The 87929-nt window shown below is 62.0% G+C and carries 75 protein-coding genes, 1 tRNA gene and 3 pseudogenes; 43 read left to right on the top strand and 36 right to left on the bottom strand.

Annotation, left to right across the window (positions count from 1 at the left end):
• Positions 1-411: 411 nt before the first annotated feature.
• On the bottom strand, positions 412-1812 hold the full coding sequence (locus tag FME68_RS11040) for a class II fumarate hydratase (protein ID WP_046648340.1): 1401 nt from the start codon (positions 1810-1812) through the stop codon (positions 412-414).
• Between the two features lie 98 nt (positions 1813-1910).
• A complete protein-coding gene (gene glpX / locus FME68_RS11045; RefSeq protein ID WP_070517591.1) occupies positions 1911-2930 on the bottom strand; it encodes a class II fructose-bisphosphatase in 1020 nt (339 codons plus the stop codon).
• A gap of 279 nt (positions 2931-3209) precedes the next feature.
• On the opposite strand from glpX, the pseudogene FME68_RS11050 reads away from it, so the two are divergent.
• Positions 3210-3721, top strand: a pseudogene (locus FME68_RS11050) (DUF4245 domain-containing protein).
• A gap of 4 nt (positions 3722-3725) precedes the next feature.
• Here the strand turns inward: FME68_RS11050 and FME68_RS11055 are convergent.
• From FME68_RS11055 to xseA, 3 genes are read right to left on the bottom strand one after another with little or no spacing between them, the layout of a single operon-like run.
• Positions 3726-4079 (bottom strand): hypothetical protein, encoded by a 354-nt coding sequence (locus FME68_RS11055; RefSeq protein ID WP_070510278.1) that lies wholly within the window; start codon positions 4077-4079, stop codon positions 3726-3728.
• Positions 4080-4367 (bottom strand): exodeoxyribonuclease VII small subunit, encoded by a 288-nt coding sequence (locus tag FME68_RS11060; protein WP_070546567.1) that lies wholly within the window; start codon positions 4365-4367, stop codon positions 4080-4082. It abuts the gene before it with no gap.
• A gap of 46 nt (positions 4368-4413) precedes the next feature.
• The gene (xseA, locus tag FME68_RS11065) at positions 4414-5655 is read right to left on the bottom strand and encodes an exodeoxyribonuclease VII large subunit (RefSeq protein ID WP_175972772.1); all 1242 of its coding nucleotides are present in this window, start codon (positions 5653-5655) and stop codon (positions 4414-4416) included.
• A 152-nt stretch (positions 5656-5807) separates the two neighbouring features.
• Here xseA and FME68_RS11070 point away from each other — a divergent pair, with 152 nt between their 5' ends.
• Positions 5808-6767, top strand: coding sequence for a 4-hydroxy-3-methylbut-2-enyl diphosphate reductase (locus tag FME68_RS11070; protein WP_070754977.1), 960 nt, complete (start codon positions 5808-5810; stop codon positions 6765-6767).
• On the opposite strand, the gene FME68_RS11075 is transcribed toward FME68_RS11070, so the two are convergent.
• From FME68_RS11075 to FME68_RS11085, 3 genes and pseudogenes are all read right to left on the bottom strand, one after another.
• Positions 6764-7495, bottom strand: a complete 732-nt coding sequence (locus FME68_RS11075) for a DUF6542 domain-containing protein (protein ID WP_246818591.1) — start codon at positions 7493-7495, stop codon at positions 6764-6766. The two genes, FME68_RS11070 and FME68_RS11075, sit on opposite strands and share 4 nt — an antisense overlap.
• Positions 7496-7530: 35 nt before the next feature.
• On the bottom strand, positions 7531-8601 hold the full coding sequence (locus FME68_RS11080; protein ID WP_070701687.1) for a DNA recombination protein RmuC: 1071 nt from the start codon (positions 8599-8601) through the stop codon (positions 7531-7533).
• 36 nt (positions 8602-8637) lie between these two features.
• A pseudogene (locus FME68_RS11085) lies at positions 8638-10118 on the bottom strand (AI-2E family transporter).
• Positions 10119-10165: 47 nt separating this feature from the next.
• On the opposite strand from FME68_RS11085, the gene ychF reads away from it, so the two are divergent.
• A complete protein-coding gene (ychF, locus tag FME68_RS11090) occupies positions 10166-11251 on the top strand; it encodes a redox-regulated ATPase YchF (protein ID WP_070546558.1) in 1086 nt (361 codons plus the stop codon).
• Positions 11252-11280: 29 nt separating this feature from the next.
• A complete protein-coding gene (locus FME68_RS11095; RefSeq protein ID WP_158397577.1) occupies positions 11281-12471 on the top strand; it encodes an amidohydrolase in 1191 nt (396 codons plus the stop codon).
• Here the strand turns inward: FME68_RS11095 and FME68_RS11100 are convergent.
• From FME68_RS11100 to FME68_RS11130, 7 genes are read right to left on the bottom strand one after another with little or no spacing between them, the layout of a single operon-like run.
• Positions 12468-12818 (bottom strand): SIS domain-containing protein, encoded by a 351-nt coding sequence (locus tag FME68_RS11100; RefSeq protein ID WP_328287838.1) that lies wholly within the window; start codon positions 12816-12818, stop codon positions 12468-12470. The genes FME68_RS11095 and FME68_RS11100 overlap by 4 nt on opposite strands.
• Positions 12819-12826: 8 nt before the next feature.
• Positions 12827-13309 carry a MurR/RpiR family transcriptional regulator gene (locus FME68_RS11105; protein ID WP_158397579.1) on the bottom strand — a complete coding sequence of 161 codons (483 nt, stop codon included), beginning with the start codon at positions 13307-13309 and terminating at the stop codon, positions 12827-12829.
• A 13-nt stretch (positions 13310-13322) separates the two neighbouring features.
• Positions 13323-14141 (bottom strand): phosphonate ABC transporter, permease protein PhnE, encoded by an 819-nt coding sequence (gene phnE / locus FME68_RS11110; RefSeq protein WP_158397580.1) that lies wholly within the window; start codon positions 14139-14141, stop codon positions 13323-13325.
• Positions 14138-14923, bottom strand: a complete 786-nt coding sequence (gene phnE, locus FME68_RS11115; RefSeq protein ID WP_328287827.1) for a phosphonate ABC transporter, permease protein PhnE — start codon at positions 14921-14923, stop codon at positions 14138-14140. Before phnE (FME68_RS11115) ends, phnE (FME68_RS11110) begins: the two co-directional genes overlap by 4 nt.
• Before the next feature lie 5 nt (positions 14924-14928).
• Positions 14929-15729 carry a phosphonate ABC transporter ATP-binding protein gene (gene phnC, locus FME68_RS11120; protein ID WP_158397582.1) on the bottom strand — a complete coding sequence of 267 codons (801 nt, stop codon included), beginning with the start codon at positions 15727-15729 and terminating at the stop codon, positions 14929-14931.
• A 46-nt stretch (positions 15730-15775) separates the two neighbouring features.
• The gene (locus FME68_RS11125; protein WP_158397583.1) at positions 15776-16768 is read right to left on the bottom strand and encodes a phosphate/phosphite/phosphonate ABC transporter substrate-binding protein; all 993 of its coding nucleotides are present in this window, start codon (positions 16766-16768) and stop codon (positions 15776-15778) included.
• Between the two features lie 26 nt (positions 16769-16794).
• On the bottom strand, positions 16795-17451 hold the full coding sequence (locus tag FME68_RS11130) for an HAD family hydrolase (protein ID WP_158397584.1): 657 nt from the start codon (positions 17449-17451) through the stop codon (positions 16795-16797).
• Positions 17452-17593: 142 nt separating this feature from the next.
• Here FME68_RS11130 and FME68_RS11135 point away from each other — a divergent pair.
• Positions 17594-18501 (top strand): annotated as a pseudogene (locus tag FME68_RS11135) (cation diffusion facilitator family transporter).
• Position 18502: 1 nt separating this feature from the next.
• On the opposite strand, the gene FME68_RS11140 reads toward FME68_RS11135, so the two are convergent.
• Together FME68_RS11140 and FME68_RS11145 are read right to left on the bottom strand one after the other, a co-directional pair.
• A complete protein-coding gene (locus tag FME68_RS11140) occupies positions 18503-19411 on the bottom strand; it encodes a winged helix DNA-binding domain-containing protein (RefSeq protein ID WP_230308988.1) in 909 nt (302 codons plus the stop codon).
• A 72-nt stretch (positions 19412-19483) separates the two neighbouring features.
• Entirely contained in the window at positions 19484-21031 is a 1548-nt protein-coding gene (locus FME68_RS11145) for a succinic semialdehyde dehydrogenase (protein ID WP_158397585.1), read from the bottom strand.
• A gap of 90 nt (positions 21032-21121) precedes the next feature.
• On the opposite strand from FME68_RS11145, the gene FME68_RS11150 reads away from it, so the two are divergent.
• From FME68_RS11150 to FME68_RS11165, 4 genes are all read left to right on the top strand, one after another.
• Positions 21122-22294, top strand: a complete 1173-nt coding sequence (locus tag FME68_RS11150) for an alanine racemase (RefSeq protein ID WP_158397586.1) — start codon at positions 21122-21124, stop codon at positions 22292-22294.
• On the top strand, positions 22291-23574 hold the full coding sequence (locus tag FME68_RS11155) for a D-arabinono-1,4-lactone oxidase (protein WP_158397587.1): 1284 nt from the start codon (positions 22291-22293) through the stop codon (positions 23572-23574). The genes FME68_RS11150 and FME68_RS11155 overlap by 4 nt, the downstream gene beginning before the upstream one ends.
• A 101-nt stretch (positions 23575-23675) precedes the next feature.
• Positions 23676-24866, top strand: coding sequence for an MFS transporter (locus FME68_RS11160; protein ID WP_328287828.1), 1191 nt, complete (start codon positions 23676-23678; stop codon positions 24864-24866).
• A gap of 186 nt (positions 24867-25052) precedes the next feature.
• Positions 25053-26024 carry an HNH endonuclease signature motif containing protein gene (locus FME68_RS11165; protein WP_230308989.1) on the top strand — a complete coding sequence of 324 codons (972 nt, stop codon included), beginning with the start codon at positions 25053-25055 and terminating at the stop codon, positions 26022-26024.
• Positions 26025-26306: 282 nt separating this feature from the next.
• Here the strand turns inward: FME68_RS11165 and FME68_RS11170 are convergent, their stop codons facing one another.
• Positions 26307-26696 carry a heavy metal-responsive transcriptional regulator gene (locus tag FME68_RS11170; protein WP_004601215.1) on the bottom strand — a complete coding sequence of 130 codons (390 nt, stop codon included), beginning with the start codon at positions 26694-26696 and terminating at the stop codon, positions 26307-26309.
• Between the two features lie 108 nt (positions 26697-26804).
• Here FME68_RS11170 and merA point away from each other — a divergent pair, with 108 nt between their 5' ends.
• The 3 genes from merA to FME68_RS11185 all read left to right on the top strand — a co-directional run bounded on the left by merA (position 26805) and on the right by FME68_RS11185 (position 29892).
• Positions 26805-28229 carry a mercury(II) reductase gene (merA, locus tag FME68_RS11175; RefSeq protein ID WP_158397588.1) on the top strand — a complete coding sequence of 475 codons (1425 nt, stop codon included), beginning with the start codon at positions 26805-26807 and terminating at the stop codon, positions 28227-28229.
• A 146-nt stretch (positions 28230-28375) separates the two neighbouring features.
• Positions 28376-28939 carry a TlpA family protein disulfide reductase gene (locus FME68_RS11180; RefSeq protein WP_070447002.1) on the top strand — a complete coding sequence of 188 codons (564 nt, stop codon included), beginning with the start codon at positions 28376-28378 and terminating at the stop codon, positions 28937-28939.
• On the top strand, positions 28936-29892 hold the full coding sequence (locus FME68_RS11185; protein ID WP_101736263.1) for a cytochrome c biogenesis CcdA family protein: 957 nt from the start codon (positions 28936-28938) through the stop codon (positions 29890-29892). The genes FME68_RS11180 and FME68_RS11185 overlap by 4 nt, the downstream gene beginning before the upstream one ends.
• Positions 29893-30138: 246 nt before the next feature.
• On the opposite strand, the gene FME68_RS11190 is transcribed toward FME68_RS11185, so the two are convergent.
• From FME68_RS11190 to FME68_RS11200, 3 genes are all read right to left on the bottom strand, one after another.
• Positions 30139-31425, bottom strand: coding sequence for an MFS transporter (locus FME68_RS11190; protein WP_144013761.1), 1287 nt, complete (start codon positions 31423-31425; stop codon positions 30139-30141).
• A 44-nt stretch (positions 31426-31469) separates the two neighbouring features.
• Entirely contained in the window at positions 31470-32822 is a 1353-nt protein-coding gene (locus tag FME68_RS11195) for a dicarboxylate/amino acid:cation symporter (RefSeq protein ID WP_328287829.1), read from the bottom strand.
• Between the two features lie 117 nt (positions 32823-32939).
• On the bottom strand, positions 32940-34010 hold the full coding sequence (locus FME68_RS11200) for a lipoate--protein ligase family protein (RefSeq protein ID WP_049156423.1): 1071 nt from the start codon (positions 34008-34010) through the stop codon (positions 32940-32942).
• Between the two features lie 471 nt (positions 34011-34481).
• On the opposite strand from FME68_RS11200, the gene FME68_RS11205 reads away from it, so the two are divergent.
• The 4 genes from FME68_RS11205 to nrfD all read left to right on the top strand — a co-directional run bounded on the left by FME68_RS11205 (position 34482) and on the right by nrfD (position 40894).
• Entirely contained in the window at positions 34482-35354 is an 873-nt protein-coding gene (locus FME68_RS11205) for a PRC and DUF2382 domain-containing protein (protein WP_158397589.1), read from the top strand.
• A 123-nt stretch (positions 35355-35477) separates the two neighbouring features.
• On the top strand, positions 35478-38750 hold the full coding sequence (gene fdnG, locus FME68_RS11215) for a formate dehydrogenase-N subunit alpha (protein ID WP_230308990.1): 3273 nt from the start codon (positions 35478-35480) through the stop codon (positions 38748-38750).
• Between the two features lie 9 nt (positions 38751-38759).
• Positions 38760-39803, top strand: coding sequence for a 4Fe-4S dicluster domain-containing protein (locus FME68_RS11220; RefSeq protein ID WP_158397591.1), 1044 nt, complete (start codon positions 38760-38762; stop codon positions 39801-39803).
• Entirely contained in the window at positions 39800-40894 is a 1095-nt protein-coding gene (nrfD, locus tag FME68_RS11225; protein ID WP_328287830.1) for an NrfD/PsrC family molybdoenzyme membrane anchor subunit, read from the top strand. The genes FME68_RS11220 and nrfD overlap by 4 nt, the downstream gene beginning before the upstream one ends.
• Here nrfD and selD read toward each other — a convergent pair.
• Complete coding sequence (gene selD, locus FME68_RS11230; RefSeq protein ID WP_158397592.1) at positions 40884-41861, bottom strand: selenide, water dikinase SelD; 978 nt, start codon at positions 41859-41861, stop codon at positions 40884-40886. The two genes, nrfD and selD, sit on opposite strands and share 11 nt — an antisense overlap.
• A gap of 35 nt (positions 41862-41896) precedes the next feature.
• Here selD and FME68_RS11235 point away from each other — a divergent pair.
• The 5 genes from FME68_RS11235 (at position 41897) to FME68_RS11255 (ending at position 45862) form a co-directional block, all read left to right on the top strand.
• Positions 41897-41991: transfer RNA gene (locus FME68_RS11235), tRNA-Sec, on the top strand.
• A gap of 21 nt (positions 41992-42012) precedes the next feature.
• The gene (gene selA, locus FME68_RS11240) at positions 42013-43299 is read left to right on the top strand and encodes an L-seryl-tRNA(Sec) selenium transferase (RefSeq protein WP_158397593.1); all 1287 of its coding nucleotides are present in this window, start codon (positions 42013-42015) and stop codon (positions 43297-43299) included.
• Positions 43300-45090, top strand: coding sequence for a selenocysteine-specific translation elongation factor (gene selB / locus FME68_RS11245; protein ID WP_328287831.1), 1791 nt, complete (start codon positions 43300-43302; stop codon positions 45088-45090).
• Between the two features lie 182 nt (positions 45091-45272).
• Positions 45273-45554, top strand: a complete 282-nt coding sequence (locus tag FME68_RS11250; RefSeq protein ID WP_049156403.1) for a type II toxin-antitoxin system RelE/ParE family toxin — start codon at positions 45273-45275, stop codon at positions 45552-45554.
• Between the two features lie 8 nt (positions 45555-45562).
• Positions 45563-45862 (top strand): HigA family addiction module antitoxin, encoded by a 300-nt coding sequence (locus tag FME68_RS11255; protein ID WP_049156400.1) that lies wholly within the window; start codon positions 45563-45565, stop codon positions 45860-45862.
• 446 nt (positions 45863-46308) lie between these two features.
• Here FME68_RS11255 and FME68_RS11260 read toward each other — a convergent pair whose 3' ends face one another.
• Entirely contained in the window at positions 46309-47166 is an 858-nt protein-coding gene (locus FME68_RS11260) for a hypothetical protein (protein ID WP_328287832.1), read from the bottom strand.
• A 79-nt stretch (positions 47167-47245) separates the two neighbouring features.
• On the opposite strand from FME68_RS11260, the gene zupT reads away from it, so the two are divergent.
• Positions 47246-48043 carry a zinc transporter ZupT gene (gene zupT, locus FME68_RS11265; RefSeq protein WP_049156397.1) on the top strand — a complete coding sequence of 266 codons (798 nt, stop codon included), beginning with the start codon at positions 47246-47248 and terminating at the stop codon, positions 48041-48043.
• 3 nt (positions 48044-48046) lie between these two features.
• Here zupT and FME68_RS11270 read toward each other — a convergent pair whose 3' ends face one another.
• The 3 genes from FME68_RS11270 to FME68_RS11280 are packed head-to-tail and all read right to left on the bottom strand — an operon-like array spanning position 48047 to position 50265.
• Positions 48047-48967: a DUF808 domain-containing protein gene (locus FME68_RS11270; protein ID WP_158397594.1), complete on the bottom strand. Its 921-nt coding sequence runs from the start codon at positions 48965-48967 to the stop codon at positions 48047-48049.
• Positions 48968-49009: 42 nt separating this feature from the next.
• On the bottom strand, positions 49010-49546 hold the full coding sequence (locus FME68_RS11275) for a ribonuclease FAU-1 family protein (protein WP_010187279.1): 537 nt from the start codon (positions 49544-49546) through the stop codon (positions 49010-49012).
• The gene (locus tag FME68_RS11280; protein WP_158397595.1) at positions 49546-50265 is read right to left on the bottom strand and encodes an Rv1157c family protein; all 720 of its coding nucleotides are present in this window, start codon (positions 50263-50265) and stop codon (positions 49546-49548) included. The genes FME68_RS11275 and FME68_RS11280 overlap by 1 nt, the downstream gene beginning before the upstream one ends.
• A 259-nt stretch (positions 50266-50524) precedes the next feature.
• On the opposite strand from FME68_RS11280, the gene typA reads away from it, so the two are divergent.
• The 8 genes from typA to FME68_RS11320 all read left to right on the top strand — a co-directional run bounded on the left by typA (position 50525) and on the right by FME68_RS11320 (position 58294).
• On the top strand, positions 50525-52435 hold the full coding sequence (gene typA, locus FME68_RS11285) for a translational GTPase TypA (protein ID WP_328287833.1): 1911 nt from the start codon (positions 50525-50527) through the stop codon (positions 52433-52435).
• A gap of 68 nt (positions 52436-52503) precedes the next feature.
• Positions 52504-54105, top strand: coding sequence for an ABC transporter family substrate-binding protein (locus tag FME68_RS11290; protein WP_328287834.1), 1602 nt, complete (start codon positions 52504-52506; stop codon positions 54103-54105).
• Positions 54095-54964: a PIG-L family deacetylase gene (locus FME68_RS11295; protein WP_158397597.1), complete on the top strand. Its 870-nt coding sequence runs from the start codon at positions 54095-54097 to the stop codon at positions 54962-54964. Before FME68_RS11290 ends, FME68_RS11295 begins: the two co-directional genes overlap by 11 nt.
• Positions 54961-55353 carry a hypothetical protein gene (locus FME68_RS11300; RefSeq protein WP_049154368.1) on the top strand — a complete coding sequence of 131 codons (393 nt, stop codon included), beginning with the start codon at positions 54961-54963 and terminating at the stop codon, positions 55351-55353. Before FME68_RS11295 ends, FME68_RS11300 begins: the two co-directional genes overlap by 4 nt.
• Positions 55354-55403: 50 nt before the next feature.
• Positions 55404-55727, top strand: a complete 324-nt coding sequence (gene fdxA / locus FME68_RS11305; protein ID WP_005327491.1) for a ferredoxin — start codon at positions 55404-55406, stop codon at positions 55725-55727.
• 3 nt (positions 55728-55730) lie between these two features.
• The gene (gene dapC / locus FME68_RS11310) at positions 55731-56816 is read left to right on the top strand and encodes a succinyldiaminopimelate transaminase (RefSeq protein ID WP_158397598.1); all 1086 of its coding nucleotides are present in this window, start codon (positions 55731-55733) and stop codon (positions 56814-56816) included.
• The gene (locus FME68_RS11315) at positions 56817-57623 is read left to right on the top strand and encodes a pseudouridine synthase (RefSeq protein WP_046648281.1); all 807 of its coding nucleotides are present in this window, start codon (positions 56817-56819) and stop codon (positions 57621-57623) included. It begins immediately after the preceding gene.
• Between the two features lie 107 nt (positions 57624-57730).
• On the top strand, positions 57731-58294 hold the full coding sequence (locus tag FME68_RS11320) for a GtrA family protein (RefSeq protein WP_049154373.1): 564 nt from the start codon (positions 57731-57733) through the stop codon (positions 58292-58294).
• A 463-nt stretch (positions 58295-58757) separates the two neighbouring features.
• On the opposite strand, the gene FME68_RS11325 is transcribed toward FME68_RS11320, so the two are convergent.
• The 6 genes from FME68_RS11325 to FME68_RS11345 all read right to left on the bottom strand — a co-directional run bounded on the left by FME68_RS11325 (position 58758) and on the right by FME68_RS11345 (position 64770).
• Positions 58758-59237, bottom strand: a complete 480-nt coding sequence (locus FME68_RS11325) for a SoxR reducing system RseC family protein (RefSeq protein ID WP_230308991.1) — start codon at positions 59235-59237, stop codon at positions 58758-58760.
• Complete coding sequence (locus FME68_RS13090; RefSeq protein ID WP_046648286.1) at positions 59221-59430, bottom strand: helix-turn-helix transcriptional regulator; 210 nt, start codon at positions 59428-59430, stop codon at positions 59221-59223. Before FME68_RS13090 ends, FME68_RS11325 begins: the two co-directional genes overlap by 17 nt.
• A gap of 57 nt (positions 59431-59487) precedes the next feature.
• Positions 59488-60345, bottom strand: a complete 858-nt coding sequence (locus tag FME68_RS11330; RefSeq protein ID WP_158397599.1) for a type IV toxin-antitoxin system AbiEi family antitoxin domain-containing protein — start codon at positions 60343-60345, stop codon at positions 59488-59490.
• 484 nt (positions 60346-60829) lie between these two features.
• Complete coding sequence (locus FME68_RS11335) at positions 60830-62260, bottom strand: amino acid permease (RefSeq protein WP_158397600.1); 1431 nt, start codon at positions 62258-62260, stop codon at positions 60830-60832.
• Positions 62261-62421: 161 nt separating this feature from the next.
• Entirely contained in the window at positions 62422-63393 is a 972-nt protein-coding gene (dapD, locus tag FME68_RS11340) for a 2,3,4,5-tetrahydropyridine-2,6-dicarboxylate N-succinyltransferase (RefSeq protein ID WP_158397601.1), read from the bottom strand.
• Positions 63394-63411: 18 nt separating this feature from the next.
• A complete protein-coding gene (locus FME68_RS11345; RefSeq protein ID WP_070509627.1) occupies positions 63412-64770 on the bottom strand; it encodes an amino acid permease in 1359 nt (452 codons plus the stop codon).
• 91 nt (positions 64771-64861) lie between these two features.
• Between FME68_RS11345 and dapE the strand changes: the two genes are divergently transcribed.
• The 7 genes from dapE to FME68_RS11380 are packed head-to-tail and all read left to right on the top strand — an operon-like array spanning position 64862 to position 69765.
• Positions 64862-65950, top strand: a complete 1089-nt coding sequence (dapE, locus tag FME68_RS11350) for a succinyl-diaminopimelate desuccinylase (protein ID WP_328287835.1) — start codon at positions 64862-64864, stop codon at positions 65948-65950.
• A gap of 7 nt (positions 65951-65957) precedes the next feature.
• On the top strand, positions 65958-66728 hold the full coding sequence (locus FME68_RS11355; RefSeq protein ID WP_046648293.1) for an LOG family protein: 771 nt from the start codon (positions 65958-65960) through the stop codon (positions 66726-66728).
• Between the two features lie 26 nt (positions 66729-66754).
• On the top strand, positions 66755-67567 hold the full coding sequence (gene folP / locus FME68_RS11360) for a dihydropteroate synthase (protein WP_158397613.1): 813 nt from the start codon (positions 66755-66757) through the stop codon (positions 67565-67567).
• Between the two features lie 3 nt (positions 67568-67570).
• Complete coding sequence (locus FME68_RS11365) at positions 67571-68308, top strand: glucosyl-3-phosphoglycerate synthase (protein WP_158397602.1); 738 nt, start codon at positions 67571-67573, stop codon at positions 68306-68308.
• 3 nt (positions 68309-68311) lie between these two features.
• A complete protein-coding gene (locus FME68_RS11370; RefSeq protein WP_158397603.1) occupies positions 68312-68665 on the top strand; it encodes a DivIVA domain-containing protein in 354 nt (117 codons plus the stop codon).
• 35 nt (positions 68666-68700) lie between these two features.
• The gene (locus FME68_RS11375; protein ID WP_010187237.1) at positions 68701-68868 is read left to right on the top strand and encodes a DUF3117 domain-containing protein; all 168 of its coding nucleotides are present in this window, start codon (positions 68701-68703) and stop codon (positions 68866-68868) included.
• Positions 68869-68877: 9 nt separating this feature from the next.
• Complete coding sequence (locus FME68_RS11380; RefSeq protein ID WP_070754998.1) at positions 68878-69765, top strand: methyltransferase domain-containing protein; 888 nt, start codon at positions 68878-68880, stop codon at positions 69763-69765.
• A 588-nt stretch (positions 69766-70353) separates the two neighbouring features.
• Here FME68_RS11380 and FME68_RS11385 read toward each other — a convergent pair.
• Positions 70354-71811 carry a GH32 C-terminal domain-containing protein gene (locus tag FME68_RS11385; RefSeq protein ID WP_328287836.1) on the bottom strand — a complete coding sequence of 486 codons (1458 nt, stop codon included), beginning with the start codon at positions 71809-71811 and terminating at the stop codon, positions 70354-70356.
• Between the two features lie 11 nt (positions 71812-71822).
• A complete protein-coding gene (glgA, locus tag FME68_RS11390; protein ID WP_070509638.1) occupies positions 71823-72977 on the bottom strand; it encodes a glycogen synthase in 1155 nt (384 codons plus the stop codon).
• Between the two features lie 188 nt (positions 72978-73165).
• Here glgA and glgC point away from each other — a divergent pair, with 188 nt between their 5' ends.
• Complete coding sequence (gene glgC, locus FME68_RS11395) at positions 73166-74383, top strand: glucose-1-phosphate adenylyltransferase (protein WP_046648300.1); 1218 nt, start codon at positions 73166-73168, stop codon at positions 74381-74383.
• A gap of 461 nt (positions 74384-74844) precedes the next feature.
• Here glgC and FME68_RS11400 read toward each other — a convergent pair whose 3' ends face one another.
• Positions 74845-75492, bottom strand: a complete 648-nt coding sequence (locus FME68_RS11400; protein ID WP_046648301.1) for an O-methyltransferase — start codon at positions 75490-75492, stop codon at positions 74845-74847.
• 163 nt (positions 75493-75655) lie between these two features.
• On the opposite strand from FME68_RS11400, the gene sigE reads away from it, so the two are divergent.
• The 3 genes from sigE to FME68_RS11415 all read left to right on the top strand — a co-directional run bounded on the left by sigE (position 75656) and on the right by FME68_RS11415 (position 77494).
• Complete coding sequence (gene sigE / locus FME68_RS11405; RefSeq protein ID WP_046648302.1) at positions 75656-76321, top strand: RNA polymerase sigma factor SigE; 666 nt, start codon at positions 75656-75658, stop codon at positions 76319-76321.
• Between the two features lie 83 nt (positions 76322-76404).
• The gene (locus tag FME68_RS11410; RefSeq protein ID WP_046648303.1) at positions 76405-76854 is read left to right on the top strand and encodes an anti-sigma factor family protein; all 450 of its coding nucleotides are present in this window, start codon (positions 76405-76407) and stop codon (positions 76852-76854) included.
• Between the two features lie 67 nt (positions 76855-76921).
• The gene (locus FME68_RS11415; protein WP_328287837.1) at positions 76922-77494 is read left to right on the top strand and encodes a twin-arginine translocase TatA/TatE family subunit; all 573 of its coding nucleotides are present in this window, start codon (positions 76922-76924) and stop codon (positions 77492-77494) included.
• A 7-nt stretch (positions 77495-77501) separates the two neighbouring features.
• On the opposite strand, the gene FME68_RS11420 is transcribed toward FME68_RS11415, so the two are convergent.
• Complete coding sequence (locus FME68_RS11420) at positions 77502-78641, bottom strand: Mrp/NBP35 family ATP-binding protein (RefSeq protein ID WP_195914113.1); 1140 nt, start codon at positions 78639-78641, stop codon at positions 77502-77504.
• A gap of 159 nt (positions 78642-78800) precedes the next feature.
• Here FME68_RS11420 and FME68_RS11425 point away from each other — a divergent pair, with 159 nt between their 5' ends.
• Together FME68_RS11425 and FME68_RS13365 are read left to right on the top strand one after the other, a co-directional pair.
• Positions 78801-79577: a hypothetical protein gene (locus FME68_RS11425; protein ID WP_144013737.1), complete on the top strand. Its 777-nt coding sequence runs from the start codon at positions 78801-78803 to the stop codon at positions 79575-79577.
• 387 nt (positions 79578-79964) lie between these two features.
• Positions 79965-87602, top strand: coding sequence for a G5 domain-containing protein (locus tag FME68_RS13365; RefSeq protein WP_195914114.1), 7638 nt, complete (start codon positions 79965-79967; stop codon positions 87600-87602).
• Positions 87603-87929: the final 327 nt, after the last annotated feature.

Consider the following 87929-nt stretch of genomic DNA (forward strand, 5'->3'; position numbering starts at 1 on the left):
GCAGCTTTCAACTCGTCGTTGGCGGCGAAACCATCCACGCCGCAGTACCACTACCCCCGGAAATCCAAACCCTCGTCAACACCATCACCACCCCAACCCTTCGGCACTAATTTGAGCCAAGTCAGGCATCCTTCGCGCCCACCGGCAGCGTGGGCAGTGGCTGGTTAAGGCTCGCCGTGAGCGCGAAGGGCGCGAAGTGATGGCTAGGAAAGAAACTCTCAAGCCTAAAACTGCCCTAGTTGACGAAGTTATTGCCAGATCTTGAGGAGGCTATAACTTTGGCAGGACGGGCAGTTTGGCTACCCCGACCCTGCTGTTGGCCCAGCGGGGTGGATGGGAAAACGGCGAAGCCGCCCTGCGCGCCACCTCAAGGAGGCGGTGCGAAGAGCGGCGGCGTGGGCGAAAGCGAGCTTAGAAGTTGTCGCGGTCGCGGTTGGTCATGGTGAGAACGTTGAGGCGCTCATCGAGCTCCTCCTCAGTAAGGTTCTCGCCGTCGACGAAGCCGAGGTCGATGACTGCCTCGCGGACGGTGATCTTCTCGTTCAGCGCGTGCTTAGCTGCCTTGGCGGCGTTCTCGTAGCCGATCTTGGAGTTCAGAGGAGTCACGATGGAGGTGGAGGACTCCGCAAACTTCTTCATGCGCTCCTCGTTGGCCTCGATGCCGTCGATGCACTTCTCGGCGAAGACGCGGGAGACATTTGCCAGCAGGCGGGAGGACTCGAGGACGTTGCGGGCCATCATCGGGATGTAGACGTTGAGCTCGAAGTGGCCGTTGGAGCCGCCGAAAGCAACAGCGGCGTCGTTACCGATGACCTGGCTGACCACCATGGTGGCGGCCTCGCTCAGAACCGGGTTGACCTTACCCGGCATGATGGAGGAGCCCGGCTGCAGATCCGGGAGGTGGATCTCCGCAAGTCCGGTCAGCGGGCCGGAGCCCATCATACGAATGTCGTTGGCAATCTTGTTGAGGGAGATAGCCACGGTGCGCATGGCGCCGGAGAACTCGACGAGGGCATCGCGGGCAGCCTGGGCCTCGAAGTGGTTCTTGGCCTCGGAGAGCTGGTCAATGCCGGTGAGCTTCTTGAGCTCCTCGGTGACCTTGCCGCCAAACTCAGCGTCGGTGTTCAGGCCGGTACCGGTAGCGGTGCCGCCGATAGCCAGTTCACCCAAGCGTGGCAGGGTGGCCTCAACGCGCTCGATGCCGAGCTCGATCTGGCGAGCGTAGCCGCCGAACTCCTGGCCCAGGGTGATCGGGGTGGCGTCCATCAGGTGGGTACGGCCGGACTTGACCACGTCAGCGAATTCCTTGGCCTTGGCCAGAAGAGAGTCGTGGAGCACCTTGAGGCCCGGGATGAGGTCATTGACGGCAGCCTCAGTTGCTGCAACGTGGGTTGCGGTGGGGAAGGTGTCGTTGGAGGACTGGCCCATGTTCACGTGGTCATTCGGGTGGATCTCCACGCCATTGTTGTGGGCGATGGAGGCGATGACCTCGTTGGTGTTCATGTTGGAAGAGGTACCAGAGCCGGTCTGGAAGACGTCAATCGGGAAAGCGTCATTGTGCTTACCCTCTGCGATCTCGGTGGCGGCGGCGATGATGGCGTCAGCCTTCTCCGCATCGAGCTTGCCGGAGTCCTTGTTTACCTGGGCGCAGGCAGCCTTGAGGAGGCCGAGTGCGCGGATCTGAGCATCTTCGAGGCCGCGGCCGGAGATCGGGAAGTTCTCCACGGCGCGCTGGGTCTGGGCACGCCACAGGGCGTCGACCGGAACCTTTACCTCGCCCATGGTGTCGTGTTCAATGCGGTATTCAGTCATGAATTCACCTTTTCTGTGAAATGAGTTTTGTTGGGTTCTTTATGTGTGCCGTGGCACGGCATTCATGGCCACCGTAGCACTCTTCCTGGGAAAGTGGACTAGCTTTCCTGATCGTGGGGGTTGGTGTAGTCCACCACGGAGTATTCCTGCAGCTTAGCCAGCTTATGGATGGAGTCGACGTAGCGGATGGTGCCGGACTTGGAGCGCATGACCAGCGAGCGGGTGGTGGCGCCGTTCGGGCGGTAGGAGACACCACGGAGCATATCGCCGTTGGTCACGCCGGTAGCGGCGAAGTAGCAGTTCTCGGAAGAAACCAGATCGTTGGTGGTGAGGACGCGGTCGAGGTCGTGGCCAGCCTTGCGGGCCTTCTCTGCTTCCTCCTCATCCTTGGGCCACAGCTTGCCCTGGATTTCACCGCCCATGCACTTCATGGCGCAGGCGGTAATGATGCCCTCCGGGGTGCCGCCAATGCCCATCATGAGGTCGATGGAGTTGCTGTCCTGGCAGGTGGCGATAGCGCCGGCAACGTCACCGTCCATGATGAGGCGAACCTTGGCGCCAGCTTCACGGATCTCGCGGATGAGGTCATCGTGGCGGGGGCGGTCGAGCACGACGACGGTCAGGTCAGCCGGCTTGATGCCCTTGGCCTTGGCCACGGACTTCACGTTCCATGCCACCGACTCATTGAGGTCGATGGCGCCGACCGCGTCGGGGCCAACAGCAATTTTCTTCATGTAGAAAACAGCGGACGGGTCATACATGGTGCCGCGCTCGGCAGCAGCAATGACGGAAATAGCGTTCGGGCGGCCCTCAGCCATGAGGCGGGTGCCGTCAACCGGGTCGACGGCGATGTCCATCTCGGCGCCCTGGCCGGTGCCGACCTTCTCGCCGTTGAAGAGCATCGGGGCCTCATCCTTCTCGCCTTCGCCGATGACGACGACGCCGTTCATCTCGACGGAGTTGATGAGCTTGCGCATAGCATCCACCGCGGCGCCGTCACCTTCATTCTTCTGTCCACGGCCAACCCAGCGACCCGAGGCGAGCGCTGCTGCCTCGGTGACGCGCACCAGCTCCATGGCTAGGTTGCGGTCGGGGATATAAGACGTGTTATCAGACATGTGTGATTAGTCCCTTTCTTTTCAGGTGGCTCGGCCCGGGGTGGGGGACAACCCGGAATACAAATTCTATTCTTCCACTTTTCCTGTCCGCTCAAGCCCGAATGCCTCCCCCAGAAGAGGGGCGGGGGTGCACCACCTGCCGAAAAGGCAGGTGAGAGGGCGCTGTCGCGTGTGTCGGAGGCGTCGTGCCATACTGGGCGGGTGGCATCTGAAGATAAACCAAAGATTTTCGAGGACGCGCGTGATATCACCCTGACGGTGGGCATCATCCTCATCATGATGTTCCTGGCCGTCGGAGCAACGGGACTGTGCTCGATAAACCCGGAAAAGTCCGGGCCTGTGCAGAATGTGGATGCCGCTACCTTCCTGGAGATGGAAGCGCGCGGTAGCGGGGCGGTCATTCGTGAGCCTGTCATGCCGGAGGGCTGGCAGCCGACGGCGCGCGGCGCAAGCAAGTGGGCAGCGAGTCCGGTGCCGTGGTGAGCTGGCTGACCGCGAATGAAGGATACGTTGAGTCGGCACAGACCCAGCTAGCGCTTGAGGATGTCCCCACCGCTTACGATTCCAACTATCGAGCCAACTCCGAGCGGCGTGAGGTAGCGGGTCAGGACGTGGAAATCCTGAGCAGCGACGACAAAGATGTTCGCCCCCTGTGGATCACGGACTTGGGCGATGCCCGCCTTATCCTTACCGGCTCTGCCTCCGACGCGGATTATGAGGCGGCTCTGACCGCATTCGTCGAGGCCGAGCCGCTCCAGATCGCTGAGGACGGCAGCGTCGTCAGCGAGTAACTAGTCAGCGAAACGTCACGCTCTGCAGCGCGCCGTCCCATTCCACCTCGACCGCGTCGCCAGCAGCGCTGCGCAGGGTCTCGGGGTCCAGGCCGCTCAGGCGGGTCTTGCCAAGGTAGATATCCACCTTTTCGTGCTTGGACTTGCCTGGGAATAAAGAGACCTCGCTGAGTTTCCCTTCGGTGAAGCGCAAGACAATGGAGCCGGAAAAGTAGCTGATTTCTTCGCCGTTGTCGGTGTGCGGGGTGCCGAAGAATTCCTCGGCGAGCTGGCGCGGATCACCAAAGACCATGGCCCCTGCTCCGCCGGACTTGGAGACGAAGTCGACGCGATCTCCCGGGTAGCCGTAAATCTTCATTTAAACCTCTCCTGATTCCGTTTGTGCTTCTGCGTTGTCCGGGCTGTCCGCATTCTTGCGGAGGGCTTCCTCTACGCGCTTGGAAGCGCCGTCGAGGTGTGCCTCGCAGGCCTTGGCTAATGCCTCGCCGCGCTCCCAATATTTCAGAGACTCGTCCAAGCCCATCTGCCCGAGCTCGAGGATCTTCACGGTTTCGATAAGTTCGTCGCGGGCCTGCTCATAGCTCAGCTCCTCGACGGGCGGGAAAGCGTCTTGGCCGGGCTGGCCGGCGCCAATCGTGTCAGTCATGAGGGATAATGCTTCTTTCTTACTGGTTCTGTATAAAGCGTTCTGTTTAATCCGCAGCCTGGGAGGCCATGGCGGCGGCGGTGATCGAGCCATCACCCACACGGATGCGCAGTTGCGAACCCGGGGGCGATTGCGTGTAGCTCGTAACGACCTCCGGCCCGCTGCCATCGCGCGGAAGGACCTGCACAATGGCATAACCGCGCTCGAGAGTGGCCGAGGGGCCTAGGGCGGAGACACGCGCACGCAACGAGGCTACCTGGTTACTTTCTCGGTCCAGCTGATGAGTAATGACTCGCCGGATCGACGCAACGTGGCGTTCGAGTTCCTCGCGGCGCGCGGTGATCGGCACCATAGGGTCCGCGAGGACTGGGCGGGAGCGAATGCTCTCGAGCCCGCGGCGCTCCCGTTCCACCCAGCCGCGCAGCGCAGCCGCCATGCGGGAACGCGCTTCGGAAATCACTGCGTATTCCTCAGCAGCAGAGGGCACAACGCGCTTGGCCGCGTCGGTGGGGGTGGCGGCGCGGAGATCGGCGACGTCGTCAAGCACCGGGTGGTCCGGCTCGTGGCCGATGGCGGAGACAACCGGGGTGCGGGCGGCGGCCACAGCGCGCTGGAGGGCCTCCTCGGAGAAGGGGAGCAGGTCTTCCACCGACCCGCCGCCGCGGGCGATGATGATGACATCGACCTCTGGGTTGGCATCGAGGGTCTGCAGCGCGTCAATGACCTGGGTAACTGCCGTGGCTCCCTGCACCGCTGTGTTGATGACCTCGAACTGGACTGCCGGCCAGCGGTCTTGTGCCACCGAGAGGACATCGCGCTCAGCGTGGGAGCCACGGCCGGTGATGAGTCCGATTTTCTTTGGCAGGTAGGGAAGCGGCAGTTTCCGAGATGGATCGCACAGGCCCTCCTGGCGTAGGTGCTGGCGCAGCATCTCTACTCGGGCGAGGAGATCGCCGATGCCAACGTGGCGAATCTCAGTAACCCAGAGGGAGAAGCTACCGCGCCCAGCGTAGAAGGCGGGCTTGCCGTAGACCACGACGCGGTCGCCGTCCTTGAGCGGCGAGGGAGCATTCCGGATGAGCGACGTGTTGCAGGTCAGCTGGACAGATTTCTCCTGTTCCACGTCACGCAGGGTGATGTAGGACAGTTTCCACGTCGGCTTCATGTTCAGCTGGGTGATCTGGCCCTCCACCCAGAGGAAGCCGAGGCGCTCGATCCAGCCTTTGACTTGGTCATTGACCTTGCCGACGGGCCACGGTGTCTCCGCGGAATTGGCCGGTTGGTTCACGCGCAGTCCTTTCTCTTGAGTGGTCTGTGCTTCGGGGCGTGCTCCGTCTAGTGTATGGGGCGCGCCGGACATCCGGGCTCACCGGTCACTTGCGGCGGGCGGGAATCGGCGGGAACTACAGTATGTGGGCAACTTTAGATACTCTGGTTGGCATGACTGAAACTGCAAAGAAGGTGCTCCTCGCGGCTCCCCGCGGCTACTGCGCCGGCGTGGACCGCGCTGTTGAGACAGTGGAAAAGGCGCTGGAAAAATACGGCGCTCCCATCTACGTGCGCAAGCAAATCGTGCACAACCGCTTCGTCGTTGAATCCCTGGCCAAGCGTGGCGTCATCTTTGTGGAGGAGGCCTCCGAGGCCCCCGAAGGTGCTCACCTGGTATTTTCTGCGCACGGCATCGCGCCGAGCGTGCGCAAAGAGGCCGAAGAGCGCAAGCAGCTAACGCTAGACGCCACGTGCCCGCTGGTGACCAAGGTGCACAAGGAGGCCCAGCGTTTTGAGCGCGACGGCTACCAGATTCTGCTGATCGGCCACGAAGGCCACGAAGAGGTCGAAGGTACTGCCGGCGAGGCCCCAGACGTCACCCACCTGGTGGATGGTTTGGAGGGCGTCGACAAGCTGCCGGACTTCCTACACGAGGAAAAGCTCATCTGGCTGTCCCAGACCACGTTGTCGGTGGATGAGACCATTCAGATCGTCAACAAGCTGCGCGAGCGCTTCCCGCACTTGGAAAACCCGCCGTCAGACGATATTTGCTACGCCACGCAGAACCGTCAGGAGTCGGTCAAGGCCATCGCCCCGAAGTGTGATCTCATGATCGTTGTCGGCTCCCAGAACTCCTCCAACTCCAAGCGCCTGGTCGAGGTTGCCCTGGAGGCAGGTTCGAAGACTTCTTATCTGGTGGATTTCGCCTCAGAGATCGATGAGGCCTGGCTTGAAGGCGTGAACACCGTTGGCGTCACGTGTGGTGCCTCCGTGCCTGAGCTGCTGGTGCGTGAAGTGCTCGAATACCTGGATGAGCGTGGCTACAGCGACGTTGAGCAGGTGACCACCTCCACGGAGACCATCACGTTCTCGCTGCCGCGCGATCTGCGCCCGGCACGTACTGCGCGCTAGTCCTCGTCGTAGAGGTTTTCCTCGAGCGGCTGGGGGGACCGCTGGGGGCGCCGCGCATTCTCCGCTGCTTCAGCGGCGGCGCGGCGGAAATCCTCCTGCACGTCGGTCTCGGGGGACGCTTGGCGGAGCTGGGCGCGCTCTTCGGCCTGCAGGCGGCGGCGTTCCTCACGGTTGCGCTCTCGGACCCGTCCAGAACTCGTGTTCTCCCGGGCAATGAGCTCTGCCACGGAGAGCCGCTCAGAGCGGTTGCGGCGGTCGGAGGCAGCGTCGGCGCGGCGCTTCTTTTGTGCTTCCGCTTCTCGGCTCTTCGCGTGGTTGTTGCTGCTCCATATACGCATGACCGCGAGCAGCGCACACGCCAAGACCGTGACGATGAGCACTGGGAAGTGCTGTATCAGTGGGAAGGCCGTGGTGAGAAGCGCGGTCTTGGAAAACGGAGAGGCGCCTTCCGGCAAGGCAGCCGTCGAGTTAATGAACCCGCCGCCTACGGTTCCTAGCGCGTAGAGCAGCGGCAGGGTGATCACCAACAAGTAGAGCCCGCGGATCTCCACCAACCAGGTGAGAGCGAGCGAGCCAAGTCCAAAGATCAGGGCGAACGGCAGGGCAACCTTGCCGAGCACACCTGAGACTGCCAAGGCCACAAGCGTCACGACGAGCGCGACGAGGAGCGCTCGGGTAAGCGGCATCCCACGGCGGGGAGGGCGGCGACGATTTTTGGCAACAGACACGACCAGAGAGCTTACCGGGATTGGTGACCAAAACGTTATTCATCGTGGGCGCGCCGCGGCCAAGAACCGACACTGCGCGGCTCCACCGGTAGGCGGTCAACGCGGGCGGGCACATCTAGTTCCTTGAGCCGCCGCGCGGTGACCCCGACGCGGGAGTCCAAGCTGGCCAAACTCGCGTTATAAGCCTCAACCGCGCGCTCGAGGCCGCGGCCGACCTTGTCATAGTGCTCGTTGAGGGTATTAAGGCGCGTGTAGAGCTCACGTCCCAAGCGCTGTACCTCGCGGGCTTTGTCGGAGATTTCTTCGTGCTGCCAGCTCACCGCCACGGTGCGCAGGAGGGCGAAGAGAGTGCTCGGCGTGGCGATGACGATGTTGCGCTCGAATGCGAACTCGAGCAGCTCGGCATCGATGGATAGCGCGGCGTCGACGAAGGTATCCGCGGGAACGAAGAGGATCACAAACTGCGGCGTGGGGGAGAAAGCCTCGATATAGTCCTTAGAAGCCAGTGCTTGGACATGTGAGCGCATCAGGTGCGCGTGGCGCCGGAGATACCCTGCCCTTTCTTCCGGATCCTCAGTCTCCATGGCGTCGAGGTAGGCGCTGAGTGGAACCTTGGCGTCGACCACAATGCTGCGCCCACCCGCCAAGTGGATGACGAGGTCAGGGCGGACCACCGAACCGTTGATGCGAGCGCTGACCTGGGAATCGAAGTCCACGTGTTTGCGCATGCCGCCGAGCTCGACCACGCGTTCCAGCTGTACTTCGCCCCAGCGCCCGCGGACGTTCGGCGAGCGCAGCGCGCCGACCAACTTGTCGGTGCGATCGGAAAGCCGCGTCGAGGTGCGCGTTACCGCTTGAACTTGGCTGCTGAGTGCGGCGAGCGATGTCGCGCGATCCTCCTCAATTTCCTGCAGTTGCAGGCCCAAGCGGTCCATGGCCTTTTCCAGCGGGGCAAGTTCTGCTTGGCGGCGTTGGGATTCTTGCAGCGCGCGGTGTTCTTCGGAGGGCTGGGAAGACTGCGCGGAATAGGCGCGGGCCAGCCAACCGAGGGCGGCGCCAATGATGAGGCCGAGGAAGAGGAGCAACACGGGAAGGGTAGACGTCATGTCTGTCATCATGACATGCGCCCCGGACACGCCCCGCTAGTTCTTGTCCTTCGACTGCAACATCTGTTCGAGAGCGCCGATGGCGCGCTTGATTCCCGCGCGGGCGCCGCTATCGCGCTCGCTGAGTTCCGCGTCAACATCGACCTTGCGGTCCAGCGGGCTCGTGCCATCGCTGGCGACGTCTTCCGCCGCGCCTTCCGGGGCAGCGTGGTCTGGGACGGACAGCCATTGCTCGCGTTTGTGGTCACCTTGCTGTTGGGTATAGCGCCCGATGAGGAAGCCTGCCACGGTAGAAAACTCCAACTCCTCGGCGGTTCTCTCGCCGGATTGGAGCATCACCATGTCTTGGAAGTAGCGGTAGACCACCGCGATGGTGGCGGCAACCGGCACGGCGAGGAAACCGCCAATGAGGCCAAAGAGCGCGGAGCCGACGGTCACGGAAATCAGCACGATAACCGGGTGCAGGTTCATCGCCTTCGACTGCAGCCACGGGGAGAGCACGTTGCCCTCGAGCTGCTGGACCAGCAGGACCAAGCCAAGCACCAGAAGCGCCTTGGTGAAGCCCAAAGACACCAGCGCGATGGTCACGGACAGTGCGCCGGCCACAATTGCGCCGACAAAGGGGATGAAGCCGGCGATGAACGTGATGATGGCCAGGGCCATGGCCAAAGGCACACCGATGAGGGCGAGGCCGAGGCCGATAAGACGGCGTCGACAAGCGAGACGACAGCCTGTGCCCGCACGAAACCACCCAGCGTGGTCCACACACGGGTTAGCAGCTCAGTCAAGTGCCAGCCGGTGCGGCGGCCCGTCGCTTGGCGCAGCCACGGCAGGAAGTTGTGTCCGTCCTTGAGGAAGAAGAAGGTCAGCACCACGATGATGAAGAGCGTGACCACGATGGAGGTGGCCGTGCCGATTCCGGTGAACACGGAGCCCGCAATGGAACCCGCCTGGCGCTGCAACCACAGGGCGATTTCATCGATGTAGCCGCCGATCTCATTCGCGTCGAGGTTGAGCGGCGGGCCCTGTGCCCATAGCTGCAAGCGTTGAATTCCCTCCACAGTCTGCAGATACAGTGTTTGGGACTGCCGTGCGAAGTCCGGCGCAATGAACATGAAGAGGGTGCCCACCGCAGTAAAAGACACCAGAATGGTCACTGCCGCAGCGAGGGCTGACGGCAATCCCTTTCGCCGCATGGCGCTCGCAATGGGGGCCAGCACGGTGCAAATAATCAGCGCGATGAGGACGGGCAGGATGCCGCGCCAGAAGTTGCCCAGCATGCGGAATGAGGCATAAAGAAAGACGCCAATGATGGTCAGTCGCAGTGCCCACAGTGATGCGGATTTGATGACCTCGCCGACCACCACGGAGCGATCCACTTGGTTGCCTGGCGGGTGTGCGGAGACAGCGTTCAGCGAGGCAGCATCGACGGAGTCATCGAAGCGCCCGCCAAGTGCTGCCTCTGCTGCGGCAAGCTCAGGCGAGGATGCATTGGGGGATGGCTGATCAGAACTCACCCCACCATCTTGCCTTAAAAGATCCGGGGTGCGTTAGGATTGGCCCCGTGAGTCTTACACTTGGAATCGTCGGCCTGCCCAACGTGGGCAAGTCCACTTTGTTTAATGCCCTGACCCGTTCCGACATCTTGGCGGCGAACTACCCGTTTGCCACCATTGAGCCGAATGTCGGCCTCGTTGAGCTCCCCGATTCCCGCCTGAACCGCCTAGCGGAAATCTTCAGCTCCGAGCGCATCCTCCCGGCCACCGTGTCCTTCGTGGACATCGCCGGCATTGTCGAAGGCGCTTCCAAGGGTGAAGGCATGGGCAACGCCTTCCTCGCCAACATCCGTGAAGCTGACGCCATCTGCCAGGTGGTGCGAGCCTTCGCCGATGAGAACGTGATCCACGTTGACGGTGAGGTCAACCCGGCGCACGACATCTCCGTTATTAATACCGAGCTCATCCTCGCGGACCTCCAAACCATTGAGAAGGCCCTGCCTCGTCTGGAAAAGGAAGCCCGCAAGAACAAGGACCTGGCAGAGACCGTGGAAGAGACCAAGAAGGCCCAGGCCATCTTGGAAGATGACCGCACCCTCTTCGCCGCTTCCAAGAGCAACGAGATCGACCTCTCCCTCCTGCGCGAGCTGCACCTCATGACCGCGAAGCCCTTCCTTTATGTCTTCAACTCGGACGAGGCCGTGCTTACCGATGACGCCAAGAAGGAGGAGCTGCGCCAGCTCGTCGCCCCCGCGGAATGCGTCTTCCTCGATGCCCAGACCGAAACCGACCTCCTTGAGCTCGATGAGGCGGAGGCACTGGAACTGCTCGAGTCGGTGGGCCAGGAGGAGCCTGGCTTGGCGACGTTGGCCAAGGCCGGCTTCGCCACCCTCGGCCTGCAGACCTACCTGACCGCAGGCCCGAAGGAAGCCCGTGCATGGACCATCAAGCAGGGTTCTGCAGCACCGCAGGCTGCGGGTGTTATCCACACCGACTTTGAGAAGAAGTTCATCAAGGCCGAAATCGTCTCCTTCGATGACCTGGACGCCGCTGGCTCCATGGCAGAGGCCCGCAACGCCGGCAAGGTGCGCCAAGAAGGCAAGGAATACATCATGCAGGATGGCGACGTCTGCGATTTCAAGATCGGCGGCTAGTTAGACACCACTCCGCGTAGGCTGTGGGCATGAGTATCGCCCACATCCTAGACCGCGCAGCAGAGGCCACGCAGTGGCAAGAGGCCCTGTACAAGGATCTCCACCAACATCCTGAGCTCAGTATGGAGGAGGAGCGCACCCGCGGTATTATCGCGGATAAGCTCCAGGAGTTTCCAGGAGTTGAGGTGATGGAATTCGGCGGGGGAGTAGTCGGCATCCTCCGCAACGGCGAAGGCTCGACCGTCCTAGAGCGCGCCGATTTCGACGGCTTGCCCATCACAGAGGACACCGGCCTGGACTACTCCGCTACAGGCGAGGCAATGCACGCCTGCGGCCACGATGCCCACGTGGCCGGGTTGCTCGGCGCCACCGAGGCGCTGGCCAAGGCGACCAATGCGTGGTCCGGTACATTCGTCGCTCTATTCCAGCCGGGCGAGGAGACCGCTGAGGGCGCGCAGTCCATGGTGGACGCGGGCCTTACCGATAAAGTCCCCACTCCTGATGTGGCCTTTGGTCAGCACATCTTCATTGATAAGAATGCCCCCGCTGGCAGCGTACTCATCGCGTCCGGCCCGGTCTTGTCTACAGCGACCTCACTCACCGTCACCGTTTATGGTCACGGTTCTCATGGCTCGATGCCGCACCTCAGCGTTGATCCGGTGGTGCTCGCCAGCTCCATCGTGTTGCGGCTGCAGACCATCGTGTCCCGCGAAGTCGACCCTCACCAGTTTGCCGTGTTGACCGTTGGTGCACTGCAGGCGGGGTCGAAGGCCAATATCATCCCGGATTCAGCGACCTTGCGGATTAATATCCGTGCCTATGACGAGGACGTCCGAGCACAAATCGTTGAGGCCGTCCACCGCATCGTCAACGCCGAGTGCCAGGCAGCGATATCCCCGCGCGAGCCGGAGATTGTCCAGAGCGATAACTTCCCGCTCACCGTCAATGATGAAGAGGTGACCGAAAAGGTGCGCGCGCAGCTTGTCGACGTCCTCGGTGGCGACAACGTCCTCGACATGGAGCCGTGGACCGCCTCGGAGGATTTCTCTCGCATCCCCGATGCCTTCGGCACTCCCTATTGTTTCTGGGGCTTTGGCGGGCGTACCGATGGCGCATCAATTCCCAACCACAACCCGCGCTTCGCTCCGGAGCTGCAGCCGACGCTCACCACGGCGACGCAGGCTCTGATAGCCGCTGCTTACGCCTACGTGGGTAATTAATCCTCCATCGCCGATTGCACCACGGAGAGTACCGTGCGCCGCGCCGCGGAATCATCGAGGTGGGAATCCACCAGCGTGACGAGCGCCTCCAAAACCAGCAGGAAGGCCACTCGGGAGGCATCCTGCAGCTCCGCGCGAAACGTCCCATCAGGGGAGGGGATGACTAGCGTGTAGGAGGCGAGCTCCGCCAGGGGCGAGGAGGTAAACGAGGTCAGCGCGATGAGCTGTGCACCCGCTTCGAAGGCTGCGGTGGCGGCGTTGAGCGTGAGCGTGGTTGACCCGGATCCGGAGACCACGAGGCACACACTGTCTTTATCTAATTGCGTCGCGGCGATGTGCTGGCCTATGGCCTCCGCTACGAACTCGGCGGGCGCCCGATGCTTGTCAGTCGCAGCGCCATGGTTTGCGCTAGGGGAGCGGAGAGGCCGTTGCCCACGACGAGGACACGCCTGGCCTGTGCCAAGACCTCCACCGTTGCGGTCAGCTCATCCTCGTTGAGCAGGGCAGTGAGCCCATGCAAGTAGTTGCTAAAGGAGGCAATCTCGGCGGACATGCGGCCGACGTGGGTGGAGTCGGCGTCGGGAAGCGGCTTCGGGCGCTGCGCGATTTCCTGCGTGAGCGCTACGCGCAGTTGCTGGTATCCGTCATAGCCCAGCGCCTTCGCGGTGCGGATGACGGAGGTACGCGACGTTCCCACCTTAGCCGCCAGCTGGTCCGCGGTGGCGTGTAGGACAAAGTCCATGTCCTCCAAAATGGCTTGGGCCACGCGCTGCTCGATGGGCTGCAAGCTAGGCATGCGCGTAGTGATGTGTGCGGACGGCGGGGCGAAATCAATCATGGGAGGACACGAATCAGGTGAACGTGGAGGCCACAATCCGGTGGCGGATGGCGCCGGAGATGGCGTCGATGGACATGGTGATGACGATGACGACTATAAGCAGCACACCCACGACGTCCCACTGTCGGTACTGCGTATAACCGGTGAGCATGTCGCCGATACCACCCACCCCAATGAGGCCGAGGACGGCGGAAGTACGCACGTTGATCTCAAAGCGATAGAGCGCGAGTGAAGCCAGCTCCGGCTGAACGATGGGCCAGGTACCCCAGCGCACCATTTCTGCGAGGGTGCCGCCAGAGGCTTTGACGGCCTCAGCCGGGCCGGTCGGCGCGGTTTCGATGGCCTCATAGGTCCACTTGGCATGTGTACCGATGCCGCCGATCGCCAAGGCAAGCGCACCTGTAAAAGGAGTGAGCCCAGTGACCGTCAGGATGATGATGGCGATGATGATCTCCGGGACCGCGCGGATGATGGCGAAGAGCGCGCGCAGCGGAAGGCATACCCAGCCCGGGGTGACAGTGTTCGCGGCGAGGACGCCGAGAATAGTAGAAAGCACTACGCCGAGAAGCGCGCCGATCCACGCCATGGCCACGGAGCGCCAGGTTTGCAGGAGGGCCTCGCCGAGTTTGGACCAGTCCGGGTTCGAAAACATGAGTACGAGGTAGTGCCAGATGTTGGCGGGGAGCTCTTTGAGCGCGGAAAAGTTGACATCGATGTAGCCGAAAGACAGCGCAAGGATGACCAAAATTCCGGCCCACGCAGCCCCGACAACCCAGCTGCGGGAACGTGAAGGCAGCGCGGATGGTGCAGTTGCTGGAAGTGTAATGCTCATCGCAACCTCTTTCGCAGGTTGACGGATACGACCTCGAGGGCGATGACGACGACGAGCAGCTCCAGCACGATGGCGGAAAGCGCGTCATAGCGGTAGAAGCCGCGGACCTCGTCGATGAGCAGGCCAATGCCACCGGCGCCCACGAGGCCTAGTACCGCGGAGATACGGACGTTGAGTTCGAGAGAGTAAATGACCTGGCTGGCAAAGGCGGGCCAGGTTTGTGGGAGAGCAGTCACGCGATTGATCTGATTCTGCGTGCCGCCGGCCGCGCGGCCAGCCTCCATGTAGGAATCATCGGCAGAGTCGATGGCCTCGGAGACGAGCTTGACCACGATGCCGACGTCGAAAAGCACCAGCGTGATGATGCCCGGGAGGGAACCCACACCGAGCATGGCGACGAGAATGGTGGCGTACACGAGATCGGGCACCGCGCGGATAACGTTGACGATACCGCGCACGAGTGTGCGCCACGGCGTCGACGGATTCGTCGGGCGCGCGGCCCACAACGACAGCGGAAGGGCAATCACCGCGGAGATGGCGGCACCCACCACGGCCATGGCTAGGGTCTCGAGTAGAGGCTCCCACGTGCGCGGAAGGATCGACCAATCCGGGGTGAACATCTGCGCGAGCCTGTCGGCGCCATTGCGCCAGTTGCGAGCGATCTGCCCAACGTTAATCTCAATGCCGCCCCAGGCGGGGATGCACGTGGCGATGGTCAGCGCGATGAACGCGGCGAGCCCGCCGAGAATGCCGGGCCAGTTGCGCTGACGAGGAGGAAGCACGGCTGTCATACTGCGCTCCCTTGGCTTCCCAGCTGGTCCTCCTCGCGGATCCGGCGGCCATAAATGGCCTCGAAATCCTCCACCGTGGATCCCTGGGCGGGGCCATCGAAGACGATCTTGCCGTGGCGAATGCCGATGATGCGTGTCGCGTAGTCCTGGGCCAAGTCCACAAGGTGCAGGTTCACCAACGTGGTGAGGTCACGCTCGGTATTGATGCGGCGTAGATCCTTCATCACGGAGTGCGCGGTAGGCGGGTCGAGGGACGCCACGGGTTCATCGGCCAACATAATGGCCGGCTTCTGGGAGAGGGCGCGAGCAATAGCCACGCGCTGCTTTTGTCCACCAGACAAGGCGCCGGCCTTGTTCCACGCTTTGTCGAGGATGCCCACGGATTCCAACGCCTCGGCGATAACCGCTTTGTCCTCCGACGTGGAGATGCCGAGCAATGTGCGCCATCCAGGGTTGTGGGAGAAACGGCCGACGAGAACATTAGAAAACACACTCGCGCGATCTGCCAGGTTGAACTCCTGGAAAATCATGCCGATGCGGCCACGGAGCTTACGCAGCTGGGAGCCTTTCGCGGCGGAGATCTCGTGAGGACCAACGAAGATCTTTCCCGACGTCGGCTTAACGAGCCCGTTAATGCTGCGGATGAACGTGGACTTACCGGAACCCGAGAGACCGACGATGGCGACGAATTCACCGGGGGCGATGTCCACGGAGACGTCGTCAAGCGCCAGCGTTCCGTTGGGGTAGCGCACCGAGACATTCTCGAACCGAATGCCCCACGCCTTCTCCTCCGTCATGGGGGAACCTTTCTGAGTGGGAAATGGGCAGTGGAGGAGCGCGAACCTACTGTGCGAAGCGCTCGTTGACCTTGCGCGCCATGTCAATGGATTCCTTCTTAGCCGGAACCCAGTCGGTGATATCGAAGATGGCGGACATCGTGTCTGGGTCGACCTCAGAGAAACCATCCATGAGTTCGGTGATTTCCTTGCGGCGCTCCTCTGGGACATCGTCAGAAATGACGACGCCGCCGTTGGGGTACATCTCGGTGTATCCGAAGACGACGAGCTTCTCAGCCAAGTCAGGAGCCTCGGACGCGTCGATGGTGGAGCGTGCGTCCCAGAAGCTAAAGCCCACCTCAGCGTCGCCGTTGTAGACAGCCATGATGGAAGCATCGTTGGAGGTTACCGGGACCTTCTTGAGGCTATCGACGTCGATACCCTGGGACTCCATCGCCATGACGGGCAGCTGGTAGCCGGCCGGGGAGGTGGCGCCGAGCATAGCGACGGTGGTCTCACCATCGATCTTCTTCAGCGCCTCGAGGCCCTTCGGCCCCTGGCCCTTGTTCTCGTCTGCGGTGGCGGTGCCGTTGCAGTAGAGGTACTCGGCGCCGCTGGCAGCATAGGTGGACTTGACTGGCTCATCCTCGCAGTACTTGTCCGGGTTGTTGGTGACGAACTGGCCGGCGTAGGAATCTGCACCGAAGCGCTCGTCCTGCAGAACAGCGTGGGCGTCGTACATGTCTTCAGCGGAGGCCAGCTGTGCCGCGGAGGCGATGGCGATGTCTGCCTGGCCGGAGCCGATGGCCTCGACGGCGGCCTGGTAATCCTTGGTCACGACACCCTCAACCTCCACGCCGAGTTCCTCAGAGAGGTAATCGGTCAGCGGCTTCGCGGTGGTCACCAGGTCATTGACCTTCTCGTTTGGGATGAGCGCGAGGGTGAGCTTCTCATCGGAGCCCTTGGCAGCATCGGAACCGTTATCGGAGTCGGAAGAGCAGGCGGTGAGGGAGAGGGACAAGGTAAGGGCGGTGGCGGCAAGAGCGGTGAAACGGCGCATAATGAATGTCTTTCTGTGCGTGTGGGTTAAAGAGCGGAGGTCAGTTCGGGAAAGATGTCGGTGACGCGGGTGACGCGCCACGTCGGGTCAGCCTCAGGGGAGGTTGCGAAGGGGGAGTCAACGAGCACGGTGCGTCCGCCTACGGCGGCCACGGGTGCGAGGTCGAACTCCCAAATATCGCCGAAGGAGATGAGGCGAGTCGGATCCGTGTCGGCGAGATCGGTGTCCAGGATGCGGGTAAGGCCTTCAGGTTTGCCCACCCTGGTGTAGACGGTGTCGAAGGACCTGTCGAGGCCCAGTGTGTGAAGGGCCGCGCTGAGACCAACCTCTGGAGAGTTAGTCGCCAGAATGGCGCGGCCGGGGTAGGAGGCAAGGAATTCGGCAAGCCCCTCAGGGGCGGTGATACCGGTGTCGGCGAGGTTCTTCCGGGAAGCCATATATGCCTCCTGGCAGGTCTCTTCCGGCACGTCGAGTTCGGCGGCGAGAGTGCGGACGAGGTGGTAACCGTCGCGTGCTGATCCGACGTTATCGGAGTTCAGCAGCGCTTCGGCGTCTTGAGCAATGGATGGGTGCCCAGCTTTCTCTGCAATGAGGTGCGCATAGGCCAGCACGGGGCCGTGGCCAAGGCTGACGGTCCCGTCAAAATCGAAGAGGAGAACCGGGGGAGATATGTCTTTGGACATGAAGTACAAACTAACGGTGGTTTATGTACTTTGCGACCGCACGCGGTAAACATTGCGTGAACAGTACGTGCACTCTCGTCTTTGGTAACCTACACGCGGTAACAATCCGTTTCCTTACCGCAGGATTCATAGAAGGACACGCATGTCTCATCCGAATGAGCAGCGGTTGCTCGAACGCTTCATGAAGCTCTCCATCGCCGCCGCCGTCGTCACCATTGTTCTCAAAGTGATTGCCGCCGCGGTGACGGGGTCGGTGGGCTTCCTTTCGGATGCCCTTGAGTCCGGTGTCAACCTAGTCGCCGCAGTGGTGGGATTCATCGCCATCAAGATTGCCGCTAAGCCCGCGGATGCGAACCACCAATTTGGTCATGGCAAGGCTGAATATGTTTCCGCGCTGGTGGAAGGCGCGATGATTTTCGTCGCGGCCGCATGATCATCTACACGGCCATTCGCCGCTTCTTACACCCGCTGCCGCTTGAACAGCCAAGCGTTGGTTTGCTGCTGTCGTTAGTAGCGGCTCTCATTAACTTGGTGGTCGGTCTGCTGCTTGTCCGCGCCGGAAAGCAGTACCGCTCGTCTGCCCTGCAGGCGGATGGTCAGCACCTGCTTACCGACGTCTGGACCTCCGTCGGCGTCATCGTCGGCATCGGGGCAGTGGCGTTGACAGGCTGGCTGTGGTTGGACCCCGTCATCGCGCTGGCAGTCGGTATCAACATCTTGTGGACCGGGTACAAGCTGCTCAAAGAATCCCTGAGCTCCCTTCTGTCGGAATCCTTGCCCAAGGAAGAGCATGCGCAGCTGGACGCGCTTCTCAATGAGCTGGAAGATCACCACCAAGTTTCCTTTACCTCGCGCCGCACAGTGGCAGCGGGTCGTCAGCGCCTTGTCTACCTCACCATGGACGTGCCCGGCGAGTGGACGGTGTTGCACTCGCACACCATCGCCGACCGCATCGAGGATGCCATCGACGAGCTTTTCCCCGGCGCCGAGGTGTTCATCCACGTCGAGCCGGCTGGAACGGTTCATCGCCGCATCCTGCGGATGCTGTAGTTTAGCCCGCGTACCGCAGGCTTGCGACCCCGCGTCCGCCCTCCATGACCCACGGCCAGCTGAGGCCGTTCTTGGTAAGGACATCATCGCGGATCTCATCGGGAACGATCCATTCCTTGTGTGCATACCCCAGAAGGTATTCATCAAAGGCGGGGAGCTCGAGGCGGATTTTGAGGGCCTCATCGATCTCGCTAGCCGTGACATCCTCCTGCCAAGTGGCCATCCAGAAGGCCTGACCATCGTGACACACAGGTTGAGCAACCGTCGATGTCAGGGCCTTGGTGGCCTGAGATTTACTGAGCTTGGACCATGCTTGGAGGTCGGCTGCGGACACTGGGCCATGTCCTTCGACATAGCGCTGGGCCAGCTCAGCAAGCGGCTCCTCCGGTTCGCGCTGGACGGTAGGCAGCGCGTCGACGTGGAGGAAAGTCTCTTGGCTGCCAGCTTTCGGGCCTTGCACGAGGTCGCCGGCACCGCCGAAAGCGCGGAGTAGGTGGGAGCCTCGGCCTTCAGTGGGATCAACGCCAGCTTCAGCGAAAATCTCGTAGACTTCCGTGCGGCTCAGGGGCTCGGTCGCTGCGCTGTGAAGCGCTTCCGAGGCCGCTGCCACCATGTCCTCGCTCAGCCCCAAGCTCGGTCGCCGCGATTTCTGGCTGGAGGCTACGCGTGGGTAGAGCAGGCGGGACATCCAACGGACGTCGGCAGCCGGCATGAAATGCAGCGTGCCGCGCTGTGGCCAACAGCGCACCACGCGAAAGTGAGAAATGTCTTCGAGTACCTTGTGCTCATCGCAGCCGGCGCGAAGAACAAGTGCTCTGATACCGGCATCGTAGGTCTGGCCTTGGAGAGCGAGGAGATGCTCGGCAACATCGAGTGCCGACGCCAGAGTCGCGCGCGGCCGATGGTGCAAGGCCTTGAGCGATGAGTCGACGCGCGAGAAGCTCGTCGCGGGTAAGTTCCTTCATAGTTTTTTAGATGGCGATTAGAGCCGGAAAGTCTTCATCAGCTGCATGCCGGTGGAGACCAGCTGGCGGAAGCGCTCCGGCGAGATGTACTCCGAGGGGGCAAGCGGGTGCAGGCGCTGCTCGGCCACGGTGCGCTCGTTGGCCCACAGGCGCATGCCGGTAATGCCGTGGCGGTGGTTTAGGCCAGAGTCCTTGACGCCGCCACCGGGCGCGGCGATCGAGCCATAGGCGGCGGCGAAGCCCTCGTTGATGTTGACCATGCCGGCCTCCAGCTGGGAGGCCACCTTCCATGCGCGGCGGGAGTTTCCAGACCACACCGATGCGGATAGGCCGTAGGTGGTGTCGTTGGCGAGCTGGATGGCTTCGGCGTCGGAGCTCACTGCATAGACTGCGAGGACCGGGCCGAAGGTTTCGGTGGCATAGAGATCCATCTCTGGGGTCACACCAGTCAGCACGGTGGGCTCATAAAAGTATGGACCAAGGTCCGGCCGAGCCTTTCCTCCGTAGACCACGGTGGCGCCCTTGGACACGGCATCCTCCACGTGGGCTTTAACGGCATCGAGCTGGCGTTGCGAGGTCAGCGAGCCGATGGTGGCGGCATCGGAGAAGGCCGCGCCGAGCACCTGCTGGTCCAGCGCGTTCTGAAGTTCCGCGAGGAACTCCTCAAAGACGCTCTCGTGGACATAGGCGCGCTCGGCGGACATGCACAGCTGCCCGGAGGAGGAGAATGCGGTGCGCACGGCACCTTGGGCGGTGGGCTTGAGGGGGGCGTCGTCAAGCACCAGCATCGGGTTCTTGCCACCCAGCTCCAGCATCGTGGGGATGAGGCGCCCCGCAGCCTGGGTGGCGATGGACTTGCCGGCCTTGGTGGAACCAGTAAAGGAGAGGCCATCCACCAGCGGAACGAGGGCATCGCCCACCTCCGCACCGTGGCCGGGAACCAACTGCCAGGCGGCCTCCGGAAGGCCCGCCTCAATGGCTAGGCGTCGCAGCAGAATCGCCGTCAGCGTGGTCTGAGAATCCGGCTTGTGCACCACGGCATTGCCGGCAGAGAGCGCTGCCAGAACATCGCCCACTCCGAGGGACAGGGGATAGTTCCACGGAGAGATAAGCCCCACCACGCCCAGCGGGTAGTGCTGCGTGCGCGTTTTAGTCAGTACGGGAAGCGCGCCGGGGTGGCGGTCAGCGCCAAAGGCCTTGCGGATATTGACCGCGTAGAAGCGCGCGCAGTTATATAGATCCATCAGCTCGTCATAGGCATGGGAGCGGGACTTGCCGTTCTCGGCCTGGATGAGGTCGAGGATGAGCTCCTCATTCTCGTGAACGAGGTCGTGTAGGCGCAGCAAGATGGCGGCGCGGTCACCTTGGCCAACGCCGGCGCGCGCATAGTTAACAGCCTTCTCGACGTCCCCGGCGGTGGCGACGGGGAAGCTAAAGAGCTCCTCACCGCTAAAAGGCGCGTGAGCCTGGTGCTGCTCACCCGTGCCGCAAACATCGCGGGCGGGATCCGTGTCTAAGAAATTGAGCACTCGCTGGGGCAGACGGGTCTGAGTGAAGGTCTTCATGCGGTCTATTGTCCCAAAAATATGCGATGGCGCTATAGATTTTTCGAGATTTGTCTCACAAACTAAATTAATCGTGGTTAGGATGACGCTATGCCAATCCTCGCGACCACTCCACAGGCCCAGGTACGCGCGGCCGTTGAGCCGCTCGTCAAATCTGGAGAAAGCCCAGCGCCCGTAGGCGTCATCGACCTCGCCGCATTCGACTACAACGCTGCACAAATGCCGACCCGCTCCGGGGGACTGCCCATCCGCGTGGCCTCGAAGTCAATACGCAGCGTGGCAGCACTTCGCCGTGCCCTCGAGCACGAGGGCTACCGTGGCATCCTCGCCTATTCCGTTCCGGAGGCGCTGCATCTGGTGGGAGAGGGTTTTCGTGACATCGTGGTGGCCTACCCGAGCGTCAACCGCAAGGCTCTGCGTGAGCTCGCAGCGGATGACACCGCGCGCGAGGCTATCACCATCATGGTGGATAGTGCTGAGCTCTTAGACCTGCTTGAGGGCTCCCTGCGTGTGGCCATCGACATTGATTGCACCCTCCACTTGCCGGGCGCGGTTATCGGCCCGCGGCGCTCACCCGTGCGTACGCCGGAACAGGTCTCGGTGCTTGCGCGCGAGATTCTTCGGCGCGGGCACCGGCTTGTCGGTCTCATGGCTTATGAGGGGCAAGTGGCATCCGTTGCGGATGGCCTGCCGGGTCCGGTGGGAGCGGTCAAGCGCTGGCTGCGCACCAAGTCCATGGCGGATTTGGCCCCGCGGCGCCGAGCCTGCGTGGAGGCAGCGCGGGAGGTGGCGGACATCGAATTCGTCAACGGCGGCGGCACGGGCAGCCTCCAGGAATCCGCGGCCGAGGGAACCTTGACCGAGCTGGCCGCTGGCTCCGGTTTCTACACGCCAGCGATCTTCGATGACTTCACCGGCATCAACCACAAGGCGGCCGCGTTCTTCGTCTGCCAGGTTTCCCGTGTGCCCGCGCCGGGCTGGGCCACGGTCAACTCCGGAGGCTGGATCGCCTCCGGGCCGCCCGCGAAGGACCGCGTTCCGGTTCCGGTGTGGCCGGCAGGGCTGAGCTACTCCAGCACGGAGGGGGCCGGTGAGGTGCAGACCCCGCTGCATGGGGCCGCTCTGAACGTCGAGGATCTGGTGTGGTTCCGCCACGCCAAGGCCGGCGAAATGACAGAAAACGTCGACCACCTCCTCGCCGTCGGACACGACGGTGTTGATGTATGGGACACCTATAGAGGACAAGGATGGACACTCCGATGACAACAACTTTTAGCAATTGGGCAGGATCGGTCACCACGAAACCGCAGGAGTTTGTACAGCCATCCCGAATCGATGAGATTCCTGGCATCATCAGTCGCTCCCGCAGCGTGCGTGCGGTGGGCGCCGGCCACTCCTTCACTCCCATCGCAGCGGGGGAGGAGACGATGCTCAATCTCGATCACGTGAGTGGACTGGTGAGCGTCGATAAGCAGCGCAAACGCGTCCGATTCCTGGCGGGCACTCGGTTACGTGATGTCCCAGCCCTTCTGCGCCCCTTTGGTCTTGCCCTGGCCAATCAGGGGGATGTGGACCCGCAATCGCTAGCGGGCGCGATTTCCACCTCGACCCACGGCACCGGCATCAATTACACGGGCTTTGCAGGCACGGTCACTGGGCTGACGCTTATCGACGCCGACGGCAACACCCGCTCCTATTCCATCGACGAAGACCCAGAACTCCTTCGCCTCGTGGTCGTCAGCGTGGGCGCGCTCGGCGTGGTTGTCGAAGTCGAAATGCAGTGCGTGGATGCCTTTGACCTGCTGGCTGAGGAGTCCGGCATTGCCTTCGATGAGCTGATGGATAACTGGGAGGAGCTCTCTAGGGGCGTCGACCACTTCGAGTCCTACTGGTTCCCGCACACCGACCGCGCGATGGTCAAGGCCAATACGCGCCTCGAACCGAACGGGGAGCGCCGCTCACGTCTCAAGGCGCTTATCGACGACGAGCTCATCGGCAACGGCGCCTTCGCCGCCGCCCTGGCGCTGGGACGTCTTATTCCGGGGACGATTCCGACGCTCAACAAGTTCGCCACATCGGTCATCTCCAATAACCGCTATCGTTCCGCCGCCCACGACGTTTTCGTTAGTCCGCGCCGGGTTCGCTTTCATGAGATGGAGTACGCAGTGCCGCTTGCCGACGGCCCCGCCACCGTCCGCGAAATCCGCCGCTTCATCGACGAGCAGGATTGGCGCATCGGATTTCCGATGGAGCTGCGCACGACGGCAGCGGATGACGTTGCACTCTCGACGGCATCGGGCCGCGAGTCGATGTACATTGCCTTCCACATTCCACGTGCGCTCAACCCGCAGGATTACATGCCGAAGCTCGAGCCCATCTTGCGCGCAGCGGGCGGGCGCCCGCACTGGGGCAAGATGAACTCCCTGTCTCGGAGCGACTTTGCTCAACTTTATACAAGATTTGATGAGTTCTGCGAGCTGCGTGAAAAGATGGACCCTGATTGGAAGTTCGGCTCGCCCTACCTGCGAAAACTGTTCGGATAGGGACGTCGTCAAGCGTGGCACGACCCTGAGGATGGATTCGAAAGTATCTCTGATCTTTGGTAGCGTGTGGAAGTCTTAATTCCATAACACTGCTGAAGAAGGTGTCTCAAACGTCCTCTGAATCCCAGTCCCTCATTACGCCGACATTCGTGTTTGCGTGGTTGGTGAATTTCGCCCAATTTACGGTCTTCTATCTGCTTGTGACCATCATGGCGCTCTATGCCGTCGAGCAGTTCCAAGCTTCGGACACGGCGGGCGGGTTTGCCTCAAGCGCTTTCGTGGTGGGGGCGACGATTGCCCGCCTCTTTTCGGGCTACATCGTGGATGCTGTTGGGCGGAAGCGCTCGCTGGTTGTCTCCCTCATCGTGGTCACTGTGGCGATGGCGCTGTATTTCCCAGCTCAGTCTCTGCCACTGTTGTTCGCTGTCCGTATCTTGCATGGCTTCGGTTATGCGGTGGCCTCGACGGCTGTGATGGCCGTGGTGCAATCGGTGATTCCTGACCATCGCCGCGCTGAGGGAACCGGCTACTTCGCCTTGGGGACGACACTGGCCACTGCTTTTGGTCCGGCGGCAGGTCTTGCGATTGTCCACAATGCTGGCTATAACACCGTGTTTCTGGTGGCGCTGACGCTGACGGTAGTGGCCATGGGCTTGGGGCTCATCGTCAAAGCGCCGGCGCAGGAGCATCGCAGCGTCTCCTTCTCGCTGGGGAATATTGTGCACCCGGCGGTGGCGCCGTTCGGCGTCTTTATCCTTTTGGTCGGTGTTGCTTATACGGGCATCATTACCTTCCTGAATGGCTATTCCGCTCACGCAGGTCTGGAGAAGGGCGTTAGCTATTTCTTCTTGGCTTATGCGGTTGTGAGTCTCATCCTGCGCTTTGTGCTGGGCAAGCTGCAGGATCGGCGCGGTGACAACATCATCATCTACTCCTCGCTCGTCTTCTTTATCGCCGGCTTGGCTGTCCTGGCTTCGGCTGGCGCTGATTGGCAGATTATTGCTGCGGGTGCTTTGGTGGGCATCGGATATGGCTCTATCCTTCCGGCCGGTCAGGCAATCGCTGTGCGCCTGGTGCCGATGCATGAGATGGGTGCGGGGATCTCGACCTTCTTCCTGCTGCTGGACCTAGGCATCGGCTTCGGGCCGATTCTGCTGGGGCAGGTTATCTCCGCGACGGGATATTCCGCCATGTACTGGATGCTGGCGGCTTTGATGTTGGTTGCTTCAGTGGTCTACTTCTTTGTTCACGGACGCAAGGACATTGCGCGCGGTGACGTGCGCTACGAATAGACTCCACGTCGATGGCATGCCTGTCGGCAGCCATCGAATGTGCTGGCTAATGTGGGGTAGCTACCCCCGTTTATAGTAACGACTTGACACGAATTCACCACGAGCTATGGCCATACGGGGTGTGTGGCACTAGAATCATGGTTAGAACACTTCTTCTAACACATGTTTATCTCGGGGGAGATACCCATGACCACTGTCACACGCCCGCCAACCTTCTTCTTTTCCACCACCAACCCGAATAACCCACACGCCATAGCCCGCTCCAAAGCACGCCGGGCCACCTATAAAACCTGGGTCGGGGCCATGCCCAGCCTGCACGCCGATATCAACACCACCGCACTATCCCTAGTCGCCGCCTGGTCACTGCCGGAAGGCCACATCAAATCCGGCCTGCGTGCTATCCACCGGCTAGAAAGTCTGCCGAAAGTCAAAGCCATACAAGACACCCACTGCCTGCTCGACATTGAATCCCTCATTGCTATCGATCAACCCATGTCAGCACTGACAGCCTTGACTGATGAAACCCTGGATTTTATCGACACCCTCCTGGCTGACTTCTTCACCCCTTCTAAGCCGAACCAAGCTTTTCCTACACGTAGTCAAATCAGGCGCAAAGTCCGCGATATTTGTAAAACCCTGGATGATTCCATCGCCTACCAAGATACCCGGCCTAAAGATACGTACCGGTTTTCTTCTAACGGCACCTCTGCCTGGCTGGAACTGCAGGTTGGGGAAGACACCGGCATTAAACTCGATGCCTTCATCCACCAGACCGCCGCCAAGGAAGACATCACTGTCGCTGAGGCAGTCATCAAACTGCTTTCCGGTGAGATAAAGCCACCAGCTACCGTGGTGCTCCACACCTACCAGGCCTGCGATATTGAGGATGCACCGACCTTTATTGAAGGCTTCGGCTGGCGAGCTGAGCCCATGCCACATGACAAGATGCGGGATTTAACCGAAGAGATAAAAGAGGCCGATGGCTACCAGCCAGGAATCATCATGCGCAAACTTGTCGAAGGCCGCGACGGTACCTGCCGGGTCGGCGGATGCGGCGAGCCTGCTTTTCTCAGCCAGTTGGATCACCGATACAACTGGGCCGAAGGCGGGCCAACCCACCCGAAGAACCTGGTTTTCGCCTGTCGATCATGGTGGTGATGGTGCACAGAATTATGAACGCAAGGGCCCACCAACTACCTGCTCGCGAAGACTGTTCTTGTCCACCGGGAACTGTCTTATTTCCGTCTTCCCGTAGGGGACTATTTTTACTTTGGCTCAAAATGCACCAAAGGTATTATCCTCAACCGCCAAAATGTTACTTCCAGGTAAGAAATAGTCCCTATTTATAGATAGCTCCTGGCGGTTAATCCTGTCATCCTGGCTCTCGTCGAGCTGCAACTCTCGCATAGCGTGGTTGCTAAGGAGGTGTGCCCAATTGGATTACAAGTACCTACACACTTGATCGGTGCTGCACGTTTCAGGGTCCGGGTGTGCGGCGTCCTGTCTGAGGTCCGCGATAGTGTCGCGCAGCACGGAGAGCTGCGCGATCTGCTGCTCGATCTCAGCGAGGCGCACGTCAAGCAGGTCGCGCACGTGCTCGCAGGGCGCCTGGCCGCCGTCGCGGATGTCGAGGATCTGGCGGATCTGGGCGAGGGTCAGCCCGGCGGCCTGGCCCCGGTGGATGAACCCGACCCGACCCACGGCATCCTCGGCGTAGTCCCGATAGCCGGAGGCCAATCGCTCGGCCGGAGGGAGCAGGCCCGACTCCTCGTAGAACCGCAGGGTCTTGGTCGTGGTTCCGGTTGCTTCCGCAAGCTGTCCGATCCTCATGTTCGCCGATTCCCCTTCCAATGGCCACCACACTTGACCTTCCATTGTACTGGAAGGTTCACAATGGTTCCATAGGAACTTTTGAACCACAGGGAAGAGACATCTGGAATGACAAACGAAAAGTTCGATCTGGCGATTATTGGTTCCGGCGGCGGAGCGTTTGCGGCCGCGATCCGGGCCACCGGACTGGGCAAGCGCGTCGTGATGGTGGAGCGCGGCACCGTGGGCGGGACATGCGTGAACACGGGCTGCGTCCCGTCGAAGGCGCTCCTGGCTGCCGCGGAGGCCCGCCACGTGGCGTTGGATTCGGCCCGCTTCCCTGGGGTGGCGGCCTCGGCGGGCCCGGTGGACATGCCGGCCCTGATTCAGGGCAAGGCCGCGCTGGTTGAAAGTATGCGCACGGAGAAGTACGTCGATCTGGCCGCGGACTACGGGTGGACGATGATCTCGGGGGACGCGTCGTTCACCGGAACCCAGGACGCACCGCTGCTCCGGGTGATCTCCCCGGATGGTGCGGTGAGAACGATCGAGGCCGGGCACTACCTCGTGGCCACTGGCTCCGCACCCTACGTGCCGCCCGTTCCCGGACTGGCCGAGGCCGGGTACCTGACCTCGACGACGGCGATGGAACTGGACGAGGTGCCCGAATCAATGCTGATCCTGGGCGGAGGCTATGTTGCCCTGGAGATGGCACAGCTTTTCTCCCGGCTGGGCTCCCGGGTGACCATGCTGGTCCGTTCCCGGTTGGCCTCGCAGGAGGAACCGGAGGCATCCAAGGCGTTGGCGGGGGTGTTCGCCGACGAGGGGATCCGGGTGGTCCGGCGGGCCATGGCCGACTCCGTGGCCTCCGGCCCGGACGGGGTCTCGGTGACGGCAAACGTGGCCGGGGGCGAGGAGGTGTTCCGCGCTTCCCGCATCCTCGTGGCACTGGGCCGCCGCCCGGTGACCGAGGGACTGGACCTTGACGCCGTCGGGGTGAAGACCGGCGCATCCGGCGAGATCGTGGTCGATTCCCGCCTGGCCACGTCCAACCCGCGGGTTTGGGCCGCCGGGGACGCGACCGGCCATCGGGAGTTCGTTTACGTCGCAGCGGCCCACGGCGCCTTGGCCGTGGACAATGCGTTCACCGATGCCCTGGCCGAGGTCGACTACCGGCACCTGCCCCGGGTCACCTTCACCAGTCCCGCCATCGGGGCGGTCGGGATGACGGAAAAGGAAGCTGTCGCCGCCGGGATCAGCTGCGAGTGCCGGGTCCTCCCCCTGGAGTACGTGCCGCGAGCCGTGGTCAACCGCGACACCCGCGGCTTCATCAAGGTTGTCGCGGACCGCGACACCGGACGGATCCTGGGCCTCTCCGCGGTGGCCAAGGACGCCGGGGAAATCGCCGCCGCCGGCGTCTACATCCTCGAAGCGGGCATGACCACCGCGCAGGTCGCCGCCGCCTGGAGCCCCTACCTGACGATGACCGAGGGCATCAGGATCGCCGCCAAGGCCTTCACCACCGACGTCTCCGAGCTCTCCTGCTGCGCCTGAGCTCCAGCCCCCACTACCGAAGCAAAGGAATGCCCTGACCGCCACCGACCAGGCCCTCACCTATCTGTTGTCCCCGAGCACCACCGCACCGACCACGGCACCGCCTGAGTCCCCATCCCCATTCCTGGAAGGAACCACCAGACACCATGACATACCCGAGATCCCGCCGTTCTCTGTCCGTTCCCCGGCCCAGGCACCTCGCCTCCGCCCTGTTTCTGGCAGCGGTCATGGCACTGACAACCGCCTGCGCCAGCTCACCGAGCGGCCCGTCGGCCGCGCCAGGCGGTTCGTCGCCCGACGCGGCCGGTGCCGTTGCTGTTACGGTCTCCGACATTGACGGCACTACCCGGACCATCCCGGACGGTAAGCCCGCAGCACTGTTCTTCTTCTCTGCCGGATGCGGTGAGTGTGCGGAAGGGGCCGATTCCCTGAACAAGGCCTCCACGGCCCTGGGAAGCTCGGCCGACTACCTCCTGGTGGACGTGGACCCCCGAGAACCGAAGGAGACCATCAACGGATTCCGCGATTACATCAAGGCCCCTGAGCTCCCTGCCGTCATCGACACCGAGGCCACACTGACCACCCAGTACAAGGTCACCTCCATAAGCACCCTGGTGGTGGTCGACGCGAAGGGCGACGTTACCTTCCGGGCCACCGACCCGTCTGCGGAAAAGATCCAAGAAGAACTCACCAAGGCCGGTGCCCAATGACAGCCCTGCTTGCCCTGGCCTTCGCCGCTGGAATGATTGCCCCGGTCAATCCCTGCGGTTTCGCCCTCCTGCCCGCCTGGATAGCCCAGACCATCGGGGACGCCCGGACGCGCCCGCTCGCGCTGCGTCTGGCCCACGGGCTCCGGGCCGGGCTCGCGCTCAGCCTCGGCTTCGCCGGGACCCTGGCAGCCTTCGGGCTGATCGTCAGCGCGGGCGCCAGGACCCTGATCAGCGCAGCGCCCTGGCTGGGAATGGCCACCGGGGTGATCCTTCTCCTGCTGGGCCTGGCCATGCTCACCGGACTCACACCACGGCTCCGTCTGCCGGCCTGGGCCACGAAACCCCGCACACAAGAAGCCGCAGGGGCAGGTCACAAAACCGGGCGCATGGTGGCCTTCGGGATCGGATACGCCGCAGCATCCCTCGGCTGCACCCTCGGGGTGCTCTTGGCCGTGATCGCCCAAGCCCAGGCCGTCGCCAGCTACGCCGGGCTGCTCGCGGTCTTCGCCGCCTACGCCGCAGGCTCGGCCACTGTCCTGATGCTCGTTTCGGCAGGCACGGCCATCGCCGGGGCCGCCCTCGGGCGAAGAATCACCGGCCTGGCCAAGCACAGCAACCGCATTGCCGCCTTCATCCTCACCATAACCGGCGCCTACCTCAGCTGGTATTGGTATCCCGCCGCCACCGGCGGAACCGCACAGGCCAACAGCCTCGCCGTATGGTCAGCCGCCGCCAGCGCCTGGATCAGCGACAACAGCACCCTGATCGCAGCCCTCGCCGCAGCCGTGGTGCTCGCATCGGCATTGGCCGCCCTCAACCGGCGCAGGAGACTGCGCATCAGACAGGGAACGCCGCCCACAGGCGAGGGCCCCGGGCAAAGCGGGGAACCCGACTGCTGCACACCAACTCCGGACAACAACTCGACCGAGGACCGGCCAGGCGCGATCCCGTAGCTGGCCGAGGACTCCCAAAAAGCAAGGGGGAGAGGGAACCTTGCCCATCTTCTGGCAAACGAGGCGCCCGCCTATCAGGACAGGTTGGTACAGCGGCATCAGGCCGGAAGTCAATTCGTGCGGCCCTGCTCGTCGTCTGAAACGACAATTCGGATCGCTAGCGGTCGGGCGATTGACGCTGCCTGAAGCTCAAGTGTGGGTCGTTGATGGAAGTTACTACCAGGAGGGGGAGAGTGAGGCGGTGGGTTAGATCTCTTTTAGGCGATTCCGCTTGGAGGCGAAGAGAACGCCTCCGCCGGTGATGATTGCGGCGGCAACAAGGTAATACGCCGGGGCGAGTTGGTTGTCTGTTTTGTCAATAAGCCAGGTGGCGATCATGGGCGCTGTGCCACCGAAGACAGCGTTAGCTGTGTTGAAGGTGAGAGCAAAGCCGGAAAGGCGAACATGGGTGGGGAACTGTTCGGAGAGGAAGGAGGGGAGGACGCCGTCGTTAAGCGCAAGCACGCCGCCGAGGCATACCTGGATGATGATGACGAGGAAAATGCCGGCGCCGTCGAGAAGAATGAACGCAGGGACGATGAAGAGTCCCATGAAAAGTGCAGCGCACAGCATGGTCGTGCGGCGGCCCAGGCGGTCCGATAGCAGGCCGGTGAGAAGTGCGAAGCCGATATAGAACGCGGAAGCGACCGACGATGCAATGAAGGCAGGTGTCTCCGCCATGCCCAGCTCCTGGGAGAGGTAGGTGGGCAAATAGGTCAGGATGACGTAGAAGCCAATGGCGTTGAGAACCGCGCCCGAGAAGGCAATTGCCAGGGCCTTGGGATATTTGATGACCTCGCGAAGAGGGGATTCTTCCGTGTCATCTTGATTCTCAAAGCGGGAAGACTCATCGGCGTTGCGGCGAATCCACAGGCCGTAAAGGCCCAGAGGTAGTGCGATGAGGAAGGGGACGCGCCAACCCCAAGAAATGAGAGCATCGTCGTCGAGTACGCCGGTGAGTAAAGCCGCAATGAGGGAGCCCAATAGCAGGCCGGATGCTGTGGCGGAAGGAACGATTGCGGCGTAAATGCCCCGCTTATGCGTCGGGGCGATTTCTGCGAGGTGCGTGGCTGCACCGGCATATTCGCCAGCCGCGGAGAAACCTTGGACCATGCGCGAAAGTAGAAGCAGCAGGGTGGCGGCGAATCCGATGGTTTCGTAGCTGGGGAGGAAGCCGATCACGGCTGTCGCTAGTGACATCATCGTGATCGATACCGTCAGGGTTTGAATTCGTCCGTGTTTGTCACCAAAGTGTCCCCACACTATTCCGCCGAGCGGGCGGACGAGGAAAGAAAGCGCAAAGAGTGCGAATGTCATGATGAGCGCGCGGCGCCCTTCCATCTCCGGGAAGAAGACCCGGGAGATAATGGCCGACATATAAATGTAGGCCGCATAGTCGAACCATTCGATGAATGTTCCTATGAAGGACGCCTTGATAGCGCTGCGGTGTTGTGTGGAATCGGGGTCTGGTGGTGCTTGGGTTGACGTGGACATAGCTTCCACCGTACAGAAACTATGTGTGGTCCACGTCACTACCTTTAGGTGTTGACGCTTTCCCGCTCGTTCTCGTCAGCGTTCATGATGTCATTGACGCCACCTTGGGCGGCATCCCAGGTTGCTTGGTCTTGGATGCCGGCGCGCTTGGCGACGATGGTGGCACACAGTGCCTGACCGGTGACGTTGACGGCGGTGCGGCCCATGTCAATGATGGGTTCGATGGCAAGCAAGAGGCCGACGCCTGCCAGCGGGAGACCCAGCGTGGAGAGGGTCAGCGTCAACATGACGGTGGCACCTGTCGTGCCTGCAGTAGCTGCGGAACCAATGACGGAAACGAAGATGATGAGAAGGTATTGGGTCGGGGAAAGGTCAATTCCGTAGAACTGCGCAATGAAGATGGCGGCGATAGCCGGGTAGACGGAAGCGCAGCCGTCCATCTTCGTGGTAGCGCCGAGCGGGATGGCGAAGGAGGCGTATTCGCGAGGCACACCCATAGCCCTCTCCGTAAAGCGCTGGGTAACCGGCATGACTCCCATAGAAGAACGGGTGACGAAACCGAGGGAGAATACTGGCCATACGCGCTTGTAGAAGCCAATGATTGGAATGCGGTTGAATGCGAGGACGGCAGGGTAGACCACAACAATGACAAGGGCGAGCCCGACATACATCGCGAGGACGAACTTGCCCAAGGAGCTCAGCGCATCCCAGCCGTAGGTAGACACGGCTTTACCGATGAGGGCGGCGGTGCCAATCGGGGCGAGACGGATGATCCACCAGAGAACCACCTGGATGACCTTGAGGAAGGATTCGGTAAAGCGCAGGAAGGGATCGGCTGCCTTGCCAGCCTTGACCGCTGCGATGCCCAGAGCCAAAGAAATGACAAGGAGCTGAAGGGCGCCGAAGCTGAGGGAGACTTCGCCATCACTCAGGGAAGCCTTGAGTCCAAAGAAGTTGGCGGGGACGAGTTGCTGGAGGAAGGCGGTCCAGGACCCAACGTTGGAAGGATCGGCGGCGGTGGAGGCGTCGACAGTTGTGCCCACTCCGGGCTTCATCACGAGGGCAACGAGAATGCCGGCCAAGACGGAGAAGAAGGCCGTAATGGCGAACCATACGAGGGTGGAGATTGCCAGCGAGGCGGCGTTAGCCACCTTGCGCAGGTTGGCAACCGAGGTGACGACGGCCGCAAAGATGAGCGGCGGGACCATCACCTTGAGCAATTGGACGTACGCGCCGCCGACGCCGGACAGGGTATCGGAGAGCCACTCGGACTCCATGCCGGAGGCGATGAAGCCGAGGATCAGGCCGATGATGAGGCCGGCGATGACCTGGGCACCAAAGCCGGTGGCCCAAGAGGGCAGCGTGCGCGAGGATGCGCGGGAGGAAGTGTCGGACACGAGATTTTCCTTCTAGACAGTGTTGTATAGAAATGGACCAAATGGTTCGGTAGATTTATACCGATCGGTTCACTAGAACTTATAACACCGTACGCTGCCCAGAAATTCCCCTGCAAATTATGGGATGCGCTTGGTCCACTCTTCGTTGAGGAATTTGGTGTCGACGAGGCGCCGGGCGGCTGCTAGGGAGTCGTCGGAAAGCTCAGCGTCGACGGCGCCGTAGCGGGTGGCGAACTCGCGTGCCATGGTGTCGATGATTTCCTCGCGGGGCACGCCGGTCTGGCGGCGCAGCGGGTCCACACGTTTCTTTGCGCTGGCCAGGCCCTTGGAGGAGACCTTGACCTTGCCGATGCGCAAGACTTCCATCATCTTGTCCGCATCGATGTCATAGCTCATCGTGGTGTGGTGGAGCACCGCACCTTTGCGGCGCTTTTGCGCGGCACCGCCAATCTTTCCGCCGTCCGAGGTGATGTCATTAATCGGCACGTACCAGGCGTTGACGCCAAGCTTGCTCAGCGCCGCGAGTACCCATTGGTCTAGGTACTCGTAGCTGGCCTCGTAGGAATAGCCGGCCACGAGCGAGTCCGGGGCGTACAGGGAATAGGTCACGCAGTTGCCGCCCTCCATGAACATCGCACCGCCACCGGAGATTCGGCGTACTGGAATGATGCCGTGCTTGTCGACGCCCTCCTGGTCCAACTCGTTGGCATAGGACTGGTAGGAACCGAAGACGACGGCGCGGTCCTCCCATTCCCAGAAGCGGAGCGTGGGCCCGCGCTTTCCTTCCGCGACTTCGTTGAGGAGGACTTCATCGAGGGCAACGTTTACTGGGGTAGGTAGAACCCCAGGGCGCAGGATCTCCCAGCTGTGGTCGGTGAAATCGGTGCCGCCTGACAGCGCGCGCTTGACCGTGACAGCTAGGTGGTGGGTGTCGAATCCGTGGAGAGCTACGGGTGAATCGATTCGCGCCAGGGCGGCATCGAGGCGGGATTGGATGTCCTCGGTGCTTGTGGCAGTAGTGATGCCGACCAGCGCTGGGGCTAGTGCCTCGTAGGCCTCTTCCGGTTCGAGGAAGAAATCGCCAGAGACCTTGGCTGCGGTAACGGTGCTGTCGGCGTCAATATCGAGATCGACGACGAGTAGTTTGCCGCCGGGGACTTTGAGCTCGAAGTGTTCAGTTTGGTTCATGGTGTTCAGGGTACTCAGGTATGGCGGTGTGACGATTGGGAGAGTAGACCATTTAATGAACTCGGAAACTGGGGCGGGGGTAGCTAACGTCTCTTGGCTGTGCCTTTGGGAATCGTAAGGAGTTGCGTAGAGAGTCGCTGTTGGGCGCTATGCTGCGGGCGCAAGTTAGTGCCTTAATGTTTCGTTCTAGAATATGGGGAGGAAATGTAGGGCGGGGCTGGCAGGCGTTTGAGGTGCTCAAATGGTCTGTAATCTAATTGTTATAGCTAATATGACCTGCGGCTACGCGCGATTTTGACAAAAGAGGGGGATGCGGCGGTGGCGCATTGTTGTTTCGTCCGTATGGTGGGGGGGGCAACGCAAACGAAATAGCAAATCGTCCCCCAATCCCCTGGAATTTATGGGGGTAAAGATGAAAGCTATCGTTTGCTGTCGAGATATAGACCAAATGTAGAAAGGTTTAGAGAAACAATGGGTAAGAACATCAAGGATCTGTTTAACGCAACCGCATACGACAAGGCCGGCGAGAAGCTGGGCTCCGTCAAGGAGGTCTTCGTCGACGAGCAGTCCGGTCAGCCGACTTTCGTTGAGGTCAACCACGGTCTGTTCGGTATGAGCTCCAGCTTGGTTCCGCTCCGTGGTCACGATTTCACCGGTGATGAGCTCAAGCTGGCCTTCTCCAAGGACCGCATCGAGAACGCACCGGACTTTGACTCCGATAAGCCGCTGACTCCTGAGGCGCAGGCGGACATCTTCAAGCACTACGACCTCGAGAACGCACAGGACGTAACCACCTACCGTGACGAGCGTGATGAGCGCGCTGGCGTTGCCGGTGCTGGCGTAGCTGGCGCTGGTGTTGCCGGTGCTGGCGTAGCTGGCGCTGGTGTTGCCGGTGCTGGTGCAGGTGCACACGCTAAGGATGAGACCGAGCGCGCCGCTGTCTCCGACAATAGCGTCACCAACAACGAGGGCGAGGTTATCCGCTCCGAGGAGCGCTTGGACGTCAACAAGGAGCGCGTGGCCACCGGCGAGGCGCGCCTGCGCAAGTACGTCGTGACCGATACCGAGACCGTCGAGGTTCCGGTTGAGCGCGAAGAGGTTCGCGTCGAGCGCACCCCGATTTCCGAGGCTGACGCTGCCAACTACACCGGCACCATCGGTGATAACGGCGCGGAGGAAGCCTCCGTTACCCTGCACGAAGAGCGCGTGAATGTAGAGAAGAAGACCGTCCCGGTGGAGAAGGTTAACCTTTCCAAGGAGACCATCAAGGACACCGAGACACACACCGAGGATCTGCGCAAGGAGCAGATCGATACCGACGGCATCACCGAGACCCGCAAGTAATCTCGGTTAAGGGCTAAGAGGCTGGAGCTGCAAAGCTCCAGCTTTTCGCGTTTTGGGTTTGCTCAGTATTTTTTGGTCTTGAACAGGGTGGAAAACGCAAGGCCAAGCCAGTAGGTTTAAGGCATGTCACGTTTTAGCCCACTGAATTGGCCCGTTGTGCGCCAAATCCGGAACAAGGATGCCTTCGGCCGCGACGTGTCCACGCAGTCGGCTAAGAGTGAAGACCTGCGCGGACGCACCGTTGACGCGGACCGCGTCGTCCAGTCGGTCTGCCCCTACTGCGCAGTGGGTTGTTCTCAGCGCGTTTATGTCAAGGATGACCGCGTCATCCAAATCGAGGGCGACCCAGATTCCCCGATTTCCCGCGGCCGCCTGTGTCCCAAGGGCTCTGCTTCTGAGCAGCTTATTAATTCCTCGACACGCATCACCACGATCAAGTACCGAGCTCCCTATGCCACCGAGTGGCAGGAGCTCGACGAAGAAACCGCGATGGATATGATCGCGGACCGTTTCGTGGAGGCGCGCGCGAGGCACTGGGAGGACGTCGATAAGCATGGGCGTCGTCTCAACCGCACCATGGGCATTGCGGGCCTGGGTGGTGCGACGCTGGATAATGAGGAGAACTACCTTATCAAGAAGCTGTTTACCGCCACCGGCGCCATTCAGGTGGAAAACCAGGCGCGTATATGACACTCCGCCACTGTTCCTAGTCTAGGAACGTCGTTTGGCCGCGGCGGCGCAACCCAACCGCTGCAGGATATGGCGAATGCGGACTGCATCGTCATCGAGGGTTCTAATATGGCGGAATGCCACCCCGTGGGATTCCAATGGGTCGTGGAAGCCAAGAAGCGTGGTGCGCGCATTATCCACGTGGATCCGCGCTACACACGTACGTCTGCCTTTGCGAACCGTCACATCGGCATTCGCGGAGGCACGGACGTGGTGTTGCTCGGCGCGATTATCAAGTACGTGCTGGATAATGACCTGTATTTCCACGATTACGTGGTGAATTACACGAACGCGGCGTCGATCATCTCGCCGGATTTCCAGGACACCGAGGATTTGGAGGGCTTGTTCTCCGGGTACGACGCAGAGAAGGGCAAGTACGTCACGGACTCGTGGCAGTACGTGCGAAAGCCTGAGGGCTCCTCGTGGAACGTGGAGAAGGACATGACGCTGGAGGATCCGAATACGGTCTTCCAGATTCTCAAGCGCCACTACTCGCGCTACACCCCGGAGATGGTGGAAGAGACCTGTGGCATTTCGCCGGAGGACTTCTACTACTTGGCGGACTCGATTGCGCAGAACTCCACCCCGGAGCGCACTACGTGCTTCGCCTACGCGCTGGGCTTTACCCAGCACACCCTGGGTGCACAGTTCATCCGTACCGCGGCGATCCTGCAGCTGCTCATGGGCAACGTGGGCCGACCTGGCTCGGGGATCATGGCTTTGCGCGGGCACGCCTCGATTCAGGGATCGACCGATATTCCGACCCTCTTTAACTCGCTGCCGGGCTACCTGCCCATGCCGCACGCGGATCAGGAGACCTGGGAAGATTACCTGGATTCCTTCCGGCAGGAAGACCAGAAGGGTTTCTGGCAGCTGGGTGAGAACTACGCGGTCTCGCTCATGAAGTCCTACTGGGGCGACGCCGCAACCAAGGAAAATAACTGGGGTTTTGACCTCATGCCGCGCCTGTCCGGTGCGCACTCGACGTATGAGACCTTGTTGGCCATGCTGCGCAAGGAGGTGGAAGGCTACTTTGTCTTTGGCCAGAACCCGGCGGTGGCGCAGTCCAACGGCGGCATGCAGCGCCGCGGGCTCGCCTCGCTGAAGTGGCTGGTTGTCCGCGATTTCCAGGAGATTGAAACGGCAAGTTTCTGGAAGGATTCGCCGGAAGTCAAGAACGGCGAGCTCAAGACCGAGGAGATTGCCACCGAGGTCTTCCTCATGCCGGCGGCAACGCACGTGGAGAAGTCCGGAACCTTTACCCAGACTCAGCGCATGGTGCAGTGGCGCTTCCAGGCGACTCCGCCGCCGGGCCAGGCCCGCAGTGAGGCCTGGTTCTTCTACCAGCTGGGCAAGAAGATTCGGGCGCGCCTCGCGGATTCAACTGATCCGCGCGATCTGCCGATCAAGTCTGTCACCTGGGACTACACCGAGGATGAGCACGGCGATCCAAGCTCGGATGAGATTCTGCGTGAGATCAACGGCTACTACCTTGATGGGCCTAAGAAGGGCCAGCTTTTGCCGGCCTTTACGGAGATGCGGGCCGACGGTTCCACCTCCGGCGGCTGCTGGATCTACACCGGCGTGTATAAGGACGGCATCAACCACGCCGCGAAGAAGGTCCCGGGTTCGGAGCAGAACGAGGTGGCACTCGAGTGGGGCTGGGTCTGGCCGGCCAACCGACGCATCCTGTACAACCGCGCCTCCGCCAAGCCGGATGGCACTCCATGGTCGGAGCGCAAGAAGTACATTTGGTGGGACGAGGACCAGGGCAAGTGGGTCGGCGATGATGTCCCGGACTTCCCGGTGACCAAGCGCCCGGACTACGTCGCGCCTGTCGACGCCGTCGGCCCCGATGCCCTCGATGGCGACGATCCGTTTATCATGCAGGCCGACGGCCTGGGTTGGCTGTTCGCGCCGAAGGGGCTGTCCGACGGTCCTCTTCCGACCCATTACGAGCCCCAGGAATCGCCGGTGCACAACGCGCTGTACAAGCAGCAGCAATCGCCGACGCGCCTGACTATCAAACGCGCGGACAACCTTTCCCGCCCCGAGCCAGGGGAGCGGGGCGAGGACGTGTTCCCGTTTGTCTTCTCCACCTACCGTCTGACGGAGATGTACACCTCGGGCGCGATGTCGCGCCGCTTGCCTTACTTGGCGGAGTTGCAGCCGGGGCTCTTCTGCGAGGTGGACAAGGAACTGGCCGCCAAGCGTGGATTGGTCAACGGCGAGTGGGCCACCATCGTGTCCCCGCGCGGCGTCATCGAGGCTCAGGTTTTGGTGACGGACCGCATGGAGATGCTCACCATCAATGGTGAGGACTTCCACCAGATCGGCTTGCCGTATCACTACGGAGAATCGGAGACCACCGAGGTGGCCGGCGATGGCGCCAACGACCTGTTGGGTCTGACCTTGGAGCCGAACGTGTTCATCCAGAACTCCAAGGTGGGTGCGTGCGATATTCAGCCGGGCCGCCGCCCGCGGGGCGAGGCCCGCGTCAAGCTCTTGCGTGAGTACCAGGAGCGGGCGCACCTCACCGTCGACTCAGGTAACCGGCTCCTCGATGTCTCAGATGCTTTCAGCACGGAGAGCGGCGCTTCGGAGGAGAACACCGGCGATGATGCCACCGCAGGCAATGTGGCGGACTACGAAGGCAAAGAAAGCTAAGGAGGACTCATGGCGAATTTCTTGACCGAAAAGGCCGATCGACACGGCTATGAGACCTATCAGCGAATGGCGTTCTTTACCGATACCTCGGTATGTATCGGCTGCAAGGCCTGCGAGGTGGCGTGCAAGGAATGGAATCGCAACCCGGTGGAGGGTTATGCGGTCACCGGTAATTCCTATGACAACACCGGTGGGCTAGGCGCGAATACGTGGCGTCACGTGGCCTTCATCGAGCAAAACAACGAGCGCATTGAGCAGGCGCGCGAGGACGGGCGCAAACTTGTCTCGCTGGGCCTGCCCACGGTGTCCGCACCGAGCGTCACCCCAGATACCGATGATTTTCGCTGGCTCATGTCCTCCGACGTGTGCAAGCACTGCACCAACGCGGGCTGCTTGGACGTGTGCCCGACGGGCGCGCTCTTTCGCTCCGAGTTCGGCACCGTCGTGGTGCAGGACGACGTGTGCAATGGCTGTGGTACGTGCGTGGCCGGTTGCCCCTTCGGCGTCATTGAGCGCCGCGATGACGGCGGCGTGACGCTCAAGGCGGACAAGACCGCCACCGTGGATTATGAGGTCCCTGACCACGCGGGTGTGAACGTGCTGGCAAAGCTGAAGCAGCTGAAACCCCAAGGGCCTGACCATATTCCGGGGCAGGCGATGCCGATCAAGAATTTAGGCGTGGCCCAGAAGTGCACCATGTGCTACGACCGCCTCAAGATCGGTGAGCAGCCCGCGTGCGCCAAGACGTGCCCGACGGATTCCATCCAGTTCGGCCCTTACGAGGAGATGCTCGCTGCCGCGAAGGAGCGTGTGCGCGTCCTGCACGAGCAGGGGCTGACGGAGGCTCGTCTCTACGGCGCCAATTCCCAGGATGGGGTCGGTGGAACGGGTTCTATTTTCCTGTTGCTCGATTCCCCAGAGGTCTACGGGCTGCCGCCGGATCCGCGCGTTCCCACGGCGGATTTGCCGCAGATGTACAAGACCGCAGCGAAAGCTATCGGAGGAATGGCGCTGGCCGTGGCCGGGGCATTCATGTTGGGAGGCCGCAAGTGAGCGAGTTTGATGAGTACCGCCCGCCGCAGGAGCCTAGGCGCAGGCGAGGCAGCGGCAAGAAACGCAAGCGCGGCCGCGTCGGAGCCGGCGCACAGGATGGTTCCAAAGAAGAGCGTATGGCGGAGGACTTCGAGTTTTCCTCGTATTACGGCAAGCCCGTAGTCAAGGCCCCGCCGTGGGAGTGGCCCATCGGCGGCTATCTCTTCCTCGGCGGCGTGGCCGGCGGTTCTGCGATGTTGGCCGCCGGTGCCCAGGCCACTGGGAACGCACCGCTGAAACGCTCGACGCGGATGACGGCTTTCTCCGCGGCATCGGTAGGGTCGGTCTTTTTGGTGCTCGACCTCGGCCGCCCAGAGCGCCTGCTCAACATGTTCCGCGTCTTCAAGGTGACCTCGCCGATGTCCATCGGCTCGTGGATCCTGGGCAGCTTCGCTTCCGCCGCGGCCCTGCCGGCGGTCGAGGAAGCGGACGAACTGGTCGGCGGTGTGCTGCCGAAGTCGCTTCGCCGCCTCCTCGATAAGGCGGCGGGTCCAGCAGGCGCTGTCGCCGGCGTGCTTGGTGGCCCGCTGGCGGGCTACACGGCGGTGCTGTTGGCCAACACGTCAAACCCGACGTGGAATGACGCGAAGAAGCATCTGCCTTATGTGTTCGTGTCCTCGGCCTCGGCTGCGGCGTCGGGTGCCGCCATGGTCTTTACCCCGGTGGAGAATGCTGGCGCGGCACGAGCGCTCGGTATCACTGCCGCGGCGACCGATCTGGCCGCGACCCGTGTCATGGAAGCGAACATGGAGCCAGAGCCTCTGCGCCCGCTGCACGAAGGCACACCCGGGAAACTCATGAAGGCCTCCGAGGCGCTCATTGCCGCGGGCGGGGTGGGAACCGCAATCGCGTCGGTGACAAAGTCGCGGGCGGTGTCGGTGGTCTCCGGCCTGGCACTTCTGGCGGGTTCTGCCTGCACTCGTTTCGGCGTGCTCAATGCGGGGCTGGAGGCGGTGAAGGACCCCGCGACAAGCATTGGCCCGCAAAAGCGCCGTGCTGAGGCCCGCCGCCAGGCAGAAGGCCTCACGCACTCGACGGTGACTAGCGGATAGTAATGCGCGCCTCGCCCGGCACGGTGCGGCCGATGACCGGATAGCCAGGAACCTCGCCGATGACCAGCAGGCCACCCGAGGTTTGGGCATCGGCGAGGAAGACCAAGTCCTCTTCGCTCAAGTCTGAGTCGAGGTGGGGGCGGACCCAATCCAGGTTGCGGCGCGAGCCGCCCGGGATGAAGCCCTCCGCCAGGGCCTCCATGGCGCCGTCCACCGCAGGAACAGCGGAAAAATCCAGCTCCGCGCCGACACCGGAGGCGCGGCACATCTTGTAGAGGTGGCCCAGAAGCCCGAAGCCGGTGACGTCCGTGGCCGCGCGCACGCCCGCGGCTACGGCGGCCGCGGCAGCGTCGCGGTTGAGCGTGGTCATGGAATCCACCGCGGCCTGGGAGACTTCACCGGTGGCCTTGTGCTTGTTATTGAGGATGCCCACACCGATTGGTTTGGTCAGCGTGATGGGCAGGCCCGCCTCGGCGGCGTCGTTGCGCATAATCTTGTCGGGGTGGACGATGCCCGTGGCAGCCAAACCATACGTGGGCTCCGGGGCAGTGATGGAGTGTCCACCAGTAATGGAGATCCCTGCCTCGCTGGCCACATCCATGCCACCGCGCAGGACTTCGCGCAAAATGTCGAGGCCGAGCTTCTCGCGCGGCCAGCCCACGAGGTTGATGGCGGTGATGGGCGTGCCGCCCATGGCGTAGACGTCGGAAAGCGCATTGGCAGCAGCCACCCGGCCCCAGTCATAGGGGTCGTTGAGCATTGGGGTAAAGAAGTCCGCGGTGGAGATGACCGCGAGGCCGTCGTGGATGCGCACCGCGGCGGCGTCGTCGCCGTCGTCAAGCCCCACCAGCACGTTGGGGTCCGCGGTACCCACGAGGCCCGCGACGGCGGACTCGAGTTCTCCTGGGGGAATCTTGCAGGCGCAGCCGCCACCGGCGGCAAAGGACGTAAGTGTGATGTCAGACATGGGGGCCATTCTAGCCGCGTGTATGGTGAGCAGACGGAGGCGTACGTGTCCTGGTGGGCGCCCCGGTCTTCAAAACCGGTGAGGCCGAGCATCTCGGTCTGGCAGGTTCGATTCCTGTCCGTCTCCGCCATCCGTGCTGCTAGGAGGACCCATGACGACAGACCCCCGCCGCTTCATCCCGAAGATGGATGAGATCCTCCAGTACCCAGCGGTGCGCACTGCGCGGGAGCGCAGTGCAGCTCACAAGGTCCGGGCAATCATCGACGCCGTGCTTGCCGACGCCCGCTCCGGCTCCCTCGATCCCACCCATATCCAACAGGAGCTGGCCGCCAGGTTGGACGCAGTGCAGCCCTATTCCTTGCGCCGCGTTATCAACGCCACGGGCGTCATCATTCACACGAACCTGGGCCGTGCCCCTTTGCCACCAGCCGCGGTGGACGCGCTCGCAGCCGCAGCCGGCTATACGGACGTTGAGATGGACTTAGACAGCGGTCAGCGCTCGCGGGATAGGGGACGCGGCGCGGTCGAGGCTGTCCTGGCCGCCTGTCCCGGCGCGGAGGATGCGCTGGTGGTTAACAATGGAGCATCCGCGCTGCTGCTGGCGACCGCCGCCTTGGCCCCCGGCAATGAGGTCATCATTTCCCGGGGCGAACTCATCGAGATTGGCGCGGGCTTCCGCTTGCCCGAGCTCATCGAGTCCACGGCCACCCGGTTGCGGGAAGTGGGCGCGACGAACCGCACACACGTGGCGGACTATCAGCGGGCTTTGGGGGAGAACACCGGAGCGATTCTCAAGGTGCATCCCTCCAACTTTCTGATCAGTGGTTTTACGTCTTCTGTGCCGGTTGCTGAGTTGCGTGCGCTTACGGATGTGCCGCTCATCGTGGATATCGGCTCAGGGTTGCTCACTCCCGATGCAGTGCTTCCTGAGGAGCCCTCCGCCAGCCAGGCTCTTCGTGATGGCGCGGACGTGGTGCTCTTTTCGGGCGATAAGCTGCTCGGTGGACCACAAGCCGGTGTGCTTGTGGGGACGAAGGAAGCGATCGCCGCGTGTAAGAAACACCCGTTGGCGCGGGCGGTGCGCATCGATAAGCTGCGGCTCAACGCGCTTGAAGCCTCGCTTTCAACCCCCTCCAATGCCGTGCAGGACGCGCTGCACATTGATCCGCAACGTCACCTCGAGCGCACCGAGAAGGTCGCCGCGGCGGTAGGCGGCGAGGTTGTCGAGCATGACGGGCGCGTAGGCGGCGGCGGGGCGCCCGAGGTACCGCTGCCAGGCTGGGCTGTGGCGTTGCCAGAAGAGCTGGCCCGTCCACTGCGGTTGGGCGAGCTTCCTGTGGTGGCGCGCGTGAACCAGGGCCGCTGTCTGGTGGATGTGCGCTGCGTGCCGGAGTCGCAGGATGCGGAGCTTATTGCTGCAATTCAGGCGGTGATGTAGGTGTACGTTGTGGCGACCGCCGGGCATGTGGATCACGGAAAGTCGAGCCTGGTGAAGGCGCTGACGGGAATGGAGCCGGATCGTTGGGAGGAAGAGAAGCGGCGCGGCCTAACCATTGACTTGGGCTTCGTGTGGATGAAGCTGGACTCCGGCGCTGACGTAGCTTTTGTCGATGTGCCGGGGCACGAGAAGTTCCTGGGCAACATGCTGGCCGGGGTGGGGCCCGCGCCGGTGGTGCTCTTTGTCGTGGCGGCCGATGAAGGGTGGCAAGCGCAGTCCACCGACCACCGGGATGCCCTGCGCGCCGTGGGAATCGAACACGGCGCGGTGGCGCTGACCCGCGCGGATAAGGCAGACGCTGCCCGCCGCGCTGAGGTCACCGCGCAGGTCAAGGCAGAGCTGGCGGGAACAGCGCTTGCCGACGCTCCCGTGGTCGAAGTCTCCGCAAAGACCGGCGAGGGCGTCGAAAAGCTTCGCGCCGAGTTAGACCAGGTGCTCGCCGCTATGCCCGCGCCGGATTGCCAAGCACGCGTGCGGTTGTGGGTCGATCGCGCCTTCAGCGTGAAGGGTGCTGGCACCGTGGTGACGGGAACGCTGGCGGCGGGGACTGTCTCGGTGGGGGATGAGATGGAGCTTGGCGGGCAACTCGTGACGGTGCGCGGAGTGCACAGTGAAAACACGTCGGTGGACAGCGCTGGTCCGGTGAGACGCGTGGCGCTTAACCTCCGTGGGGTGGCCGCGGATGAGGTTCATCGTGGGGATGCACTGCTGAGCCCAGAGCGCTGGCGGGTGCTCGATACCGTGGATATTCGCCGAACCTTTGGTACTGAGATGGCTGAGCTTCCCCAGAACCTCGTGGTGCACATTGGCACGGTGGGGGTGGGCGCGCGTTTGCGGCCTTTAGGCGGTGAGTTCGCGCGGTTGACACTGGAAAGCCCGCTACCTCTCACGTTGCTCGATCGGTTCGTGGTGCGCAGCCCCGGCGGGCGGCACGTAGCGGCGGGCTTCGAAGTCGTGGACGTGCACCCGGCTGAGCTGAGCAGGCGTGGTGATGCGAAGAAGCGCGCAGCTGAGCTAGAAGTTTTAGAGCCGGCGAACCCGTCCGAGTGGCTCAAGCGCTGCGGCTACGCTGCACACGAAGAGCTCGTGCGCGATGGCTTCTCGGTGGAGGAAAAGCCTGCCGGAGTCATCGAATTCGCTCGGTGGTGGATTGCCGCACGACAGGTGACCGCGTGGAAGAATGCTCTCGTTTCGGCTGTGGAAGCACATGCCGCAGCGAACCCGCTTTCCCCAGGACTGACGAAAGCAGCGGCCATGGACGCGCTGAACCTGTCGGAGCCGGCCCTGCTGGGCCTAGCAGTAGCGGCAGCCCAGCTCGAATCGGTCGATGGCGTGCTGCGCGTGCCTGGTCAGGCTGTAGATTTGGGCCCCGCGGAGAGGGGAGTAGCTGAGCTCGAGCAACGCCTGTACGCCGAGCCTTTCGCCGCCCCGGAGGCAGAAGAACTTAAGGAATTGGGGCTGGGCCCCAAAGAGCTCGCCGCTGCCGAGCGCGCCGGGCGTGTGCTCCGGTTAGACAAAGGCGTTGTGCTTTTGCCTTCCGCTCCTCGCGAGGCACTCGAAGTTGTCTCTACGTTGGAACAGCCTTTCACCCTCTCGGAGGCGCGCCAAGCCCTGGGGACGACGCGCCGGGTTGCCATCCCGCTCTTCGAGCACCTCGATGCCACCGGCGCGACCCGCCTAGTCGACGGCAAGCGCTTCGCATTCGGGCCAGGGGCAAAGGAACCAAAGTAAAGGCACCATTTGTCGCCGGTTTTCGGATAAACCCCAGGTCAATGAATTAGCGTAAGTGCATAAGGTGCCAGTTAAAAGGTGCCTTTGGTGGCCATTGAGAAAACTTTGAAGGCGCAAGTGTCTTCATTGGCTTAGCGGTGACCGTCATTGACGGTCTCCGTTATGTTTTGTAGGGTGAACCCATGATCCAGTCTTTCGGTAACCGTGATACCGAGCTTGTCTGGTTACGCGAAGCGTCGCCGCGGATTGATTCGAGAATCCACAAAACTGCTAATAGAAAACTCCATCAGCTCGATGCTGCTGTTTCGCTGAACTCCTTACGTATTCCACCGGGCAACCGCCTCGAAGCTTTGAAAGGTGACCGGAAAGGAACATTCAGTATCCGAGTCAATCAGCAGTGGAGGATCACCTTCCGCTGGACCGAGGCCGGCCCAGCGGACGTTGTTATCGAGGACTATCACTAAGGACGGTTATGAGTACTAAGCTTTATCCGCCGATTCACCCCGGCGAAGTGCTTAATGAAGATTTCATCGAAGCTTTTGGGATTACCCAACACCAACTGGCTGTAGAAATTGGCGTCCCGCTGCGGAAGATTAATGAGATTGTTCACGGCAAGCGTGGAATCACCGCAGATACCGCTCTTCGGCTAGGAAAGTACTTCGGAATCGAACCGCAGTATTGGCTCAACCTGCAAAGCCGTTATGAATTGGAGGTGGCTGAGGATGCCGTCGCTGATGAAATCGATGGCATCCGGCCCCTCGGGGCGGCTTAAATTCAGCGGTTAATAGCGAGAGCGATTGGACTGGGGCGTCCGCCAGAAGCAGAGCGGACTGAATGGCGGCTGCCTAGGTCAGGATCATCGCTTCCCCAGGAGTCTTCGGCCCAGATCGCAAAATCGCGATCGGCATAGCGCTCTTGTCGGGTGGCAAGGTGCTCCATCCTCTGCGCATAGCGTTTCTTCGAAGCATTAACTTCGTCAGCTTTAGAGCCTGTAGAGGATCGATTTCTGCGATTGTTGTGTTGTTTGCTGGGCATGATGAGTTCCTGAGCTTCTGAAACGGTGAGCTAGCGTAAATAAGACCCTACGCGAGAGGTGGGTTTAGCAGCCAGGTCGCGGCCGACCAACAGGGGCAAAGGAACCAAAGTAAAGGCACCATTGCGGGCGGTTTTCGGAGAAATCCCAGGTCAATGAATTAGCGTAAGTGCATAAGGTGCCAGTCAAAAGGTGCCTTTGGGGGACGTGAAGGCACGCGATCCGGTGGGCAGAGGTGAGGCAAGAGGATCCGCAGGCGTGGTGAACTCCCAATCGGCGTCAGGGTCGAGCGCTGGCGGGATAGCGGGCTTGTCCGGGTCGAGCGGCAGCGGAGGGACAGCGGGGGCGAAGAGCTCGGCAGGGTCAGCAGAGTCAGCAGGGTCTAGGGGAAGGTCCACGGCGATGCGGCCCCCTGCAGCATAAGCCCGGGCGGCCAGGGAAACACCGGACTGGGTGGCGGCCGCGAATGCGGCGGCCAGCGCCGGGGAATCGGAGAGCTCCGCGCACGGTCCGAGGACGAGGTTGTCGTGGGTGGCGAGGACGGTGTCGTCGAGAAGCGCAAGCGTCACGATAAGCTGCTCGGTTCCCATCTCGCGCAGCTGGTGCGCGGTGAGCTCACCTTCCGCGACACGAACAAGCGCGCCCTGTCCGCCGCTGAGCAGGGCAGTACCCGCCGGTTGGTTGGTGGCGGGAATCATCCACGGGTCGAGTCCCAGGGCAACGGCGACCTCCACCTCGCCGTCAACAATCTCGACGGTGGCCTGCGTCGCTGGAGTCATCGCCGCAGTGCGCAGACGGTTCAGCGCCGGATACTCTGCGGATTCCTCGCCATCGAGCGCGCCCAGAAAACCGAAATCCGAGCGCACACGCCAGCCGCCGGTGGTGGGGTCGGGGAGCAAGGACACGTCGACGAGCGCAGGCTGCTGCGCCAACCCCGGGATGCTCAGCGCGGTGCCGAGGCTAAGATGCTCGAGAATCGCGACGTGCTCAACACCAAAGTAAGACGGAGCCAGCGGATATAGCGCCATGGTTGCGACAGTCACCTCAAGAGTCAGATGGGATGCGATGGACTTCTTTCAAGCTTACGCAGAGGCCGGGTTAGACACGCTATAGTTTGCCACTATGGACTTAGCCACCATCGCGTTCGCTTTCAGCCTTGTGTTGCTGTCTGGCTTGTCGACGTCCATCGGAGGCGCCCTCGCCGTAGGCAAGAGAGAACCTGGCCCGAAGTTCATGGCCGCTGCCCTGGGCCTGTCCGCGGGCGTGATGCTCTACGTCTCCTTCATGGAAATCTTGCCGGAGGCCCTGAAGAAACTAGAAAGCACCCTCGGGGACGAAGCGCGCGCCACCTGGACGATGATGGCGGCATTCTTCGCGGGCATTGCGATTATCGCGATCATTGACCGCTTGGTGCCCGAGGAGATCAACCCGCACGAGCCGGCCACGACCGAAGAAGAGGCGCGGCGCAAAAGGCTGATGAAGACCGGCATGTTCACCGCCTTCGCGCTGGCCATTCACAATTTCCCGGAGGGCTTCGCCACGTTCCTCTCGGGCCTGGAAGCCCCGGAGATCGCCATCCCCGTTGCCGTGGCTATCGCCATTCACAACATCCCCGAGGGCATTGCGGTGGCGGTACCCCTGCGCAGCGCAACGGGCTCGCGGAAGAAGGCCTTCTGGTGGGCCACGTTATCGGGGCTGGCCGAGCCCCTCGGCGCTCTCATCGGCTTCGCGCTGCTGATGCCGTTTATCGGGCCGATGACCTTCGGCATCAGCTTCGCCGTCATCGCCGGCATCATGGTGTTCATCTCCCTCGATGAGCTCTTGCCCACGGCGGAGGAAACCGGCGAACACCACTGCGCCATCTACGGCCTTATCGCCGGCATGGCGGTCATGGCGGTTTCACTCGCGCTGTTTATTTAGAGGTTATTTCACGCGCTCCGCGGTGGCCTTGACCGCCATGACAATGCTGACGATGACGGCGCCCAGAATAAAGCCGCACAGCATGGACAAGCCGGTGTCCGCCAACCAGGCGAGGGCGCCGTTGTTGATGCTCTCTGTCACGTGGTGGATAAAGCCATAAGGCTGCTCGGCGCCGAATTCGCTCAGGCCCTTGACCACGATGTGGCCGCCCACCCACAGCATGGCGGCGGTGCCGATGATGCCGATGATCTTGAGCACGATGGGCATGCCCTTTACCAACGCGGTACCCAGGGCGGAGTCACCATCGTGGCGCTTGAGCAGGGCGACGCCGATGTCATCCATCTTGACTAGCAGCCCGACGGCGCCATAGACGCCCAAGGTGAGGAGGACACCGACGGTGACTAGGGTGCCGAGGCGCAGCCAGAAGGGTTGGTCCATGACCTCGTTGAGGGAGATGACCATGATTTCGGCGGAGAGGATGAGGTCCGTGGTGATAGCGGACTTGACCAGGGAGTCTTCGGCCTCAGGGCCTCTTTCTTCCGCTGGCTTTTCCTCCTTTTCGCCGCGGTGGAAAACTGAGTGGAAGATCTTCTCCGCGCCCTCGAAGCACAGGTAAGTACCGCCGCACATGAGGATGGGAGTCAGGGCCCAAGGCGCGATCCACGACAGGATGAGCGCGATGGGCAGGATGATGACGAGCTTGTTGATGAGCGAGCCCTTGGTGATGCGCCAGATCATTGGCAGCTCGCGCTGCGGCTTGACGCCCTGGACATATTGGGGCGTGACGGCGGCGTCATCGACGACGACACCGGCGGCTTTCATCGAAGTCTTTCCGGCTAGCGCTGCCACGTCGTCGACGCTGGAGGCAGCGGAGCGGGCGATCAGGGCGACGTCGTCAAGCAGGGCAAAGAGGCCACCGGCCATGGCTCACATCCTTAGGGGTAGGGGAGAAGTGTCTCCCCAACTTTACTCGGCAGGAACGAGCTCTACATCCTCTGCCCATGTGAGGTCCATGCCCAGCGTGCGCAGCCAATTCATGGCGTCATCGCCGTAACGCGTGATGCCCTCGACGGCGGCCAGCGTGCGCTCCATGGCGCGCTCGGCCTCCTCGGCACTGATGAGGCCGTTGGAGGTGGCCGCGGCTAGCTCGTCGATGTCGAGCACGTCGACCGGCTCGCCGGAGGTAGAAACCAAGTCGACGTAGAGATCGCGGGTGGTCCACACGTCCCCGTCAACGTCGATGTCGGCGATGTCGATGTAGAAGTCCTGGTGCACGTCCACGCCCTCGCGGAAGTGGAAGATATTGGCGCGCAGGCCGAGCTCCGGCAGCAGCCAAGACTCGAGGTAGCCGAAGCGCGGGTGGTTGGCGCCGCGGGCCATGTACAGGCCAAAATCGGTGACCCGGTAGGTGTCTACCTCGCGCTGGAAACCTTTCGGGTCGACATTGATGTTGTCGGCCGTATTGAAGGTCTCTTGCTTGACTGGGTGCAGATCTGTGCTCATTAGTTCACCTCGAGGAAAGCCGCGGTAGGTGGGAAGGAACACGAGGATTCAGCAGTGTTGACCGCACCGGAGAGGACCGCCACGACGGTACCCTTGCCGGTCGTTGCGCGGCCCGAGACCGTGGTTGGCCCATCGGTGTTGATGCCGTTGTTGAAGAGGGGAGTGGTGCCGAACTGGAAGGTGTCCAGGTTGAACCACTGGACGCGCATGGCGCCCTGTTCTTCAGCGGCGGTCGGGGTACCCAGGGCGGTGAAGAGGAAGACGGCTTCGCCTTCACCGGCGCCTGGGGCCGGCATATCGGTCGGGCCCGGTACGGCGATGGCGGAACCCACCGAATCGCCCTGCCCGCCGATGCACTGCGCGGAGACCGTGGGCCAGTAGAACTGGCGGAAGCCGGGGTTATTTCCCTCCGGCATCGCGACGCCGCCCTCACCGCCGTCACCAGCGGTGAAGTTGAGTGCGGTGAGGATGGCGCTGCGGGCCTCCTGCGGGATCCATGGCTGTGCCGCGAAAGCACGAACACGCTCCTGCGTCTCCGGGGTGGGACGGCCGAGGCTGTCCAGCGGGTTGCTGCTCTGAGGAACGTTCACCAGCGAGGAGAGATCAGGGGCGCCGGCATGCGCGGGCGTGATGCTGAGCAGGCCCATCATCAGGGCAGCAGTGAGTCCGGCTACACCGCGACGGGCGGAACCGGTGGAGTGCTGTTCAGAAAAGGCCATGGAGAATCCTTGTGTGTGGGTGGGGGAAGTGACGTCACAGAAACTACACAGTGATCACATCAGTCACAATAGTATCTGCTGTCACAATATTCACTTTTTCGGCGTAGTCAACTCTTTTTAGAGCCCTACTGTGCGGTATGTCGGCTGTTGATATCAATTCGTTACATCGCGCGCGATGCTGCACATCAAAGGGCTAGAGAGTATATTTAAGGGCCGTTCACATCGCTAACGCACCATGCTTTGAAGGAGCACCCCACACGTGAGTAATACTGAATTCCGTAACGTAGCCATCGTCGCGCACGTTGACCACGGTAAAACCACCCTTGTCAACGGCATGCTGGAGCAGTCCGGCGCTTTCGGCGACCATGGCGAACACTCGGATCGCGTCATGGACTCCAACGATCAGGAGCGCGAGCGCGGCATCACCATTCTGGCGAAGAACACCGCCATCCACCGCAAGGGCCTGGGCAAGGACGGCGGGGATCTCATCATCAACGTCATCGATACCCCGGGCCACGCCGACTTCGGCGGCGAGGTCGAGCGCGGTATCTCCATGGTGGACGGCGTCGTCTTGCTTGTCGACGCCTCCGAAGGCCCCCTCCCGCAGACCCGCTTCGTGCTCACCAAGGCGCTGGAGGCGAAGCTGCCGGTCATCATTTGCGTGAATAAGACCGACCGCCCGGACGCCCGTATCGACGAGGTCGTCACCGAGGCCCAGGACCTGCTGCTGGAAATCGCCGCCGGCCTCGAGGACGAGGAAGCAGCCGCTGCCGCCGAGGAGCTGCTGGGCCTGCCGGTCCTCTACACCTCCGGCCGCGAGGGCAAGGCTTCCACTGAGAACCCAGGCAACGGCAACGTCCCGAACGCCGATGATCTGCAGGCGCTTTTCGACGTTATTTATGACGTCCTCCCCGAGCCCTCCGCCAAGGTCGACGCCCCTCTGCAGGCACACGTGACCAACCTGGACTCCGATGACTTCCTTGGTCGTATCGCCCTGCTTCGTATCTATTCCGGCACCATCAAGAAGGGTCAGCAGGTGGCCTGGATGCACTACGACGAGGAAGGGGAGATGCACACCAAGACCGTCAAGGTGGCGGAGCTGCTGCGCACCGTCGGTTTCCAGCGCCAGCCGGACACCGAGGCCATCGCCGGTGACATCGTGGCCATCTCTGGTATCTCCGACATCATGATTGGTGACACCATCGCGGACGTCGAGCACCCAGAGCCGCTGCCGCGCATCAAGGTCGACGAGCCGGCCATTTCCATGACCATTGGCGTGAACACCTCCCCGATGGCAGGCCAGGGCGGCGGCGATAAGCTCACCGCCCGCTTGGTCAAGGCCCGCCTGGACCAGGAGCTCATCGGTAACGTCTCCATCAAGGTGCTGCCGACCGAGCGTCCCGACGCTTGGGAAGTCCAGGGCCGCGGCGAGATGGCGCTTTCCGTACTCATCGAGAACATGCGCCGCGAGGGCTTCGAGTTGACCGTCGGTAAGCCGCAGGTAGTCACCCAGGTCATCGACGGAAAGACGATGGAGCCCTATGAGATGCTCACCATCGATTCCCCCTCCGAGCACCAGGGCGCTATTACCCAGCTGCTGGCCACCCGCAAGGGGCAGATGCAGTCCATGGACGTGCGCGAGGGCGACTGGGTCCGCATGGTCTTCCGCGTTCCCGCCCGCGGTCTCATCGGTTTCCGCACCCAGTTCATGACGGAGACCCGCGGCGCTGGCATCGCCAACTCCATCTCCGATGGCCTCGACGTCTGGGCCGGCGACATCAAGGCCCGTCCAACCGGCTCCCTGGTGGCCGACCGTTCCGGCCAGATCACCGCCTACGCCCTCCAGCAGCTGGCGGACCGCGGTGACTTCTTCGTGGAGCCGGGCATGGAGGCCTACGAGGGCATGGTTGTCGGCGCCAATAACCGTGATGAGGATATGGATATCAACATCACCAAGGAAAAGAAGCTGACCAACATGCGTTCCGCCACCGCGGACGCCACCGTCACCCTGGCCAAGGCCCGGACCCTGTCCCTGGAAGAGGCGCTGGAGTTCTGTGGGACCGACGAGTGCGTTGAGGTCGGCCCGAACGTTCTACGCGTGCGCAAGGTCGAGCTGTCCGCCACCGACCGCAAGCGCGCGGCCGCCCGCGCCAAGCAGCTCAACAAGTAGTTCGCTCAGCGCCGCCCCGGGCAACTACAGTGGTAGGGAAAGTTTTCGGAATGTAAAGGTTGTGTGGAGTGGACCGTTTCCTGCCTCGGCTTGGCGTTATCCTCGCAGCCGCCCTGCTTACCGCCTGCCAGGCCAACCCCGGTCCGCCGCCGGTGGTAGATGAGAACGATCGCAGTACCACTCCAACGAATTCCAGCACCACGGCCCCGCCACCTGAGGTAGCACCCGAAGAGGACCTTCTGCCGGAGCGCAGCACCGTGGCGATTGGGGTGGACCCGCTGCGCGGTGGGCTCAACCCACACCTAGTGGCGAACAACTCCGAGCTGGTCAACCAGATTGCGGAGCTGGTCCTTCCTTCAGCTTTCCACGGCTCTGAGATGGATACGGATGTCCTGGAATCCGCAGAGGAGATCGAAGCCCCCGGCAGCATTGCCATGCGGGTACGCTATACCATCGCCGGGCCGGCGCAATGGTCGGATGGCACGCCGATCAGCGGCTCCGATTTCAACTACCTGTGGTCACAGATAATGCGCACGCCGGGCGCGAAGGACGTGGCTGGCTACCGGGCAATTACAGCCGTGCGGACCTCCGGGAATGGGCGCGTGGTCACCGTTGACTTCGGGCATCGCGTGGAGGATTGGCACAAGCTCTTTGCCAACCTCGTGCCCTCCCACCTTCTGGAGGACCGCGATTTCGCCTCGGCCCTGGCGGACGGGATCCCCGCCTCGGCCGGGCGCTACCTCGTCGCCGGAATGGATCGCGGCCGAGGAATCATTACCCTCAACCGCAATGATCGGTTCTGGGGAGAAGATCCCGCGAATATCGACGTCATTCAGCTGCGCGCTGTGCGTGATACCGCGCAGGCGGTGAACATGCTGCGCTCGCACCAGATCGGTTTTGCTGATATCACCCCGCAGCAGACCACCCTGGAGAACTTGAGCCTGCTCAGCAACGTCAATACCGGTGTGGTGACCCGGCAACGCCAGCTGCGGCTGAACATGTCGGCGGTTGAAGGAGCACTCGATGAACAGGCGCAACGCCGTGCGTTAGCCTCGCTTCTCGACACCGACCAACTAGCCCGCCTCGCCACCGGCCGCGCCTCGGAGCTCAAGGCTGGGAACAATCCCTTCGATAGCCACGCGGAGCTCGCCCCATTGCGCGAGCGTGCGGGCCGCAAGCCGGTGCGGATTGCCGTGGATCCCCAGTACCCCACCGCCTTGGCGGCGGCCACCACCATCGTGGACGTGCTCCAAGCCAAGGCCATCGACGCGGAGGTCGTCACCGAACGCTTGACCACGATTACCTCCGACCTGCTCCCGGCGGGCAAGGTGGATGCTGTGGTGGCGTGGGATGAGAACGGCGAGGACGCACTCAGCTTGGCCAACTATTTCGTGTGCGCGACACCCACGCGCCCGGCGGCAACGTTGTCCGGGTACTGCCCGGAAAACTCCGCCGACACTGCCCTGGGCATTCTCTCTGGCGAGGTGGATTCCGCGACCGCGCAGGAGCACGTAGAGCATCTCAACAGGGAGGAAGCGCTCTTCGTCCCGCTGCTCAACGAGGTGCGTATCCATGCTTTGGGCAAGGGTATTGTTGGCCCCGGACAAAGCATTGAGGACTGGGACTCCGGCCTCATCAGCGCACCGCAGTGGAGGAAAGATGATGACTAAGGATCTCACCGGCTACCGTGTCGTGGCCGTTCATGCCCACCCAGATGACGAGGTGCTTTTTACCGGCGGAACGTTGGCGGACCTGTCCGCGCGCGGCGCGCAGGTCACCGTGATTACCGCGACGCTGGGTGAGGAAGGCGAGATCATCGGCGAGCCCTACCAGGGCCTCGCGGAGACCGACCAGCTGGGAGGGTTCCGCGCCTGGGAGCTTAAGCACGCGCTCGACGCTTTAGGCGTCGACGGCATTCAGCTGGGTGGTTTCGGGCACTTCCGCGATTCCGGCATGGAAGGCTCGCCCGCTCACGAGAATCCGCGGGCCCTGGTCAACCGCGTGGAAGAGGCCGCCGACCTGTTGCGGGGCCACCTTATCGCGCTGCGTCCACATGCAGTGCTGACCTATGGCCCGGACGGCGGTTACGGGCACCCCGACCATATCGCTGTGCACAAGGCCGTGCATGCGGCTGCCTCGCCTGAGCAGCGCATCTGGTGGGCCGTCTTTGAGCGCGCCGCGCACTACCGCGGCCTCGATGCTGTTACCCCTCCGGAGGGCTGGAGCCTGCCCGATAAGGAGTACCTGGATAACTTCACCAATGCTGGCTGCGATGTGGCCTACGAGCTCACTGACGCGGCTCTCAGCGCCAAGCGCGCAGCGATGCTGGCCCACGCCACGCAGATCTGGCTTGCCGACGGCTCCCTCACTACCGTCAACCCTCACGCCGCCCAGGCGGGCTTGAAGGATCCCGCGGAGGTTCCCGCTGCCTATGCCTTGTCCAACCTGCTCACCATGCCGCTGCTGCGCCACGAGTTCTACCAGCTGGGCCAAGGTGAGCTGCAGGATTCATTGCTGGGGGAGAAATGAGCGAGCGCGCAATCCGCACCGACTTCTCCCGCGGCGAGCAAGTAGGGGGCCTAGTGTGGCTCGTCTTAGGCGCACTCTGCTCGCTGACCTTAGAGGTGGTCTATCTCACCGCCCGCGTGCCATGGTTCGACGGGGCCAGCGTGGCCTTTCCGATCACCATCCTCATCGCCTTTTGGTTCAACGGGGTGCTGACCCGCACAGCGCGGCTGTGGAGTGAGAATCCCTACATCGCGGGCTTGCCCGGTTTAGCTTGGGTGGCGGGTTTCCTCGCGTTCATGCTGGGTGCCGCTATCGGGGACGGTAGCTTGCTGGCCAATAATATTCTCAGCCTGCTGCTGTTCGCCGCGGGAATCGCGGGTAGCGTTTGGCCATTTTTCGCCTCGGAGTAGCATACTGTTAGTCGTAGAAAACCCGTGACACACAGGAGTTTAAACACCTTATGACTTACACCATCGCGCAGCCTTGCGTCGACGTGATGGACCGCGGCTGCGTTGAAGAGTGCCCGGTCGACTGCATCTACGAGGGCAAGCGCATGCTCTACATCCACCCGGACGAGTGCGTGGACTGCGGCGCCTGTGAGCCGGCTTGCCCGGTGGAGGCCATCTTCTACGAGGATGATGTCCCGGATGAGTGGCTGGACTACAACGATGCTAACGCCGCCTTCTTTGATGATCTCGGCTCCCCGGGCGGCGCAGCTGCGCTCGGCCCGCAGGACTTTGATGTCCCGATGATCGCTGCACTCCCGCCTCAGAACCAGGAGTAATAGATGAGCCGCACGCCGCTGGGAGACACGCTCCCGGATTTTCCGTGGAACTCGCTTGCTGACGCCAAGAAGAAAGCACAGGCGCACCCGGACGGGATCGTTGACCTATCGGTGGGCAATCCCGTCGATCCGGTGGCCCCAGGCGTGCAGTTAGCGCTGTCCGCAGCGGCCGAGGCCCCCGGCTACCCGCAGACACAGGGCACCCCGGAGCTGCGCGAGGCCATTGCGAAGGCGCTGCAGCGCCGCTACAACATGAACGTGGACGCGGTGCTGCCGGTCATCGGCACTAAGGAAGCTATCGCCTGGCTGCCTACCTTGCTGGGCATGCGCGGCGAGACCGTGGCTTTCCCGACGGTGGCTTATCCCACCTATGAAGTCGGTGCACTTCTGGCCGGTGCCAAGCCTCTGCGCGCCGATGAGGATTTCCAGGATGCGTCGCTCGTGTTCATCAACTCGCCGTCGAATCCGACGGGCCGGGTGTTGGGCGTCGAGAAGCTGCGTGAGATCGTCGCCTGGGCGCGCGCGAACAATGCCATCGTGGCCTCGGACGAGTGCTACATGGGCCTGGGCTGGGATGATGAGAACCCGCCGGTGTCCATCCTGGATCCGCGCGTGACCGATGGCGACAACACCGGTCTCATCGCCATGCATTCGCTGTCCAAGAGCGCGAACATGGCTTCTTACCGTGCCGGTTTCTTCGCGGGCGATGCCCAGCTCATCGCGGAGCTGCTGGAGCTGCGCAAGCACGCAGGGCTCATCGTTCCAGGCCCCATCCAGGCGGCCATGGTCGCCGCGCTTGCCGACGACCCCTCCGAAGCCCTCCAGCGCCAGCGCTATGCCGCGCGCCGTGTGGATCTCATGCGGGCACTGACCGGCGCGGGCTTTCGGATCGAGCACTCCGAGGCTGGGCTCTACCTGTGGGCAACGCGCGGTGAGAACTGCCGGGCGACCGTCGACTGGCTGGCCGAGCGCGGCATCCTCGTTGCACCGGGTGACTTCTATGGCCCAGCGGGCGAGCAATTCGTGCGCATTGGCCTCAACGGCACTGATGAGCGCATCGCCGCAGCCGTGGCCCGCTTGGCTGCGTAAATGGCCTTTCGCCCACCAGCGCGGGAGGGGATTAGCCCGCGTAAGGTGATGCTCACGGGCATCGTGCCCGCCACTCCTACCTATTGGGCAGGTGAGGCGGGCGATTCCGCGTTTTCGCCCGGTACTCGCTTAGAGCCCGGCACTGTGCTTCCCGGCCCAACGCTGGCCTGGTATCACCCTTCGGTGCCTTCCGAAGAGCCTATTCCGTTTGATTACCGCGTGGTGTTTGAGGACGGGGACCTGATAGTCGCGGACAAGCCGCACTTTCTGCCCACGACGTCGAACGGGCGCATCGTGCGCGAGACCCTCCAAACCCGCCTGCGCGTGGACTACGGGGAGGACTCTATTGTGCCGCTGCACCGGCTGGACCGGTTGACGTCGGGGTTGGTGCTGTGCTCGCGTAATCCGCGCACGCGCGCTGCGTACCAGCAGCTTTTTCAGGAGCGTGCGGTGGTGAAGCGCTACCGTGCTCGGGTGGCCGCGCCCTTCTCCTTCGACGGCACGGTGCGGCTGGGCATGCGGCGAGTGCGGGGTGAGCGCCAGGTCCGCGTGGATCCTATCGGCACGCCTACGGTGACTCGGGTGCGCGCTCGGGGAGCGGTGGCCGATGTCTGGCCACTGACCGGCCATACCCACCAGATTCGCGTGGTGCTTAACCACCTGGGGCATCCGATTGTGGGGGACGATACTTATCCGGTGGATCGCGGGTTGTCCCTCTACGATTTTTCCACGCCCCTGCGGCTTACTCACGTAGCTTTGAGCTTTAAGGATCCGCTTTCTGGTGAGAAGCGTGAGTTTCAGCTGTGAGATTCGGCGCTCTTGCGGCGCGCGTTTTAGTTTGCGCTGAATGAGGGACTAAACTCAAACGAAGTTTTATTCATCATAATTGAGCATTTTGTACGAAGGGCGTGTCCATGGCGGATCTGAGCTTTGCTCGCTTTGCCTCGAATCTTGGCCAGTTCATTAAGTTCGGTCTGGTCGGTGGTTCGGGCACGTTGGTCAACATTGCGACTTCGATTGTGGCTGCAAAGTGCGGTTTGGCGTGGTTTGGTGCCACGCCGCATGACGCGATGTTCAACCTGTTCGGCACGCAGTTCCACGTGCGTTGGTTCATGCTCTTTTCCACGATTGCCTTCTTGGTGGCGAATACCTGGAACTACCAGCTCAACCGCATGTGGACGTTTAAGTCCGTGAACAAGGTGTCTTGGTTGCGTGGGTTCTTCCCATTCCTCATCACGGGTATCGGCGCCTACCTGGTTACCCTCGCGGTGCAGTACTTGCTGATGAATCCGACCTCGCCGTTGCAGCTGCCGCCGCATATTTTCGACGACTCTACCGGCTTCCGCACGATGTACTACTGGGCCAACGCCATTTCCATCGTGGTGGCGATGCCGATTAACTTCATCTTCAATAAGCTGTGGACGTTCCGCTCGAAGCCAAAGACGCCGATCTTGGTTCACGAGACCGAACCGGCTTAATACCAGCCCTTCGCCCCCCGTCTTCTTTCTGTCCGTCCTTCCGTCGCGCGGCTCTTCCTCCGCCCCGCCTGCCCTTCGCGCTCACCAGCGATGGCCGGTGGGGTCTTTTCGATGCTGCGGTGAGCGGGAAGGGAGGCGTCGGCACGCACCGCTTCCTTCGCGCTCACTGGAGACACGGCGTGGAAGCGCTCCATCGTGCTGGTGAGCGCTTAGGGACGAAAATCGGAAACCCGCCCTTTGCGCTCACCGGCATCTAATAGATTCGCTAGTTCCCGTTTACAGTGAGCGGGAAGGGGCGGCGGCAGCGGTTTAGCGGGGCAGGGCAAGGCTGCATTCTTTGCGGGGGCCGGCAGTATCGGCTTGAACTATCCTTGGCGCTCACCGGCGCCTGTAAAAAGCAAGACCCGCCGTCCGCGGTGAGCGCGAAGGGCGGGATGGATGGGGATTGGCCGGGCAGTGCGGTCTAGTCGTCGAACTCGGAGTCGAGGCGGGCCTGGTCGCGTTGATGCTGGCGGCGGCGAAGGAATGGCGTGAAGATGATGGCGGCGGTCACGCCAGCCCCAGCGCCAAGCAAGTAGGAGGTGGAGTCCGGTGCGTAAGCGTTGTGGGCAATTCCAACGAACATCACAATGAGCGGGATGAGGTAGACGGTCATCGCAGGCCAAATGCGGCCAACAGGCGGGGTGGCGACGCGCTTGCGCAGCCACGCCGTGCCGAAGAGATTGCCGATGATAGACGGTGCGATGGCGAGGAAGCACAGCATGCTCATCTGACCAGGAAGGACCCAGGCGAGGATGGCTGCGGCGACGAGCTCGAGGAAGCGGGTCGGGGTAGCGCTGATGGTGTTGGCCTTGTAGAAAGTCTCGCGCTCGAATTCGTCGCGAGAGGCGCGGTCGATCTCGCGGAGCGTGTAGTTGGCCAGGGCGTTAATCATGTTGTTCATCTCCAAAGACTTCTTCGATGGTTTTTCCCAGTTCGCGGCAGATGTCTAGCGCTAGGTAGACGGAGGGGGAGTAGTTGCCGCGTTCGATATTGGCGATTGTCTGGCGGGAAACGCCGGCCCGTTCAGCAAGGTCGGCTTGAGACATCTCGAGCCAGCGCCGCCATTTGCGAACCATGTTCTGATGCTCGGCCATCTGGCCTCCTTTACGGTGTGTAACTCTTACATGCCTAAGTGTAAAGAAAACTTGTCACTATGGCAATGTTTGCATGCATAAGTGCCAAGTCCAATAAGGCTGGGTTGCCGCAGAAGGGAGCTTGGGATTTCGCCCTTTGAGCAGCTCAAGAGTCGCTTTGATAAGCAAGAAGGCGTCGTTGAGGTGGTAGCGGATATCGTCGGCAGTAAAGCGCAAAACCGTATACCCATGGGCTACGGCCGCGTTCTGCTTCGAGCGGTCCGCTTGAAACGCCCGATCATTTTTGTGGTACTCCCAGCCGTCGACCTCGATGATGAGCTTGCCAATCTTCAGGTCGAAGCGGTAACCCGCGATGAGCGCGTTGTGCTCAGGAAAAATCCCGTCCGAGCTAAGCCTTCGGCTGAGCTGGCGCTCCGGTACGCTATCGGCCCCAATCGGCGTGTGGCGGATAGTCTCTTTCAAACGCCGGGGAACCCGACGCATCCTTCGCCGGTCATTTTCGAGGCGGGCGGGCCCTGTTTTGCCGCGGTAGTACTCTTCCAGCAGCTGGCCGCAGGCCGCGGCTATACGACGGGCTGCCCACAGTACCTGGACAACGGGCAGGCCATTCACCTTGGCAGTAGCCGACAGGCGTGAATGCGTCACCCGAAAATTCTTGCCTTTAAGCGTGCGCGGCCCCTCGGCTTCCAACGGAAACGTCAGCTTCCTCCCCAAGTGAATCTCCTGCGCGGTCTTGCCCGTGAAATGTATTCGACTGAGCCCGTGCGCCAGAGCCCGCGCCACGGCAAGCGGCGACCACTCGTCGCTATAAATCCCGCGGTGCACGCGAAAGAGCGTCCCCGCGCGAAGCTTCCGCCTGATTGCCTCCTTGCTCAAGCCTTGCTCGCGAAGCTCTGCGGTCGTCCATGCCTTCATGAAGCTCAAGGTATGCAGTGCTTAACGACGCGTCGAGGGTCAATTCCCCGCCTGTGGATAACTCGGCCCTGCGGCGTCGATTTTGCACTAAGAAGTTGTCGCGTCCGCAATTTTTGCACCTCTTGCCCGCCCCGAAACTCCCTTCGCGCCCACGGGAAGCCTTGAAAAGGCGACACCCCGGTCGCCGGTGAGCGCGAAGGGTGGTCAGTGATAGGCGTGGCGGGAAAGCAGCCCCGTTTGGTTCCGCCTTCTCCTTTGCGCTCACGGAGCACGTGCCTGGCGCTCTTCAGCTCATCGATGGTGAGCGCGAAGGGAGTGATTGAGTGGGTAAGCTCCTGCGCCTGACCCTTGGCGGCCACCAAGAGCGGACAAACGGTACAACGCTGGTCGGCCGGTGAGCGCGAAAGGTGGGGCGGCGATGGAAACGAGGGAGTGGGGCGGCGATGGAAACGAGGGGGTTGGGCGGCGAGATGGCGAGGGGCGGCTAGCGGGCCTCGAGCTCCTCGGCCGTCGGTAGGGGCAGGCGCGAGGTCGGGGCAATGTCGCGGGCCTTCGCGTTGATGACACCTGCAACTGCGAGTACCGCGAACATGGCGGCAGCGGAGAAGAGTTGGATGCGGGCGGAGGCGTCGGTAAGCATGAGCACCGCAATGGCCGCAAAGAGCGCCAGCGCGAACCACGTGAGGTAGGGGTAGGCCCACATGCGTACCGGCAGCGGGTGGATGGCCTCGAGCTGCGGGCGCAGGCGCAACTGGCTCACTGCGATGAAGACCCACACGATGAGCAGCGAGGCGCCAGCGGCGTTGAGCATGAAGGACAGCAGCCACCCGGTATCCGCATAGTTGAGAACAACCATCACCGCGGAAAGAATGACAGACAGCGCGATGGCCGCCGTCGGGACGCCGCGACGGTCGGTGGCGGCGAAGAGCTTGGGGGCTTCGCCGCGGCTAGCCAGCGAGTGCATCATGCGAGAGGAAGCGTAGATCTGCGCGTTGAAAGCAGAGAGCAGCGCGAGGACGATGACCACTTCCATGATGGCAGCAGCACCTGGGATTCCGGCGCGGTCCAAGACCATGGTGAACGGCGACTCGGCAGCAGACTTCGCGGAACCGAGCGAGGAATAGGGCAGGAGGAAGGTGATGACGAGGACGGAGCCCAGGTAGAACACGGAAATGCGGGTAATGGTGGTGCGCACTGCGTTGACGAGGGACTTCTCGGGGTCCTCGGATTCCGCCGCGGCGATGGCGACGACCTCGATGCCGCCGAACGCGAAGGCCACGGCGAGCAGACCGGCGGCCACGCCGCCGAGGCCGTTGGGCATGAAGCCGTCTTCGAGGAAGACCGACGTGCCGATGAAGGTGTGGCCGGGGAGAAGGCCGAAGATGAGCAGCGCGCCGATAACGAGGAAAGCAATAATGACGGCGACCTTGATGAAGGCGAACCAGTACTCAAACTCACCAAACAAGCGCACCCGCAGCAGGTTGATGGTTCCGAAGAGAGCCACGCAGATGGCTGCGGGGATCCAGGGCGGGCAGTTAAACCACGCGCCGATGAATCCGGCCGCGCCGGTGATTTCCGCGCCCAGAACCGCGACGGTGGCGAGCCAATAAATCCAGCCCTGTGTAAATCCAGCCCAGCAGCCGATGCCGTGCTCCGCATATTCGGAAAAGGAGCCGGATGCGGGGATGACCGTGCCCATTTCACCGAGCATCTGCATGACCAAGATGGCAAGGAAACCAGCGATGAGATAAGCCAAGAGGACCGCGGGGCCGGCGGCAGAAATGCCAACGCCGGTGCCTAAGAAAAGGCCAGCGCCAATGGTGGAACCCAGCCCCATCATGGTCAGGTGGCGGACTTTCAAGCCGCTGCCGAGTGAGCGAGGAGAGGAATCGTTTTGAGCAGTCACCTTTAGCATTGTAGGCAGCCGCTCGCGGTAAGTGGGCATAAGGGGAGAATTGGTAGGGCGGGGGAGGTCCCCGTAGCGGTGCGCGCCCGAGGACAGGAAGCCCGCGACTCGGAGTCTTAGGTCAAGATCGCAAAAGCCCCCGCAAGAACGGGGGCCTCAAGCAACAGCGTTTAGTTCTTGTGCAGGTCCTCGTTGAGGGCCACAGCCTCAGACCTCCACTCCACGGCCTCGACGGCGCCGGTGACGGAGTTGCGGCGCAGCAGCACGCCGGAGACGCCAGAGAGCTTGGAACCCTTGATGGTGTCGCCCTCAGACAGGCCCAGGGCCTCGGCTATCTTGCCGAAGACCGCAATCTTGGTACCGGCGGTGACGTAGAGGCCGGCTTCGACGACGGCGTCGTCGCCAAGCGAAATGCCCACGCCGGAGTTCGCGCCGAGCAGGCAGCGCTCACCGATGGAGATGACCTCCTTGCCGCCGCCGGACAGGGTGCCCATGATGGAGGCGCCGCCGCCGATATCGGAGCCATCGCCCACGACGACGCCTGCGGAAATACGGCCCTCGACCATGGAGGCGCCCAGGGTGCCGGCGTTGAAGTTAACGAAGCCCTCGTGCATCACGGTCGTGCCCTCAGCGAGGTGGGCGCCCAGGCGAACGCGGTCGGCGTCACCGATGCGCACGCCGGACGGGACAACGTAGTCCACCATGCGCGGGAACTTATCGACGGAGTAGACCACGACCGGGCCGCGGGAGGCGAGGCGGCCGCGGACCATCTGGAAATCGGCTACCGCGCAGGGGCCGTAGTTGGTCCACACGACGTTGGCCAGCTTGCCGAAGATACCGTCTACGTTCAGGCCGTGAGGCTTGACTGCGCGGTGGGAGAGCAGGTGCAGGCGCAGGTAAGCGTCGTAGGTGTCGGCGGGAGCCTCGTCCAGATCCTTGATGGTGGTCTCCACCGCGATGCGGGCGACGCCGCGCTCCTCGTCGGGGCCAACGAGGTCAGCGAACTGCTGCGGAACCTCCTCCAAGCGCTCGGTGCCGCTGGCTTCTACAGAGATATCGGTGTGAACTGCGGGGAACCAGACGTCCAGGACGGTGCCGTCGTGGGTAATGGTTGCCAGGCCGCGTGCGGATGCTGAAGTCATAGGGTCACACCCTAGCAGCTACGCGTTCGACGCGCGCCTTTTGTTACCCGGGAGTAGGTGGAAGATCACAACCAGGGAAACGGTCAGGATGAGGACGGCGAGGACTTGGTTGCGGGCGGAGGCGTCGAAAAGCATGAGAATCGTAAGACCCACCAGTGCTAGGGCAGTCAGCCACGGCAGCCAGGGGAAGCCCGGCACACGCAGCGTCGTGAGCTCGCCGTTGGCCTTCATCTGAGGGTGCAGCTTGATGTAGGAGGCCACGATGAAACACCAGATGACCAGCAGGCAGCCGCCCACCGCGTTGAAGAGGAAGGCCAGAAGCCCCGGCGGGTTCCAGTACTGCAGTACCACCGATGCGAAGGCAAAGATGATGGAGAGCACGACCGCATAAATGGGGGAGCCGGAGACGTTGGTCTTCAAGAAGACGTGGTGCGCGCTGTGGTCCTTGGCCATGTCGTAGACCAAGCGGGAGGTGGCGTAGATCTGCGCGTTGAAGGCAGATAGCAGCGCCAAGGCGATGATGGCTTCCATGAATCCCGCGGCGAAGGGGATCTTCGCGGCGGCGAGGACCAGGGTGAAGGGCGAGTCCGCGGCCACATCGGCGTCCTGGATGGAGCTGAAAGGCAAGGCCATGGTGATGACCAGGATGGATCCGATGTAGAAGACCATGATGCGCACGATGATGGCGCGCACGGCAGTAGCGACGTTGTGGGCTGGGTCCTCAGATTCCGCCGCGGCAATGGTGACCAGTTCGATGCCACCGAAAGCGAAAGCCACGGCGAGCAAGCCGGCGGCAAAACCAGGGCCGCCGTTGGGCAGGAAGTTCTCCGTGAAGTTATGTCCCGCCATGGACAGGTCCATACCCGGCAGGATACCCAGTGCCATGAGCACACCGACGCCCAGGAAGGCCACGATCGTGGCCACCTTGATGATGGCGAACCAGAACTCGAATTCGCCGAAGCCACCCACGGCGGCAAAGTTAACGATGGCGAAGAAGACCACGGCCACCAATGCCGGAATCCAGGGGTCCACCCCGAACCAGTTGGAGACAATCGCCGCGGCACCGGTTATCTCCGCGCCCATCACCATAACCAGCATGAACCAGTAAATCCAGCCCAAGGTAAACCTGGCCCATGGCCCGAAGGCCTGGCCCGCATAGGTAGAGAAAGCGCCCAGCGAAGGGCGCGCGGCGGCCATCTCACCGAGCATCCACATCACCAAAGCGATGAGCGCGCCGGCGACCGCATAGGAAATAAGGACGGAGGTGCCGGAGACCTGGATGCCCAGGCCGACGCCTAGGAAGAGGCCCGCGCCCACCGCGGAACCGAGGCCCATCATGGTGAGGTGGCGGGTTTTGAGTTGAGTGGCCGCAGCCATAGGGAAATCACCTTCAACGCTGTTGATTGTTTGCAACGGGAAGTACTTTACGCAATGCACTAAGCAACCGGGGGCGCTAGCATGGCGGGTTGTGACTTTAAATCTCTTCTCCGATCCCATCGAGCTGACCAAGGCGCTGGTGGATATCCCTAGCCCTTCGCACCACGAGCAAGCGATCGCTGATGCCGTCGAGGAAGCCCTGCGCGGTCTGGACCAGAGCACAGTAGAGGTGGAACGCTACGGCAACACCGTCTGCGCCCGGACGAATCGGGGCTTCGAAAGCCGCGTGGTCCTCGCCGGCCACATCGATACCGTGCCCTTGGCCGAAAACGTCCCCCACACCATGTCGGAGGACGGCGCCACCATGTATGGCTGCGGCACCGTGGACATGAAGTCCGGCATGGCGGTCTACCTCAACGCCTTTGCGCAGCTGTACGACTCCGATGAGCTCAAGCACGACCTCACGGTCATCGCCTATGAGGGCGAGGAGGTCGCCACCGAATTCAACGGCCTGGGCCACTTGCAGAAGGATCACCCGGAGTGGCTGCAGGGAGACCTAGCGCTGTTGGGTGAGCCCTCCGGCGCCATGATCGAGGCCGGCTGCCAAGGCACCATCCGCGTGCGCGTTACCGCCCACGGCACTCGCGCGCACTCGGCCCGCGCCTGGCTGGGCTCCAACGCGGCGCACACCTTGGCGCCGGTGATGCTCAACGTGGCCAACTACCAGCCGCGCGACGTCGAGATTGACGGCTGCACCTACAAGGAAGGCCTCAACATCGTTCACCTCGAATCCGGCGTGGCCACCAACACCATCCCGGACGAGGCTTGGATGTTCGTCAACTTCCGCTTCGCTCCCGACCGCAATTCCGAAGAGGCGCTGGCGCACCTGCTGGAGGTCCTCGGCGAGCATGAGAGCATCACCGTGGAGGTCGATGACATCGCTGGGGCCGCCCTGCCCGGTTTGGGGCAGCCAGCGGCGCGCGCGCTTGTCGACGCCGTCGGCGGCAACGTCCGCGCCAAGTACGGGTGGACCGACGTGGCCCGTTTCTCCGAGATGGGTACCCCAGCCGTTAACTTCGGCCCTGGCGATCCGGGCTTTGCTCACAAGAAGGACGAGCAGGTGCCCATCGCCCAGATCACCGAAGTCTCGACCGCACTCTTGAATTACCTGAAGGGATAACACCACCATGACTCCTGAGCAACTGCGCACCCTGCGCGGACCTCTTCTCGTGCGCACCGCCGGGGAGCAGTCCTCCACCTTTGATCAGCGCCTGCTGCAGTCTGGCGCGGATCACGAGTGGCAGCACGCCGATCCCTGGCGCGTCCTGCGCATTCAGGGCGAGTTCGTGGACGGGTTCGACGCCCTGGCCAAGCTACCCAAGGCCGTGACCGTCTTCGGCTCTGCCCGCACCCCGGAGGATGATCCGAATTACCAGCTGGGCGTGGCCTTGGGCCGCCGACTCGTGGAAGCCAAATATGCCGTCATCACCGGCGGCGGCCCGGGCATTATGGAGGCGGCCAACCGCGGCGCGCACGAGGCTGGCGGGCTGTCTGTGGGCCTCGGCATCGAGCTGCCGCACGAACAGGGCCTGAACCCCTACGTGGATCTGGGCCTGAACTTCCGCTACTTCTTCGCCCGCAAGACCATGTTCCTCAAATACTCCCAGGCCTTCATCTGCCTGCCCGGCGGCATGGGCACCATGGATGAGTTCTTCGAGGTCATGTGCATGGTCCAAACCGGCAAGGTGACCAACTATCCCATCGTCCTCATGGGTACCGAGTACTGGGCAGGCCTGGTGGAATGGATGAAGAAGACCCTGGCCGAGGGCGGGTTCATCAACCCCGAGGACCTCGATCTCTTCCTGGTCACCGACGATATCGACGAAGCCGTCGCCCACATCCTGGCCGCGCACAAGGTCATGTCGGACAAGCGCCTGCGGGAGCAAGAAGACAAGTGACCTCTGCCCCCAACCTCGCGCGGGTCATGGCGATTGTGAACCGCACGCCGGACTCCTTCTACGACAAGGGCGCCACCTTCGAGCTCGACCCCGCAATCCAGCGTGCTGAGCAGGCGCTTGACGACGGCGCCTCCATCATCGACATCGGCGGCGTCAAGGCCGGCCCGGGTGAGCACGTCGACGCGGCCGAGGAAATCGAGCGCGTCGTGCCCACCATCGCGGAGCTGCACCGTCGCCGCCCTGAGGCGCTGATCTCCGTGGACACGTGGCGCGCCGAGGTCGCAGAGGAAGCTATCGCCGCGGGCGCCGGGTTGGTCAACGACACGTGGGCCGGCTGGGACCCTGAGCTCATCGAAGTCGCCGGCCACCACAAGGTGGGCTACGTGTGCTCGCACACCGGCGGCGTGACCCCGCGCACCCGCCCGCATCGGGTGCACTTCGACGACGTGGTCGCTGACGTCATCGCCGAGACTACGCGACTGGCGGAGCGCGCCGCCGACCTCGGCTGCCCGGAGGAGCTGACGTTCATCGACCCTACGCACGACTTCGGCAAGAACACCTTCCACGGTCTGGAGTTGCTGCGGCGCGTCGATGAGATCGTGGCGACGGGGTGGCCGGTGCTCATGGCGTTATCGAATAAGGACTTTGTGGGCGAGACCCTCGACCGAGCCGTCGACCAGCGCGTCGCGGGCACCCTGGCAGCGACGGCGTGGTCGGCAGCGCGCGGCGTGGCGGCGTTTCGGGTGCATGAGGTGGGCCCGACGCTCGATGTCATCCGCATGACCGCTGCCATTCAGGGGCACATGGCGCCGCTCGCGACGACGCGGGGGCTGGCCTAAGGCATGTTTCCGAGCATTTCTGTGGTCATCCCTGCGCTGAATGAGGAGCGCACCGTCGCGCACGTCGTGCGCGCCTGCCTGGCGGATGAGCCTTTAGAGGTCATCGTCATCGACGCCGATTCCACCGATGAGACCGCCGCCCGGGCCGCCGCGGCGGGTGCCCGGGTGTGCAACTGGCGCGAGGTGCTGGACGAGGAACCGCGTCCGGGAAAAGGCGAGTCCCTGTGGCGCGGGGTGGCCGCGGCCCGTGGTGAGGTGGTCGTGTTCATCGACGCGGATTTAGAGTCTGCGCGGCCCGGCATGGTCACAGCACTGACCGAGCCCTTCGTGGATCCCCACGTGCAGCTGGTCAAGGCGCGCTACGCGCGCAGCCTGAACGGCCAGCCCACCGGTGGCGGGCGAGTTACGGAGCTGAGCGCCAAGCCGCTGCTGCGCATGTTCTTCCCCGAGCTCGCGCACATCGATCAGCCTCTGGGCGGGGAGTACGCGATTCGCCGCGAGACAGCCCTGGGTCTGCCTTTTGTGGCGGGCTACGGGGTGGAGGCGGGGTTGCTGATAGACGTCGCCAAGCGCTATGGCCCCCACGCCATCGCCGAGGTGGACCTGGGCACCCGCGCCCACCGCAACCGGCCGCTTGAGGAGCTGGCCCCGATGGCCGATGTTGTCGCGCGCACCATCCTCTCCCGCGCGGGCGTGGTTGGCCCCGTTGCCCAACGTCCGCCGCTGCTGGGTAAGATTTAGCGCATGATGTCCTGGATTCTTCTCATCGTCGTCCTTATCGCCCTCGTCATTATTGGCACATGGGCGTGGGGAACCATCGTGGGTCGGGGGACCGTGATGGAGGCTCCCGATACGGCCGTGGATACCAACGAGGAGAATCTGCGCGCTCTTGAAGAGGGGCGCTTCGACGACCTGCGTTTCGACGTCGTGACACGCGGCTACCGCCAGGACCAAGTGGATGCGCTGCTAGCCGCCGTGGAGCGCCGCTTGGGCGCTGAGCTGGTGGCTTCTGACGGTTCTGCAGATGATTCTGCGGAGGCTTCCGCCGCGGGTGTGGCAACGAGCCTGCCGCTGTCGGCCGAAAAAGAGCTAGACTAGAAGGACGTTCTAAAAATAGTCGAAGGAGACTCAATATGGCAGCGATGAAGCCCCGTACCACTGGTGGAGAGATGGAAGCGGTAGAGGAGTCCCGCAAGATCGTGATGCGCATTCCTTCTGACGGGGGTGGGCGCATTGTTATTGAGCTCAGTAAAGAAGAGGCAGCGGAGCTGGGTTCACTCCTCGTAGCAGTTTCTAGCTAGTCTAGGAGCATGCTTTCACATATCGTCGATATTCTGGCCGATCCCGCCGATGGCAGCGCCCTGCAGGGTGCGGATGATTTTTCTCGCCTCGTGTCGGAGACCGGCCATTCTTATGACGTGGCCAAGCAGGGCTACGTCACGCTGGCGGCCGGCGCGGGCCTGAAACATCAGGGCGACGATGCCGCGATGGTTACCGCCCGCGAGACCTACCTGGCCATGGGGCACTTCGCGCCCTTCGTGGAGGCAGTGACCGGCGCGGTCCAGGACTCTTTGGAAACCCAGGATGCGGCTGAGCACGTAGCAGGCCTGGATGTGGACACCGCCCCCGCGCTCCTTGAGGTGGGCGCGGGCACGGGTTACTACCTTGCCCACACGCTCGATTCGATTGAGGGCGCTCGTGGCGTGGGCCTGGATATCTCTACGCATGCGGCCAAGCACCTGGCCAAGTCGCACGAGCGCGTCGGTGCTGTGGTCGCGGATGTGTGGGAGCGTCTGCCGCTCAAGGATGATTCGATTCACGCCATCTCTGTCGTCTTCGCCCCGCGCAACCCGGCGGAATTCCAGCGCGTGCTCGCCCCCGGCGGGGAGGTTATCGTGCTGACTCCACAGGCCGGCCACCTCGATGAGCTGCGGGAGCCTTTGGGCATCCTCGGCGTCGAGGAAGGAAAGGTGGAGCGCCTCTACGCGCAGGCGGAAGGTTTCCTTGAACAGGCGGCCGATCCGGTCGATATTTCCTTCCCCATTGTCCTCGACAAGGCCTCCATCGCCGCGCAGGTGGGAATGAGCCCCTCGGCGCGCCACATCAGCCCGGAAGAGCTGGCTGAGCGTATGGCCTCTCTGCCGCAAACCCTGACCGTGACGGCGCATGCCCGTCTGGACCGCCTGCGCTCTGCTTAATAGGCGGCTTTAATCTCGGGCCGCGTGCTGATTGCATTTCTGGCCTAAACGCTTCATAGCTGCAGCTGTGGCCCATCCTCAGCATTTCATGGCTACATCCCCGGTCCATCCTCAGCATTTCATGGCTACATCCCCGGTCCGGCCTTGACGCCGCGCGGCTACCAAAACTTCCCTTCGCGCTCACCGGCAGTGCACGCGACGGTTGTCTGAAGTCCACGGTGAGCGCGAAGGGCGGAGTGAGGCCCGGCCTGGCTGAGTGACGCGCGTCAGCTGCGTGGTCCCGCTGGCGCTCGAGGGCATCCTCGCTAATCTCCCTTCGCGCTCACCGGCCGCGCCCGCGGTGGTTGTTTGATGTCTATGGTGAGCGCGAAGGGCGGGGTGTGATCTGACCTGGCTTAGGGAAGCAGGAAAGCTGTGTAGCCTCGCTGGCGCTGAAGAGGATCCGCATCGTTCTCCCTTCGCGCTCACCGGCAGCGCCCGCGGTGGTTGTTTGATGTCCACGGTGAGCGCGAAGGGTAGGGGAGCGCATTAAGAGGAGGACCGGTCATCCCGGTCCTCCTCTTATAGTTCAACACACGCGCGATGCGATTAAGAGCGCTTGGTGCCCTTTCGGCTCCACGACTGCTCAATGACAGCCTCGCCCTCCGTGCTGACCTCGATGGCAGAGCATCCGCCCTCGAAGTAGATACGAGAGCTCATAGCCACCAAGCCGCCGTCCACAAACACCTCAACGCTAGCGCCGTCTTGGATGACGGTGAGAGTGTCCGAATCGCCCTCCGCCAGTTGGGTCACCGCAGGAGCAGAGTCCTTGAAGTAGTGATCAAAGGCCTTCGACATGGAGCGATCCAGGCTGATCTCGGAGCCAGTGTGGCGGATGACCGCGGCGGCATCACCGTTACTGTCCTTCAGCGTGACGGTCACGGCGGAGCCTTCCGGAACCTCCAAAACACCAGTCCAGGATTGGGCATAGTCGGAGAGTTTCACCGCATCCGGCAGACCCTCCGCTGGGGTCTGGTACAGCACACCGCCCTGCAGCGTGACCGCACGCGGCAGCGACAGGCTATTAGCCCAGCCCTCCGCCTGCCAGGATGGGTGCTTGGTGGCGTCGTCACCGCGACCGTTGCCGTTAAGCAGACCGAGGATGACCGCGCGGTCGTAGCGGCGCTCCTGCGGAATCGTTCCGGTCGTGGTGTTGGTGTTGCGCGGCCGGGAGAAGTCGTGGCCAAAGTCCACGCGCTGGAAACCCTTCGCCACGGTGAACACCGTGCCATCAAGGCGGCCCACGATATAGCCGGAAACATCGCGGCCCTCGCGCTCTAAGGTCACGAAGAGCACATCGTAGATTTCCCTATCGACCTCGTCGCGCAGGCGCACCAAGCGCGGCGAGACCACCGGCGGGATGGGGGAGGTAGCCGGAACCTCGCCCTCCTCAAAACCGGGGTCGCCGTCGAAGCTCAACGGCCCGAGGAGCGTCCAGGATTCGCCATCGGGGCTATCCAGGATCACCGGCACCGGCGCGTCCGAGTGCCCGGTCAGCGCAAGCATGAGCCAGCCATCGTGGCCTTCCTCGCGGTCCTCCTTGGCCCAATCTGGGACCACAGAGGGAGAGCGGAAGCGGTCGTGATTGGTGCTGGCACCGACAGCCTCGCCGAAGCGGACGACATCCGGGTCGAGCGCCGTAGGGTCATCGGAGACGACGCACTCATCGGCGTAGTCGGTGTAACGCGCTAGGCGCACGCTCGTGCCCACCGAGGTCACCGAGGTGAAATACAAGTTGAGCGCGTCCTTGCCCTCCGCGACGGAGCCAGCACGCAGCGACAGCTCTCCGCCCACGGGGGCGAGGACATCGTCGCAGTCGAGCCACTCAAAAGCTGTTTCTTCCGACGTGGAATGGCCCCAGCGTGCGGGCTGGTCAGCTGCGGGCCGGTACTGGTGGAACAGGTGCCACGTGTTACCGTCGCGGACGATTCCCGCGGGGGCGTCGAGGATCCCGGTGTCGGGAACGAAATGTAGTTCTGGGCGATGAGGCGGTTCGTTAAGAGTCACGGCAGTCCTTCCTACATCAACGAACGGTAAATGTCCACGGTCTGCTGCGCGATGGTAGCCCACGAGAAGTCATCAATCGCGCGCTGGCGACCGGCGCTGCCAAAGCGCTGCGTCAGTTCCTTGTCCGCTGCCACTCGATTCACGGCGGCGGCGAGATCAGCCTCAAAGGTGGCTTCATCAGCGGCATCGTAATTGACCAAAACGCCGGTCTCACCATCCACGACGACCTCTGGGATGCCACCCACATTGGAGGCTACGACCGCGGTGCCGCAAGCCATGGCTTCGAGGTTAACAATGCCCAGCGGCTCATAGATCGACGGGCAGACGAACACATCGGCACCGGAATAGACTTGCTTAATCTCCTCGCGGGACAGCATGTCCTTAACCCAGAACACACCATCGCGCTTGGAGCGCAACTCCTCCACGAGGGCTTCGGTCTCCGCCGCAATCTCCGGCGTATCCGGCGCGCCCGCACACAGCACGAGCTGGATATCCTCGTCAAAGCTCTGGGCCGCCTTGAGCAGGTGCTTCACGCCCTTCTGTCGGGTAATCCGGCCCACGAAGGCAACGACGGGACGCTGCTTGTCGACGCCCAACTTATCCAGCACCGCCGACTCACCCGGCTGCCACACCTGCGTATCGATGCCATTGAGGACCACATGCACCTTATCGGCGTCGATACGGGGGTAGGCATCCAAGATGGAATCTTTCATGCCGGCAGATACGGCGATGACGGCGTCGGCGTATTCCATCGCGTTCTTCTCCGACCAAGAGGAGACCTCATAACCGCCGCCCAGCTGCTCGCGCTTCCACGGGCGGTGCGGCTCGAGGGAGTGCGCGGTAACCACGTGGGGGATACCGTACAACCGGCTGGCGAGGTGCCCACCAAGGCCCGTGTACCACGTGTGCGAGTGAGCCACATCGATGTCGGAGGCGGCGTTGGCCATGCGTAGACCCGTAGACAGTGTCTGCAGCGCAGCGTTGGCATCCTTCAATGCGGGGTCAACGCCATGGACAAAAACGTCTTTCTCGTCGCGCTCAGACCCCATGCAGTGGACGGAGACATCGATGATCTCGCGCATGAAACGGGTGAGCTCTGCAACATGGACGCCAGCTCCACCGTAAATCTCAGGCGGATACTCCTTAGAAAAAATTCCGGCTCTCATACTCGCCAGAATACGGACATTCCGCAGCGCGCGCTAAACCTTCCTATCGCGCGCCACGAGCGCGGCGCGCAGCGGCGTTGGGACGCAAACACGAAGGAAGCACGCAAGCGGGGTGAGGGAGGTTAAAGGGGGTAAAAACACGCAAACTTCTACTGCACGATGCGGAAAATGTCTATAAGTTGGGTGGTGTGAGAAGCCTTCCTAATGTCCTTGCCATTGTCCTTGCCGGCGGCGAGGGAAAGCGCCTCTTTCCGCTGACGGAAGACCGCGCTAAGCCCGCCGTTCCTTTCGGCGGCTCCTACCGCCTGATCGACTTCGTGCTGTCCAACCTCGTTAACGCCGGATACCTCAAGATTGCGGTGCTAACCCAGTACAAGTCCCACTCTTTGGACCGCCACATTTCCCAGGCATGGAACCTGTCTGGGCCGACCCCGCAGTACATCGCCTCGGTACCCGCCCAGCAGCGCCGCGGTAAGCGTTGGTACAACGGTTCGGCCGATGCCATCCTGCAGTCGCTGAACCTGATTTATGACGAGAAGCCGGATTACGTCATCGTCTTCGGTGCCGACCACGTATACCGCATGGACCCGGCCCAGATGGTGGAGGAGCACATCGCGACTGGCCTGGACTGTTCGGTGGCAGGCATCCGCGTCCCGCGTTCGGAGGCTTCTGCCTTTGGCTGCATCCAGGCTGATGGGATGGGCACGATTACGGAGTTCGTCGAGAAGCCTGCGAATCCCCCGGCCACCCCGGATGATCCGAACATGACCTACGCCTCCATGGGCAACTACGTCTTCACCACGCAGGCGCTTATTGACGCTTTGCTGGAAGACGAAAAGAATGAGGACTCCGCGCATGATATGGGCGGAAACATCATTCCTTATTTCGTGAAGCGCGAGCAGGCACACGTCTACGACTTCATGGCAAATGAGGTGCCCGGCTCCACGGAGCGTGACCATGGCTATTGGCGCGATGTCGGTACCATCGACTCCTTCTATGAGGCGCACATGGACATGATTTCTGTGCACCCCATTTTCAACTTGTACAACCGTTCGTGGCCGATTCACTCCACGGATGACTCGAACTTCCCGCCGGCGAAGTTCGTGCAGAACGGTATCGCGCAGTCCTCGATGGTGGCTCCGGGCTGCATTGTCTCCGGCGGTACGGTGCGCAACTCTGTGCTCTCCTCGGACGTGCACGTGGCCGATGGCGCGACGGTGGAAGGCTCCGTCATCCTGCCGGGCGTGCGCATTGGACGCGGCGCGGTGGTCCGCCACGCCATCCTGGACAAGAACGTGGTGGTCAGCGATGGTGCGATCATCGGCGTGGACCGCGAGCGCGATGAGGAGCGCTTCAAGGTTTCCGAAGGTGGCGTGGTCGTCGTGGGTAAGAACGTAAAGGTCTAAGCCGCGAGACAGCACAGTAGTTTAAGCGGGCGTGCGGGTGGATTGAAGTCCACTCCACGCCCGATTTTCGTGGCTTTGATGGCGCCGACGAGTCCCAGGCTGCTTCAGGAGCCTGCGCGACAACACACCCTTGCAACAGCACACCCTGCAACAACACGCGCGGCACAACCACACCCTGCAACAACACGCGCGGCACAACCACACCTTGCACCAACACACCCTTCGCGCTCACCGAAAGTGCGCGGCCCGCCTCGTGAAGCCCCATGGTGAGCGCGAAGGGCGGGGGTGGGAACGGAGAAGGAGTAAAAGTGGGCGCAAAGAAGGACACCGGCGCCACAGGGCGGGGTTTAGCTCGGAGACGTATCAGTGGCTAAACCAACGGTGTCCTAAATGACGAAAGTCTCCGAGCCGATCGAAAAACAGGCGATGGTTTTGGCAGATCGGGCAGTTTCAGAAGGCGGCTACAGCTTGGTAATGAGCGTCAGGCCCGCGCCGTAGGGCAGGCGCGTCACGGCCGCGCCCTCGAGGGAGCGGGCAACCTCGTCGGCCTCGCGGGCAGCGGCGGTGTCGCGGTCGGTGCGGGAGGGGTCGGCCACGGTGCCGTCGAGAAGCGCATTGGCCAGCACCAAAGTACCGTGCTGGTGCAGCAGCGGCCAAGCAGCCTTGAGCAGTGCAGGCATGTCGAGCGCGGGGACCTCGGCGTAGATCACCTGGTAGGTGTCATTAGCCAGACGGCCCATGATGTCGAGCGGACGAGACGGCAGGAAGCGGCCGCGGCTGGGGGAGTAGCCGGCCTCGCGGAAGGTTCGCTTGGCGCTGGCCTGGTGTTCTGCCTCCGGGTCAATGCAGGTGAGGATTCCGTTCTCCGGCATGCCGGCAAGCAGATAGAGGCCCACGACGGATGCTGCGGGAGTAATCGCCACCGCCTGTGGGCGCGAGGTGGTGCCGGATGAAACCGCCGCGAGCGTGGTGAGCAACTGGCCTGTTGCCTCATCCGGGGCTGGCAGGCCATACTCCTCCGCGTGGGCGCGAGCGCCGGCGAGAACCTCGGAGACCTCGCTGGTGGATTCGATGTAGGTTCGCATTGCGTCATAAGCCGTAGTAGTCACAAAAGAAAACCATAGTGAAATCGCCACAGCTGCGTGCCGAGAATCGCCCACAACTCTCCTCAGCTGTGACGCAAGAAGCGCATGTAAGCGGTGTGACGGATTCACAGGCTGCTCACAGGGCCGTGGCTGGAGTTTCGACGCGCACTATAGAAAGATATTCGGCATGACCACACAGCAGCGCGAGTTTGAGCCCGCTCACCGTTCCACCGATTCCTCCGCCACTGGCAGCCATGATGCCAGCGCTGAAACTGAGAAGTTGACCGGAACCGCTGCGTTCGACGCCGGCCAGGCCGATATGCCTTCCTGGGGCGAACTCGTGGCTGAGCACGCCGATGATGTCTACCGCTTGGCTTACCGCCTCTCCGGTAACCAGCATGATGCCGAAGACCTCACCCAAGAGACCTTCATGCGCGTCTTCCGCTCCTTGGATAAGTACCAAGCGGGGACCTTTGGGGGCTGGCTGCACCGCATCACCACCAACCTCTTCTTGGATATGGTCCGCCACCGCTCCAAGATCCGCATGGAGGCCCTGCCGGAGGATTATGAACGCGTCCCCGGCACTGACATGACCCCGGAGCAGGCCTATTCGGTAGCTAACCTGGATCCGGCGCTGCAGTCCGCACTGGATAACCTCGCACCGGATTTCCGCGTGGCCGTGGTTCTCTGTGATGTCGTGGGCATGAGCTACGACGAAATCGCCGAAACCCTTGGCGTCAAGATGGGCACCGTGCGCTCCCGCATCCACCGCGGCCGCTCCCAGCTGCGTGCCGCACTGGAGAAGGAAGCCGAGAGCAACGCAGACACCCGCAGCCTGCTGCGTACGCGCTAGACTGGGCAGCGTTTAAATCTGAGACCGCGAGAATTCTGCCGCCTAGGGCAGAGGAGCGCGCACTGAGGTGAGGTGACGTTGAGGTGAAAGCAGAAGGACATAGCAGCGACGGCCAGTCCCTGAGTCTGTCCGGATTCTTCACCGAGGCCCAAGCCAAAGTCCGCGATAAGGCGAAGGCCCGCGCCCAGCGGGCAGATACTATCGGCCATTTGGGGCCCGAGGCAGTCGTCGCTTTCGTCGATGGTGAGATGCCAGCCAAGTATGCCCACCGCGTACGCATCCACCTCGTGCACTGCCCGGAATGCCGGGCAGAAATCCACCACCAGCGCAACGCCGCCGAGTGGGTCCGCGAATGTAGCGTGGAATCCCATGTGAAGGCTCCTGATTCCCTGATGGCGAAGCTCGCGGGTATCGCTCATCAGGGCGTAGGGCCCGGGCCGGATGCGGAAGCTCCTGCGCACCAGCCACGCCAGGATTTCTTGGACAAGGTGGAGATGGTTGTGCGCGCTATCCGTCACAACCAGCGGGGCTAACAAGAGACCGAAGCCTTCCGCGCGCCCGTCACCCTGTCATCACTAGCGAAGTAGTTAAGATAGTTTCGTGTTTTCCTCAATTGGTTGGGTAGAGATCATTGTCATCGTGCTGCTGGGTCTGGTGATCATCGGCCCCGAGCGCCTGCCCGGCGTGATCATGGACGTCCGCGCGGCTATCTACGCCGCGCGCAAGGCCATTGCGAACGCCAAGGCGGAGCTCAACGGTGAGATGAGCGGTCTCGGCGCGGAGTTCGATGACCTCCGCGTGCCCCTGACCCAGGCGGCGGAATGGACGCGCATGGGCCCGCGCGGGGTTATCACCAAGGCGCTTTTCGACGGCGACGATTCCGCCTGGGACGACTTCAACCCGAAGAAGATGGCTGAGGACATCAAGAAGAGCACCAGCCCGTATGAGCATGACGCGGAAGTAAACAACCAACCCGCGCATAACCAGCAGGGGCCGGCGCAGCCAGCGCCGGAGCAGAACATTGGCCGGCCGACCTTTGATTATTCGCAGGTCTACCCGGACCTGGGCGCACAACAACCGGCGGAGAAGAAGGCGGCTAAAACGACACAGCCCCCGCGCGGCGGAAATGCATCCACCGGCGAGGGCAGCTCCTCCTGGGAGGACGTCACCTAAGGGTCATTTAGCCCTTGCGGGTGACACCCAAGCCGAGTTTCTTGCCCACGAGGGAATCGGAGCGCACCGCAATGGAATCCGCCACCTTGTTGATGGCCTTGGTAGCGGGGGAGTCGGGCGCGGAAATAACGATGGGGGTTCCGGCATCGCCAGCCGCGCGCAGGCTCGGATCCAGCGGGATGCTCGACAGCAAAGGAACCTCGTGGCCCAGCAGGACGCTGAGGCGCTCGGCCACCACTGTGCCGCCGCCGGAGCCGAAGATATCCATGGTGGAGCCATCCGGCATGACCATGGCACCCATGTTCTCAATCACGCCGGCCACGCGCTGGCGCGTTTGCTGGGAGATGGAGCCGGCACGCTCAGCCACCTCGGCCGCAGCAGCCTGCGGGGTGGTCACAATCAGCAGCTCCGCATTGGGGATGAGCTGGGCCACCGACAGGGCGACATCGCCGGTACCCGGTGGCAGGTCCAGCAGGAGCACGTCCAAGTCGCCCCAGAAGACGTCCGCGAGGAATTGCTGGAGGGCGCGGTGGAGCATGGGCCCGCGCCAGACGACGGGCGCGTTACCCTCCACGAATTGGCCGATGGAAATGTGCTTGATGCCATGGGAGATGGGGGGAAGCAGCATTTCGTCGTCAAGCACTGTGGGGCCCGCCGTGGAACCCAGCAGGCTGGGTACAGAGTGACCATAAATGTCGGCGTCCACGATGCCCACCTTGAGGCCCTTCTTGACCAGGGCCGCGGCAAGGTTCACCGTGACGGAGGACTTGCCCACGCCGCCCTTGCCGGAGGCCACCGCGAACACGCGGGTGGTGGACTCGGGCTTGGCAAAGGGGATCTCCGGCTCGGCCTGCCCGCCGCGCAGCTTCTGCTTGAGCTCTTTACGCTGCTCGTCGCTCATCGGCGTCATGGAGATGCTGATGTTGCCGACACCGTCGATCTCCGCCACGGCCGCGCGGGTATTGGACTCGATGGTGCCCTTCATCGGGCAGCCGGCGATGGTGAGATAAAGCTCGATATCCACGTCCGAACCGTTGACGGCTACGGACTTCACCATGCCCAGCTCCGTGATGGGGCGTCCGATTTCTGGGTCATCGACGCGGGTGAGCGCGTCGCGAACGGAAGATTCAGTAATAGCGCTAGTCATAACGCGCATTAGTCTAGTCACTTGCTATCGGGGAGAGCCACACCGCCGTCTGGCCAGCGGGGTGTGTAAAATTCAGCCAGATGCCGCGGCCCAGCGCTGCGGACTGAGGAACCTGAAGAACAGCGACATGTGTGCTGCATGTCCGGTTGAATAGAAAGAATGCGCCTGATTCTGATGCCCCGCCTTATTGCACGTTCCCGCACCTTCGCCCGCATTGTTGGGGTGGCCTTGGTGGGGGTTGCGGGGGCGTCGTTAAGCGCCTGCTCTGGGTATGACCCCAAGCCGGATCCGAACCCAGTGAACTCGGCGCCGATCACCATCATGATTGATCCGACTTCTCATGAGCAGAGCGTGCTGGCGGAGATCTACCGCCAGACACTGCGCGATGAGGGACGCGCGGCTACCGTTTCTCAGAAGCCAAAGCTGGTACGTCGGGGAGGGGAGCACATCAGCGGGGTCAGCACTAACGGCAACTTCTTCGTGGGCTGCACGGGTGAATTCTTAAGCGTCTACAACCCGGAGGAAGCCCGCGCGATTTCCAAGGACTACGTGGCTGCCAAGGAAGAAGGCACCAAGGACGTGGACTTTTTGGAGCGCACCCACGTCGCGCTCATGGCCTCGCTGCCCCCGGAGGTCTCCGTGGTGGAGCCTGCCGGTGCCGAAGGCTGCCCTAATTCAAAGCCGGAGCTGCCGCAGAATTACGTCGTGGTCTACCAAGACGGGCTATTCAACCGCGATGAGAAGCTCGAAGTTGCCTCCTTTACCAAGTTCCTCACCGCGCAGGACCTCGATGAAGTGGTGAAGGAAGTAGAAGGCTCTGAGGACTTTGAGGCGGCCGTGCGTGCCTGGATGGAGGCCAACCTCATGCAGAACCTCAACGAGGAAGGTGACTCCAACTCTTCCGGCGGCTCGGACTTGGTCCACGAGGAATCCTAGAAGAGACAAGCTTGGGGCGCAGTCCTCGGCGCCTGGGGAACAACCTAGGACTGTATAAAACGGCGCTGGACACGCCCTGCTTGGCGACGTCTCGCCGCACCGCCCCACTCCTTACGTGCGGAAACGGCTCAGTATCTCACAGAGTGGTCGATTCCGAGAAATCTATAGTTCCCTCGCGCTTGTGTACTTATTGTTAAAGATTCCAGGTAAAACCCTGTTTTTCTTGCGGGTTTATGTATAGGAGGATACAATTTTTAGAGTTCACCTGCCTATTTCCTGTCAATCCTTAAACGAATTTGTGAGGAAATACCTTGAGAAGCCGCCGCGGCTTTCGGGTTTCCGCACTGTGGGGTGGGGCAGGGTACTGCATTTGAAAGGACCTAAGGAATGAATGCACCACGAAGTGGCTCGGCCCGTCGGCCCTCTTCCCGTAAAGGAGTAGCAGCACTTTCTGCTATTACACTCGCGCTGAGCGGCCTCAGCATCACCTCTTTTAATACTGTCGTCCCCGAGGCCACAGCAGCTTCTGGCTTTACCGGCGGCCTCCGCGGCAGCGACGGCAACGGCGCGGTAGAGCAGGACGCCCAGAAGGCCTCCGACCTGCCGGCCGGTTCGTGTGTTGTCGGCTCAAACGCTCAGAAGGGCAGCCAGGCTGGTTTCAGCTGGAACACCCAAGAACCGACTGGTGAGACCCCTTCGAAAACCCGGTGGGGTTTGAGCGTCGCCTTTGATAACTCGAAGGACCGCACGTTCGCTGATTGGGGCTTTACCAATTCAGGCAATATGGGCGCGTACCTCGACGCAGGCCAATTCCAGTCGATGAATGTCGGCCAGACGTTTCTTCCAGGCGAGGTAGTCACGCACAAGGCCGACGAATTCCTCGCTATTACCCCTTCTAGGGCACAGCGAAACCTGAACCTCAACGCGGAACTGACCGATGCGAAAGTCAAGCAGTTCGCTGAGGCCACCGCCGCCAACCCGGTACGTTACGCCTGGCAGGGTAACTATAAGCAGGAAAATCCCGACCCAAGGACTAGGGCCACCCGGGGAGAATCTGCAGGCTTTACGGCCGTCGTGAACCCGTGGCCGAGTGAGAACATCGAATGTAACCCGATCACGGTCTCGTGGAAGAACCAGGAGAAGCTGGTCATCAGGCCGGGCGAGGTGCTCGAGGTCGGCAAGATCAACGTTCCTGCTGTTACTGGTGGCGGCACGGATGACTCCATGTCCCGCATGGTCGTGGAGGCTTTCGACTCGCAAGGTAACTTTATCGGCACGAGTGACCCCGACGCGTCCGCTGAAGACAAGCGCCTGACTATTGACGCTGACGGCACCATCAAGTACACCATGCCGAAGTACAAGGGCACGAAGCTGAGCGATCAGCAGGGCATGCGCTTCAGTGTGCTGGCCAAGCCGCGTACGGTTACACAGCTCCAGGACGCTGCTAAGAGCAACAATGAGTTTCTCGAGCATGATGGAGCCTTCGAAAGCTCGAACTCGCTAACGCGCTATAACAAGCCGAACGTTATCGGGAACCACCAGTGGAGCTTCGACGACACCCAGTTCCACGATCCGGAGTATTCTCCGGTCCAGCAATCGGTGACCTCTGGTGTTGATAAGACTACTAATACAGTTGTGACTGGGCGCCAGACGCTGACCTATAAGCAGGTTGGTGACAAGATCGCTGATTTGGTGAGGAAGCGTGAGGACGGCGGCGTTGAAGCCGAGGTCAAGCTTGATAAGCGCTATGTCTACCAGGGCTGGGACGCCAAGTTAGATCCAAACACCTATGACGTCACCGTCACGACACCTGCCAACCCGCTCCCGGGTACCTTTGCGCAGCCCCAGGTCATTGTCACCTATTCCAATGGTTCGCGGGATATTATCCCGCTGCTCGCAGTTATTGATCCGAACAATACCCAGGTGACGGAACTTGCTGTCAGAGGAACCGTCGAGGGCCCAGCTGGTAAAGTACTCGTTTCAGAGCTTGATTTAAAGCCCAGCTTTGAGGGATACGACCCAGTCCGGCCCAAGTCTTTTGATGTTGACCCTGCGTCCGTTCCGGAAGGATGGAAAGTAACGGTCGATGATGATGGAACTGTAAAGGTCAAGGCGACGTCGCCGGAAGCTGCTAAGAACAACACTAAGATTTTGCCGAGGGTTATCGCTACCTACCCAGATGGGACGACCGATACCGTTGAGGTTCCCTTCCAGATCGTCAATGCGATCAAGGTTCCGGACTACACCGCGGAATCCGGCCACGTAAATGAAACGGTTACGCTTCAGCCAACCTTGCCGGAGATTGGCTTGGGCGGTCGCGCCGATGACGAGAAGCCCAGTCGCTATACTTTCCCAGACGGTTCTTTGGAGTACAAATATGGTGACTGGACAGTCACTATCGACGAGAATACTGGTGAGCTGACTTCGACGATTCCGGAAACAGCTATACCTGGCGCGCGACTAACCATCCCAGTGAAGGCTTACTACGCTACGGGCGCTACCCCACAGGTGGTGACCGGAACCATCAACGTTATTGGTGATGGTTCCGGTAAGGACTTCGCTTCCTACCCTGCGCAGGTGACTAAGGCAGGGGAGAAGGCGACTTCGGATATCGATACGATGTTGTCCGATCCGAAGCTCGCTAAGTACAAGTTGCCTGATAACTTGCCGCAGGACTGGGAGTTCGGCATTGATGAGAAGGGTACGGTTACCGCAACCCCGAATGCGACAGTGGAGAATGGTACGACTGTCACCGTCAATGTAGAAGTAACCTACCCGGATGGTTCCACCGCTACTGTTCCGGCAGAGTTTACGGTCATCGATGCTTACGCGCGTACGAATGATCCCTTGTATCCGACGGTTAGTGGTCAACCCGGTACATTAGTGGTTAGCCAGGTGGATCGTACTAACCTGTACGATGCTGCTGAACCGAAGTTTTCCATTATTACGGATCCGAATGACCCGGATTATATTGATCCACCCCGCAACCTGAAATGGGAAGATGTGAAGATTGACCCGGTTACGGGTGTCATCACCACTCCGATCAGCAAGTTTGCTCTGCCTGGGACCTCTGCGGATATCCCTGTTCGTGTCACATACAAAGACGGTTCGACTGATAAGACGATTGCCACAGTCGTCGTTAAGGCGGAAGTACGGCAGGTCTATGAGGCACAGTACTTGCTGCAAAACACCACGCCTGGTGGAACAATTAAGTCCGAGATTACGGAAGTAACGAGGATTCCTGAACGCGACCTCGCTAAGGATCCTTCGAAGCGTTTCCAGGTGCCCTCAGACTTCAATGGATGGAAGGTCAGCGTCGACGAAAACGGTGTCGTCACCGCCACCGCACCGAAGGACGCTCGACCTGGTGACGGCGTGAGTATCCCTGTTACCGTCACTTACTATGACGGCTCCACCGACACGGTCTATGCACCGTTTAATGTCAAGGAGAACCAGAAGGACATCAGCGAGCCTACATACCCGGTCGAATCAACCAAGCCAGGCACCGAGGTGAAGCGTTCCGTTAACCGGGACGGTGCGCCGAACGGTACGACCTTCTCCTTCGGCTTGGACGGCGACAAGCCGAAAACTGAGGACACCGTTGACGGGTGGACCTACAAGATCGATCCGAAGACCGGTGAGGTTTCCGTAACCCCGCCCGCTGACTCTAAGCCGGGTGACAAGCACGTACACAACGTCACGGTGACGTACCCCGATGGTTCGACCGACGAGACTCCAGTAACCACTGTGGTGAACTTGACTCAGAACTTCGAGGTCGATCCAACCTACCCGCCGGAGACTACGTTCCCTGGTGAGACGGTTACTTCTCCGCTCACTATTGAGCTGCCTGAAGGTATTACCGTGGCGCCGGATCAGCCGTACAAGATCACTCCGGCTGATGGCTACACTGCAACCGGGGATAAAAACGAGTTTGGTAATCCGACGTACACGGTTACGACGGCCAACGGCAATTGGCTGGTCGGCTTGGATGACAAGGGCAACGTAATTGCTACTGCACCTAAGACCGCGAAGCCGGGTGACTCTATCAAGGTTCCGGTCACGGTTACCTACTCCGACGGTTCCACCGATCGGATTTATGCACCGATCAACATCCAGGATGCCCCGACGCGCGAGGTGCCGTTCGATGTTGAGTACAAGTTCGATGACACCGTCCCGCAGGGCACCTACAAGGTCGAAACCGAAGGTGTTCCAGGCACAGAGGTACAGGACCGAAAGGGCAAGTGGTCGCAGACCAAGGCTCCGGTCAATGAGGTCGTCGTCATTGGTACCAAGCCTGCAAAGGCTACCGATGAAATGACTTGGAAGATGTCTACTGGTTTCGACACCATCATGCGTCCGAACTCGGCACTCAAGCCGGGTGAGGTGAAGGTTGTTCAGGAGGGCGAAGCTGGCGAGCACACCATCACTGCGAAATTCGACGCCACCCTTGAGCCGGGCGGTGTTCCAACGGTGAAGACCACGTCGGATACCGTGACCAAGGATCCGAAGCCACGCATTGTGGAGTACGGCCCGCGCCTTGAGGATCAGGAACTGGTTTTCACTGACAAGAACCGCATCCCGTTCGAGACTGAGATCATTTATGACGACACTCTTAAGGCTGGCGAGCAGGTCGTTAAACAGAAGGGTGAAGAAGGCGAAGAGACCGTTACGACTAAGCAGAAGCTTGTCGACGGAATACCTTCCGGTGATCCGGTAGTCACCAAGGAACGGACTAAGGCTCCGGTCAAGCAGATCATCCGCGTTGGTGGCAAGACCACTGGTGAGAACGTCGAAACCTTCAAGACGGAAGCTCCGTTCAAGGTCGTCATCAAGTACGACCCGAACATGCCTGCTGGTGAGTCCAAGGTGACGACGCCAGGTGTTCCGGGTGAGAAGACGGTGACGATCAAGCGCAACATCACCAACTCGAACCCGGACAGTGAGCCGACGGTCTCTGAAGAGATCACGAAGCAGCCTGTCGACGAGGTCATCACCGTTGGTACCAAGCAGGCCACTGCGACCGATACGGTCGAGTGGAAGGAGCCGATTCCATTCGGCACGACTCTGCGTCCGAACCCTGACCTCGCTCCGGGTGAGACTAGGGTGGTTCAGGAAGGCAAGAACGGCGAGGCTTCCTATGCTGCAGTCTTTACCAGCACCAACGGTGAAGCACAGGTTAAGGAAGTCAAGGCCCGCACTGAACCTGTCGAGCGCATCGTCGAGTACGGCCCGAAGGCTGAAGACACCTCTGTGGTAACCAAGACTGAGAAGCCGGTGCCGTTCGAGACGAAGATTACCGCGGACCCGAACTTGGAGGCAGGCAAGCAGGTCGTCGACAAGCAGGGTGAGCTCGGCACTGATGTCGAGACCTCTACTCAGAAGATCGTGGATGGCAAGCCTTTCGGCGAGCCGACCGTGACGACTGAGCGCACCAAGGAGCCGGTTGCGGCCGAGATTCGTGTGGGTACCAAGACCGAGGGCTCTCATGAGACAGTGACCGAGGTTGACGTTCCATTCGAAACCGAGATTCAGTTCGACGACACCATGGAGGCCGGCACCCAGGAAACGGTTCAAGAAGGTAAGCCGGGCAAGGACAAGGTAACGACGACTCAGAAGATTGAGAACTCGAATGTTGTCGGTACCGAGACCAAGACCGAGCGCGTGACCGAGCCTGTCAAGAAGATCATCAAGGTCGGCACTAAGGGCAAGACCACGTCCAAGACCATCGAGTGGACCGAAAACACCCCATTCGAGGTCGAGGTTCGCGAGAATCCGAACCTGAAGGCTGGTGAGACCAAGGTTGTCCAGGAAGGCAAGCCGGGCGAGGTCAAGCACACCGTTACGGTGACCTCCGACAACGGTGAGATTTCCACCAAGGATGACGCCACGGAGATCAGCAAGCCGACCAAGCAGATCATCGAGGTCGGTACTGCGCCGACTCAGACCGAGCTGACGGATAAGCACACCGAGCAGACTCCGTATGAGACCCTCATTGAGACTGACCCGAACCTTGAGGCCGGAAAGGTTGTAGAAGACCAGGCCGGTTCCTTCGGCGAGAAGGAAGTCACGAAGGTTTGGAAGCTCAAGGATGGAAAAGCCGTAGGTGACCCAGAGACCTCTGAAAAGGTCACCAAGGAGCCGACGCCGCGCAAGCTGCGCATCGGTACCAAGGCCGTCACGGAGACCTCTAAGGTCACCACGACGGAGAAGGTTACCGAGACCAGCAACACCACCACGACGGTGACGGAGAAGGAGCCGGCCCCGGAGATTGAACGCTCCTTCTACGGTGTTGAGCTGGTTAAGCCAGGCCAGTCTGAGTCGCAGGACGTGAAGAAGCACACGGATGGCAACACCTATGAGGTTCCGTCGGACGTGGATGGCTGGACCGTCTCCGTTGACGAGAACGGCCGGGTGACGGCAACCGCACCGTCGACGGCGAAGTCCGGCGACTACATCAAGGTTCCGGTAAGGGTGACCCCGAAGGGCGGCAAGCCGTACGAGACGAACGCTGTCTTCATCGTGAAGGAAGACGAGCCGATCGCTCCGGAGCCGAATGACCCGGAGATCATTCAGGCACCGACCTACAACCCGGATGTCATCAAGGCCGGCGTTACCAAGAAGGTTGGCATCAACTATGGCCATACTGAGGGCAACACCTACGAGTTGGGTGAGGTGCCGGCTGGTTGGACCGTGACCATTGATGAGTCCACGGGTGAGCTGACGGTGACTCCGCCGGCTGATACCCCAAGCGGCACCATCAAGGAGATTCCGGTTAGGGTCACCACGAAGAACGGTGAAGTCTTCAACGTGAAGACTGTTATCGGTGTCGTTAGCGATAACTGTGGCTGCGGCCCGGTTGAGCCGACGGAACCAACCGAACCAACGGATGAACCGACCGAAGAACCCACGGACGACCCGACCAAGCCGACCAAGCCGACCGAGCCGACGGACGACCCGACCAAGCCGACCGAGCCGACCGAGCCGACGGACGACCCGACCAAGCCGACCGAGCCGAACGCAAGTCCAACGACGACGGTGACGGTCACCACGACGGTCAATCCGTCTGAGCCCGAGCCATCCGAGGATCCCTCGGAGCCTCAGCCGACTTCTGAAACCCCAACGCCGACGCCTTCTGATAGTGGCACTACGACGGTAACTGTCACTGAGACAAAGGAGTCTCCGGAGCCGAAGCCGAGTGAGGAGCCAGAACCCTCTGGTACCGCAAAGCCGACGACGTCCAACACGGCTAAGCCGACCACCACGGTAACGGTGACTGAGGATCCGTCTCGTCCGAAGCCGTCGGAGGAGCCGACCACAGACAAGCCGAAGCCGTCGGAGGACCCGACTGTGACGGTGACTGTGACAGAGACCAAGGGCACGCCGGAACCGAAGCCGACCGACGAGTCGACGACTCCGTTGGTTCCGACTGAACCGACGGATCCGACTCAGCCGAACGAGCCAAATGAGCCGAACGAGCCAGGTGAGCCGGGCAAGCCAGGTGAGCCGGGAGAGCCGGGAGAGCCGGGAGAGCCGGGAGAGCCGGGAGAGCCGGGCAAGCCAGGTGAGCCAGGTGAGCCTAACGAGCCTCGTATACCTGAGCTCGGTGGGTTGTGGCCGCTGCTCATTCCGCTGGTTCTTGTGCCGCCAGTCTTGAGTCACTTCTTCAAGCCGCCGCATGATCCTGCACTGCCGCAGAAGCCGTTCGAGCCGCTGAAGCCGTTGGAGCCGAAGGCCCCAGGCGAGGCTCCGCAGCAACCGCAGCCGGAACAGCCGCAGCCGCTGGCACCGGGTGAGGCAGCACAGCCGAGTGCTGTGGAGTCCAACAACAATGCTCAGCCGAGCCAGAGCGACAACACCACTCGCTCTACTAGCTCGACCTCGAGCAGCAAGGACTCCAAGAAGAGTTCCTCTTCTAGAGCCCTGGCGAATACCGGTGCAAATATCCTGTGGCTTCTTGCCGCAGCATGGGCACTGATTGCTGGAGCAGTACTGCTTCTGCGTCCTGGTCGCCGCAAGGAGTCCTAGTCCGCTAGGAAGCTTCAGGGCCGGGTTGCCCTGAAGACACGGTTTACTAAGCCGTGAATGAAACGCCCGAGCATTAGCTCGGGCGTTTCTCTTTTGACTAGTTCATTGTGCTGGTTCGCTTCCGTTGTTGAGAGCCAATGCCGTGTATTAGGGCAGAGCCAAGACTGTGGGACAGGGAAACGGCGGATACCGTATTGATTGTGTCAGATGCGAGTTTTTGGTACCGGTGTTCTGGGGACTCGGTACTGCCGTGTTCCGAGTAGTTGGTACCGGGCCGAGGGGTGCGTCGGCCCGGACGGGCTACAATTTCAGGGTGGAATCACAGCT

This window comes from Corynebacterium hiratae, assembly GCF_009708045.1.
Taxonomy (GTDB): Bacteria; Actinomycetota; Actinomycetes; order Mycobacteriales; family Mycobacteriaceae; genus Corynebacterium; species Corynebacterium hiratae.

Excerpts from the sequence above, each read along its gene's own strand:
- FME68_RS11355 (WP_046648293.1), top strand. The coding sequence starts at position 65,958 with ATGACTCCTGAGCAACTGCGCACCCTGCGCGGACCTCTTCTCGTGCGC.
- FME68_RS11380 (WP_070754998.1), top strand. The coding sequence starts at position 68,878 with ATGCTTTCACATATCGTCGATATTCTGGCCGATCCCGCCGATGGCAGC.
- FME68_RS11325 (WP_230308991.1), bottom strand. The coding sequence starts at position 59,237 with ATGAACAACATGATTAACGCCCTGGCCAACTACACGCTCCGCGAGATC.
- FME68_RS11425 (WP_144013737.1), top strand. The coding sequence starts at position 78,801 with ATGCGCCTGATTCTGATGCCCCGCCTTATTGCACGTTCCCGCACCTTC.
- FME68_RS11080 (WP_070701687.1), bottom strand. The coding sequence starts at position 8,601 with ATGACGTCTACCCTTCCCGTGTTGCTCCTCTTCCTCGGCCTCATCATT.
- FME68_RS11190 (WP_144013761.1), bottom strand. The coding sequence starts at position 31,425 with ATGTCCACGTCAACCCAAGCACCACCAGACCCCGATTCCACACAACAC.
- FME68_RS11335 (WP_158397600.1), bottom strand. The coding sequence starts at position 62,260 with ATGCTAAAGGTGACTGCTCAAAACGATTCCTCTCCTCGCTCACTCGGC.
- glpX (WP_070517591.1), bottom strand. The coding sequence starts at position 2,930 with ATGTCTGATAACACGTCTTATATCCCCGACCGCAACCTAGCCATGGAG.
- FME68_RS11330 (WP_158397599.1), bottom strand. The coding sequence starts at position 60,345 with ATGAAGGCATGGACGACCGCAGAGCTTCGCGAGCAAGGCTTGAGCAAG.
- FME68_RS11375 (WP_010187237.1), top strand. The coding sequence starts at position 68,701 with ATGGCAGCGATGAAGCCCCGTACCACTGGTGGAGAGATGGAAGCGGTA.
- sigE (WP_046648302.1), top strand. The coding sequence starts at position 75,656 with ATGACCACACAGCAGCGCGAGTTTGAGCCCGCTCACCGTTCCACCGAT.
- FME68_RS11370 (WP_158397603.1), top strand. The coding sequence starts at position 68,312 with ATGATGTCCTGGATTCTTCTCATCGTCGTCCTTATCGCCCTCGTCATT.
- FME68_RS11320 (WP_049154373.1), top strand. The coding sequence starts at position 57,731 with ATGGCGGATCTGAGCTTTGCTCGCTTTGCCTCGAATCTTGGCCAGTTC.
- FME68_RS11300 (WP_049154368.1), top strand. The coding sequence starts at position 54,961 with ATGAGCGAGCGCGCAATCCGCACCGACTTCTCCCGCGGCGAGCAAGTA.
- selD (WP_158397592.1), bottom strand. The coding sequence starts at position 41,861 with ATGTCTGACATCACACTTACGTCCTTTGCCGCCGGTGGCGGCTGCGCC.
- FME68_RS11315 (WP_046648281.1), top strand. The coding sequence starts at position 56,817 with ATGGCCTTTCGCCCACCAGCGCGGGAGGGGATTAGCCCGCGTAAGGTG.
- FME68_RS11130 (WP_158397584.1), bottom strand. The coding sequence starts at position 17,451 with ATGTCCAAAGACATATCTCCCCCGGTTCTCCTCTTCGATTTTGACGGG.
- FME68_RS11060 (WP_070546567.1), bottom strand. The coding sequence starts at position 4,367 with ATGACTGACACGATTGGCGCCGGCCAGCCCGGCCAAGACGCTTTCCCG.
- merA (WP_158397588.1), top strand. The coding sequence starts at position 26,805 with ATGACAAACGAAAAGTTCGATCTGGCGATTATTGGTTCCGGCGGCGGA.
- FME68_RS11365 (WP_158397602.1), top strand. The coding sequence starts at position 67,571 with ATGTTTCCGAGCATTTCTGTGGTCATCCCTGCGCTGAATGAGGAGCGC.
- folP (WP_158397613.1), top strand. The coding sequence starts at position 66,755 with ATGGCGATTGTGAACCGCACGCCGGACTCCTTCTACGACAAGGGCGCC.
- fdxA (WP_005327491.1), top strand. The coding sequence starts at position 55,404 with ATGACTTACACCATCGCGCAGCCTTGCGTCGACGTGATGGACCGCGGC.
- FME68_RS11145 (WP_158397585.1), bottom strand. The coding sequence starts at position 21,031 with ATGAAGACCTTCACTCAGACCCGTCTGCCCCAGCGAGTGCTCAATTTC.
- dapC (WP_158397598.1), top strand. The coding sequence starts at position 55,731 with ATGAGCCGCACGCCGCTGGGAGACACGCTCCCGGATTTTCCGTGGAAC.
- FME68_RS11250 (WP_049156403.1), top strand. The coding sequence starts at position 45,273 with ATGATCCAGTCTTTCGGTAACCGTGATACCGAGCTTGTCTGGTTACGC.
- FME68_RS11205 (WP_158397589.1), top strand. The coding sequence starts at position 34,482 with ATGGGTAAGAACATCAAGGATCTGTTTAACGCAACCGCATACGACAAG.
- phnC (WP_158397582.1), bottom strand. The coding sequence starts at position 15,729 with ATGACGGAGGAGAAGGCGTGGGGCATTCGGTTCGAGAATGTCTCGGTG.
- FME68_RS11275 (WP_010187279.1), bottom strand. The coding sequence starts at position 49,546 with ATGAGCACAGATCTGCACCCAGTCAAGCAAGAGACCTTCAATACGGCC.
- FME68_RS11150 (WP_158397586.1), top strand. The coding sequence starts at position 21,122 with ATGCCAATCCTCGCGACCACTCCACAGGCCCAGGTACGCGCGGCCGTT.
- selA (WP_158397593.1), top strand. The coding sequence starts at position 42,013 with ATGACGACAGACCCCCGCCGCTTCATCCCGAAGATGGATGAGATCCTC.
- FME68_RS11220 (WP_158397591.1), top strand. The coding sequence starts at position 38,760 with ATGGCGAATTTCTTGACCGAAAAGGCCGATCGACACGGCTATGAGACC.
- FME68_RS11070 (WP_070754977.1), top strand. The coding sequence starts at position 5,808 with ATGACTGAAACTGCAAAGAAGGTGCTCCTCGCGGCTCCCCGCGGCTAC.
- FME68_RS11295 (WP_158397597.1), top strand. The coding sequence starts at position 54,095 with ATGATGACTAAGGATCTCACCGGCTACCGTGTCGTGGCCGTTCATGCC.
- FME68_RS13090 (WP_046648286.1), bottom strand. The coding sequence starts at position 59,430 with ATGGCCGAGCATCAGAACATGGTTCGCAAATGGCGGCGCTGGCTCGAG.
- FME68_RS11185 (WP_101736263.1), top strand. The coding sequence starts at position 28,936 with ATGACAGCCCTGCTTGCCCTGGCCTTCGCCGCTGGAATGATTGCCCCG.
- FME68_RS11170 (WP_004601215.1), bottom strand. The coding sequence starts at position 26,696 with ATGAGGATCGGACAGCTTGCGGAAGCAACCGGAACCACGACCAAGACC.
- FME68_RS11055 (WP_070510278.1), bottom strand. The coding sequence starts at position 4,079 with ATGAAGATTTACGGCTACCCGGGAGATCGCGTCGACTTCGTCTCCAAG.
- FME68_RS13365 (WP_195914114.1), top strand. The coding sequence starts at position 79,965 with ATGAATGCACCACGAAGTGGCTCGGCCCGTCGGCCCTCTTCCCGTAAA.
- zupT (WP_049156397.1), top strand. The coding sequence starts at position 47,246 with ATGGACTTAGCCACCATCGCGTTCGCTTTCAGCCTTGTGTTGCTGTCT.
- dapD (WP_158397601.1), bottom strand. The coding sequence starts at position 63,393 with ATGACTTCAGCATCCGCACGCGGCCTGGCAACCATTACCCACGACGGC.
- FME68_RS11180 (WP_070447002.1), top strand. The coding sequence starts at position 28,376 with ATGACATACCCGAGATCCCGCCGTTCTCTGTCCGTTCCCCGGCCCAGG.
- FME68_RS11095 (WP_158397577.1), top strand. The coding sequence starts at position 11,281 with ATGAGTATCGCCCACATCCTAGACCGCGCAGCAGAGGCCACGCAGTGG.
- FME68_RS11420 (WP_195914113.1), bottom strand. The coding sequence starts at position 78,641 with ATGACTAGCGCTATTACTGAATCTTCCGTTCGCGACGCGCTCACCCGC.
- FME68_RS11255 (WP_049156400.1), top strand. The coding sequence starts at position 45,563 with ATGAGTACTAAGCTTTATCCGCCGATTCACCCCGGCGAAGTGCTTAAT.
- FME68_RS11270 (WP_158397594.1), bottom strand. The coding sequence starts at position 48,967 with ATGGCCGGTGGCCTCTTTGCCCTGCTTGACGACGTCGCCCTGATCGCC.
- FME68_RS11105 (WP_158397579.1), bottom strand. The coding sequence starts at position 13,309 with ATGATTGATTTCGCCCCGCCGTCCGCACACATCACTACGCGCATGCCT.
- FME68_RS11345 (WP_070509627.1), bottom strand. The coding sequence starts at position 64,770 with ATGGCTGCGGCCACTCAACTCAAAACCCGCCACCTCACCATGATGGGC.
- FME68_RS11155 (WP_158397587.1), top strand. The coding sequence starts at position 22,291 with ATGACAACAACTTTTAGCAATTGGGCAGGATCGGTCACCACGAAACCG.
- FME68_RS11125 (WP_158397583.1), bottom strand. The coding sequence starts at position 16,768 with ATGCGCCGTTTCACCGCTCTTGCCGCCACCGCCCTTACCTTGTCCCTC.
- FME68_RS11040 (WP_046648340.1), bottom strand. The coding sequence starts at position 1,812 with ATGACTGAATACCGCATTGAACACGACACCATGGGCGAGGTAAAGGTT.
- FME68_RS11280 (WP_158397595.1), bottom strand. The coding sequence starts at position 50,265 with ATGGCCTTTTCTGAACAGCACTCCACCGGTTCCGCCCGTCGCGGTGTA.
- FME68_RS11200 (WP_049156423.1), bottom strand. The coding sequence starts at position 34,010 with ATGAACCAAACTGAACACTTCGAGCTCAAAGTCCCCGGCGGCAAACTA.
- glgA (WP_070509638.1), bottom strand. The coding sequence starts at position 72,977 with ATGAGAGCCGGAATTTTTTCTAAGGAGTATCCGCCTGAGATTTACGGT.
- phnE (WP_158397580.1), bottom strand. The coding sequence starts at position 14,141 with ATGAGCATTACACTTCCAGCAACTGCACCATCCGCGCTGCCTTCACGT.
- FME68_RS11165 (WP_230308989.1), top strand. The coding sequence starts at position 25,053 with ATGACCACTGTCACACGCCCGCCAACCTTCTTCTTTTCCACCACCAAC.